108 protein-coding genes, 2 pseudogenes and 2 riboswitches (2 of these 112 running past the window's edge) are annotated in these 113618 nt (G+C 69.2%); of the genes and pseudogenes, 59 read left to right on the top strand and 51 right to left on the bottom strand.

What is annotated here, in order from left to right; genetic code table 11:
- The 4 genes from AC069I_RS34020 to AC069I_RS34005 all read left to right on the top strand — a co-directional run.
- A protein-coding gene (locus AC069I_RS34020; protein WP_478267233.1) for an RNA polymerase sigma factor crosses the window boundary here: on the top strand, window positions 1-169 show its 3' end. The gene continues 1013 nt to the left of window position 1, outside the view; 169 of the gene's 1182 nt are visible here — the last part of the coding sequence; the start codon falls outside the window, past its left edge; the stop codon is at window positions 167-169.
- Window positions 170-317: 148 nt separating this feature from the next.
- A complete protein-coding gene (locus tag AC069I_RS34015; RefSeq protein ID WP_478230135.1) occupies window positions 318-1079 on the top strand; it encodes a DeoR/GlpR family DNA-binding transcription regulator in 762 nt (253 codons plus the stop codon).
- Window positions 1076-1969: a carbohydrate ABC transporter permease gene (locus AC069I_RS34010; protein ID WP_478267232.1), complete on the top strand. Its 894-nt coding sequence runs from the start codon at window positions 1076-1078 to the stop codon at window positions 1967-1969. The genes AC069I_RS34015 and AC069I_RS34010 overlap by 4 nt, the downstream gene beginning before the upstream one ends.
- Window positions 1970-1971: 2 nt before the next feature.
- Window positions 1972-2799, top strand: a complete 828-nt coding sequence (locus AC069I_RS34005; RefSeq protein ID WP_478267231.1) for a carbohydrate ABC transporter permease — start codon at window positions 1972-1974, stop codon at window positions 2797-2799.
- Window positions 2800-3049: 250 nt separating this feature from the next.
- On the opposite strand, the gene AC069I_RS34000 is transcribed toward AC069I_RS34005, so the two are convergent.
- The 5 genes from AC069I_RS34000 to AC069I_RS33980 form a co-directional block, all read right to left on the bottom strand.
- A complete protein-coding gene (locus tag AC069I_RS34000; RefSeq protein WP_478230132.1) occupies window positions 3050-4285 on the bottom strand; it encodes an HNH endonuclease signature motif containing protein in 1236 nt (411 codons plus the stop codon).
- Between the two features lie 211 nt (window positions 4286-4496).
- Window positions 4497-5858 carry a GH1 family beta-glucosidase gene (locus AC069I_RS33995; RefSeq protein WP_478267230.1) on the bottom strand — a complete coding sequence of 454 codons (1362 nt, stop codon included), beginning with the start codon at window positions 5856-5858 and terminating at the stop codon, window positions 4497-4499.
- An 11-nt stretch (window positions 5859-5869) separates the two neighbouring features.
- The gene (locus AC069I_RS33990; RefSeq protein ID WP_478267229.1) at window positions 5870-7129 is read right to left on the bottom strand and encodes an ABC transporter substrate-binding protein; all 1260 of its coding nucleotides are present in this window, start codon (window positions 7127-7129) and stop codon (window positions 5870-5872) included.
- Window positions 7130-7149: 20 nt separating this feature from the next.
- On the bottom strand, window positions 7150-10803 hold the full coding sequence (locus AC069I_RS33985; RefSeq protein ID WP_478267253.1) for a BTAD domain-containing putative transcriptional regulator: 3654 nt from the start codon (window positions 10801-10803) through the stop codon (window positions 7150-7152).
- 60 nt (window positions 10804-10863) lie between these two features.
- Window positions 10864-12927: a BTAD domain-containing putative transcriptional regulator gene (locus AC069I_RS33980; RefSeq protein ID WP_478267228.1), complete on the bottom strand. Its 2064-nt coding sequence runs from the start codon at window positions 12925-12927 to the stop codon at window positions 10864-10866.
- A gap of 277 nt (window positions 12928-13204) precedes the next feature.
- Between AC069I_RS33980 and AC069I_RS33975 the strand changes: the two genes are divergently transcribed.
- Window positions 13205-13456, top strand: coding sequence for a hypothetical protein (locus AC069I_RS33975; RefSeq protein ID WP_478230128.1), 252 nt, complete (start codon window positions 13205-13207; stop codon window positions 13454-13456).
- An 82-nt stretch (window positions 13457-13538) separates the two neighbouring features.
- Window positions 13539-14174, top strand: a complete 636-nt coding sequence (locus AC069I_RS33970; RefSeq protein ID WP_340688194.1) for a helix-turn-helix transcriptional regulator — start codon at window positions 13539-13541, stop codon at window positions 14172-14174.
- Window positions 14175-14277: 103 nt separating this feature from the next.
- On the opposite strand, the gene AC069I_RS33965 is transcribed toward AC069I_RS33970, so the two are convergent.
- The 3 genes and pseudogenes from AC069I_RS33965 to AC069I_RS33955 form a co-directional block, all read right to left on the bottom strand.
- Complete coding sequence (locus AC069I_RS33965) at window positions 14278-15204, bottom strand: hypothetical protein (RefSeq protein WP_478267227.1); 927 nt, start codon at window positions 15202-15204, stop codon at window positions 14278-14280.
- Between the two features lie 94 nt (window positions 15205-15298).
- Window positions 15299-15825, bottom strand: a pseudogene (locus AC069I_RS33960) (EF-hand domain-containing protein).
- 88 nt (window positions 15826-15913) lie between these two features.
- Window positions 15914-16321, bottom strand: a complete 408-nt coding sequence (locus tag AC069I_RS33955; protein WP_478230125.1) for a helix-turn-helix transcriptional regulator — start codon at window positions 16319-16321, stop codon at window positions 15914-15916.
- Between the two features lie 89 nt (window positions 16322-16410).
- On the opposite strand from AC069I_RS33955, the gene AC069I_RS33950 reads away from it, so the two are divergent.
- The 4 genes from AC069I_RS33950 (at window position 16411) to AC069I_RS33935 (ending at window position 19135) form a co-directional block, all read left to right on the top strand.
- Entirely contained in the window at window positions 16411-17682 is a 1272-nt protein-coding gene (locus AC069I_RS33950) for an MFS transporter (RefSeq protein WP_478267226.1), read from the top strand.
- Window positions 17683-17941: 259 nt separating this feature from the next.
- Entirely contained in the window at window positions 17942-18118 is a 177-nt protein-coding gene (locus AC069I_RS33945; RefSeq protein WP_340688199.1) for a CsbD family protein, read from the top strand.
- 91 nt (window positions 18119-18209) lie between these two features.
- Complete coding sequence (locus AC069I_RS33940) at window positions 18210-18869, top strand: pentapeptide repeat-containing protein (protein WP_478267225.1); 660 nt, start codon at window positions 18210-18212, stop codon at window positions 18867-18869.
- Window positions 18866-19135 carry a dienelactone hydrolase family protein gene (locus tag AC069I_RS33935; RefSeq protein WP_478233006.1) on the top strand — a complete coding sequence of 90 codons (270 nt, stop codon included), beginning with the start codon at window positions 18866-18868 and terminating at the stop codon, window positions 19133-19135. Before AC069I_RS33940 ends, AC069I_RS33935 begins: the two co-directional genes overlap by 4 nt.
- Here AC069I_RS33935 and AC069I_RS33930 read toward each other — a convergent pair.
- Entirely contained in the window at window positions 19120-19455 is a 336-nt protein-coding gene (locus AC069I_RS33930) for a cupin domain-containing protein (RefSeq protein WP_478230121.1), read from the bottom strand. The genes AC069I_RS33935 and AC069I_RS33930 overlap by 16 nt on opposite strands.
- Before the next feature lie 71 nt (window positions 19456-19526).
- On the opposite strand from AC069I_RS33930, the gene AC069I_RS33925 reads away from it, so the two are divergent.
- Window positions 19527-20471 (top strand): GlxA family transcriptional regulator, encoded by a 945-nt coding sequence (locus tag AC069I_RS33925; protein WP_478230120.1) that lies wholly within the window; start codon window positions 19527-19529, stop codon window positions 20469-20471.
- A gap of 45 nt (window positions 20472-20516) precedes the next feature.
- Complete coding sequence (locus AC069I_RS33920; RefSeq protein ID WP_478233004.1) at window positions 20517-20849, top strand: helix-turn-helix domain-containing protein; 333 nt, start codon at window positions 20517-20519, stop codon at window positions 20847-20849.
- 51 nt (window positions 20850-20900) lie between these two features.
- Here the strand turns inward: AC069I_RS33920 and AC069I_RS33915 are convergent, their stop codons facing one another.
- The 3 genes from AC069I_RS33915 to AC069I_RS33905 are packed head-to-tail and all read right to left on the bottom strand — an operon-like array spanning window position 20901 to window position 23379.
- Entirely contained in the window at window positions 20901-21491 is a 591-nt protein-coding gene (locus AC069I_RS33915) for a ClpP family protease (protein WP_016335566.1), read from the bottom strand.
- Entirely contained in the window at window positions 21488-22114 is a 627-nt protein-coding gene (locus AC069I_RS33910; RefSeq protein ID WP_340688205.1) for a ClpP family protease, read from the bottom strand. Before AC069I_RS33910 ends, AC069I_RS33915 begins: the two co-directional genes overlap by 4 nt.
- Before the next feature lie 56 nt (window positions 22115-22170).
- Window positions 22171-23379 (bottom strand): serine/threonine-protein kinase, encoded by a 1209-nt coding sequence (locus tag AC069I_RS33905; RefSeq protein WP_478267224.1) that lies wholly within the window; start codon window positions 23377-23379, stop codon window positions 22171-22173.
- Window positions 23380-23496: 117 nt separating this feature from the next.
- Here AC069I_RS33905 and AC069I_RS33900 point away from each other — a divergent pair, with 117 nt between their 5' ends.
- Complete coding sequence (locus AC069I_RS33900; RefSeq protein ID WP_478267223.1) at window positions 23497-25056, top strand: helix-turn-helix domain-containing protein; 1560 nt, start codon at window positions 23497-23499, stop codon at window positions 25054-25056.
- Here AC069I_RS33900 and AC069I_RS33895 read toward each other — a convergent pair.
- From AC069I_RS33895 to AC069I_RS33885, 3 genes are read right to left on the bottom strand one after another with little or no spacing between them, the layout of a single operon-like run.
- On the bottom strand, window positions 25044-25913 hold the full coding sequence (locus tag AC069I_RS33895; RefSeq protein ID WP_478233001.1) for a polysaccharide deacetylase family protein: 870 nt from the start codon (window positions 25911-25913) through the stop codon (window positions 25044-25046). The two genes, AC069I_RS33900 and AC069I_RS33895, sit on opposite strands and share 13 nt — an antisense overlap.
- Entirely contained in the window at window positions 25910-27031 is a 1122-nt protein-coding gene (locus AC069I_RS33890) for an oxidoreductase (RefSeq protein WP_478267222.1), read from the bottom strand. Before AC069I_RS33890 ends, AC069I_RS33895 begins: the two co-directional genes overlap by 4 nt.
- Complete coding sequence (locus tag AC069I_RS33885; protein ID WP_478267221.1) at window positions 27028-27642, bottom strand: DUF1989 domain-containing protein; 615 nt, start codon at window positions 27640-27642, stop codon at window positions 27028-27030. The genes AC069I_RS33890 and AC069I_RS33885 overlap by 4 nt, the downstream gene beginning before the upstream one ends.
- A 520-nt stretch (window positions 27643-28162) precedes the next feature.
- On the opposite strand from AC069I_RS33885, the gene AC069I_RS33880 reads away from it, so the two are divergent.
- The 3 genes from AC069I_RS33880 (at window position 28163) to fahA (ending at window position 30791) form a co-directional block, all read left to right on the top strand.
- Window positions 28163-28696, top strand: coding sequence for a MarR family winged helix-turn-helix transcriptional regulator (locus AC069I_RS33880; RefSeq protein WP_340688211.1), 534 nt, complete (start codon window positions 28163-28165; stop codon window positions 28694-28696).
- An 80-nt stretch (window positions 28697-28776) separates the two neighbouring features.
- Complete coding sequence (locus AC069I_RS33875; protein WP_478267220.1) at window positions 28777-29619, top strand: hypothetical protein; 843 nt, start codon at window positions 28777-28779, stop codon at window positions 29617-29619.
- A complete protein-coding gene (fahA, locus tag AC069I_RS33870; RefSeq protein WP_478229622.1) occupies window positions 29616-30791 on the top strand; it encodes a fumarylacetoacetase in 1176 nt (391 codons plus the stop codon). Before AC069I_RS33875 ends, fahA begins: the two co-directional genes overlap by 4 nt.
- A 1-nt stretch (window position 30792) precedes the next feature.
- Here fahA and AC069I_RS33865 read toward each other — a convergent pair whose 3' ends face one another.
- The 6 genes from AC069I_RS33865 to bdeA are packed head-to-tail and all read right to left on the bottom strand — an operon-like array spanning window position 30793 to window position 36368.
- Entirely contained in the window at window positions 30793-32100 is a 1308-nt protein-coding gene (locus AC069I_RS33865) for an ABC transporter substrate-binding protein (protein WP_478267219.1), read from the bottom strand.
- Entirely contained in the window at window positions 32097-33098 is a 1002-nt protein-coding gene (locus AC069I_RS33860; protein ID WP_478267218.1) for a branched-chain amino acid ABC transporter permease, read from the bottom strand. Before AC069I_RS33860 ends, AC069I_RS33865 begins: the two co-directional genes overlap by 4 nt.
- 1 nt (window position 33099) lies before the next feature.
- Window positions 33100-33978: a branched-chain amino acid ABC transporter permease gene (locus AC069I_RS33855; RefSeq protein ID WP_478267217.1), complete on the bottom strand. Its 879-nt coding sequence runs from the start codon at window positions 33976-33978 to the stop codon at window positions 33100-33102.
- An 11-nt stretch (window positions 33979-33989) separates the two neighbouring features.
- A complete protein-coding gene (locus tag AC069I_RS33850) occupies window positions 33990-34694 on the bottom strand; it encodes an ABC transporter ATP-binding protein (protein WP_478267216.1) in 705 nt (234 codons plus the stop codon).
- Window positions 34681-35451: an ABC transporter ATP-binding protein gene (locus AC069I_RS33845; protein WP_478229618.1), complete on the bottom strand. Its 771-nt coding sequence runs from the start codon at window positions 35449-35451 to the stop codon at window positions 34681-34683. Before AC069I_RS33845 ends, AC069I_RS33850 begins: the two co-directional genes overlap by 14 nt.
- Before the next feature lie 59 nt (window positions 35452-35510).
- The gene (gene bdeA / locus AC069I_RS33840; RefSeq protein WP_478229617.1) at window positions 35511-36368 is read right to left on the bottom strand and encodes a bis(hydroxyethyl) terephthalate hydrolase; all 858 of its coding nucleotides are present in this window, start codon (window positions 36366-36368) and stop codon (window positions 35511-35513) included.
- Between the two features lie 141 nt (window positions 36369-36509).
- Between bdeA and AC069I_RS33835 the strand changes: the two genes are divergently transcribed.
- The gene (locus AC069I_RS33835) at window positions 36510-37106 is read left to right on the top strand and encodes a QsdR family transcriptional regulator (RefSeq protein WP_125682130.1); all 597 of its coding nucleotides are present in this window, start codon (window positions 36510-36512) and stop codon (window positions 37104-37106) included.
- A 48-nt stretch (window positions 37107-37154) separates the two neighbouring features.
- On the top strand, window positions 37155-39521 hold the full coding sequence (locus tag AC069I_RS33830) for a helix-turn-helix transcriptional regulator (RefSeq protein WP_478267215.1): 2367 nt from the start codon (window positions 37155-37157) through the stop codon (window positions 39519-39521).
- Window positions 39522-39705: 184 nt separating this feature from the next.
- Here the strand turns inward: AC069I_RS33830 and AC069I_RS33825 are convergent, their stop codons facing one another.
- Window positions 39706-40710 (bottom strand): peptidase, encoded by a 1005-nt coding sequence (locus AC069I_RS33825; RefSeq protein ID WP_478229615.1) that lies wholly within the window; start codon window positions 40708-40710, stop codon window positions 39706-39708.
- Between the two features lie 30 nt (window positions 40711-40740).
- Window positions 40741-40854, bottom strand: a riboswitch (cobalamin riboswitch).
- A 127-nt stretch (window positions 40855-40981) separates the two neighbouring features.
- Window positions 40982-41049, top strand: a riboswitch (cobalamin riboswitch).
- Window positions 41050-41138: 89 nt separating this feature from the next.
- On the opposite strand from AC069I_RS33825, the gene AC069I_RS33820 reads away from it, so the two are divergent.
- From AC069I_RS33820 to AC069I_RS33795, 6 genes are read left to right on the top strand one after another with little or no spacing between them, the layout of a single operon-like run.
- Window positions 41139-43583 (top strand): hypothetical protein, encoded by a 2445-nt coding sequence (locus AC069I_RS33820; protein WP_478267214.1) that lies wholly within the window; start codon window positions 41139-41141, stop codon window positions 43581-43583.
- Window positions 43580-44158 carry a flagellar hook-length control protein FliK gene (locus AC069I_RS33815; RefSeq protein ID WP_478229613.1) on the top strand — a complete coding sequence of 193 codons (579 nt, stop codon included), beginning with the start codon at window positions 43580-43582 and terminating at the stop codon, window positions 44156-44158. The genes AC069I_RS33820 and AC069I_RS33815 overlap by 4 nt, the downstream gene beginning before the upstream one ends.
- Window positions 44155-45087 carry an ABC transporter substrate-binding protein gene (locus tag AC069I_RS33810; RefSeq protein WP_478267213.1) on the top strand — a complete coding sequence of 311 codons (933 nt, stop codon included), beginning with the start codon at window positions 44155-44157 and terminating at the stop codon, window positions 45085-45087. Before AC069I_RS33815 ends, AC069I_RS33810 begins: the two co-directional genes overlap by 4 nt.
- Window positions 45084-46196, top strand: coding sequence for an energy-coupling factor transporter transmembrane component T (locus AC069I_RS33805; RefSeq protein WP_478229611.1), 1113 nt, complete (start codon window positions 45084-45086; stop codon window positions 46194-46196). The genes AC069I_RS33810 and AC069I_RS33805 overlap by 4 nt, the downstream gene beginning before the upstream one ends.
- Window positions 46193-47788 (top strand): ABC transporter ATP-binding protein, encoded by a 1596-nt coding sequence (locus AC069I_RS33800; protein ID WP_478267212.1) that lies wholly within the window; start codon window positions 46193-46195, stop codon window positions 47786-47788. Before AC069I_RS33805 ends, AC069I_RS33800 begins: the two co-directional genes overlap by 4 nt.
- A gap of 5 nt (window positions 47789-47793) precedes the next feature.
- Complete coding sequence (locus AC069I_RS33795; protein WP_478267252.1) at window positions 47794-48663, top strand: ECF transporter S component; 870 nt, start codon at window positions 47794-47796, stop codon at window positions 48661-48663.
- Here the strand turns inward: AC069I_RS33795 and AC069I_RS33790 are convergent.
- Together AC069I_RS33790 and AC069I_RS33785 are read right to left on the bottom strand one after the other, a co-directional pair.
- Complete coding sequence (locus AC069I_RS33790; protein ID WP_478229608.1) at window positions 48596-48952, bottom strand: hypothetical protein; 357 nt, start codon at window positions 48950-48952, stop codon at window positions 48596-48598. The two genes, AC069I_RS33795 and AC069I_RS33790, sit on opposite strands and share 68 nt — an antisense overlap.
- A 26-nt stretch (window positions 48953-48978) precedes the next feature.
- Window positions 48979-49587 (bottom strand): SRPBCC family protein, encoded by a 609-nt coding sequence (locus AC069I_RS33785; protein ID WP_478267211.1) that lies wholly within the window; start codon window positions 49585-49587, stop codon window positions 48979-48981.
- A 111-nt stretch (window positions 49588-49698) separates the two neighbouring features.
- Between AC069I_RS33785 and AC069I_RS33780 the strand changes: the two genes are divergently transcribed.
- From AC069I_RS33780 to AC069I_RS33755, 6 genes are all read left to right on the top strand, one after another.
- Complete coding sequence (locus AC069I_RS33780) at window positions 49699-50340, top strand: TetR/AcrR family transcriptional regulator (protein ID WP_478267210.1); 642 nt, start codon at window positions 49699-49701, stop codon at window positions 50338-50340.
- A gap of 78 nt (window positions 50341-50418) precedes the next feature.
- On the top strand, window positions 50419-50997 hold the full coding sequence (locus tag AC069I_RS33775) for a hypothetical protein (protein WP_478267251.1): 579 nt from the start codon (window positions 50419-50421) through the stop codon (window positions 50995-50997).
- A gap of 114 nt (window positions 50998-51111) precedes the next feature.
- Window positions 51112-51408, top strand: a complete 297-nt coding sequence (locus tag AC069I_RS33770) for a hypothetical protein (protein WP_257485745.1) — start codon at window positions 51112-51114, stop codon at window positions 51406-51408.
- Between the two features lie 156 nt (window positions 51409-51564).
- On the top strand, window positions 51565-51798 hold the full coding sequence (locus tag AC069I_RS33765; protein ID WP_478267209.1) for a hypothetical protein: 234 nt from the start codon (window positions 51565-51567) through the stop codon (window positions 51796-51798).
- 192 nt (window positions 51799-51990) lie between these two features.
- Complete coding sequence (locus tag AC069I_RS33760) at window positions 51991-52812, top strand: hypothetical protein (protein WP_478267208.1); 822 nt, start codon at window positions 51991-51993, stop codon at window positions 52810-52812.
- Between the two features lie 15 nt (window positions 52813-52827).
- Window positions 52828-53541 (top strand): hypothetical protein, encoded by a 714-nt coding sequence (locus tag AC069I_RS33755; protein WP_478267207.1) that lies wholly within the window; start codon window positions 52828-52830, stop codon window positions 53539-53541.
- A 211-nt stretch (window positions 53542-53752) separates the two neighbouring features.
- On the opposite strand, the gene AC069I_RS33750 is transcribed toward AC069I_RS33755, so the two are convergent.
- Window positions 53753-55408 carry a glutamate--tRNA ligase gene (locus AC069I_RS33750; RefSeq protein WP_478267206.1) on the bottom strand — a complete coding sequence of 552 codons (1656 nt, stop codon included), beginning with the start codon at window positions 55406-55408 and terminating at the stop codon, window positions 53753-53755.
- Window positions 55409-55579: 171 nt separating this feature from the next.
- On the opposite strand from AC069I_RS33750, the gene AC069I_RS33745 reads away from it, so the two are divergent.
- Genes AC069I_RS33745 through AC069I_RS33735 form a run of 3 tightly spaced genes read left to right on the top strand, consistent with a single transcriptional unit; the run spans window position 55580 to window position 59092 of the window.
- Window positions 55580-56800 (top strand): hypothetical protein, encoded by a 1221-nt coding sequence (locus AC069I_RS33745; protein ID WP_478267205.1) that lies wholly within the window; start codon window positions 55580-55582, stop codon window positions 56798-56800.
- A complete protein-coding gene (locus tag AC069I_RS33740; protein ID WP_478229600.1) occupies window positions 56797-58332 on the top strand; it encodes a vWA domain-containing protein in 1536 nt (511 codons plus the stop codon). The genes AC069I_RS33745 and AC069I_RS33740 overlap by 4 nt, the downstream gene beginning before the upstream one ends.
- Complete coding sequence (locus tag AC069I_RS33735; RefSeq protein ID WP_478267204.1) at window positions 58319-59092, top strand: hypothetical protein; 774 nt, start codon at window positions 58319-58321, stop codon at window positions 59090-59092. Before AC069I_RS33740 ends, AC069I_RS33735 begins: the two co-directional genes overlap by 14 nt.
- On the opposite strand, the pseudogene AC069I_RS33730 reads toward AC069I_RS33735, so the two are convergent.
- Window positions 59068-59622 (bottom strand): annotated as a pseudogene (locus AC069I_RS33730) (MBL fold metallo-hydrolase); the annotation flags it as partial. The gene AC069I_RS33735 and the pseudogene AC069I_RS33730 sit on opposite strands and share 25 nt — an antisense overlap.
- A gap of 241 nt (window positions 59623-59863) precedes the next feature.
- On the opposite strand from AC069I_RS33730, the gene AC069I_RS33725 reads away from it, so the two are divergent.
- The 3 genes from AC069I_RS33725 to AC069I_RS33715 are packed head-to-tail and all read left to right on the top strand — an operon-like array spanning window position 59864 to window position 61641.
- Window positions 59864-60757 (top strand): MBL fold metallo-hydrolase, encoded by an 894-nt coding sequence (locus AC069I_RS33725; RefSeq protein WP_478267203.1) that lies wholly within the window; start codon window positions 59864-59866, stop codon window positions 60755-60757.
- Window positions 60758-60766: 9 nt separating this feature from the next.
- A complete protein-coding gene (locus AC069I_RS33720; RefSeq protein ID WP_478232973.1) occupies window positions 60767-61195 on the top strand; it encodes a winged helix-turn-helix transcriptional regulator in 429 nt (142 codons plus the stop codon).
- A gap of 29 nt (window positions 61196-61224) precedes the next feature.
- Window positions 61225-61641, top strand: a complete 417-nt coding sequence (locus tag AC069I_RS33715; RefSeq protein ID WP_478229596.1) for a hypothetical protein — start codon at window positions 61225-61227, stop codon at window positions 61639-61641.
- 1 nt (window position 61642) lies between these two features.
- Here the strand turns inward: AC069I_RS33715 and AC069I_RS33710 are convergent, their stop codons facing one another.
- Genes AC069I_RS33710 through AC069I_RS33695 form a run of 4 tightly spaced genes read right to left on the bottom strand, consistent with a single transcriptional unit; the run spans window position 61643 to window position 63597 of the window.
- Window positions 61643-61969 (bottom strand): DUF3140 domain-containing protein, encoded by a 327-nt coding sequence (locus tag AC069I_RS33710; RefSeq protein WP_478229595.1) that lies wholly within the window; start codon window positions 61967-61969, stop codon window positions 61643-61645.
- On the bottom strand, window positions 61966-62175 hold the full coding sequence (locus AC069I_RS33705; protein WP_340688244.1) for a hypervirulence associated TUDOR domain-containing protein: 210 nt from the start codon (window positions 62173-62175) through the stop codon (window positions 61966-61968). The genes AC069I_RS33710 and AC069I_RS33705 overlap by 4 nt, the downstream gene beginning before the upstream one ends.
- Window positions 62172-62654, bottom strand: a complete 483-nt coding sequence (locus tag AC069I_RS33700; RefSeq protein ID WP_478229594.1) for an MSMEG_6728 family protein — start codon at window positions 62652-62654, stop codon at window positions 62172-62174. The genes AC069I_RS33705 and AC069I_RS33700 overlap by 4 nt, the downstream gene beginning before the upstream one ends.
- Before the next feature lie 37 nt (window positions 62655-62691).
- Window positions 62692-63597 (bottom strand): glutaminase, encoded by a 906-nt coding sequence (locus AC069I_RS33695; RefSeq protein WP_478267202.1) that lies wholly within the window; start codon window positions 63595-63597, stop codon window positions 62692-62694.
- Window positions 63598-63767: 170 nt separating this feature from the next.
- On the opposite strand from AC069I_RS33695, the gene AC069I_RS33690 reads away from it, so the two are divergent.
- Entirely contained in the window at window positions 63768-65156 is a 1389-nt protein-coding gene (locus AC069I_RS33690) for an amino acid permease (protein ID WP_478267201.1), read from the top strand.
- 61 nt (window positions 65157-65217) lie between these two features.
- Here the strand turns inward: AC069I_RS33690 and AC069I_RS33685 are convergent, their stop codons facing one another.
- On the bottom strand, window positions 65218-66702 hold the full coding sequence (locus AC069I_RS33685; protein ID WP_478267200.1) for a CoA-acylating methylmalonate-semialdehyde dehydrogenase: 1485 nt from the start codon (window positions 66700-66702) through the stop codon (window positions 65218-65220).
- 20 nt (window positions 66703-66722) lie between these two features.
- Window positions 66723-67592: a Cgl0159 family (beta/alpha)8-fold protein gene (locus tag AC069I_RS33680; RefSeq protein WP_478229590.1), complete on the bottom strand. Its 870-nt coding sequence runs from the start codon at window positions 67590-67592 to the stop codon at window positions 66723-66725.
- A 109-nt stretch (window positions 67593-67701) separates the two neighbouring features.
- Here AC069I_RS33680 and AC069I_RS33675 point away from each other — a divergent pair, with 109 nt between their 5' ends.
- Window positions 67702-68451 (top strand): GntR family transcriptional regulator, encoded by a 750-nt coding sequence (locus AC069I_RS33675; RefSeq protein ID WP_478229589.1) that lies wholly within the window; start codon window positions 67702-67704, stop codon window positions 68449-68451.
- Here the strand turns inward: AC069I_RS33675 and AC069I_RS33670 are convergent.
- The 4 genes from AC069I_RS33670 to AC069I_RS33655 all read right to left on the bottom strand — a co-directional run bounded on the left by AC069I_RS33670 (window position 68431) and on the right by AC069I_RS33655 (window position 72424).
- On the bottom strand, window positions 68431-69876 hold the full coding sequence (locus AC069I_RS33670) for an APC family permease (RefSeq protein ID WP_478229588.1): 1446 nt from the start codon (window positions 69874-69876) through the stop codon (window positions 68431-68433). The two genes, AC069I_RS33675 and AC069I_RS33670, sit on opposite strands and share 21 nt — an antisense overlap.
- Window positions 69877-70265: 389 nt before the next feature.
- Window positions 70266-70715, bottom strand: coding sequence for a MoaF C-terminal domain-containing protein (locus tag AC069I_RS33665; protein WP_478229587.1), 450 nt, complete (start codon window positions 70713-70715; stop codon window positions 70266-70268).
- 100 nt (window positions 70716-70815) lie between these two features.
- Window positions 70816-71289 carry a carboxymuconolactone decarboxylase family protein gene (locus AC069I_RS33660; RefSeq protein WP_340688253.1) on the bottom strand — a complete coding sequence of 158 codons (474 nt, stop codon included), beginning with the start codon at window positions 71287-71289 and terminating at the stop codon, window positions 70816-70818.
- 268 nt (window positions 71290-71557) lie between these two features.
- Window positions 71558-72424: a cobalamin-binding protein gene (locus AC069I_RS33655; RefSeq protein WP_478229586.1), complete on the bottom strand. Its 867-nt coding sequence runs from the start codon at window positions 72422-72424 to the stop codon at window positions 71558-71560.
- Between the two features lie 141 nt (window positions 72425-72565).
- On the opposite strand from AC069I_RS33655, the gene AC069I_RS33650 reads away from it, so the two are divergent.
- The 10 genes from AC069I_RS33650 (at window position 72566) to AC069I_RS33605 (ending at window position 85877) form a co-directional block, all read left to right on the top strand.
- Complete coding sequence (locus AC069I_RS33650) at window positions 72566-73447, top strand: SIS domain-containing protein (RefSeq protein ID WP_478229585.1); 882 nt, start codon at window positions 72566-72568, stop codon at window positions 73445-73447.
- A gap of 115 nt (window positions 73448-73562) precedes the next feature.
- Complete coding sequence (locus tag AC069I_RS33645; protein WP_478267199.1) at window positions 73563-74453, top strand: 1-phosphofructokinase family hexose kinase; 891 nt, start codon at window positions 73563-73565, stop codon at window positions 74451-74453.
- Between the two features lie 10 nt (window positions 74454-74463).
- On the top strand, window positions 74464-75345 hold the full coding sequence (locus tag AC069I_RS33640) for a class II fructose-bisphosphate aldolase (protein ID WP_478232964.1): 882 nt from the start codon (window positions 74464-74466) through the stop codon (window positions 75343-75345).
- A gap of 81 nt (window positions 75346-75426) precedes the next feature.
- Window positions 75427-76818: an ABC transporter substrate-binding protein gene (locus tag AC069I_RS33635; RefSeq protein WP_478229582.1), complete on the top strand. Its 1392-nt coding sequence runs from the start codon at window positions 75427-75429 to the stop codon at window positions 76816-76818.
- Window positions 76818-77768, top strand: a complete 951-nt coding sequence (locus AC069I_RS33630) for a carbohydrate ABC transporter permease (protein WP_478229581.1) — start codon at window positions 76818-76820, stop codon at window positions 77766-77768. The genes AC069I_RS33635 and AC069I_RS33630 overlap by 1 nt, the downstream gene beginning before the upstream one ends.
- Window positions 77769-77778: 10 nt before the next feature.
- Window positions 77779-78708, top strand: a complete 930-nt coding sequence (locus AC069I_RS33625; RefSeq protein ID WP_125682212.1) for a carbohydrate ABC transporter permease — start codon at window positions 77779-77781, stop codon at window positions 78706-78708.
- A 6-nt stretch (window positions 78709-78714) separates the two neighbouring features.
- Complete coding sequence (locus tag AC069I_RS33620) at window positions 78715-79782, top strand: ABC transporter ATP-binding protein (protein ID WP_478229580.1); 1068 nt, start codon at window positions 78715-78717, stop codon at window positions 79780-79782.
- A complete protein-coding gene (locus AC069I_RS33615) occupies window positions 79779-81635 on the top strand; it encodes a DUF5107 domain-containing protein (RefSeq protein ID WP_478267198.1) in 1857 nt (618 codons plus the stop codon). The genes AC069I_RS33620 and AC069I_RS33615 overlap by 4 nt, the downstream gene beginning before the upstream one ends.
- Before the next feature lie 126 nt (window positions 81636-81761).
- Complete coding sequence (locus AC069I_RS33610) at window positions 81762-82547, top strand: DeoR/GlpR family DNA-binding transcription regulator (RefSeq protein WP_034316006.1); 786 nt, start codon at window positions 81762-81764, stop codon at window positions 82545-82547.
- 195 nt (window positions 82548-82742) lie between these two features.
- A complete protein-coding gene (locus AC069I_RS33605; RefSeq protein ID WP_478267197.1) occupies window positions 82743-85877 on the top strand; it encodes a TIM-barrel domain-containing protein in 3135 nt (1044 codons plus the stop codon).
- A 49-nt stretch (window positions 85878-85926) separates the two neighbouring features.
- Here the strand turns inward: AC069I_RS33605 and AC069I_RS33600 are convergent, their stop codons facing one another.
- Complete coding sequence (locus AC069I_RS33600) at window positions 85927-86568, bottom strand: FMN-dependent NADH-azoreductase (RefSeq protein WP_478229577.1); 642 nt, start codon at window positions 86566-86568, stop codon at window positions 85927-85929.
- 84 nt (window positions 86569-86652) lie between these two features.
- On the opposite strand from AC069I_RS33600, the gene AC069I_RS33595 reads away from it, so the two are divergent.
- Window positions 86653-87132 carry a MarR family winged helix-turn-helix transcriptional regulator gene (locus tag AC069I_RS33595; RefSeq protein ID WP_478229576.1) on the top strand — a complete coding sequence of 160 codons (480 nt, stop codon included), beginning with the start codon at window positions 86653-86655 and terminating at the stop codon, window positions 87130-87132.
- Here the strand turns inward: AC069I_RS33595 and AC069I_RS33590 are convergent.
- Together AC069I_RS33590 and AC069I_RS33585 are read right to left on the bottom strand one after the other, a co-directional pair.
- Window positions 87129-87431, bottom strand: coding sequence for a DUF6506 family protein (locus AC069I_RS33590; protein WP_478229575.1), 303 nt, complete (start codon window positions 87429-87431; stop codon window positions 87129-87131). The two genes, AC069I_RS33595 and AC069I_RS33590, sit on opposite strands and share 4 nt — an antisense overlap.
- 140 nt (window positions 87432-87571) lie before the next feature.
- Window positions 87572-88360 (bottom strand): LysR family transcriptional regulator, encoded by a 789-nt coding sequence (locus AC069I_RS33585; protein ID WP_478267196.1) that lies wholly within the window; start codon window positions 88358-88360, stop codon window positions 87572-87574.
- 71 nt (window positions 88361-88431) lie between these two features.
- On the opposite strand from AC069I_RS33585, the gene AC069I_RS33580 reads away from it, so the two are divergent.
- Window positions 88432-89013, top strand: coding sequence for an ATP-binding protein (locus tag AC069I_RS33580; RefSeq protein ID WP_478232958.1), 582 nt, complete (start codon window positions 88432-88434; stop codon window positions 89011-89013).
- Window positions 89010-89543: a hypothetical protein gene (locus tag AC069I_RS33575; RefSeq protein ID WP_478229572.1), complete on the top strand. Its 534-nt coding sequence runs from the start codon at window positions 89010-89012 to the stop codon at window positions 89541-89543. Before AC069I_RS33580 ends, AC069I_RS33575 begins: the two co-directional genes overlap by 4 nt.
- A gap of 44 nt (window positions 89544-89587) precedes the next feature.
- On the opposite strand, the gene AC069I_RS33570 is transcribed toward AC069I_RS33575, so the two are convergent.
- The 5 genes from AC069I_RS33570 to AC069I_RS33550 all read right to left on the bottom strand — a co-directional run bounded on the left by AC069I_RS33570 (window position 89588) and on the right by AC069I_RS33550 (window position 94437).
- Window positions 89588-90301: an ABC transporter ATP-binding protein gene (locus AC069I_RS33570; RefSeq protein WP_016335497.1), complete on the bottom strand. Its 714-nt coding sequence runs from the start codon at window positions 90299-90301 to the stop codon at window positions 89588-89590.
- Entirely contained in the window at window positions 90291-91064 is a 774-nt protein-coding gene (locus AC069I_RS33565; RefSeq protein WP_478229571.1) for an ABC transporter ATP-binding protein, read from the bottom strand. The genes AC069I_RS33570 and AC069I_RS33565 overlap by 11 nt, the downstream gene beginning before the upstream one ends.
- Window positions 91061-92200, bottom strand: a complete 1140-nt coding sequence (locus AC069I_RS33560) for a branched-chain amino acid ABC transporter permease (protein WP_016335495.1) — start codon at window positions 92198-92200, stop codon at window positions 91061-91063. Before AC069I_RS33560 ends, AC069I_RS33565 begins: the two co-directional genes overlap by 4 nt.
- Window positions 92197-93168, bottom strand: coding sequence for a branched-chain amino acid ABC transporter permease (locus tag AC069I_RS33555; protein WP_340688273.1), 972 nt, complete (start codon window positions 93166-93168; stop codon window positions 92197-92199). Before AC069I_RS33555 ends, AC069I_RS33560 begins: the two co-directional genes overlap by 4 nt.
- A gap of 114 nt (window positions 93169-93282) precedes the next feature.
- Window positions 93283-94437, bottom strand: a complete 1155-nt coding sequence (locus AC069I_RS33550; protein ID WP_478229570.1) for a branched-chain amino acid ABC transporter substrate-binding protein — start codon at window positions 94435-94437, stop codon at window positions 93283-93285.
- A 465-nt stretch (window positions 94438-94902) separates the two neighbouring features.
- Here AC069I_RS33550 and AC069I_RS33545 point away from each other — a divergent pair, with 465 nt between their 5' ends.
- Complete coding sequence (locus tag AC069I_RS33545) at window positions 94903-95721, top strand: alpha/beta hydrolase family protein (RefSeq protein WP_478229569.1); 819 nt, start codon at window positions 94903-94905, stop codon at window positions 95719-95721.
- A gap of 131 nt (window positions 95722-95852) precedes the next feature.
- Here AC069I_RS33545 and AC069I_RS33540 read toward each other — a convergent pair whose 3' ends face one another.
- The gene (locus tag AC069I_RS33540; RefSeq protein WP_478232955.1) at window positions 95853-96812 is read right to left on the bottom strand and encodes a LysR family transcriptional regulator; all 960 of its coding nucleotides are present in this window, start codon (window positions 96810-96812) and stop codon (window positions 95853-95855) included.
- 234 nt (window positions 96813-97046) lie between these two features.
- A complete protein-coding gene (locus AC069I_RS33535) occupies window positions 97047-97475 on the bottom strand; it encodes a PaaI family thioesterase (RefSeq protein ID WP_125682237.1) in 429 nt (142 codons plus the stop codon).
- A gap of 222 nt (window positions 97476-97697) precedes the next feature.
- Between AC069I_RS33535 and polA the strand changes: the two genes are divergently transcribed.
- The 7 genes from polA to AC069I_RS33500 all read left to right on the top strand — a co-directional run bounded on the left by polA (window position 97698) and on the right by AC069I_RS33500 (window position 108481).
- Complete coding sequence (gene polA, locus AC069I_RS33530) at window positions 97698-100439, top strand: DNA polymerase I (RefSeq protein WP_478229567.1); 2742 nt, start codon at window positions 97698-97700, stop codon at window positions 100437-100439.
- Between the two features lie 64 nt (window positions 100440-100503).
- Window positions 100504-102108: a S1 family peptidase gene (locus AC069I_RS33525; protein ID WP_478229566.1), complete on the top strand. Its 1605-nt coding sequence runs from the start codon at window positions 100504-100506 to the stop codon at window positions 102106-102108.
- Window positions 102105-104348 (top strand): serine/threonine-protein kinase, encoded by a 2244-nt coding sequence (locus AC069I_RS33520; protein WP_478267195.1) that lies wholly within the window; start codon window positions 102105-102107, stop codon window positions 104346-104348. Before AC069I_RS33525 ends, AC069I_RS33520 begins: the two co-directional genes overlap by 4 nt.
- 10 nt (window positions 104349-104358) lie before the next feature.
- Window positions 104359-105774, top strand: coding sequence for a VWA domain-containing protein (locus tag AC069I_RS33515; RefSeq protein WP_478229564.1), 1416 nt, complete (start codon window positions 104359-104361; stop codon window positions 105772-105774).
- Entirely contained in the window at window positions 105771-106859 is a 1089-nt protein-coding gene (locus AC069I_RS33510) for a hypothetical protein (RefSeq protein WP_478229563.1), read from the top strand. Before AC069I_RS33515 ends, AC069I_RS33510 begins: the two co-directional genes overlap by 4 nt.
- Complete coding sequence (locus AC069I_RS33505; RefSeq protein ID WP_478267194.1) at window positions 106856-108145, top strand: ABC transporter substrate-binding protein; 1290 nt, start codon at window positions 106856-106858, stop codon at window positions 108143-108145. Before AC069I_RS33510 ends, AC069I_RS33505 begins: the two co-directional genes overlap by 4 nt.
- 9 nt (window positions 108146-108154) lie before the next feature.
- Window positions 108155-108481 (top strand): CU044_2847 family protein, encoded by a 327-nt coding sequence (locus AC069I_RS33500; RefSeq protein WP_478229561.1) that lies wholly within the window; start codon window positions 108155-108157, stop codon window positions 108479-108481.
- Between the two features lie 121 nt (window positions 108482-108602).
- On the opposite strand, the gene AC069I_RS33495 is transcribed toward AC069I_RS33500, so the two are convergent.
- The 5 genes from AC069I_RS33495 to AC069I_RS33475 form a co-directional block, all read right to left on the bottom strand.
- A complete protein-coding gene (locus AC069I_RS33495) occupies window positions 108603-109181 on the bottom strand; it encodes a TetR/AcrR family transcriptional regulator (protein ID WP_478229560.1) in 579 nt (192 codons plus the stop codon).
- Complete coding sequence (locus AC069I_RS33490; RefSeq protein ID WP_478229559.1) at window positions 109178-111073, bottom strand: YhgE/Pip family protein; 1896 nt, start codon at window positions 111071-111073, stop codon at window positions 109178-109180. The genes AC069I_RS33495 and AC069I_RS33490 overlap by 4 nt, the downstream gene beginning before the upstream one ends.
- Window positions 111070-111759 (bottom strand): ATP-binding cassette domain-containing protein, encoded by a 690-nt coding sequence (locus AC069I_RS33485; protein WP_478232946.1) that lies wholly within the window; start codon window positions 111757-111759, stop codon window positions 111070-111072. Before AC069I_RS33485 ends, AC069I_RS33490 begins: the two co-directional genes overlap by 4 nt.
- A 137-nt stretch (window positions 111760-111896) precedes the next feature.
- Window positions 111897-112826: a GNAT family N-acetyltransferase gene (locus AC069I_RS33480; RefSeq protein ID WP_478267193.1), complete on the bottom strand. Its 930-nt coding sequence runs from the start codon at window positions 112824-112826 to the stop codon at window positions 111897-111899.
- Window positions 112827-113033: 207 nt separating this feature from the next.
- Window positions 113034-113618: the 3' portion of a GNAT family N-acetyltransferase gene (locus tag AC069I_RS33475; protein WP_478229556.1), read on the bottom strand. 318 nt of this gene lie beyond the right edge of the window; the window shows 585 of its 903 coding nt (coding positions 319-903); its start codon lies off the right edge, out of view; the stop codon is at window positions 113034-113036.

Here is a 113618-nt window from a genome sequence, read left to right as displayed (position 1 = left end):
GGGACTGGACCTGCCCGGGTATCACCATCTGCCCGCCACACGGGCGAACCTGCTGTCCCGTCTCGGCCGGACCTCGGACGCCGTCGCGGCCTACGACGAGGCGATCGCCTTGGTCACCAACGACACGGAACGGGCTTTCCTGCGGGCCAAACGGGCAGTCCTGTCGTAGTTTCGGGCAACTGCCGACGAAAACGCCGCGCCCGCTGTGTCCTCAATGGACAGAGCGTCGTGTTCCGGATGAGGGGTTCCGTTGTCGGACCGGTGAGAAACCAACTATTGTCGCCATGACCGCTCATCCGCCAGGCAGGAGGTGACCGTTGTACGCCGAAGAGCGGCAGCGCGCCATCCTCAAGCAGGCCCGGCAGAAGGGCCGGGTCGACGTGTCGACGCTCGCGGCGGCTTTCGAGATCACCAGCGAGACCGTCCGCCGTGACCTGACGGCGCTGGAACGCAGCGGAGCGGTGCGACGGGTGCACGGCGGCGCGATCCCCGTCGAGCGGCTGGGCATCGAGCCTGGGCTCGACGCCCGCGACGCGGTGATGAGCGCGGAAAAGGACCGCATCGCCGCCGCGGCGCTGGAGCAGATCCCCGACGGGGGCGCGATCCTGCTGGACTCGGGCACCACGGTGGCCCGGCTGGCGAACCTCGTCCCCGCCGACCGTGGGCTGACCGTGGTCACCCCTTCGCTGCCGAACGCGTTCACCCTCGCCAACCGGCCCGGCGTCACGCTGATGCTGGTCGGGGGACGACTGCGCGGCCACACCATGGCGTCTGTCGACGGCTGGGCGCTCGACGCTCTCAAGGACACGTACGTCGACGTCGCTTTCCTGGGTACCAACGGTCTTTCCGTCGAGCGAGGGCTCACAACCCCGGACACCGCCGAGGCGATGGTGAAGCGCGCGGCCATCGCGTCCGCCCGGCGGACGGTGCTGCTGGCCGATCACACGAAGATCGGCGACGACCATTTCGCCCGGTTCGGGGGCCTTTGCGACGTCGACACCCTGATCACCGACAGCGGCGTCGAACCGGAGGAGATCGACGACATCAGCCGGGCAGGCGTCAAGGTGATCATCGTTTGAAGCGTACGGGCGAGCGGCTCGCCGGATACCTGATGACAGCGCCGTTCTACGTCCTCTTCGGCGTGTTCGGTCTTTTCCCGTTGCTCTACACCGCCTGGGTGGCGCTGCACCATTGGCATCTGGTCAACGGTGACACCGGATTCGCAGGGCTCGGCAACTTCGCCGTGCTGCTCCAGGATCAGTACTTCTACAACGCGCTCTTCAACACGGTCAGCATCTTCGTCCTTTCGACGGTCCCGCAACTGCTGGCCGCGCTCGGTCTCGCGGCGCTCCTCGACCGTCCCCTGCGGGCGCGGACCCTGTGGCGGGCGAGTGTGCTGTTGCCCAACGTCGTCTCGGTGGTCGCGGTGGCGCTGGTGTTCAGTCAGCTGTTCGCCGAAGACTACGGCGTCGTCAACTGGGCGCTGGGCCTGGTGGGGCTCGACCCGGTGGACTGGCGTTCGGACCGGTTCGCCTCGCACGTCGCGGTGAGCACGATGGTGATGTGGCGCTGGACCGGCTACAACGCGCTGCTCTACCTGGCGGCCATGCAATCCGTGCCGCAGGAACGCTACGACGCCGCGATGCTCGACGGTGCCTCGCGCTGGCGGACCTTCTGGTCCATCACCGTGCCCGCGATCCGGCCGACCATCGCCTTCACCGTCGTCGTCTCGACGATCGGCGGGTTGCAGCTGTTCGCGGAGCCGCAGCTGTTCGACGACACCGGCGTCAACGGGACGGGCGGCGCCGACCGGCAGTTCCAGACCCTCGCCATGTACCTGTACGAAAAGGGGTTCGGCGAGTTCGACGCCGGATACGCGGCGGCCATCGCGTGGTTGCTGTTCCTGTGCTCGGCCGTGTTCGCGCTGGTCAACTTCTCGCTCGTGCGCCGGATGCGGGGCGGTGAGTGACCGTGGCGGCCAGGGAACGGACCGGTTTCGTCGTCTACGGGCTGCTGCTCGCCGTCGCCGTCGCGTCGATCTTCCCGTTGTACTGGTCGTTCGTGGTGTCCTCGAAGGACAACTCCGCCCTCGGCGAGACCACGCCGCCATTGCTGCCTGGCGGCAACTTGATCGAGAACGTGGGCAGGGTCTTCGGGACCGTCGACTTCTGGCTGGCGATGCAAAACTCGCTGATCGTCGCCGGCACGGTGACCGTGTCGAACGTGCTGCTCTCCAGCATGGCCGGCTTCGCCTTCGCGCGACTGCGCTTCCCGGGCCGCGACTCGCTCTTCCTGGTGGTCATCGGCACCGCCATGGTGCCGGCCCAGCTCGGCGTCATCCCGCTGTACCTCGTGGTCGGGGAACTCGGCTGGTACGGACGGCTGGAGGCGGTGATCGTGCCGGGGCTGGTCGGCGCGTTCAGCGTGTTCTGGATGCGGCAGGCGTGCGAGGAGGCGATCCCCGGCGAACTGCTCGACGCCGGACGCGTCGACGGTTGTTCGACCGCGCGGCTGTTCTGGCACGTCGCCATGCCCGCCATCCGCCCTCAGGCCGCCGTGCTCGCGATGCTGACGTTCATGACCGCGTGGAACGACTTCTTCTGGCCGCTGATCGTGCTCGACCCCAACGCGCATCCGACCGTCCAGGTGGCGTTGTCGCGGCTGGCGAGCGGCTACTTCACCGACTACTCGCTGATGCTCACCGCGGCAACCATCGGTGTGCTCCCCGTGATCGTGTTGTTCATCCTGCTGGCCAGGAAGGTGGTCGACGGCGTGATGCGGGGCGCGCCGCGGGCCTGACGACCGCGGTCGGGTTTGGGCCCTGTTCTCGTGGCCGGGTGGTTGCCGTTTTTCGGCGAGGGCAGGGTGTTGTGTTGTCGCTTGGTGCGGCCGCGGTTGTGTCGAGTGGCTGGGCCATGGCCGTTTTCGGCGTCAGGAAGGCCCACGGCGTGATCACGAGCGGAGTCCAGCCCGATCGGGCCGTAGCCGTATTCCGGCGACCAGGTCGGCGCCGCTGGTTGTGGACACGTTGCCGTTTTTCGGTGACGGTTCAGAACGGTGGCTCTTCGGCGCGGGGTTCGTGCAGTGGTGGTGGTGTGCTGTGGTAGCTGCGTCCGGTGGGTGTGGTGATGGTGAGGGTGCCGTCTTCGGTGAGGTGGTAGATCCAGTCGGGTTCGTCTTTCAGGCGGTGGTCGCGGCGGCAGAGGTCGACGAGTTCGGTGTTGGCGGTGTGGCCGCCGTGCTGCCAGGGCACGGAGTGGTCGAGGTCGCAGGCTTGGGCGACACGGTGGCAGCCGGGTCTTCGGCATTCCCGGTCCCGGACCCGAACGAACTCGCCCAGTCCCGCCGTCGGCCGATACCGATCGCGGCCCAAATCCAGGACCTGCCCCGACAAGGGGTCGGTGATGATCCGCCGCAACACCGTGTCCGGCCCGGACGCGATGTGCCGGGCCAGTGAGGCGGGGATGTGGCCGTGTCCGGCCAACTCGGCGGGATCCTCGTTCAATCCCAGGTAGGTATTCAGGTCCATGTACAGGAACACTTCGGACCGTTCCCCCTTGCCACCCTGGCCGCCCAACATCAGATCGAGGGCGATGTCGGCGCGCAGCTGATCCAGGGTGCGGGTCTCGTCCCCGGTCTTGAGCGCCCGCGCCTCACGATCGATCCGCGTGTAGGCCGCGGCGACCTTCTCCACCGGGCCGTCTTCGACCTCGATCGAGGCGACCCCGGTCTCGCCGTGGCGGATCGACAACCGCCGCCCGCCACGGTGCCGCTCCGCCCGTCGAGCCGCGCCGTCACGGTCGGCCATCACCGCCGCATGATTCGCCGCCTTCCGGATCTGATCCGAATTCCTACCCGGCAGGCGGTCCTCCAACACCTCGTCCACCGCGCGGGCATCCTCGTCCGACAGCCACGCCGTCGCGGTGGCGACCTTCATCGCCCCATAACCACCCACCTCGCCGCGATCCAGCAGCCCGAGTGTCCGGGGCAGGCGGGTGGTCAACGCCGCCGCAGTCGACACCAGACCGGCCGCATGACCGTCCACAACGGACAGAGCGAACGCGACCTCCTGCACCACACTCGACGCCCCGCCACGGTGACGATTCAGCTGAGCCAACGCACGGAACCGGACCGCCTCCAACCGTGCGATCCCCTCCGACGCCGCGACAGCCGCGTCGACAGCATCCTTGTCCTCCAACGAATCCAGCCCGGCATTGACCTCCTTCAACACATCAGAAGCAGTGATTTCCTTGAGTAGCGCCACAGTGGCGTTGCGTGTGTCCACACACAGAAGCTACAACCGACCACCGACAGTTTTCGATTCCAGTGCGTCGCCGTTTTCGGCGACGACGGAAGGTTGTTGCGCGCCACCGCATCCGCATTGAACCGGGTGCTGTCTTTGAGTGGTTGAGGCCGAACCGCAGTGTGTGACCACAGGGCATGCGCCCGGCCACCGGCAGCCACCGGTGCGTCGCCGTTTTCCGGCAACAACGCCGTCACAGCCCGTTGCGCGCCACCACATCCGCGTAGAACCGGGCGCTGTCCTTGAGCACCCGCTCCTGCGTTTCGAAGTCGACGTGCACGAGGCCGAACCGCTGGGTGTAGCCCATCGCCCACTCGAAGTTGTCCAGCAGCGACCAGGCCATGTAGCCGCGGACGTCGGCGCCGCGTTGGATCGCGTCGTGCACGGCGGCGAGGTGTTCGGCGAAGTACCGCACGCGTTTCTCGTCGTGCACCCGCCCGTCGACGACCTCGTCCTCGAACGCGGCACCGTTCTCGGCGATCACGAGCGGCAGGCCGGGGCAGTGTTCGTGCAGCCACAGCAACAGTTCGGTGAAGCACTCCGGCCGCTGTTCCCAGCCGAGCGAGGTCAGGTCGCCGCGGGGCGGCTGGACGTCCATTCCGCGCAGACCGGGCAGCGGGCAGTTGCTGTCGGCCTCGGGGTCTTCGAGCGGGACCGCGCGGGCGGGCGCGTAGTAGTTGACGCCGAGGACGTCCAGCGGCTGCGCGATGATCTCCAGATCGCCGTCGGCGATCGCCGGTTCCAGCGTGCCGAGATGCGCCAGATCCGCCAGTAGCTCGGGCGGATAGCCGCGGCCCAGCAGCGGATCGAGGAAGAACCTGTTGTGCAGGAAGTCGAACTTGCGTGCGGCCTCACGGTGCGCTGCGTCGTCCACATCGGTCAGCACCGGGGCGAAGTTGAGCACGATGGACACTTCCTGCCCACTGCCGTTCGCCCGCAACGCCTGCACGGCCTTGCCGTGCGCGAGCAGGAGGTTGTGCCCGGCGACCAGTGCCGCGCCCTCGTCGCGGATGCCCGGCGCGTGATCGCCGTTGCCATAGCCGATGAAGGCGGCGCAGAACGGCTCGTTGATCGTGGTCCACTGCCGCACCCGGTCACCGAGTACATTGTGGATGGTCAGTGCGTAGTCGGCGAAAAGGCTCGCGAGGTCACGGTGCGGCCAGCCGCCTTCCGCCTGCAGCGCTTCCGGGAGATCCCAGTGGTAGAGCGTCACCATCGGGGTGATCCCGTGTTCCAGAACGGTGTCGACAAGGCGATCGTAGAAGGCGAGGCCGCGTGGTTCGACCGCGCGGCCGTCCGGCATGATCCGCGACCACGCGATTGAGAACCGGTAGTAGGGCACGCCGAGGCCGTTCAGCAGTCCGATGTCCTCACGGTAGCGCCGGTAGTGGTCGCAGGCCGGGTCTCCGGTGGCGCCGTCGAGCACCAGGCCGGGCTGTGCGGTGAAAGTGTCCCAAATGGACGGTCCGCGGCCGTCCGCCGTCGTCGATCCCTCGATCTGGTACGCCGCGGTGGCCGTGCCCCAGCGGAACCCGGCCGGAAACTTGCGTGTCACGCCGTCCCCGCTCAGTTGGCGGCCGCGGCGCGGCCTTCGGTCGCCGCCTGGCTCCACGCCTGGTCGAGCGATTGCTTCCCCTCTTCGACGCGGCCGAGCGCGTGCCCGTACACCGGCCGCACCTCGCCGTCGCGCAGCCCGCGGTAGTTCGGCCGCAGGGCCTCGGCGGAGGCCGCGAAGATCTTGCCGATCGGCGCGCCGCTGAAGTACTGACTGGTGTGGGAAAGCACGGCGGTGTCCTGGTACGCGCCCAGCGCGCTCGGCAGCAGCCCGCTTTCCAGGAAGATCCGCTTCTGCTGTTCGGGCGCGGTGAGCCAGACGGCGAGGTCGTAGGCTTCCTTGCGGTGCGCGCCCTGCTTCGGGACGGTCAGGAACGAGCCGCCCCAGTTGCCGGCCTTGCCCGGAACCGAGGTGACGTCCCATTTGCCCGCGAGCTCCGGTCCGCCCGCCTCTTCGATCTGGGTGAGCATCCACGCGGGACAGGTGATGGCGGCGAACCGGCTCTGCTTGATCGCCACCGTCCACGGCTGGGTGAAGGTGGTGACCGCGGCCGTCTCCTTCTTCAGCGCCATCCCGCCCGCCAGCTCGAAGGCCTTGCGCACGTTCGGGTTCGTGTCGGCGATGAACCGCTCGTCCTTGGAGAAGTAGTTTTCCTGTGCCTGGTTGAGCATCGCCGTGTAGACGGTGCCCGCCGAGTCGGCGAATTTTACGTCGTCCGGTGCCTTCGCGCTGAACCGCTCGCCGGTTTCGGCGAACTTCTCCCAGGTCGGCCACAGCGCGGCCACCTGGTCGCGGTCGGACGGCAGGCCCGCGTTCGCGAACAGGTCGCGCCGGTAGCAGAGCGCGAGGCTGCCCATGTCGGTGCCGAGGCCCATCACGAACTTCCCGTTTTCGGCGGTGCCCTGGTCCCATTTCCAGGCAGGCCACTGCTCGCGGAGGCCCTGCGCGCCGAACTCGGAGAGATCGGTGAACTTGTCCGTCGACTGGCGGAACTTGGGGAGGTACTGCTCCTCGATCGCCACCACGTCCGCGCTGCCGCGCCCAGCGCCGAGCCCGGTGGCGAGCTGGCGGTGATGCGTCTCGAAGTCGGCGACCCGGCCCTCGACGGTGATCCCCGGGTGAGCCTTTTCGTAGTCGTCGAAGAGTTTTTCGTACCCGAACTCGCCGAAGGTGGCGACGGTGAGTTTGATCGGGCCGCCGGACTCCGGCGTGCCCGAACAGCCGGCGAGCAGCAGCACAAGGGCCGTCAAGCCGGCCAGTACGCGGGTCATGGTTCTCCTCGGTCGTGCGGTCACGCGAGTCGTCTCGGCAGCTGGTCGCCGACGGTGAGCCGGGAATCGGCGTGCAGTTTGGTCAGGACCCTGGACACCAGCGACTGCACCGTCCGCCGCGGCAGGCTCAGCTCGGCGGCGATCTCCGGGTTCGACAGCTTCGCCGCCACCAGCCGCGCGACCCGCAGTTCCAGCGGCGAGAGCGCCCCGCTGTGCCGGGGACTCCGCTCGGCGCGGCTCAGCACGCCGTAGCGGCGCAGCCTGCTTTCCGCCCGGCGGATGCTCCAGGTGGCCCCGACCTCCCCGAGCACCTCGCACGCTTCGGTGAGCGAACGGGTCGCCGCTTCGAGGTAACCGGCGCGGCCGAGCAGTTCGGCGGCGTCCTCGAGCGCGGCCGCGAGTTCGATCGGGCGGTGGACCTCGCGGTAGTGATCGGCCGCGGCCAGCATGCCTTCGGGGTCGCCGTCGATCAGCGACCGGCACCGGAGAGCGGCCGCGGTGGCCCTGGCGGGAACGGTCTCCTGGCTCGCCTCCTCGGCGCAGACGGCGAGCGCGTCCTGTGCGACGGCGTCGTTCCCGGCGGCGAGCGCGACGCGGACGACGTCGGGAAGCCATTGGTGGCGCAGCATCATCCGGGCGTAGTCGGGGCGCAGCACCGGCGCGAACAGCCGCAGCGCGTCGTCGAGCTCGCCGCGTTGCTCGGCGGCCATCGCCTGTGCCGCCAGGTAGAAGTCGCAGCTCTCGCGCTCGGACGAGTTCGACGGAGAGTGCGCCTCGGCCGCTTCCAGATGGGCGCGGACGGCGACGCGTTCGTCGCGATGGCCCGCGATGAGGGCGGCGACCCCGTGCAACAGCAGGGCGGCGGCGCCCGGCTCGCGGACACCGTAGAAGGTGATCGCCGGGCCGTCCTCGGTGACCGAGTCCAATTCGGCCAGCGCCTCGTCCCAGCGGCCGGTCCAGTAGTAGTGCACGGCCGCCGAGACCTGCGGACCGGTCGGCAGGCCGTGCCGCGCGGCCGTCTCGTACCCGGCGTGCAGCGTGGCGTCGGCCTCGGCGAGCCGGTCGAGGTTCTGCAGGGTGAACAGGCGGTTGTCGAGGAGGTCGAACCGCAGGGTCGCCAGGTCGGACTCGTCGCCGGTGGTCTCGAGCGCCGCGTCGATCGCGGTCAGCGCCCGGTCGTGCTCGCGGCGGATCGAGTGCACGAGCCACAACGTCTGCTGCGCGTGCGCGGCGGGATAGCGTTCGCCCGCCTCCGCCGCCTCGGCGTGCAGCCCCCGCGCGATCCGCTCGGTCTCGTCGAGATCGGCGAGCGTGCCGCGCCGGAAGTTGGCGAGCAGTGTCCGGGTGCTGGTGCGCCACAGCTCCGGCATCGACGGGTCGTCCGCGGTGTCGGCGAGTGCCTCGATCGCGCCAGGCGTGTCGCCCCGCCGGTACCGCAGCGCGGCGAGGAAATGCCGCATCTGCGCCAGATCCGCCTTGTCGGTGACGGTCTTCACCGCTTGCTCGGCTTCCGCCTCGGGCGCCAGTTCGAGCCGGAACAGCACGCGCACCAGCGCCGCGATCAGCGTCTCCCGCTGCTCGCGGGTGGGCACCGTGCTGTCGAGCGCGCCGCGGAGCAGGTCGGCCGCGATATGCGGCGCGCGGTTGGACACCGCGACGTGGTTGGCGGTGAGCCAGCCCGCCAGCCACGGATCGAACGGCACCGGCCCGGCCGCCAGCTGCTCGGCGACCCGTTTGATCGGCGCGCCCGCGCGCGCGAGCGACTCGGCGGCGCGCCGGTGCAACGCGGCACGGATCGGTTCCGCGATGGCGCCGTAGAGCGCCTGACGCTGGAACGGATGGTGGAAGGCGAGTTTGTCGCCGGCGTACTCGATGACGCCCGCGGTGGTGGCGGGCTCCAGCTCCCGCAGGACCTCCAGCGGGCCCTTGTCCGCCAGCGCGGCGAGGTCCTCGACGGCGAACTCCGCGCCGAGCAGTGAGGCCGTCCGCAGGATCTCGGTTGTGCCGGGGTCGAGGCATTCCAGCGTCCTGGCCACCGCCGCCAGCAGCGACCGCGGCGCGTTCTCGGTGCCGTCCAGCGTCACCTCGGCCACGCCGTCCTTGATCCGCAGAGAGCCGGTGCGGACCAGGTCGTGCGCGATCTCCCTGGCGTAAAGCGGGTTCCCTGCCGCGCGCCGGACCAGCGGGCGCAGGCTCGGCCCGAGCTTGGCTTCGAGGACCACCTCGAACACGGCGGCGATGTCGTCGTCGGTCAGCACTTCGACCGGCATGATCTCGCCGTCCCTCGCCTCGACCCCGCGACGGAGCTGGGCGAGGTCGCGGCGGCCGTGCCCGGTGCGCGTGGCGGCGACCAGCAGAAGCGGCAGCTGACGGGTGGCGGCGGCCAGCCGCTGCCACAGCAGCACACTCGCCTCGTCCGCCCAGTGGAGGTCGTCGATCACCAGCACCAGCGGGCCCGCCGCGCAGGTCTCGTCGACCAGCGCCAGCAATTTGTCCACAGTGGACAAGATCGGGTCGGCGGGACCCCAGTTCCCGTGCGCGGGTTCGGCGTGCAGCTCGCCTGCCAGCTTGGCCTTGGCCGGATCGGCCGCGCCGTGGTGCACCCCGAGGCATTCCATGATCACCTGCAGCGGGAACCGTTGCCGCAGCTCGTCGGCCGCGGTCCAGGCGAGCTGGCAGCCACGCGCCGCGGCGCCCGCCAGCCCGGCGATCAGCAGTTCCGATTTGCCGATGCCCGGTTCGCCTTCGAGCCAGACCGGGCGGCCGCGGCCGGCGAGCACGTCGGTGACGAAGCCGTCCAGCCGCTCGACCTGCCGGGCGCGGCCGGGCAGGCGGCCCTGGCCGCCACGTTCGATCGCCTTGGCGACCGGCGGCGGCACGACGCGGACCGGAACCGGTTTCGGTCGGGTGACAGGTTTTTCGCTGCCGTCCAGGATGCGCTGGTGCAGCTCACGCAGCGGGGCACCGGGTTCGACGCCGAGTTCGTCCCGCAGTATTCGCCTGGCCTCGCGATACGCGCTGAGCGCTTCGATCTGCCGCCCGCTGGCGTGCAGGGCGCGCATGAGCGTTTCGTGCAACGACTCGCGTAACGGGTGCCGCTGCACCAGCGCGGTCAGTTCGGCCACCACTTCGCGGTGGTCACCGATGCCGAGCAGGGCCGTGGCGCGCAGTTCGGTGGCGGTGAGCTGGAGTTCGGTGAGCCGGACGCGTTCCGCTTCGGCGAACGGGCCCGGCACGCCGGAGTAGGCCTCGCCGCGCCAGAGATCGAGCGCGGTGGTGAGCCGGGCGGCCGCGCCCTGCTGATCGGTGTGGGCGAGCAGCCGCCGGGCGGCCGCCGCGTCCTGTTCGAACCGGCTGACGTCGAGCGCTTCCCTGTCCAGCCGCAGTACGTAACTCGACCCGGACGAACTCAGGACCTCGTGCGCGTCACCGCCCGCCTTGCGGATCGCGCCGCGCAGGCCGGAGACGTAGGTGTGGACGCTGCCGGTGGCGCTGGCGGGAGCCGACTCGCCCCAGACGTCCGAGATCAGTTCGCCGAGGGAGATCGCCTGGCCGCGGCGCGCCGCCAGGGTGGCGAAGACCGCGCGCTGCCGGGCGGGCCCGAGCTTCAGCTCGACGTCGTCGAGCCAGGCACGAGGCGGCCCGAGCAGCTCGACGCGCAGCCCGTTCGTCACGCCGGCTCCATTTCTCGTCATGCACCGAAAGTGGCCGGATCACTACTGTGTCCCCGCAGTTTAGGACGTCCTCGGTGCGGTTCGGTCGCGCACCCGGGCGAGTGTGTGCAGCGGCGCGCACCAGGGCCGCGCGGACCAGGAGGGCGTGGCCCCCGTTTCGGGCAAAAGGAGCGCGGCGAGCTCGCCCGCCAGGCTCCGGTGCTGATCCTCGGTCAGATTTCTTTGGTGGGAAAGCAAATGGAGCAGTTCGGCCGCCGGTCCGGTTGGCAGCGCGCGGACGTTGTCGAGCAGCCACTGCGGGATCCAACGGGCCGTCAGCTCGTCGCCGACCTGGAGCAGCTGCTCGGCGACGCGGTCCGCGGGCGCGCCGGAGCCCGCCATGGTCGCGGCGATCTCCTGGTGCAGCACGGCGCGGATGGCGGGCGGGGTGTTCGCGGCGAACACCTCCCGCACCAGCGGGACACGGAACCGCAGCCGTTCTCCCTCGGTTTCCAGCACGCGCGCGGCGAGCGCCTCTTCGACCGCTCCGATGAGCGCCCGCAGCTCGCGGCCGGTGACACCCGTCAGGTCGGCGACCGTGAACGACGAGCCGAGCAGTGCCGCCGAGTTCAGCGTTCGCTTGCACGGCACGGAAAGCGCGGCGAGATGATCTTCGACCACGGCGGCGAGCCTGCTGTGCGGCGTGACGTCGGGCTCGCGCCCGTCGGCGAATCCGGCGAACAGCTCGCACAGGTAGCCGACGTTCCCGGCGCTGTAGCCGGCGGCGAACCCGAGGAAGTCTTCGCCCGGGTCCCTGGCCAAGGTTTCCTCGGCGAGCGCGGCGACGGCCGGGCCGTCGAACGGCGGCAGCGAGATGACGTCCCCGTCGAGCCGCGAGCGGAGGACTTCGAGGGTGCGGCGCCGGGGGAGGGGCCGCGCCGAGCCGATCAGCAGCAGTGGCAGGTGCGCGGTGAACCGGTGCAGCCGCTGCCAGGCGAGCAGGCTTTCCTCGTCGGCCCAGTGCAGGTCTTCGAAGACGAGCACCCGCGGCCCTTCTTCGCACAGTTCGGTGACCGTTTTGCCGAGATCTTCGAGTGCTTCGCCGCCGAGGCTGTCGGCGATGAGGCTCAGCGGGACCGCGCCGGTCAGCTCGTCGGCTTCGACCCAGCGCGTGCGGCTCCTCGCGTCGGCGAGGGCCTCCGCCAGGAACGCGCTCTTGCCGCCGCCCGCCTCGCCGTCCAGCCAGATCGTCCCGCCGCGGCCTTCGTCCAGCAGTGCGGCCAGGTGACGGCGCACCCGGCGGAGTTCGAACTCCCGGCCGACGAGGGTGGACGGTCGTTCGGGCACGGCATGGGCCTGCCGATGCCGTGCCGGCCGGTCCTGCTGGTGCAGTGCCGGATCGTCGTCCAGGACCCGCTGCCGCAGGATGAGCAGTTCCGGCCCGGGTTCGAGACCGGACTGCTCGATGATCGTCTCGCGGGCGCGGTCGAACGCGGCCAGCGCCTCGGCCTGCCTGCCTGACCGGAACAACGCGGTGATCAGCATCCGGTGCAGGCCTTCGCGCAACGGATGGCGCTCGACCAGCACGGCGAGCTCGCCCACGAGCTCGCGGTAGCCGCCAAGGCGCAGCGCGACCTCGGCCTGGCGTTCGAGCGCGCTCATCCGCAGCTCGTTCAGCCGGGTGCGCTGGGTCTCGGCGAACGGCCCGGGGATCCCGTCGAGCGCGGAACCCCGCCATTCCCCGAGCGCGGAGCGAAGCGATTCCAGCTCCCGTTCGTGCGAGCCGGCGAGCCGGTGCGCGCGGGCCCGCTCCAGCTCCGCTTCGAAGACATGGACGTCGACCTGCTGCTTCGGCAGGTCGAGGCTGTAGCCGGCACGGCTGGCGACGAGCGGTTCGCCCGCCGGCTCCAGCGCGCGGCGCAGCGCGGAGACGTAGGTGTACACGATGCCGGTGGCGCTGTCCGGGGGCCGCTCGCCCCAGACGGCGTCGATGATCTCCTTGCGGGAGACGAACTGGCCGGCACGCAGGGCGAGCGTGGCGAACACCGCCTGACGCTGGGCGGGACCCAGCGCGATCTCGCCTCCGCCGTGGCGGGCGGGGGAACCGCCCAGCAGCCGCACCGTCAGCGAGGAAACCTCGTCCATGACCTGCCGCCTGTGCGTCCGACTGCCGAAAAAGAGTGTCCTGCTCAGCGGAAAGCCTAGTGGCGGCGATGTGGGTTTCGCAATCAATCGGGCACTCACCGTGTGGGTTTCGGCCCTTGAGCCCGGATCATGCCGGTTCGTGGACAGTCGGATGTCCGTTCATGTGGGTTTCAGGCCCCGTTCAGGCGAGGGGCGACCGGGCAAAGCCGGGCGTTCCCAGGGGCAGAATGTCCTCCGGCGCTGTTCGAAGGCATGCGCGGCTGTGCATGCTGTGACAGTGAGCCAGGATCAGGAACACTTCGCCGGCGATGTCCTGCTCAGCCTCGCCCGGAACGGCAGGCTGGTCCTCGACGCAGATGAGGCCGAAGCCCGCATCACCGAGCTTCGGCGGACGCTGGCCTTCGGCTACGCCCTTCTCGCCGACCCGGACTACACCGGACCCGAGGGCAGGCTCCGCGAGATCCTGGACGAGCTTCCCAAGTACGTCGACGCGTTTCAGCAGGCCACGAAGTCCTTCACGCCTCGTTGAGAACTCGTGGAGACTTCGTGAAGAGCTCCTTCGCAGACTGTGTCCCATCCGACTGGGGCCGCGGACAAGCGGAGGGGACGAAGTGGACACGGAAACCCGACAGATCACCGTGGCGGTGCACGCGCCCGACCCGATCACCACTGCCGGCCTGGCCAGCCAGCTGGGCACGCAGCAGGGGATCGACATCAGGGACTGGGAGCGGCGCGCCGAGACCGACGTACTGGTGTTCGCCGCCGAATGCCTGACGCCGGAGATCGTGCTCTGGCTGCGGCGGCTCGCCGCCGAGGACGGCAAGCCGGTGGTACTCGTGGTGAGCCAGATCAGCGAGGCGGAACTCGTGCCCGCCATCGAATGCCGGGTGGTGGCGGTCCTGCCGCGGTCGGCCACGACCGGCGAACGGCTGGCGCACGCCGTCCGCGCGGCGGCCACGGGCGGCGGAGTGCTCCCGCCGAGCCTGCTCGGCGAACTGCTCAAGCACGTCGAGCGGCTGCAACGCGAGGTGCTCGACCCGATGGGCGTCAACACCGCCGGGCTCACCACCCGGGAGATCGACGTCCTGCGGCTGATGGCCGAGGGCAAGGACACCGTCGAGATCGCCGGCGAGCTCAGCTACTCGGAACGCAGCGTGAAGCACATCATCCAGGGCATCACCGGACGGCTGAAGCTGCGCAACCGGCCGCACGCCGTCGCGTACGCGGTGCGGGCCGGGGTGATCTGACCGGAACCCGAACTCGCGTGTCTGGAGACGGAACTCGCGTGATCGGAGGCCGCACCGCGTCTTCCGGCTGGAAACACGCGAGATCCGGCTTCACGCACGTGTCTTACGCGCGGTGCCGGGCCAGGCGTTCGGTGACGACGGCCAGTTCGAGCGGCTGGTCGCGTTCGCGGGCCAGCCAGAGGCATTCATCGGCGGGCTCCTCACCGAGGCAGGCCCGGACCAGATGGCGATGCAGCAACACCCGGCCCGTCGGCATCGCGGTGGCGAGGTCCTCCAGCGCGTCGAGTGCCTGCTTCGCCGATGCGCGGTCGTTCCTTCGCAACGCGAGCTCGGCGAGTTCGGCCCAGGCGATGTCCGTGCCGACGGCGAGTCCGCGGGTGGCCGCGTGCAGGCGCCGGACGGCGCGGTCGGTTTCGCCCGACGCGACGTCGACGCGGGCTTCCGCGATGTCGAGCAGATGCGCCAGCGTCGGCGCCGTGGCGCGGGCGGCGGCCAGCAATCCCCGTGCCTCGGTGGACCGTCCCTGTGACAGCAGGACCGACACGGTCGACAGGTGCGCCGCGGCCGAGCCGATGTCGTAGCCGCGCCGCGAACGGTCGGCGACGGAGCGGCGGGCGAAGTCGATCGCGCGGGCGGGCCGGCCGCGCATGGCCGCGAGTATCGAACGATCGCTGTCACGCAGACCGGTTTCGGGAAAGGCCTCGTCGGCGAGCAGTTTTTCCGCGCGGGCTCGTTCGCCCAGCACCAGCAACGCGGTGACGTACGAGGTGACTTGGTCGTTCCGGTGCCGCGGCACCGTCCTCAACGGCCACCGCTCGCGCTCGGTCAGATTCGCGCCGAACCGCGCGCAACGGCCGTCCCAGAGCTCGGCCAGGCCGCCGAAGAGTTCACCCAACATGGCGGAAACCGCCGATTCCGTGCGCCAGGAATCGTTTTCCGCCAACAGTTCGGCCGCTTCCGTCCACCGGTCCCGCAGACACAGCGCGATGGCGCTCGAGACCATCGAGCCGGTTTCCCGTACGGCGTCCACGTCCGCCATCGTGAGCCGGCAGGGCGTTCATGACGTGGTACCCGGCGGGGTCTGGCCCGTATGGACGCCGGGTCGGCCCGAAAGCCGCGACGGGTCAGGCCGCGAGTGGTCCGAAGACCAGGGTGCCCGGCGCCTCAGCGTCGTCACCCGCCCAGAAATCCAGCCACAGCGCGGCGAACTCGTCCCGGGACAGCATTCCGTCGCCATCGGAATCCAGCAGCGGGAAGGTGGCGTCGGTGTCGGCGGGGCGGCCGTTCCAGACCTCGATCAACTGGCGGTACTCCGCCGCGGAGATCAGGCCGTCTCCGTTCTCGTCGATCGCTTCGAACATCGCGTCGGCGGTCGCGGTCACGGCCTCGGGCATTTCCGGGAGCTTGTCCACCACCAGCAGGACCTCGTCCAGGGTCACCTTGTCGTCGCGGTTCAGATCCGAGGCCGCCAGCAACGTCGCCCACCAGCTCAGCATGATGCCGGTCAGGCGCCGCTCGTCACCCGGGCCGCACAGCCGCGCCCAGCGCTCGGCCAACGCCTGGAAGTCCTGCTCCTGAAGGAAACGTCGCCGTCGGCATCCATCGCGGCGAAGACGCCCGAGATCTTGCGCCGTTGCAAGTCGCTAGCCATGCGTCGGAACGATGGAACCGGACACCGTAGAGGCACATCGGCCATTCAGGGCCCGGTGAGCCACGATCGGGGGATGGCCGTTCACTCGTTACCGGAGGTCATTTCCGGTGAGCGCTTCGAGGATCTTGCCCAGCGCGGACTGTGCCACCGCCGAGGTGTACGGACCGACGGCGACCAAGGAGGCTATGAGCGCCGAGGCTTCGCCCGGCGTCAGAGAGATCGGCGGCAGCACGGGTCGTGCGTCGATGCCGTAGCCGCCGCGCGGCCCGCGGTGAATGGTGATGGGAACGCCCGCTTCGCGCAGACGGGCGATGTCGCGTTCCACGGTCCGCAGGCTCACCCCGGTGCCTTCCGCGAGCCTCGCGCCCGTCACCCGGCGCGGCGCCCGAACCCGCAGGAGCTCGATGATCGCGTGCTGTCGCTCGATCAGGGGCGCCGCCTGGTGCAGCTGGATCATTCCCGCGATTCCCCCGGAACCGACCGGCCGCTGGGGCATTTCCCGCTCTCCTCGACTTCGAATAACCGACCCGGCTTTGACGTCTATTGGATCTTAGGCTCGATTTTCCTTCCAGTGATCGGATTTCGATGCCTTCATCTTTCGCGTTCCCCGGCGACTTCCGGCGCCTGTGGATCGGCCAGACGATCAGCGCGTTCGGCGACAAGGTTTCGCGGATAGCGTTGCCGACCGCCGCCTTGCTCGGGCTCGGCGGGACCGCATGGGACGTCGGACTGCTGGCCGCCCTGAGATTTCTGCCGTTCGTGCTGATCGGCACCTTGGCGGGTGTGTGGGTCGACCGGCTGCCGCTTCGCGAGACCATGATCGGGGCCGACGCCGGCAGGTTGGTGGCGATGGGGTCGATCCCGGTCGCCTACCTGTTCGACGTTCTCACCCTCACCCAATTGTTCGTGGTCGCCGGCGTGGTCGGCGTCCTGACGGTCTTCTTCGAAATCGCCGTCCAGTCCTATCTGCCGGTACTCGCCGGACCTGAGGGCATCGTGGCGGGGAACGAACGGCTGCAAACCTCTCGCGCGGTCGCCGAGGTCGGCGGTGCGGGCGCCGCGGGCGGGCTGATGCAGATCCTCGGCACCGCGTTGGCGATCCTGGCCGACGCCCTGTCCTTTCTCGCTTCGTTGCTGACACTGACGCTGATGCGCCACCGCGAGCCGCCCCCGGCGAGGGCCGGGGAGCCGCGATCGGCGTTGAGAGAGGCCGGGGAGGGCCTGGCGATGCTGTTGTCGGACGCCCGGCTGCGCAATCTGATGTTCGCGAGCACGACGGTGAATCTCGGCGTGGCGACGGGGAACACCCTGGTACTGGTCTTCGCCTACGGGGACGGAAAGCTGAGCCCGGGGGCCGTCGGTCTCGCGTTCGCGATCGGTACGGTCGGCCTGATCTTCGGCGCGGTGTCGTCCGGTGCGATCGCCCGCAGGATCACCCTCGGCCGGACGCTGGCCACCTCGATCCTGCTGACCGGATCGGGCTTCCTGCTGTTGCCGATCGGTGGAAACGAAGCCGCGTTGACCACGCTGATCGTGAGCCAGTTCCTCATCGGTTTCGCCGACTCGGTCTTCAACATCCACGTGCTCAGCCTGGTTCAGCGCATCACTCCACCGGAACTGATGGGCAGGGTCAACGGGACCGCGCTCTCCGTGGTCTTCGGCACCGGAACCCTGGGTGGCCTTGCCGCCGGCTTCGTCGGCACGGTCTTCGGCACGCTGACCGGACTTGTGCTGTCGGCCGGGATCATCTGCTGTGGCGCGGTATTCGTCCTCGTCAACCCTTTGCGGAGGATTCGGGACGGCGGACGCGTCGCACTCGGATCCGATGCCGTACCGCCCTGCGGCGAAAAGGGCTGAAAGTATGTATAACGACCTACAGGGCCGGACACCAAGCCGAACCTGGAGGTGGCGGATGACGGCCGAAATCGAACGGGCGGCCCACGCCTGCTGTCCTGTCTGCAATCCGGACCCCGGCCTCGGTGAGCGGGTCATCGCCCTCTGCGGAGCGGTTCGCCCCTACTGGGGCCGTCGCGAACGGCCGGTGAACAGCGGATCCGCCGTTTCCGGAGGCGGAAGCGGGGTATCCGGAGACGGCGGACAACGAAGGGAGGCCCTGATGAACGACAAGGCCGAGAACAAGGTCGAAGAGCTCAAAGGCAAGGCCAAGGAAGCCGCCGGGGACGCCACGGACAACGAGCAGTGGCAGGCGGAAGGCAAGACCGAGCAGGGCAAGGCCAACGTCAAGCAGGCCGGCGAGAAGATCAAGGACGCCGTAAAGGGTGTCCGGGACTGACCTACGGCCTGCCCAGCACGTGAAGGCCCCTTCCCTCGGCTCAGCGAAGGGAAGGGGCCTTCACGCGCTGGGCTGCGGTACGGTCCGGATCATGGACTTCCGGGATTTCGACGGCATCAAGGTGCGGCGCCCTTCCGTCGAAGGCGACGGCCTCGACAGCGAACCCGCCGTGTTCCGGGGCGAGTTCGACTTCGACTCGGTCCGTCTCGACGGCGGCGACCAGGACGGGGTCCGTGGCGGCGGCGAGATCGCGCATTCCCTCGTCTCCGACGTGAGCCTGGCGAACGCGCGCCTCGACAGGTTGGCGCTCTCCGACGTGATCCTCGAAGGGGTCGACCTGTCGAACGCGGCGATCCGCGAACTGACCGCGCGCCGGGTCGAAATCCTTCGTTGCCGGGCGATCGGGCTGGGGGTGGCGATCACGTCGGCCGTCGATCTCTACGTCGAAAACGCGCGGTTCGACTACGCGTCGGTGACGGTCGAGCGGGTGAAGGGTTCGGTCGTGTTCTCCGGCTGTTCGTTCCGGGAGACGGTGTTCTCCGGCGACCTGTCCCGGCTGACCTTTGTGGACTGTGAGTTCACGGACACGGAATTCGCCGCGACCGGCGCGCTGGACTGCGATCTCCGCGGCTCGCGATTGTCCGGTGTCCGTGGGTTGGTGACCCTGCGCGGCGCGAAGATCACCGGCGAACAAGCCGTCTCGGTCGCGGGGATCCTGGCGACCGAGAGTGGATTGTCGGTCGTCGGATGACCCACGTCGTGCTGTTCCACTCGGTACTGGGGTTACGGCAGGCGGAGCTGGACGCGGCGGAGCGGCTGCGCGCCGCCGGTCACGAGGTCACCACCCCGGACCTCTACCGCGGCGAGACCGCGTCCACGCTCGAAGACGGTTTCACGCTGAAGGACCGGATCGGGTGGTCCACCGTCGCCACCCGCGCGCTCCCCGGCTGGCTCGACGCGGCGACCCTGACCTGGCAACGGGTTCTGGAGTTCCTGGAGATTCAGCCCTCCGGGTAGAAGAGGAAGAGCGTGCACCCGGTCGCCGACGCGGGCACGTGCCACGAACCGGCCGGAGCGTGCAGGAAGGTCCCTGCCGGATAGTCGCGAGCACCGTCGTTGAAGGTGCCGGAGACGACGAACACCTCTTCGGGGCCCGGTTCGTGGACGTCGCGGTGCGGCCACGAGGTGCCGGGATCCATTTCCAGTACGTTGGCGTGCGCGCCGTCGGCTCCTGTCCACAGTGGACGAAGACGGATCCCGGGGAACAGCTCGCGAACCGGGGATTCCTTGACGGGGAAGGAAGTGTAGCCCTCTTGGGCGAGGATCTCGGGGTGCATGACTTCATCGTGCCGCGACCGCCCTGCCGCCGGACAGTGTCAGGGAAGACACCATGGGGTACTTTCCTGCCATGCATCGCGTGATGGCACTGGTGCGGCCCGTGCAGTCGACCTTCGAACTCGGGATCGCCGCCGAGGTCTTCGGCACGGAGCGCCCGGGGGTGCCGCGGTACTACGAATTCGACGTCTGCACGGAGAAACCCGGCCCGGTGCCCACCACGGCCGGGTACGCGATGTCCGTGACCCGGGGCCTGTCCGCGCTCGCCGGCGCCGACACGGTGCTCATCCCCGGCTGGTCGCCGGTGGAGGCACCCTTGACGGCCCCCGTGCGCAGGGCGCTCCTGCGCGCGCACGCCAGGGGAGCGCGGCTCGTCACGATCTGCTCCGGCGTTTTCGCGCTGGCCCGCACCGGACTGCTGGACGGCAGGGCGGCGACCACGCACTGGGCGCGTGCTTCCCGGCTGCGGGAAGAGTTCCCGCGGGTACGCGTGGAACCGGATGTGCTCTACGTGGACCACGGCGACGTCGCCACGAGTGCCGGGGCGGGCGCGGGGATCGATCTCTGCCTGCACCTCGTCCGGCGTGACCACGGGGCCGCGCACGCCGCCCTCGTCGCCCGGCACATGGTGATGCCGCCGCACCGCGACGGTGGTCAGGCGCAGTTCGTCCCGGCGCCGCCGCCCGGCGACGAACTGGACGGCCTCCTCGAGTGGGCGGGCGAACGCCTCGGGACACCGTTGTCGGTGGGCGATCTGGCCGCGCACCTGAATGTCTCGCCCCGCACGCTCGCCCGGCGTTTCGCCGACCAGTTGGGGACCACACCGGGGGCATGGCTGCTGACGCGGCGCGTGACCGAGGCGCGCACCCTGCTGGAGGAGACCGGCTTGCCGGTGGAGGTGATCGCGACCCGAGTCGGGTTGACGTCGGCCGTGAACCTCCGGCGGCGTTTCCGCGATCAGGTGGGCACGACGCCGGGCGCGTACCGGCGCGCCTTCCGGGGCTCGGTTTCGCCTTGAGCGGAACGGCGCACGCGCGCCCTGGCGGAATGTCACGATGATCGTATGGCGGACATCCTCCCTTTCCACCAGAAGCGTCCCGAACCGGAGCCGCTGTGGCGTGACGTGCTGGGGAAGAGCCTGCGCGCCGCGAGGGAGGACCAGGGCGGCCGCCTCGTCGACGTCGCGGAACGCGCCGGGATCTCGCCGCAGTACCTGTCCGAGATCGAACGCGGCCGCAAGGAACCGTCCAGCGAGATGATCGCCGCGGTCACCGGCGCGCTCGGGATCGACCTGGCGGATCTGCTCTTCGGTATCGCGGGCACGATCAGCCATGGCGGCAGCACGGGTCTCGCGGTCGGCCGCCGTCCGCGAGGGCCCGTGCTCATGGCCGCCTAGGTGCTGTCCGGCAAGTCACGAAGCCCATCGGACAGACTTACCGGACAGCGCCTAAGCTCGCTCGTCGAGAACGCGGTCCGCGAGCCCGTACGCGACCGCGCCCGCAGCGTCGAACACGCGGTCCCGGTCGGTGTCGTGCCGGAGATCGGAGACGGCGCGGCCGGTGTGCGCGGAAAGGATTTCCTCAAGCTGCGTCCGCACCCGCACGACCTCGTCGGCCTGGAGGATGAGGTCCGGGATGGTGCCGCGGCCCTGCGCGGCGGGCTGGTGCAGCACCACCCGGGTGTGGGGCAGCACGAACCGGTGCCCCGCCTCGCCCGCGGCCAGCAGGATCGCGCCCGCCGCGACGGCCTGGCCGACACAGGTCGTGGCCACCGGCGCCTTGATGAAGCGCATGGTGTCGTACAACGCGAGCATCGCCGACGGGTCGCCGCCCTCGGTGTTGATGTAGAGGTTGATCTCCTGCTCGGGGTTGTCCGCCTCCAGGTACAGCAGCTGGGTGATCAGCGCGTTGGCGACCCCGGAGTCGATCGCGGTGCCGAGGTAGATGATCCGCTCCGACAGCAGATGCGAGTAGACGTCCATGATCCGCTCGCCGGCGGGACTGCGGGAGATGACGTTGGGGATGGTGTAGGTGCTCATGCGCCCGCACCCCTTTCCGTGCCGAGGCCGAGTTTGTGCGTGCGGACGGGGACGACCTGGTCGAGACTCTCGACGATGTGGTCGATGAAGCCGTATTCGCGCGCCTGCTCGGTGGTGAACCAGCGATCGTGGAGCGAGTCGGCGAAGATCCGGTCGATGGGCTGCCCGGTGTCGTCGGCGATGAGGCCGAGCACCGTGTCCCGCGTGTAGCGCAGGTCGTCCGCCTGCACCTCCACCTCGACGGCCGAACCGCCGATGCCCGCCGAACCCTGGTGCATCAGGATCCGCGCGTGCGGCAAGGCGAACCGTTTGCCCGGGGTGCCCGCGGAAAGCAGGAACTGCCCGGCACTGCACGCGAGTCCCAGCGCGAGGGTGGCGACGTCGCACGGTACGAGCCGCATCACGTCGCGGATGGCCAGCATCGAGGGGACCGAACCGCCCGGCGAATGGATCCACAACGCGATGTCCTTGCGCGGGTCCTCGCTCGCCAGTGACAGGAGCTGGGTGGTGAGGACCGTGCCGTTGTCGTCGTCGAGCGCGCCGTCGAGGACCAGCACACGCTGGCTGAAGAACCGTTCCCGGAGCCGTTGGTCGAAGAGTGGCTGTTTCTCGTAGTCGGTCATGCCCCGACCATGCCGCCGGGGCCCGGCCGTCCGCCGGTTTCTCTGCTGTGAGCGGATCAGCCCACAGCAGGGCGCTTGGCCGGGACGAACCATACGGCGATGGTCAAGAGCACGGCGAAGACGAGGGCGACGATGTCGAGGGTGAGACCCGGTTGCAGGGCGAGGCCGAAGTACTCCCGTTCGTCGTCGACCGCGTTGAGCATCAGCACGGTGATCAGCGTCAGCCCGCCGGCGGCGCTGAGCATGACTTGCCCATGACGGACCCTGGCGAACAGGAGACCGCCACCTGCCACCCACAGCGCGCCCGCGAGCACGATGCCGCCGCGGGCGAGCAGCAGCGGCGGCCAGAGCAGGTCGAACAGGTAGTACGCACGGTGGATCATCATCGCGACGACGAGGACGTAGAAACCGAAGAGCATGCTCGCCACGCCGGCCAGGATCGCGGGCACCGAAGGCATGCTGAGCCCGGCGGAAGGCGGCCTCGGCACAGGGGTTTCGACCCCGCTCGCGGCCTGGGTCAGCAGCGGGAGCGCGTGATCCGGCAGCATGCGCGCCTGCGGGGCTTTCGCCAGCAGCCCGCGGAGGACGTCCGCGAGCGGCCCGGTCGTCCGGGTGAAGGGCGGCTGCTCGTTGACGACGGCGTACAGCGTGGCCGCGACGTTCGCCCGCTGGAAGTAGTTCCCGCCTTCGCTCGCGCTGAGCAGCGTCACGCCGAGCGACCAGAGATCGGAGTGGGGAGTGCCTTCGTGCCCGGCGATCGTTTCGGGGGCGAGGAACGCGGGGGTACCGACCGGGGCGAGGGCCTTGGCGATCCCGAAGCCGGTCAGTTTCACCGCGCCGTCGGGAGCCACCAGGATGTTCGCGGGCCGCACGTCCCCGTGCACGACGCCCGCCGTATGCGCGGCGGCGAGCGCGCCGAGCGCCTTCCCGCCGATTTCGGCCACGAACCGCGGCTGTATCGGACCCGATGAGGCCAGCTCCTCCAACGTCCGGGCCTCCACCAGGTCCATCACGAGGAACGCCGTCCCGTCCGCCACCACGACATCGTGGACGGGCACCACCGACGGGTGATCCACCTCGACACGGGCTTCGCGCTGGAGCCGCTCCACCAGGGCGGGATCGTGGGCGGGAAGCGGCAGTTCCTTGATCGCGACCTGGCGGCCGTCCGGCCCGTCCTCGGCACGCCACAGCACGGCCGTCCCGTCGCGACCCAGCTCCTCGAGCAGGGTGTAGCGCTCGGCGATCGTGCGGAAAACAGCCGTCACAGTGGTTCTCCTCGAATCCTGAAGGGTCTTCGAGGGACGCTAACCAGCGCTCATGACAAAACGATGAAATGGCCGTTCATCCATAAAGGACGTACCCGGCTGGATATATTCACAGTCATGCTGACCTTGGCGGCCCTGGCCGACGACCCGGCGCTCGAACTGCGGGTGGTCGTCCCAGGCCGCGACGGGGCACTGGCCGAACAGGTGCTGTGGGTGCACAACACCGAGCTTCCCGACCCCGGGCCGTACGTGCGCGAACACGAGGTCGTGCTGACCAACGGCCTGTGGCTGGACCGCGTCGAGCCGGCGGAGTTCGTCGCGCGAGTGGCCGGCGCCGGAGCGGCGGGGATCATCTTCGGCCTGCGGGTGGAGCAACGCGACACTCCTCCGAAGCTCGCCGACGCCTGCCGGAAAGCCGGGTTGCCCCTGCTGGAGATCTCGGTGGCGGTGCCGTTCACGGCGGTCACCCGTGCCGCGGCGGCGATCCAGGCCACTGACCGGCAGAACGCTTTGCTGTCTCTGGTACGCAGAGGGGACGAGCTGACCTCGGCGCTGTCGCGAGGCGCGGGCGCGTCCGGGGTGCTCGCGGTCCTCCGTCGTGAGCACGAGCTTCCGCTGGCCGTCGTGGACCGGATGGGCCGGGAACTCGCGTCGGCCGGTGCCGGGCTGGACGCCGGGCAGTCGCGCGCCGCGGCGGAGGCGCTGGCCGGGCATCCACCGCCATTGGAGGCGGATCTCGGCGCGGGGACGCGGGTGGCGTTGTTCCCCGTGGGCGCGATCGGCGACGCGGACGCCGCGCTGCTGTGCCTGCGGCCCGTGGCCGACCTGACGCGCGAGGAGCGGGACGCGCTGGAGCAGACCGCCCGCTACCTCAGCCTGGAGGTGGCCCGGCATCAGGCGGTGCAGGCGATCGAGATGCGGTTCGCCGTCGAACTGCTGGACATGGTGCTGTCCGGCGCGCAGCGCGCCGCGGAGGTACCCGGCAGGCTGCGTGCCTTCGGCGTCGACCCTGACGGGCCGCTGGCGGTGATCGCGCTGGCGTTCGCCGGTGACGACGCCGCGACCCCGCCGGGGATGGCGGAGGCCGTGACGGACTTCCTGCTCGCGGACGGGCTGCCCGCGGTCGTGGCGGCGGGCAGCCAGGACGTCGTCGCGGTGCTGCCGTTCCGTTCGGGACGGCAGTCGCCCGCCGCCTTCGCGACCCGGCTGGCGGCGGCGGTGTCGCACCGCCTCGCCGGAGGGCGCGTGGTCGTCGGGCTCGCCGATCCCGTGCCCGGCGCGGCCGAACTGCGGGTGCCGCTGTCACGCAGCCGCGAAGCCTGCCGCGCGCTCAGGGGCAGGCGTAGCGGCCCGGTCGCGGCGAGTTTCGCGGAGCTGGGCAGCTATCGCCTGCTGCTGGAGTCGCACGACGAGCAGTGGCGGCAGACCTTCGCCGACGCCCTGCTCGGCCCGCTGCGCGAGCACGACCGCGTCCGCGACGGCGACCTGGAGACGACCCTGCGGGCGTTCCTCGACCACGACGGCCAGTGGGCGGCCACCGCCGCGGCGCTGTACGTGCACGTCAACACGTTGCGCAACCGGCTGGCCAAGGTCACCGAGCTGACCGGCCGCGACGTCGGCCGGACCGCGGACCGGGTCGACCTGTTCCTGGCACTGGAGGCGGCTCAGTCCGGGTAGACCGCCGGGTCGATTTCGAGGCGCCGCAAGGGTTCCGCGGGCAAGGCGGGGTCGGCCAGCGCCGCGGCGGCCACGTCTCGGCACCGGGCGAACCGGACGTCGCCGAGGCCGAGCCCGAACTCGATGAGCGAGCGCACCGCCGCGAGCCGTCCCGGCCTGCCCGAAAGGAACGGGTGCAGGCACAGGTTGAACAGGCATCGGTAGCGGCGCATCGCGTCCAGCTCCGCGCGCCACATCTCCAGCACCCGCACCGGGGACGTGATCACCGAGCCCACTTGCGGCGCGGGAAGGAACGCGTACTGCTCCCAGTCGTCGAGCGACCAGTGCACCGGCAGCTCCGCGATCCGGCCGGCCCCGGTGTCGATCAGGTACGGCCGGTCGTCGGCCATCAGCGACGAGTCGTAGCTCAGCCCGTGCTCGGCCACCAGCGCCGGAGTGTCCCAAGTGGACTCCCAGCCCGCCGCACGATGTCCGCTGATCTCGATGCCTTGTGCCGCGAAGACCGCCATGCCCCGCTCGAAATCGGCACGGTGCTCGGCAGCGGTCATCGTGGTCGGCGGACGGTGGCTGTAGGAGTGGTGGGCCACCTCGTGCCCGCGTTCCACGATCGTGGCGGCGAGGCCGGGCCGCTGTTCGGCGACCCAGCCCGGCACGAAGAACGTCGCGGGTACGGCGAGTTCGTCGAGCAGGTCGAGGATGCGCGGCACCCCGACCCGGGGTCCGTACGCCTGATGGGACATGGTCGAGAGGTGGCCGGCGTAGCCCCGTCCTCGCGCGAGGATCGGGGACTCCGCGTCCACGTCGAAGGTCAGGGTCGCCACCGCGGCCGCGCCGCCGTGCCAGCTGGGTTCAGTCACGCTTGCCGACTCTCCCGCCAGCGGCGCGCGTTCGCCACCGTGACCGTCGGGGAGACCATCGCCCGGTCGAACTCGGCCAGGGGTTCCGCCGCGGCGACGCGGGCGGGCAGATCGGGGTTGGCCAGCGCGCCGTGCCCGAGTGAGAGCAGGTCCGCGTGCCCGCCGGTGAGCACCTCCCGCGCCTGCGTGAGGTCGTGCATCCCGCCGTTGGCGATCACCGGCAGCCCGGTGATCTGCCGGGCGAGGGCGGTGATGGTGCCGCCGTCGGCCAGCTTCGCCGTCTCGAGCCAGTTCCGGCCCTCGCTGGCGATGTGGAGGTACTGCGCGCCCGCCTCGGCGACCGCGGCGAAGATCACCTCGGCGTCGTCGCGGCCCCCGGGCCAGCGGTAGGTGAAGTCGTTGACCTTCGTCTGCGACAGTCGCACCCCGGTCACCAGTTCCGGCACCGACTCCGCGACGGCGGTCACGACGCGGGCGGTCAGCCGGATCCGGTTCGCGACCGGTCCGCCGTAGGAGTCGGTGCGCCGATTGGTGTAATCGGTGAGGAACTGGTCGAGGAGGTACCCGTTCGCCGCGTGCACCTCGACGCCGTCGAACCCGGCCTGACGGGCCCGCACGGCCGCGGCCGCGAAACCGTCGACGACGTCGTCGATCTCGGCGGTGGTGAGTTCGCGAGGGACCGGCCACGGCCCGGAGCCGCCGTACGCGCGCATCATCTCCCCTCGCGGCTGGACGGCCGAAGGAGCGACGGTGTGGTCCTGGTGCGGATTGCCCTGGGAGATCGCCCCGGCATGCATGAGCTGGGCGATCATCCGGCCACCCGCCGCGCGGACTCCGGCGGTGACGACTCGCCAGCCCGCGACGTGCTCGTCCCGCGCGAGGCCCGGCTGGTTGAGGTAGCCCTGGCTGGCCGCGGTGTCGGGGTAGGTGCCCTCGCTGAACACGAGCCCGAAGCCGCCGCGGGCGAATTCGGCGTAGTAGTCGGCCATCTCGCCGGTCGGGGTGCCGCCGGGGCCGGCCGAGACGCGGGACATCGGGGCGACGGCGTAGCGGTTGCGCAGGGCGAGGCCGCCGAGCGCGATCGGGGCCAGTGCGGGGTGTTCGACGGTGGTCGTCATGACCGAGTTCCTCCATTGTGGACGGTTTCGATGGCGAGCGGGGAGAGTCCGGCGTCGCTGATGCGCACCAGATCCTGCGGGCAGGCGGAGACCACGACGACGCAGTCCATCTCGGCGCGCAGGGTCACCGCGTCGCCGGGCCGCGAGTTCGCGGTCAGCCACGTCAGCCGCCCGCTCTCGCCGACCGGGACGCGCATGAAGACGTTGATCGGCTGCGGCGTCGGGCCCGTGAAGCCGAGGCCTTCGTCCGCCAGCGCCTCACGCAGGTTCGCGGCGCAGGACCGGTGGCCCGGAGCGCCCAGCGCCCCGTATCGGGCTGGGTCGCACGCCGGGATGAGCATGTCGTGCTCGCCGGGTGAGGTGTCGTCGACCAGCGTCAGGATCGGGCGGCGCAGGTCGGTCACGAAGGACTCGCCGACGGCGGGGAACAGCCTGTCGATCCCGGCGCGGGTGTGCGCCGCGCTGTGGTGCTCGGACAGTTCGGTCCCGTTGCCCGCGAACGCGAACACGTCGCCGACCTGACCGCCGTCGACGTCGATCACCCGCACCAGATCCCCCGCGGCCACCCGGACGGCCTTGGCGGTCCCCGGTGGCACTTCCGTTCTGCTCATGCCTTCAGCAAACAGGGGCGGGCCGATGGCTCGCTATGGAGGAGTCTCCATGATCAAGCAGCATGGTTGGAGAAGTCTCTAGGAGTGCGTCGGTACAGGTGGTCGTGAGTGGCGATTCGGGTTAGAACCCGAATCGCCACTCACGACCCCGGTGACCCACTCGGTACCGGTGCCCGTGCCCGCCTGAAGTACATGAAGGCCCCCTTCCCTCGGCTGAGTCGAGGGAAAGGGGGCCTTCACACGCGGGCCGCTGTGCCTGCTGTGGTCGCTGGTGTACCTGGGACGAGAGCAGCGACCCTGAAGGTCCGTGAAGGCCTCCTTCACTACCTTCAGGGTAGGCAAGGAGGCCTTCACGGACACATGATCAGCCCCAGCCAAATCCAGTAGGCACCCAAGACGCTCTCGGCCCTGACCCGAATCGCCATTCACGACCAGCTGTACCGATGCTGAGTCACTGGTCGACTACGCTTTGATACTTTCGACTTTGACCATTTTCGCGGTGCGGGGTTAGTGTTCGGCGATGGAAGACGTGGACGCGGCCGGTCTGGACTTCTGGTCGTTCGTGGCGCTGGCGAACCGGCGGCTCGCGCACGAGTACGGCTTCCGGCACCAGCTGGCGACCGAGGTCCTGCTGACCCTCAATCGTGCCTCCGACCTGGTGACTTACGATCTCGAAGCCGCGGTGCACCGGCCGCGCGGCCGGTCGTGGTCGGCGTTCCGGCTGCTGTTCGTGGTCTGGCTCGCCGGTCCGCTCGAACCGACCAGTGCCGCCCGGCTGACCGGGATGAGCCGGGCGGCGGTGTCGAATCTGGTCAAGACGCTGGTCGCGGAGGGGATGCTCCACCGCGTCCCGGACGAACGGGACGGCCGTTCGGTGCAGTTGTCGCTGACCGAGGCGGGGCACGAGGAGATGGTCTCGGTGTTCCGCGAGCACAACGAGCGCGAATTCGGCTGGACGAACGCGCTGACCGAGACCGAACAGCGCATCCTCGTCATGCTGCTGGGCAAGCTGATCACGAGCCGCGCCGAGTTCGGCACCCGGAGCCGCAAGTAGGCCTTCCCGTCGCGAGGAAGACCGGACTACGCTGCTCGATGGATAGTAAAAGCGTGAACTAAATCGGCGAGGAGGAGACCATGGTGGACGGCGGACGGATTCCCGCGCTCTTCGCCGGGCTGTGCGACGACGCCGCGGTGTTCCCGCCGGGGCTGGCCCCGTTGCCGGACGCCGTCGCGGCGCACGACGAACACGTCTCCGCCTGGTACGCCGACCTCGTCGGGCCGCTGGTGGTCGCCGCCACCGCGCTCGGCGACCTCGCCGAAGTGCTGGGCGACCGGGCGACTCCGCTGCCGGTCTCGGTGACCCTGCCCGGCGGGCCCGCGCAGCTCGACGGCGTGCTCGAAGCCGTCGCGTCACTGCCGGTGAAACTCGACGCGCTGGAGATCGCCGTCCCGGAAGGGATGGGCCCGGACGAGGTGCTCGCCGCGATTTCCCGTGCCACCGCACCGGTTTTCGTCGAAATCCCGCGCGACGACCGACGTGTCCCGCTGCTGACCGCTCTTTCCGGGACCGGTCGCCACGCGAAGTTCCGCACCGGTGGCGTCCGTGCCGACTTGTACCCCGGCGAAGCGGAACTCGCCGCCGCGGTGCGGGCGGCCGTCGGGGCGGGCGTTCCGTTCAAGGCCACCGCCGGGCTGCACCATGCCCTCCGCAACACCGATCCGGAAACCGGCTTCGAACAGCACGGCTTCCTCAACCTGATGCTCGCCACCGACGCCGTCCACACCGATGGCGACCCAGAAGCCGTTCTCGCCGAACGGGACGGCGCCGTCATCGCCGAGCGGCTCCGGGAACTGGACGCGGATCGCGTCGCCGCCCTCCGCGCGGCTTTCACGTCGTTCGGCACCTGCAGCATCACCGACCCCCTGACCGAACTGGCCGGACTCGGCCTGCTCGAGGCGCCCCGAGGAGAGGCATGACCACGATCGACATCCCCGCAGGCTCGCTGTTCGGGATCGACAACCTGCCGTACGGCGTCTTCTCCGTCGACGGCGATTCCCCGCGCGTCGGCGTGCGCGTCGGCGACTCCGTTCTCGACCTGGCCGCGGCGCTCGGCGACGACGTCTTCGCCGCGCCGACGCTGAACCCGTTCATGGCGCAGGGATACGACCGCTGGGTGGCGGTCCGCGAACGGATCCGCGACCTGGTCGCCGGCGAGGTCCCCGATGGCGCGGTCCACGCGATCGAACGGGTGACCCTGCACCTGCCGATCGAGGTCGCGGACTACGTCGACTTCTACGCCTCCGAGCACCACGCCTCGAACGTCGGCAGGCTGTTCCGCCCCGACGCGGAACCGTTGCTGCCCAACTGGAAGCACCTCCCGGTCGGCTACCACGGGCGGTCCGGCACGGTCCTGGTCTCCGGTACGGACATCGTGCGCCCGAGCGGTCAGCGCAAGGCCCCGGCCGAAGCGGCGCCGGTGTTCGGGCCGAGCACGCGGCTGGACATCGAGGCCGAGATGGGCTTCATCGTCGGCACCGGAACCCCGCTGAACAACCCGATCAACCCGGATTCCTTCCCCCGCCACGTTTTCGGCGCGGTCCTGCTCAACGACTGGTCGGCCCGCGACATCCAGGCGTGGGAATACGTCCCGCTGGGCCCGCACCTCGGCAAGAGCTTCGCGACGTCGATCTCTCCTTGGGTCGTGCCGATCCTGGCGCTGGAGACCGCGCGGATCCCCCTGCCCGGCCAGACGGACCCGGAGCCGCTGCCGTACCTGCGGGAAAGCGACCCGTGGGGGCTCGACATCGACCTCGTCATCGCATGGAACGGCGAGGAGGTCAGCCGCCCGCCGTTCCGCGAGATGTACTGGTCGCCCGCCCAGATGCTCGCGCACCTGACGGTCAACGGCGCTTCCTCGCGCACGGGCGACCTGTACGGTTCCGGCACGATCTCCGGGCCGGAGAAGCACCAGCGCGGCGCGTTCCTCGAATTGTCCTGGGGCGGTAAGGAACCGCTCACGGTCAAGGGGGAGGAGCGCACCTTCCTGCTGGACGGCGACGAGGTCGTGATCACCGGGACCGCGCCCGGGGCGAACGGCTCGCGGATCGGGTTCGGCGAGGTGCGGGGACGCGTGCTGCCCGCAGGGTGACTCAGCTACCGGGGATCCCGTTGGGCGGCGGCCCGTCGTTAGCGGCGGAGTCGTCCGCCTTGATGGGGGCCTCGCCGAGGTCGGTCACCAGTACCGGCGTCAGTTCCTTGCCGACGCCTCCCCTGAGCTCGACCACCGACATTCCGGAGATGCCGAGGTGGCTGTCGCCGGAGTAGCGGAACGGCGCCAGACCCGGTCCCTCGAACGTCTTCCCGGACTGCTGGATCACCTCGACGAGGCGCTCGCGCGTCAGGTCCTTTCCAGCCGCCTGCAACGCCTGGACGAACGTGTACGCCTGCGCCATCCCGTAGATGCGGTAGTTCGTCAGGTCGCCGCCCTTGCCGTGCGCCTCCCAGACGTTCTGCCACAGCTTTGTCCACGCGTTGTCCGGCGCGTCGACGCCCGGCAGGTACTCGGTCGTGACCACGCCGTCGATGAGCGACGCGCCGTTGGTGACCTTGCCTTCGGAGAACCGCGCGAGCAGTGAACCGACGAGCGCTGGATCGGAGCCGACGTTGCTGTAGACCCACTTCGGCTTGAAACCGATCTTCAGCGACGCCAGCTGGGAGAGCGCGGTGTACGACGGAACGGTGAAGCCCAGCACCAGATCCACGCCCGCGGCCTTGAGTTTGGCGATCTGCGGCGCGATGTCGGTGTTGCCGGGTGAGTACTTCGCGACCTCCACGATCTGCTGGCCGAGGTACCGCCGGGCGCCCTTCTCGCCGTCGCGGCCGAAGTCGTCGTCCTGGAGGAACAGGCCGACCTTGGCGTCCGGCAGGTTCTTCCGCACCCAGTCGCCGATGATCTTGCCTTCGATCTCGTAGTCAGGCTGCCAGCCGAAGGTGAACGGCGCCTTCTTCGGATCGTCGCCCCAGCGCAGCGAACCCGACGACACGAACAGGTCCGGCACCTTGGAGTTGTTCAGGAAATCGACGACGGCGCTGTGCGTCGGCGTGCCGAGGCCGCCGACCATCGCGAAGATCTCCTCCTTGAGCACCAGTTCGTCGGTGACCGCGCTCGTGGTGGTCGGGTTGTAGCCGTCGTCCTTCACCACGAACTCGATCTTGCGGCCGTTGACGCCGCCGTTCGCGTTCACGTAGTCGTAGTAGGCCTGATGACCGCTCGGGATCTCGCTGTAGCCCGGCGCGGCGACGCCGGTCAGCGGGAAATGCGCGCCGATCTTGATGGTCGTGTCGGTGACGCCGACCGTCGAGCCCTTCTGCTCGCCCTCGGGTCTGCCGCCCGCGCCGCAGGCGGAGGTGACCGTGACGGCCAGGAAGACGGCCACGGCCTTGGTCCAGCGTTTCATGAAGTTCTCCTCCGATGGATGAGTTTCCGCAGCCCGCCGGCGAGACCGGCGGGTGCGAGCAGCACGATCAGGACGGTGACCAGGCCGTAGATCAACGGCGCCAGATGCGCGGCCTGCACGTCGGAGAGGCCAAGATCCGTTCCCGCGCCGGTCACCAGAGGCGGCAGGAAGGTCAGTAGCGCGGCGCCGGCGAGCGCTCCGGTCAGGCTCCCGAGACCGCCGAGCACCACCGCGGACACCAGTAGCAGCGACAACGTCAGCGCGAACCCGCTCGGAGCCGCCAGCCGCGCCGACAACGCCATCAGCGCTCCGGCGAGCCCCGCACATCCCGAGCTGACGACGAACGCCCGCACCCGCGTGCGGCCGAGGTCGATCCCGGCCAGTTCGGCGGCCACGTCTTCGTCGCGTACCGCTCGCCAGTCGCGTCCGACCCGGCCGCGGGACAGGTTCGCCAGCAGCACGAACACGATGATCACCGCGAGCCACGAAAGGTAGGCGAGATAACGGATCGACGTGAGTTCCTTGCCGGTGACGAAGTACGCGGCGTCCGCCAGCCGGCCGGGGATTTCCGGCATGCGCACGGGCAAGCCCTGCTCACCGCCGAGCACTTCACCGAAGAACAACGGGATCCCGGGAACGGCGACGGCGAGCGCGAGTGTCGCGCCGGCGAGATACGGCCCGTGCAGCCTGGCCGCGGCGACGCCGACGAGGGCTCCGACGGCCAGCGTGATCACCATCGCCAGCACCAGGATCACCGGCAGCGGAAGGAATTCCGACTTCAACAGGAGCGCTGTCGAGTAGGCGCCGACGGCCATCAAGGCGCCGTGCCCGAGCGACAGCTGCCCGTTGAGTCCGGTCAGGACGGTCAGGCCGCCCGCCGCGATCGCGAAGTACGCCATCGTGGTGAGCTGCGAGGTGAAGAACGGCCCGGAGTTCTCCAGTACCAGTACGACGACGAGCAGCGCGGCGAGCGCGCCCAGCAGAGAGCGGCGTGGCACGTCAGACCCTCCGTTCACGGATGCTCGCGAACAGGCCACCGGGCTTCAGGAGCAGCACCACCATGAGTAGCGCCAGCGCGGCGAGCGGGACGAGTTCCGAGCCGACGTAGCCGCTCACCAAACTCAACGACAGGCCGAGGACGACGCCGCCGACGACCGCGCCGACCGGGCTGTCCAGCCCGCCGAGGACCGCGGCGACGAAACCGTACACCACCACACCGTCCATATAGGACGGATGGACGAGACCGCCGCCGGCGATCAGCAGACCGGACAGCGAACCGGCGAGCGCGGCCAGCGCCCAGCCCAAGGTGAGCATCCGCCCGACCCGCACGCCGAGCAGGCGGGCCACCTCCCGGTCGAAGGCCGCGGCCCGCATCCGCAGGCCCAGATCGGTACCGCGGAACAGCAGCACGAGCCCGATCAGCACCACGCCGACGGCGGCGATGGTGAACACGCCGAATCCGGTCAGCGCGATCGTCGTGTCGCCGACCTGGAACCCGGTGAGCCCGAACGGCGCCGGGAACGACCGGTACCGCGAGCCGAACACCAGCGCCGCCAGCGCGTGCAACACGATGAACAGCCCGAGGGTGAGGATGACGGCGTTGATCTCGGCCTTGCCGTCGACGAACCGGACGACGAACCGTTCCACCAGCGCGCCGAGCACGAGTCCCGAGGCGAGGGCCACGGCGAAACCGGCCCAGTACGACCAGCCCGCGTCGATCAGGACCAGTGCCAGGTAGGTGGTGATCATCGCCATCGGCGCCTGCGCGAAGTTCACGATCCGCGTCGCCCGCCAGATGAGCACGAGCGCCAGCGCGAACGCGGCGTAGACCACGCCCAGCGTCAGGCCGGTGAGCGCGGTGGTCAGCAGTTGCTGCACAGGGCTCCCTTTCAGAATCCGAGGTAGGAGTGCCGGAGGTCGTCGTCCGCGACGAGCGCGGCCGCGTCCCGCCGGACGACCACCTGCCCGAGGTTGAGCACGACGCCGTGGTCGGCGATGGACAGCGCGCTGCGCGCGTTCTGCTCGACCAGCACGACGGCCAGTCCTTCGTCGTGCACGAGACCGCGCAGCAGGCCGAAGATCCGCGCCACGATCCGGGGCGCGAGCCCCAAGGACGGTTCGTCCAGCAGCAGCACCTTCGGCCGGGAGAGCAGCGCGCGGCCGATGACCAGCATCTGCCGTTCCCCGCCGGAAAGGACGTGCGCGAGACCGTTCTTGCGGTCGGCCAGCGCCGGGAAGAGGTCGTAGATCCGGCGCAGATCATCCGCCGTGGCGCGGCCGCGTGCCCCCAGCGCGCCGAGCCGCAGGTTCTCCTCGACGGTCAGTTCGGCCAGCACGCCGCGGCCTTCGGGGACGTGTGCGAGCCCGAGCGCCGGAAGGTCCTCTGTGGACACTCGGCTCAGATCCCGGCCCGCGAGCGAGATACCGCCGCCCGACGGCGGCACGAGTCCGGAAATGGTGCGCAGCAAGGTGGTCTTGCCCGCGCCGTTCGCGCCGAGCACCGCGGTGATCTCGCCTTCCGCGGCCGAAAGGCTCACGGAATCGAGCGCGCGCACCGGACCGTAGTTCGCCGAAAGGTTCTCAACGGTCAGCACCGGCCACCTCCTCGCCGAGGTAGGCCGCCTGGACCGCCGGATCCGCGCGGATCTCGTCCGGGGTGCCGCGGGCGATGACCCTGCCGAAGTCCAGCACCACGATCTCGTCGCAGACGCCCATCACCAGATCCATATGGTGCTCGACGAGCATCACCGACATGCGTTCGGTCAGCCCGCGGACCAATTCGCCGACCTCGGCGATCTCCGCCGACGACAGGCCGCCCGCCGGTTCGTCGAGCAGCAGGAGGTCGGGTTCGCTCACCAGCGCTCGCGCCAGCGCGACGCGCTTCCGTACCGGGTAAGGAAGGCTCGCGGGATAGCGATGGGCGACGTCGGCGATGTCGAAGGCATCCAGTTGAATCATTGCGCGCTCGGCCAGCGCCTTCTCGTCCTTCGCCCACCCCAGCAACGAGGACAAGAAGCCGGATTTCGCGTGCCTGCCCGCCCCCGCGAGGACGTTCTCCAGCACGGTCATCCGGTCGAACAGGCCGAGTTCCTGCAGGCTGCGGGCGATGCCGAGGCCGGCGAGATGATGCGGGCGCAGCCGCCGTAGTTCCGTGCCGCGCCAGGTCAGCGTGCCGGTATCCGGGCGGACGAAACCGCACGCGACGTTGAAGAGGGTGGTCTTGCCCGCCCCGTTCGGGCCGATCACCCCGAGCACCCGGCCCGGCGCGACGGTCAGGGAGACGTCCGACAGGGCGACGAGACCACCGAAGGTCACCGACACGCCGGACATCTCGAAGGTCGACAGGGTCACGCAAGAACTCCCAACGGAGAGAGGAGGTCCCGGCGCGGGCGCGCCGGGACCGATGACACTCAGGCGTGCGGACACGTGTCCCGGTAGTCGCTGATCGTGCGGTCGTCCGGGGCGGGGCAGAGGAACTGCTCGTAGCGGGTGTCGTTGTCCACGAACCGCTTCAGCCACGAGAGCGTGTACTTGGCCATGGTCGTGTTCGCCGTGTTCGGGAAGAAGTGGCTCGCGTTGTCCAGCTCCATGTACGCCTTCTCCGCCGAAGCGGGAATGCTGGTGTAGAACGGGATCGAGTGCGACGCCACCGGCGCGACGGAGTCGGACTCGCCGCCGATGATGAACGTCGGCACCCTCAGCGAGGACCAGGATTTCTGCGTGTTCCACGGCGCGAGCGGCACCGCGGCCTGCAGCGACGGCCGGTCCTGCGCGGCTTCGAGCGAACCGCCGCCGCCCATCGAGTGGCCCGCCACCGCGAGCCGCGTGGTGTCGATGCGGGACCGGACCGTGCTGCGCTGGGTCAGGTAGTCGAGCGCGGCCAGCAGCTGGTCACCGCGGCTGTCGGGCTGGTCGTAGATCGTATTGGTGTCGATCGTGAACACCACGAAGCCCTGCGACGCCAGCCGCGGGCCCATCCACGCGATACTCGACTGGGTCGCGGTGAACCCCGGCGAGATGGCGACCGCGCCGAACGTGCCCTGCGCGGTGCTGGTGGGGTAGTAGATGGTTCCGCCGCCGAAGCCGGTGACGGCCAGTCTCGACACGGAAGTCTGGGATACCGCGAACGAGCCGCGGGAGGCTTCGATGCTGCTTTCCGTCGGGTCGGGTCCTCGTTCGTAGGGGTTCTCGGCGGCGTAGGCCGCGGGGGCGACAGTGAGTGCCGCGACAGTGGCCAGTCCACAAAGGATCCGGGTCGTACTACGCATGGTGCCGTCTCCGTTCGCCGTTGAACACGGTCCGTGGTGATGGACTGTGGCAAACGGCCGGAGTGGGCTGCATCGGTGAAATCGCCAGTCTTGATCCGCGAGGAGTTCCCGCCGGGCCGGTCGCCCGTACGATCGGCGATCGTGAACCCCTCAGCCGAGGACATAGTCCGCACCGCGGCGCGGTGGATCGATCGCGGCGTCCGCGTCGACACCTCCGCCTTCGCCCAGGATCTGGGCATCTCGCGCAGCACCCTGTTCCGCCGCGTCGGAAACCGGGAAGACCTGCTCGGTGATGCCCTCTACTACCTGTCCGAGCGCACCCTGACGGCCGCCGCGCGCACCTGGGAGCGCGAAGAGGGCGACGTGGTGCGCAACGCGGCCGGTGAACTGCGCTGTCTTTCGATCATGCGCGAGTACCGGTCCGTGCTGGCGGCGAGTGCCGGGTTCCGGCGCTTCCTCGACGACGAGCCGGTGCTGGCGATCCGGCTGCTGACCGACCCGGACGGCCGCGTCCAGCCGCGAGTGATCGCGGCACACGTCGAGCTCCTTCGCCGCGACGTCGAGGACGGCGGCTTCGTGCCCGCGGTCAGCCTGGACAGCCTGTGTTACGCGATCGTGCGGCTGGGGGAGGCGTTCCTGTACTCGGACGTCCTCGCCTCCCGGACCCCCGATCTCGAAGCGGCGTCGACGCTGCTCGGAGCGCTCGTGGAAGGACGGGTGCCGAGCAGGACCTTGTGAAACACTTGCGCCTGGTGTTTCATCGAGAGGGATCTCGAGGAGGCGCCGATGCCTGTGTACCCGCTGCGGGGGAGGGACGACCTCTTCGGCGGGCTGAGGTCGGTCGCCGGGCGTGCCGTGCTGGTCCGCGGTGCGGAAGGCCTGGGCAAATCGGCCCTGCTCACCGAGCTGCGCGCCACCCTCGGCGTTCGCCTCGTCGGTGTGCGGGGCCTGCGAGCGGAAAGCGAGCTGCCCTACGGCGCCCTGCAGCGGATGTTCGGTGCGCCGGTCTCCAGCGGCGCGGAGACACGAGACCGGCTCGGCGCTGTTTCGGCGCCGACGATCTGCTGGGTCGACGACGCGCACTGGGTCGATCCGGAGTCCTTGGCGGCGCTGGGGTTCGCCGCCAGGCGACTGGCGGGAGCGCCGGTCGGGATGGTGCTCGCCTCGCGATCCGGATCCGACGAATTCGACTCCGTCGAGCTGCCGCCGTTGCCCGTTTCCGCCGCCGATCAGGTGCTGCGTGACCGCGGCGTGCCCGCCGGGGTGCGCCCGCAGCTGGTCGAACTGGGTGACGGGAACCCGGCCGATCTCGTAGCGCTGGCGGCTTCGCTGACACCCGCTCAGGCGGCCGGGCGGGAACCGGTTTCGCCGATCCTGCCGGAGCGCCTGCCTCGTTACGCGGCCGAGCTCGACGCGATGCGGCTCGACGAACGGCTCCGTTTTCTCGCCACCTGTATGGACTTCTCCGCGAGGAAGGCGACCTGGTACGCGGCGGCGTCCCCGGCCGACCGCAGGGCGGCGCACGCGCGGCTGGCCTCCGCCGAGGAGGGGCCCGACGCGCTCTGGCATCGCGCGATGGCGACGGCCACGCCGTCCGAGCCACTCGCGGACGCGCTCGCCGCGGCACCGGCGGTGGATCACGCGGCCGCGGCCCGGCAGCTCGAACGCGCCGCCGCCCTGACCGCCGATCCGGCCACACGGGCGACCCGGCTGCTGGCCGCGGCGGACGCGGCCTGGCAGGCGGGCAGACCTGGGTGGGCACGGCTGCTGCTGTCCAGAGTGGACGCTGAACCGGGCGCGGTGGCGTTGCTGCACGGGGAGATCGAGCTGCGTGACGGCGATCCCGCCGTCGCCACCCACGAACTGGGCGCGGCGGCGGAACTGCTGCCCGATCCGGCGGGCGCGCTCCTGCTGGCGGGTGAGGCGCGCAGGCTCGGTGGTGACCTGAGCGGCTACCGGGCCCTCGCCAGGACGGTCCCGGCGGGCGACGGGCTGGTCTCCGCGCATTTCCACGGTCTGACCTCGGTTTACGCCGGACGTCACGAGGACGCCGTCACTCCGCTGAAGGACGCTGTCGCCAAGGGGATGGCCGGCTCGGACGTCGCCGGGGCCGTCTGGGCCGCCGAAGCGGCCTTCGCCCGTGGGCATGCCGAACAGGCGCACGAATACGCGGCCGCGGCCGTGAGCCGCGCGCGGCTCGGCAAACGCCACGCGGAACTGCCGTGGGCGCTGATCTACCTGTCGCTTTCGGCCATCGCGCTCGACCGCATCCCCTGTGCGCGGGCGGCGTCCCGCGACGGCCTGCGGGCACCGCACAACCTGCGGATGGAGCATCTGACGCTGCTGGGGCTGGCCGCCGCACTGCTCGGCGACCGCGTACCGGAGCTGGACGAAGCGGCCGAAGGCATCGCCGAACGCGGTCTCGGCAGGCCCGCCGCGGTCGCCGCGTGGGCGAACGCCTGTCTGGACCTGGCCGAAGACCGGCCCGACGACGCGTTGAGCAGGCTCGAAGACCTCGCTTCCGGTGTCTCCGGCGACCAGCCGGTGATCCGGGTGCTGGCCACCCCGCAACTCGTCGAGGCGGCCGTCTGTGCCGGGCGACCCGAACGCGCACTGGCCGCGCTGGAGGTGTTCGACCGCTGGACCCTCGCGGGCGCGGAACCCTGCTGGCTCGCGCTGAGCCACCGCTGTCACGCGCTGACCGCGTCGGATCCCGGTGTGGCGGAACAGCGTTTCGTCCTGGCCATCGAGGCGCACCGGCGGGCGGGCGGCGCGATGGAACTCGCCAGGACCCGGCTCGCCTACGCCACCCTATTGCGACGGCATCGACGGACCCGGGACGCCCGCGACCAGTTCCGCGATGCCTTGCGGGGCTTCGAAAACGTCGGCGCGACCCGGTTCGCCGAACGGGCAAGGGCCGGGCTGCGAGCGACCGGCGAGACCGTCGACTCGCCGCACCGATCGCTCGCCGGCCTCACACCGCAGCAGGACGCCATCACCCGCCTGGTGGCGGCGGGGGAGACGAACAAGGAGATCGCGCGGCGGCTGGTGATCAGCCATCGCACGGTGGATCACCACTTGCGGAACATCTTCACGGCATTGGGTGTGCGGTCCCGGGTGGAACTCGCGCGCCGCGTCGCCGCCGGCGAGTGACGCTGCTCGTGACTCGCGTGCCTGGAGGCGGAACTCGCGTGCTCAGAGGCGGAACTCGCGTGCCTGGAGGCGTAATATGCCGCGTGGAGGTCCGCGCGGCGAGTTCCGTCTCTGAGCACGCGAGTTCGGCGTTCAAGCACGCGTGTTCCGTCTCTGAGCACGCGAGTTACGGGCCAGTCTCACGTCACGGGCAGGCGAGGACCGGGGCCTGCGGACGCCCGCCGCCGTGCAGGTCGCTCAGCGGAACCCTGGCCAGGCCGAGGATCGCCTGCGCGGTCGCGCGCGGGGCGGTCGACGGGTTCAGGCCCGTGGCGTCGTAGGCGATCGCGCCGCGGTCCGCCTCGGCGCCGGCGCAGCCGGTCTGCAGTGACCGCAGGAATTCCCGCGCCTTGACGGCGGCGGCGGGGCGGTGCCCGGCCAGCGCCTGCGCGGCGAGACCGGTGCTGTTCGCGTTCGGCGCGTTGGTGGAGAAACCGAAGCCGCCGTTCGGGTGCTGCTTGGTGACCAGCCAGGAGGTGCCCTCCCCGGCGTTCACCGGGTCACCGGTGGCGCGCAAGGCCTGCACGACCGTCGCGGTCGCGTCGACGTCGCTCGTGCACGTCGCTTCGCCGAAGTTCAGCGGGAAACCGCCGTCGGGGCACTGGGTGCCCGCGAGGAACGTCACGGCCTGCGCCGGGACGTCGCCGGTGCGGTCCAGCGCCAGCAAGGCGAGTGACTGCGAGAGGGCGTTGGAGTAGTCGCCGTATTCGGAGCGGTCGGAGAACCGGCCGGACGGCGTGAGCAGCGAGAGCAGGCCCGCCTTCAGGTCGACGCCGCCGAACGACGCCGGGTTCTTGCCGCGAACCTGCGCGGCGAGCAGCAGTTTGGCGTGCGCGCCCGCGTACGCCTCGGTGCCGCCGCCGACGTAGCCCGTGGTGATCTCCGGTTTCGCCAGCCAGGTGATCGCCTTGCCCGCGTTCGTGTCCGACACCCCGGCCGCGGCGAACGCGAAGATCGCGTCGATCGTCAAACCCTGGTCGGGGAACTTCTGGCCGCCGAAGTCGGCCTCGAACCTTTCCCCGTCGGCCATCTGCCTCGCGAGCCAGCCCGCGGCGGCGTCCGCCTTGTTGTGGGTGGCCGCGGCCGCCGCCGGAGCGGCGGCCAGCCCGAGGCCGCACAGCAGGGCGACAGCGAAAACCAAACGTCTCATGAGAACCCTTTCCCGCATTTCCACGACAGGAGTCGGTGACACCGCGCGACGTGGGTGACCGGGCTCGCCTGGAGGGCACACCGTTGCGGGACAGCGCCGGACTCTCACCGGACTTCCCCCACGACCGCGCTGAATCGGATGAACCGAAGAGTACCGCCAGAGCGCGAGTTTCGATGTGATCCTGGCAACCGACCTGGTCAGCGGTGCCTGCCGGAGGTGATCGAGTGTTAACCTCGATCGGCTCGACAACTGCACACCGCCGCCCGTGACGGGGAAGCCGGTCGAAATCCGGCGCTGTCGCGCAACCGTGGGCCCTTCACCAGGGCGAGCCGGGATACCGAACGGGCGGATGAACGAACCACTGTCGCGATAAACAGGGGTGACCGCGGCGTCCGCGCCTGTCCTCCGTCATGCCGCTAGGAGGAGTCATGCGCCGCCGGTCCCTCGCCGCAGTGGCGTTCGCCGTCAGTGTCGGCGTGGTCGCCGCGCTGCTCACCGGGACGGCCACCGCCGCGAACGATCCTGGCGCTGCGAAGGCGAATTCCCGCTGGCTCGCGACGAAGCTGAAGCCGGACGGCACGCTCGAGAACCCCAACGGGGCCGCATTGCCAGACCACGGCCTGATGCTCGACGTGCTTTTCGCGTTGTACGCGTCGGGCGATGGCGCCAAGGCCGAGCCGATCATGAGGTTCCTCGACGACGAAGGCCACGCCACCGACTACTTCACCTGGGACGGACTGGTCCCCGGTGCCGGATACGACAAGGTCATCGTCGGGGGCTCGCTCGCCAAGACGCTGGTCGCCGCCCAGGTTTCCGGCAGGGACCCGCGACACGTCGACGGGTACGACCTGGTCGCCGAGACCCATGCCGCGATCATGCGCAAGGGCCCCGACAAGGGCCGGATCAGCGACTACTCCAAAGATCCGGACCTCGCCGGCGCGGTGAACAACGACGCGAACACGTTCGGACAGGCGCTCGGCGTCATCGGGCTCGCCGCGGCGGGCGAGAACGACCGGATCGCCATCGACAGGTTGCTGGCCCAGCAGTGTTCCGAGGGCTACTTCCGCCTTGAGTTCAAATACATCCCCACGAACGAGACCGGCGACCATGTCACCCCGAGCGGCGACAAGGTTTCGACCTGCGACGAAGGCAAGCCGCTCGACCTTTCCCCGACCGACGGTGACGCCACCGGTCTCGCGCTCTCGGCGCTGCTGGCCGCACGGAAGGCGGGCGCGACCGGACTCGACGCCCCGATCGCCAAAGCCGTCTCCTGGCTCAAGGCGGACCAGGATCCCGGCGGCGGCTGGGGCGGCGGCGTCAGCACCGAGGCACCGAACACCAACAGCACCGGCATGATCGTCCAAGCGCTCGCCGACGCGGGCGGCGCGGACGCGGCGGTGGACAAGGGTGTGCGGTACCTCAAATCCGCGCAGGCGAACGCCGCCGACTCCGGCACCAGGCTCGCGGGCGAAATCGGCGCGATCGCCTACAACCCCGCCGCCTACGAGGACGCGCGCACCTCGGGTATCAGCGGGGTCGACACCTGGATCCGCGCGGGTGCCCAGGCTTCGCTCGGCTTGTCCCAGATCGGCTTCTACGCGCTCGCGAAGGGCAAAACTCAGCCGCCTACCAGCAGCATCCCGGCTCCCACGACGACCACCATCACGAAGTCGGTGACGCCGCCGCCCAGACCCAGGAAGGCAGGCACGACCAGGGCGTCCACGGTCGTCCAGCCACCGGCCACGATCGCCACCCCGGATACGGCGACACCGGCCGCCCGCCTCGGCGCCTACCTGGCGAACCGGCTCGTCGGCGGTGACCACGTCGAGGTGACCGAGGACGGCAAGACCTACGTCGACTACGACGCCACCGCCGACGTGGTGCTGGCCCTGCGAGCGCTGGACCAGCAGCCGGACTCCGTCGCCCGCGCGTCGCAGTTCCTGGTGAAGCCGGAAGCCGTACGGGCCTATGCCCACGGCGCGCCCTACGAGCAAGGTGAGGCGTCGTATGCCGAACCGCTCGCGAAACTCGTGCTCGTCGCCGAGTTCGCGAAGGGCGACGTCGCCGGGCAACTGCGCTCCGATCTGGTGAAGCTGCGCGGCACCGACGGCAAGTTCACCGACACCGGATCGTTCGCCGACGCCGACGAGACGGTGGAGCGGCACGCTTGGGCGGTGCTCGCCACCGTGGCCGATCCCGGTCCTGCGGTCGAACTGCTCCTTTCGCGCCAGTGCGCCGACGGAACCTTCCCGAAGCATCTCGACACCGTGGAGTGCGGCTCCGGCGACCTCGCCGCGACCGCCGCCGCGGTCACCGCGCTCGCCGCCCGTCCGCACACCGACGCCGCGCCCCCGTCCAGGCGCCCGGACGGCTGGAGCGAGCGGCGCGTGTCGGCGTTCGTCTCCGCGGTGGGCGCGCTCGGCGTCCGGCCGACCGGCGAGGGCATGGTCACTGGAGAGGGCGGAGAGCCGGACGTCGCGCTCAGCGCCGCCGTCGCCGCCGCGCGGCAGACCGCCGGCCTCGACGCGAGCGGAACGGCGCGGTCACTGGGCGAACAGGTCCAAGCCGATGGCGGTCTAGCCAAGGGATCCGCCGGGGCGACCGATTTCCCGACCAGTCTGGCCGCGGCGCAAGGAGTCGCGGGCCGATCGTGGCTGACCGCACCTGATTCGCCGCTCTCGCCCGCGATCCGGCTGCCGCTGACCGAGGCGAATCCGTCCGGCGCACCGGTACTGGCCGCGGAGCAGTCCGGCTCCCCGCCGTCATGGCTGATCTGGGGACTCGCCGGGCTGGCCGTCCTGCTGCTGCTCACCGTGATCGCACTGGTTTTCGTACTTCGCCGTTTCACCAAGAAAAAGGGGGCAACACCATGAAGAGAATGCTGGCCGTGACGTCCGTCCTCATCGGACTGATCGGGCTTTCCGCCGCACCCGCGAACGCGGTCGACACGACCAAGGGCTACGCCGGGATCTGCACCGGCGCCGACGCGCTCACCGGGGTCACCGTCGTGGTCGACTTCCAGGAACTGGACGGCAACGGCGGGACCGCCGCGCCGACGATCACCCGCTGCTCGCCCAACGCCTCGCCGGGTACCGCCCGCACGGGCATCAAGGCCTTGCAGGACGCGGGGATCGCGGTCGCCGGCACCGCACGCTGGGGGCTCGCTTTCGTCTGCCGCGTGGAAGGCCGCCCGTCCGCGACGGAGACCCTCCCGCTGTCGACCAACCCGAACTACAAGGAGGCGTGCGTCACCACTCCGCCCACCGGCGCGTACTGGGGTTACTGGCACGCGGACGGTTCCGGCTCGACCTGGACCTACAGCACCTCCGGCGCCGTCAACCGGAACGTGACCCCCGGCGGCTTCGAGGGCTGGTCGTTCTCGCTGAACAAGTCGGCGTCGACCAACCCGCCGCCCGGTGTCACGCCGAGGAACCCGGCCATCCCGTGAGGAGGGTTCTTCCCGCGGTGGCGGCGGTCTTCCTGATCGCCGCCACGGCACCCTCCGCGCACGCCGTCGACCAGAGCAAGGGGTATCCCGGGTTCTGCAAGGACGCCACCGGGGTCACCGTGGTGGTGGACTTCCAGCAACTCGGCGGCACGGCCATCGTCCGCTGCAATCCCCAGACCACGCGCGGCACCGGACTGGACGCGCTCAAGGGCGCCGGTTTCCAGATCGCCGGGGTGCAGCGCTGGGGCGAGTCGTTCGTCTGCCGGGTCGAGAATCGTCCTTCCGCGGCCGAGGACATCCCGGTCAGCGGCCGCGAGAAGTACCGGGAGCAGTGTGTCGACACGCCTCCCGCACAGGCCTACTGGTCCTACTGGCACGCCTCGAACAACTGCGCGTGGGACTACAGCCAGTGGGGGCTCAAGAACCGCGACTTCATCCCCGGTGGGTTCGAGGGCTGGTCGTTCTCCTTGAACGCCACAGCCCAGAGCAACCCGGTCCCGCGGGTCTCCGCCGTGCGGCCGGGGACCGAGGGGCAGCCGTGCGTGCCGCGCGAGGAGGCCAAGCCGGTCACCGGCGATCCCGGCGAGCAACAGCGGCCGCGGCCGGGGAGCGGTCAGGCCGACGGTCCGGGGCCGACGGCCGGTGCGGAACCGGGCGCGGGGGAAGCCCCCGACGCGGGACCGAGTTCCGGCGCGCTGCCGCCGCCCAAACCGCGTCCGAGTGCTTCGGCACGGCCGAAGGCGCAGGACCCGTCGTCGAACGTCGCGTTCACCGGCGGGGAGAACGCCGAGGACGTCAACGCCGTGATCGAACGCGAGTCCGGAGCCAGCGGCTGGGCGCCGTGGGCGGCGGGCGCCGCGATACTGGCGCTGTGCGTGGCGGGATTCCTGGCGGCACGCAGACGCAAACGCGCACAAGGAGTTCGGTGACGTCCTACTTCCTGCCGCGCGACCTGCATCCGGCCGCGTGGTGGGTGTGGGCGCTGGGACTCGCCGTCGCCGCGACCCGCACGACGAACCCGTGGCTGCTGCTGACCATCGTGGCGGTCGCGGGGTACGTCGTCGTGGCCCGGCGCGGTGAGGCGCCGTGGGCGCTGGCGTTCCGGCTCTACCTGTACCTCGGCGCGTTCATCGTCGCGATCCGTGTGTTCTTCCGCGTCGTGTTCGGCGGCGCCGAGGGATCCACGATCATCCTTCGGCTGCCCGAGATCCCGCTGCCGGAATGGGCGGCGGGTATCCGGCTCTTCGGTGACGTGTCCGCGGAGTCGTTGCTTGGCGGGCTCTACGACGGGATGCGGCTGGCGGCGATGGTGATCTGCCTCGGCGCGGCCAACGCGCTCGCGAACCCGAAACGGCTGCTCAAGGCGATGCCGCCGGCGTTGTACGAGGTGGGCACGGCGGTGATCGTCGCGCTGTCGGTGTTCCCGCAGCTGGCCGAAAGCGTGCTGCGGGTCCGGCGGGCCCGCAAACTGCGCGGTGGTTCGGGCAAGAAGAAGATGAAGGCCCTGCACACCGTCCTCATCCCGGTGCTGGAGGACGCGCTTTCGCGGTCATTGCAGCTGGCCGCGTCGATGGACTCGCGCGGCTACGGCCGGGCGGGACTGGTCGAGGCGCGGACCAGGCTGATCACGGGAACGCTGATGATCGTCGGCCTGCTCGGCGTTTGCGTCGGCGTTTACGCCACTTTGGACGGTTCGACGCCCCGATACCTCGCCGCGCCGGTACTTTCCGCGGGAGTCGTGGTCGGGCTGATCGGCTTCTGGTCGGCGGGAAAGCGGGTCCGGCGCACGCGTTACCGGCCCGATCGCTGGCACCTGCCGGAGATCGTCGTCGCCGTCAGCGGGATCGGGGTCGCGGTGACCCTGTTCGTGACCTCCAGCGTGAACCCGATGAACATGAACCCGTCCCTGATCGACCTGTCCTGGCCGGCGCTGTCCTGGGGGCCGTTGCTCGGTGTGCTGCTCGGTGTGGTGCCCGCGTTCCTGACCCCGGCCCCCGAACCCCCGTACGCCGCACTCGAAGAAGAAGCGCACACATGATCGAACTCGACCACGTTTCCTTCACCTATCACGGCCGCACCGAACCGGTGCTGTCCGACGTGACGCTGTCCATCGGCGAGGGCGAGCTCGTGCTGTTCGCGGGCCAGACGGGGGCGGGCAAGTCGACCCTGCTCGGCACGATCAACGGTCTCGTCCCGCATTTCACCGGCGGCCACCTCGATGGCACGGTGTCCGTCGACGGCGTGACGACGCGGTCCCGGCCGCCGCGCGAGTTCGCGCATCTCGTCGGCGTCGTCGGGCAGGACCCGCTCGCGGGCTTCGTCACCGACACGGTCGAGGACGAACTCGCGTACGGCATGGAGCAGCTCGGCCTGAGCCCGCAGGTGATGCGACGCCGGGTGGAAGAGACGCTCGACCTCCTCGGCATCGCGGAACTGCGCAGGCGCGCGCTGCGGACGCTGTCCGGTGGGCAGCAGCAGCGGGTGGCCATCGGCTCGGTGCTGACGACGCATCCCAAGGTGCTGGTGCTGGACGAGCCGACGTCCGCGCTGGACCCGACCGCGGCCGAGGAAGTGCTCGCGACGCTGGCCAGGCTGGTGGAGGACCTCGGCACGACGGTGCTGATGGCCGAGCACCGGATGGAACGCGTGATCCCGTTCGCGGACCGGATGATCCACGTCCCGGGCAGCGGCGGAGTGGTCGACGGGACACCGCCGGAAGTGTTGAAGGACATGCCGATCGCGCCGCCGATCGTCCACTTGGGACGGTTGGCGGGCTGGGATCCGCTGCCGATGTCGGTGCGTGACGCCCGGCGGCGCGCTTCGTCACTGACACTCGGGGCTCCCACCGCGCGGAGCACCGCCATCGGCGAGGAGCTGCTGACCGCGTCCGGTGTGGTCGTGCGGTACGGGCCGAAGGTCGCGGTGCGGGAGGTCGATCTGACCCTGCGTGCCGGCGAGGTGCTGGCGATGATGGGGCGCAACGGTTCCGGCAAGTCGTCGCTGCTGTGGGCGGTGCAGGGCTCCGGGCCCCGGCAGGGCGGCAAGGTCACCGTCGAGGGCAAGGACCCGAAGACGCTGAGCAGTGCCGAGGCCCGCGCGTTGGTCGGCATGGTGCCGCAGACCGCGAGCGACCTGCTGTACCTGCAGACGGTCGCCGCCGAATGTGAAGCCGCCGACGCGGAATCGGGTGCGGAGCCGGGGCATTGCCGGAACCTGCTCGAAAGGCTCGCTCCGGGCATCGATCCCGCGTCCCATCCGCGTGACCTGTCGGAGGGCCAGCGTCTCGCGCTGGTGCTCGCCGTGCAGCTGTCGGCCGCCCCGCGGATCATGCTGCTGGACGAACCGACCCGCGGCCTCGACTACACCGCGAAGGCGGCGCTGGCGCGGATGATCGCTTCGCTGGCGGCCGAGGGCAAGGCGATCGTGGTGGCCACCCACGACGTCGAGTTCGTCGCGACGATCGCGCACCGGGTGATCGTGATGGCCGAGGGCGAGGTCGTCTCGGACGGCCCGACGCGCGAGGTGCTCGGCGGTTCCCCGGCGTTCGCCACGCAGATCGCGAAGATCCTCGGCGAGCCTTGGCTCACCGTCGAAGAGGTCCGGTCGGCGCTTCCGCAGGAGGTCCCGTGACCACGATGGCACCGGCGGTCCGGCTCGGCCCGCGCTCGGCGACGGTGCTCGGCCTCGCGTCGCTCGCGGGGCTGATGATGTTCGTCTGGCCGCTGCTGGTCCGTGTCGAGCCGCAGTCGATGCAGCACGGCCCGGACGCGCCGTTCGTGTTCATCGGGATCCTGCCGATCCTGATCGTCATCGTGCTGGCCGAGATGTCCGAAGGGGGCATGGATTCCAAGGCCCTCGCGATGCTCGGCGTGCTTTCCGCGGTGAACGCCGCCCTGCGGCCCCTCGGCGCGGGGACCGCGGGCATCGAGACCGTGTTCTTCCTGCTGGTGCTGGCCGGGCGAGTGCTCGGTCCCGGTTTCGGTTTCGTGCTGGGCTGCACGTCGATGTTCGCTTCGGCGTTGCTGACCGCCGGGGTGGGACCGTGGCTGCCGTTCCAGATGATGTGCTCGGCGTGGATCGGGATGGGCGCGGGACTGCTGCCGCGCCGCGTCACCGGCAAAGCCGAGATCGCGATGCTGGTGGGGTACGGGATCCTCGTCGCATACGTCTTCGGACTCCTGATGAACCTGTGGTTCTGGCCGTTCATCACCGACGCCGAAGTGCCGTACCACGACGGGCACATCTCCTACGTGCCCGGCGCCCCGCTGCTGGAGAACCTGCACCGGTTCGCCGTGTTCACCCTGCTGACCTCGACGGCGGGCTGGGACACGGGCCGCGCGATCACCAACGCGGTGGCGATCCTGGTGCTGGGCCCCGCCGTGCTCGCGACGTTGCGCCGGGCTTCGCGGAAGGCTTCCTTCGGGGTGATTCCTTCCTTTACCGAGCCTGCTTCCGGCGCAGGACGTGGCACGCCACGGCGAACGCCACCCCTGCGGCCACGATGATCGCGGCGAAGACGGGATGCATGTCCTTGGACAGGCTCTGCGCGCGTTCGGGGCCGATCGCCCAGAGCGCCAAGGGCGTGGCGTAGGCCGCGGTGAGGGCGATCGCGCCCCAGCGGAGCGCCTTGAGCCGGGTGCCGCGCAGAGTGCCGATCAGGACGAGGGCGACCGGGACGACGGCGAGCATCGCGAACTGGCCGACGATCATGACCGGCACGGCCCAGGCCGAGACGAGGACGGAACGCGGCGCGTGGCGGACGGTGGTTTCGCGGTCGAGCGTGTGGGTGGACATCGGTTCCTCCGGGTCGCGAAATGCGGTCAGCAGTGGGATTCGGCGGTGGCTTTGCGGTCCTTCAGCCAGGCTTCGAGGCCCCAGCCGAGGTATTGGGTCGCGGTGGGTATGTCGGCCTCCACCTGGGCCCCTGCCCAGTTCTCCTCGGTGCGGACCAGCACGCCGCCCTTGACCTCGATGAAGGTCCAGACGTGGACGCCGTTGTCGATGCTGAGGCCCTCGCCGACCGCGGGCCCGCTCCAGCGGAGGCATTTGCCGCGCTGGATCTGGTGGACGGTCGAGGTGATCGACAGCGTGGTGGCGGGGGTCGTGGCCGTCGGCGGCGCCGGCGTGGTCCAGCGGAACCGCGAGTTCTCGCGGAGCGGGCCCAGGTCCAGGCGTTCGTTGCTCAGCACCGGCTCCTGCCAGGACGGCCAGCGTTCGACGTCGGTCTGAAGCCGCCAGATCTTGCTCAGCGGCGCCTTGATCAGGGTCTCGGTCCGGTAGTGGATCGGAGCCTTCGTGTCGATGGTCTTGCCTTGACACGACAGCGGGACGGGAGAGGCGGCGGTGGCGGCCTGCGCGGGCGTCACGGTGCCGCCCAGCAGGCCGAACGCCAAAGGAAGAGCGAGTGCGACGGTGCGGCGGAGAGTCATGTGAACTCCTTGTTATCGGTGATCGCGGTAGTTAGAAGCTATAACCAAAGTCGGTGAGTGTCAATAGGGAAAGTGATAGCCTCTAACTGAACCAGTCTGGAGGGAGTCGCCGTGAAGACCTCGCGTGAGCGGTACCGGGCCCAGGTGCGCGACGAGATCAAGCGGTACGCGTGGGAGCAGCTGGGCACGACCGGCGTCTCCGCGCTGTCCCTCAATGGGATCGCCAAACACGTGGGCATGAGCGGACCCGCGCTGTACCGGTACTTCCCCAATCGCGACGACCTGATCGCGGACCTCGTCCGTGACGCCTATCGAAGCCTCGCCGACGTCGTCCGGGCGGCGGCTGAAGCCGGTGGCGTGGCCGAAGTCGCCTACGCGATCAGGGAATGGGCGCTGGCGGATCCGCAGCGATACCTGTTCGTCTACGGAACGCCGATCCCCGGTTATCGCGCGCCCGGCGACACCACGGAGATCTCGAACGAGATCATGGCCGTGCTGCTCAGGGTGCACGCGACGGCTCCGGATGACGGGCGGCCGGCGGCGTTCGACGGCCATCTCGACGAGCATCGCGAGTGGGCGGGCGGGCTGCCGGTGTCCGCAGCGGTACTTCGTCGTGCCGTGACGTTCTGGACCCGGATCCACGGCGTCCTGTCCCTGGAGCTGGCCGGGCATTTCGCCGGTATGGGGTTCGACCCCGGCAGGCTGTTCGCCGCCGAACTCGAGCAATTGTCCACAAAGGACAATTCCCGCTGAACGGGGCATCGTCGCCCGCTGTGCTAACTTCCGGGGATGCGCAAAGGATCCAGGGTTCCTTTCGGTCGTACGCTCGCCGTGATCGCGTCGGTGCTTCTGTCCTCGCTGATCGGCCCGGGGGCCGTCGCGAACGCCTCCGGCCGGCACGGCTGTGAATGCGCCACTCCGTCGATCGACCGGTTGCAGCACTGGCTCGCCTCCGGTGAGGGCACCACGGTGCCGCCGACCGGCAGCCTGCTCGTCCGCGAACGCGGCGGTTACGCGGCCAAAGTGACTTTCCTCAACGCGGAATGGCATGTGGTCGTCCTCTGGCTGGGGAACCGGTTCGAAGCGCAAGCCGATCTCTCGGAATCCGCCGGTTTCTGGATGACCTACAGCGCGACCGACGACCTCTACGTCCAGTTGCGTCCAGCCTCGCAGTGGAGCGGCGGGAACAAGTGGCTCACGAAGGTGCCGTCGACCGGCGGGAAGAGGGTGAAGAAGTTCTTCAGCTTCAAGCCCGCGGCTTGGACGACGCTGCCCGAGCTGGGGACGCCCGGCCACTCCTTCGCCTCGGCGCTGACCGAGGCGCGAGGCCTGGTCTTCGTCGGCAAAACCCCGAACGAACTCGATTTCCGCGGCCTCTCGATCGATCGCTACCGGCCGCCCTGTCTCTGACCACTCCTCGGTATTCACCTGTCCGGAGCCGGCGATGTCGCGCACCGTGCCCGTTTTGTCCTGTACGGTGAACATTCAGCCGCCTGCGGACGACCGATCCGAGGAGTACCCCTGATGAGCCTGTTCGACTCGCTGAAGGAAAAGGCCGCCGAGCTTCTCGGTGGCGCGGGCGACAAGGTCAGCGAACTGACCGGCGTCGACCTTTCCGGTGCCGCCGACCAGGTCACCCAGTCGGCCGGCGGACTGGCCGAGACCGGCCAGGGGCTCGCCGAGAGCGCCACCACCGCGGGCCAGGACGCCGTCGACTCGGCCACCGCGGCCGGTCAGGGCGTCGTCGACTCCACCGGTGCCCTCGGCGACGCCGCCACCGGGCTGGCAGGCGACGTGATCGACCCGAACGCCCGGGGCTGACCGCCCCCGGTCTCCCCGGTATCCCGTGGATACCGGGGAGATCGTCATGTCGTGGTACCCCGTTCCGGCGTTCGGGTGCCGGGAAAAATGAGGCCCGCCCGACCGTCGTTCGCCGCTAGTCTTGGCGGAACTGACTGATCTGCGGGGGAGCGGACCATGGTCGGAATCTGGATAGCCCTCGGAATGCTCACCTTGGTGATCGGCGTCGCCGTCGTCACCGATCTGCGCGATCGAGGTCGGGGCGGGACGCGCAAGATCATGTTGCCGGGCTGGGCCTCGCGGCGTGCCGACTACACGGAGAACGACCTCGTCCACGGGCGCTGGACGGAAAAGCCGCCGCGTGAGCAGGACGTGAAGTTCCAGCGCAAGTACCGGGCGGGCGACGAATAGGGAGTCATGCCGGCCTTGTGCCGCGCACTCTCCGCGCTGCGGATTCCCGCGCCGGATTCGATTCTTTTCGTGAATTCCGTGGAAGGGGATGGCGTCACACCAAAGGTGGTGACCCCGATCACAGGTGCCTCTCTCATCGTGAGAACATGAGGGTCGAGGTCGCCGGATCCCGGAGGGTGAATGCTCCGCAGAATGCGTCGCTGGCTCGAATTGCTCAGTCTCGGCGGGTTGGCGGTGGTCGGCTTCGCGGTCGGGATCTCCGAACAGCTCGGCCTGCTGGACAAAGTGGCGCCGAAAGGCATCTCCACGCTGACGCTGATCATGGTCAGCGGTGTGGTCGTGGTGCTGCTCGTCGAGCTGACCCCGTTGCGCGCGCTGGAAGACATCCGCGATCGTCTCGCCGGCCTCGACATCGACACCATCGCCGCGAGCCGGCGCCGTTCGCACTACGGCGGCGTGGTCGAAGTGCACAAACGCTTTCCGGACGACGAGTTCGCGGCGCATATCGCGAAGGCCAAGCAGGTGACGATCCTGAACACCTGGATCCCCAACCTGCAACGTCTGGAAAAGGAACTGGAAGCCGCGATCGTCGACCGGCGCGCCCAAGTGCGCATCATGCTGCTGCACCCGAACTCGATGCTGGTGGGGCTAAGGGAAGCGGCGCTGCACCGGAGCGACGGCGCGGGCAAGACCTTCGTGAGCACGGGGATCGTGGAGTGCCTGGATACCCTCGCCCGCCTGCACCGGCGGCTGGCGAAGCGTCAGGCCAACCTGAAGGTGCGAGTGTTCAACTCGCAGGCCTCGGTTTCGGTGTACCGGGCGGACGGGCGCTACCTGGTCAGCATGTTCCTGCACGGCCAGCTGGCGATCGATTCACCGCAGTTCGAGATCGAGGGCACGCACGACACCGTGCTCGGCGAACAGATCCAGCGCGAGCTCGACACGTTGTGGGACATCGGCCGCGACGTGGACCTCGGCGACTGGAACCGAAGCATCGACATGATCCGTTTCTGAGCAAGAGGTGTAGTGATGCGCGACCTTGACGAGTTCGAAGACGGTTTGATCGAGCGGTTCCGGAATCACCCGGCGCTGCGTGGCGTCACCGAGCTCTCACCGGAGGACCTGCAGACCGTCCTGCTGCAGCGGCGTTTCCTGTCGCTGGCCTTCACCATGGCCTACGACCTGGCGATCGACCTGCTCACCGACGAGCAGTCCAAGCGGATCGCCCGCGTCATCATCCGTGAGGAGTACCCGGACAACGTGTCGCCCGGCAGCACTCCTTCACACCGCGAGGACATGATGGCGGACATCCTCGCGCTGGGCGTCCCGCGGGAAGCGCTGGTGCGGTCGCGGAGGACCTTGGCCACGACGGCCTGCGTCGACACCACGATGGAGCTGATCGCCTCGGCGGGTGACTCGGAGCACTCCGACGTCGAACTGCTGACCATCCTGCGCTTCTGGGGCGAGGTGCTGGTCTCCGTCGAATACGGCGAACTGTGGCGCCGCATCGGTCCGGTGCTCGGCGACAAGTCCGTCTTCTATTACCCGCACCATGTGCACGACGCGAAGTCCCGCCCACTCGCCGCCGCGTCGCCGCTTTCGCTCACCCATTCCGATCAGCTCGGGCTGCGGCTCGTGCAGCTGATCGATTCGAGCGAGGCACGGGAGCGGTTCCGGGAGACGGAGCAGGCGGTCGTCGCGGTCAAGACGGCGTTCTACGATCAGTTCCTGCCCGCCTCGTGAGTGGTAAGGACGGTTAGAACCGTCCTTACCACTCACGAGGGACCTAGGCCAGCCTTAACGTGCCGTTGCCGGCGTTCTGGTGTCCGTGAAGGCCTCCTTCCCTACCTCGAGTGTAGGGAAGGAGGCCTTCACGGACCCGCGATCGACCGGTAGTCACCTCCGGTAGGTACGCAAGACACCGTTGGCTCTAACCGTCCTTACCACTCACGAGTCACTCGCCAACGAGACCGGAGAACCGGCCCAGCGTCTCCTCGCGCCCCAGCGCCTGGGTGATCGCGTGCAGGTCCGGGCTCCGGGTCGAGCCCGTGATCGCGATCCGGATGATCTGCGAGGCCTCGCGAATGGAGCCCGGGAAGCCTTCGGGGTTCTTCTTGAACTCCTTGGCGTTCTTCGCGAAACCGTGCTTCGCCGCGACCTCGCGGATCTGCTGGAACCATTCCTGACCATCGTCGAGCTGCTGGTAGTTCTCGACGAAGTCCCGTGCCACGGCCCGGACGACCTCGGAGTCGACGCCGAGGGCGGCGATCCGCTCGTCGTCAGCGCTCGCGACGGCGGCGTGCAGCTGCGGGAAGAAGAAGCCGTAGACGGCGTGGAACTCGCTCCACTTCTTCAGGTCCTTGCGCGGGTTCTCGGCGCCGTCACGCTCGACGGCGAGCGCGCGGAGCGCGAGGTCCGGCTCGGCGTCGAGGACGGCCCGTAGCTCGGGGTCGAACCGCTCCGCCCAGCCGCGGACCTCTTCGAGGATCTCGGCGCCGGTCAGCGTGGCGATGTGGTCGGCCGAGATGTCGTCGAGTTTGACCAGGTCGACGAGCGGGCCGGCGACACCGCATTCGTCGAGGTTGATCGGCTCGGCCAGTGCCTGGTCGAGCGGCATCTCGGCGAGACGGCCGTTGGCGAGGCCACGCAGGTAGTAGAGGACGGCCTTGGTGGGGTAGCCGGACTCGATGTAGAAGTCGACGCTCGCTTCCGGGTCCTTGCGCTTCGACAGCTTGCGCTTGCTGCCGCCCTCCTGCTTCATCAGCGGCGCGATGTGCGCGTACGTGATCGGCTCGAAGCCGAGCGCGTCGAACAACTGCTGGTGCACCGGCACCGACGAGATCCACTCGTCGCCGCGGATGACCAGGTTGACGCGCATGAGGTGGTCGTCGACGGCGTGCGCGAAGTGGTAGGTCGGCAGCCGGGGGCTCTGGTCGGAGCTCTTGAGGATGACGACGTCGTTGCGGTTGGCCTCGGCCTCCAGCGGGCCGCGGATGGCGTCGGTGAAGCGGGCGCGGGCGCCGGTGTCGTCGGGCGCGCGGAAGCGCACGACGTACGGGTCTCCGGCGTCGAGCTTGGCCTGGACGTCGGCGGGGTCGGCGTCGCGCCAGATGGCCCACGAGCCGTAGTAGCCGGTCGGCAGCTTCGTCGCCTGCTGCCGGGCGGTGATCGCCGCCAGTTCGTCCTTGGTGGCGAAGTCGAGGTACGCGCGGCCGGCGCGGAGCAGGTGTCGGACGTAGGTCAGGTAGATCTGCTCGCGCTCGGACTGCTGGTACGGACCGTAGTCGCCGCCGCGGTGGATGTCCTCGTCGGCGACGAGGTCGAAGTAGGCGAACCCGCGCTCGAACTGGTCGATGGCGCCTTCGACCTCGCGGGACCGGTCGGTGTCCTCGACCCGGACGAGGTAGCGGCCGCCGCTGCGGCGGGCGACGTCCTGGTCGATGGTGGCGACGTAGACGCCGCCGATGTGGACGAAGCCGGTCGGCGAGGGGCCGAAACGGGTGACCAGGGCACCCTCGGGGAGCGCGCGGGCGGGATAACGCTGTTCCCAGTGCTCGGGCTCGGGCAGGTCGGCGGGGAAGAGGGCGTCGATGACTGCTCGGTCCAGCATGGCGGTTCAGATCTCCCGGCGTCGTGGTGCATGGCGGTTTTCGCCACCGAAGAGCCTAACCGCCCGGCCTTCCGGCCTGGTGAGGGTGGTCCCGAAGCCGGATCGAGACGTGCTTTTTCGTCGGTGCACCCCGGTAAAATAGGCCTTGCCGGACATTCGGGGAGGAAATCGGTGACCACCGATAGCTCGCTTCGTGAAGAACCCCAGCTCACCATCCGACCAAAGCCCTCGGCGTTCTTTCTGCGCCGTCGTTTTCTCCGCACTTTCGGGCCCGCGCTGGTACTGGCCGTCAGCGGCCTGATCGTCCTGCTCGTGAGCGGCACCGTCGTGGTGCCGTTCCAGCAGACGCTGGTCCTGCGCGGCAAGATGGGCTCCAAATCGGATCTCTTCGAGGACGCGAACGTCCAGGAAATCCTGATGCGTCACCACATCCGGGTCCACGTGACCAGGACGGGATCGCGGGACATCGCCACGCACGACCTCAGCCAGTACGACTTCGTGTTCCTGTCGGGCGAGCCCGCCGCGAGCCTCGTCCGGCGGTCCAGGGCCAACGAGTGGACGGGCAGCGCACGGCAGCCGTTCACCAGCCCGATCGTCCTCGCAACGTACCGTCGTTACGCGGAAACGCTGCTGGGCAAAGGGATCGCGGCGAAGCCGCCAGGTCAGGACCTCTATTACACGCTGGACACCGACAAGTTCATCCAGGTGATGAAGCGGGGTGAGACCTGGGATTCGCTGGGCGTCCGGGACCACGGCGCCGCGAACGGCAACCGGGTGCTGGCGCAGACCTCGAACATCTGTGACTCGAATTCGGGCGCGACGTACCTGATCTTGCTGGCGTTCCTGGAGAACGGCCGTCAGGTCCCGGTCGTCGACCCGCGGCCGGCCGGGCCGCCGAACCTTTCGAACGCGAAGGAGCTGGCCGCCCGGGTCAAACCCCTCGTGGCGGCGCAAGGCTTCCCGTCGGCGGATCTGTCGGAGTCCTACGCGAACCTGGCCGAGGGCGACAAGCCGATCGTCGTCATCTACGAGCACCAGTACCTCGCCATGCAGCTGCGGGCCAAGGCGCAGAGCGGGCAGCCGGACCACGACCGGGTGCAGCTGTACCCGAAGGACAACATCCTGACGAAACCGCAGTTCCTCGCCCTGAAGCCGGAAGCGGAGCGGCTGGGCGAACTGATCACCTTCGATCCCGATCTGCAGCGCCGCGCGATGGAGCTCGGCTTCGGCGTCGCGACCCCCGCGGGCAGCACGAAGAGCGCGCGGCTGTACGACTTCCTGCGCGGACAGGGGCTGCCGACCCCGGAGATCGCGGACAACGACAGCACCACGCCGCTGCCGGACAATCTGGTGCTGGAAGAGATGATCAAGACGGTCGGGGACTGCCCGTGAAGCGGCTGCTCGCGGTCCTGTGCTGCCTGCTCCTGGTGGTCGCCGCCTGTACGAGCGGCGGCCAGAAGGTGAAACTGCGCGTGCTGGCCAGTTCCGAACTGGCCGACCTCGGCCCGATTCTCGACGACCTTCGCGGGGAAACGGGAATCGAACTGGAAATGGATTTCCGGGGAACCGTCGACGCGAGCACTTCCCTCACACCGGGGAAGGCGACGCACGATCTCGCCTGGCTTTCCACCGACCGGTATTTCCAGCTCAAGTACCGGCAATCGGGCGACAAGGGGGAACGGCCGCTCGCGACCAAGACCATGGTGTCGCCGGTCATCGTCGGGATCACCCCGGCGAAGGCGGCGGAACTGCGCCGCGGCAAACCGGACGGCAAGCTCTCGTGGGCGGATCTGGCGGACGCGGCCGCGGGCGGCGGCTTCCGGTTCGCGATGGCGGATCCGGCCAAGTCGACCAGCGGGCTCACCTCGCTCGTCGGGGTGGCGACGGCCGCCGCGGGCACCGGTGCCGCGCTGCGCCTCCAGGACGTCGAATGCGACAAGCTCCAGGGCTTCCGCACCGGGCACACGCTCACGGCGGACACGTCGGCCGCGGTGGCCGAGCGGTTCGCCGAGCGCCAAGACGTGGACGCGATCATCGGGTACGAGTCCACGCTGCTCTCGCTCAACGCGAGCGGCAGGCTCAAGACGCCGCTGGAGCTGGTGTACCCGCGTGACGGCATCGTCCAGTCCGACTACCCGGTCCTGCTGCTCGACCCGGCCAAGCGGGAGGTGTACGACAAGGTCGTCTCCTGGCTCAGGAGCCCGGCGACGCAGAAGAAACTGATGGAAAGGACCCTCCGGCGGCCGATCACCGGCGACGTGGGGCTGGATCCGAGGCTGCCGGCCTCGATCGGGAACTCGCTGTACTTCCCCGACGAACAGGCCGTCGTGGACAAACTCCTCGCCGATTACGTGGCCACCGCCGGCCGCGCTCCCGGGCGGGTGATCTTCGTGCTGGACTTCTCCGGTTCGATGAAGGGACCGAGGATCGCCGCGCTCCGGGCGACCTTCGCCGGGCTGAGCGGCGGACCGGACGGCGGGTTCGACCGCTTCTACCGCGGCGAGCGGCTCACGGTCCTGCGTTTCGGCGGGAAGATACTGGGGGACAGGGAGTTCACCGTCGGCGGACCCCAGGATCTCGACGCGCTGCGGGCCTTCATCGCCGCCGACGAATTCGACGGCAGCACCGCGGTCTGGTCGGCGCTCGGAGAGGCTTACGCGAAGGCTGGCGCCCATCGCCGTGCCGAACCGGACCGGAGCGTCTCGATCGTGCTGATGACCGACGGCGAGAGCAACACCGGGCCGGGCATCGAAGAATTCCTGCGCGCGCCGAGGGATCCGGGCGTGCACACGTACACCATCCGGTACGGCGAGGCCGATCCCGCCGAACTGGAGCGCGCGGCCGTGGCCACCGGTGGCCGGATGGTCGACGCGAACGCGACATCCCTGCTCAAGGCCTTCAAGGAGATCCGTGGCTGCCGATAATCTGTGGTGGGACGTCTGGGGACTGTGGCTCGCGGTCTGGGTGCTGACCGCGGTCGCCTTCCTCGTCGCGGTCGTCGTTTTCGTGCGGCACTGGCGCCGTGCGCGTTCCGACGGCGATCAGGGCATGATCCGGGGCATCGGCTTCTACCTGCACACGAAATCCGTGATGGGCCTGTATCAGTTGCATCGCTACAACGAGGCGCTGGAACAGGAGGTGGAGAAGCGGAAGAGCCGCGGCTGGCGGTTCTGGGGCTCGACCGGATTCGGCCCGCTCAAAGGGGAATCGGAGCGCACCGACACCGACGAGGAGTTCCGGCGGTACATCCGCAAGGCCGAGCCGATCACCGTGATCGGCATCGTGATGAAGGTGCTGGAGAAGCACCACGACATCATCTACGTGGATCTGGCGAAGCAGGAACTGGTCCACAATCGGGCGCTGGTGAAGGAACTCGGCTGGGCCGACGGCCCCGAGAGCACCCGGCAGCTCAAGACCCGGCTGAGGGGTGTCGAGGCGTTCGTCTCCGTGAAGGGCCTGTTCCGTAAACGCTCCCATACCGACACCGAGACGGTTTTCGTCGCGCCGTACGGCAATCCGGACGATCCGGAGCGCAGCAGGCGGATCCGCTTCACCTGCGTCACCAGCGACCTGCGGGACACCGCGCCCGCCGGTGCGTTCCGGGCGCGGTGTCTCGGCAAGGTCGAGGACTGGGACCCCGAAACCGGTGAGCTCGTCGTTCACCCCATCGCGATCTTCAAATGATCTTCCCCGGCGTCGGCGCAGAAGCACCCGACGCCCTTCGCTATCCAGTCCCGGCCTTCCCACTCCGGGTGGCGTTCGATCATCAGCGCTTCGATCTCCGCGGCGATGGTCTCTTCGGGGAGGGACGAGTCGCGCCGCGTCCAGGTCTCGTCGCGCAGGAGTTCGAGGTACTCGCGGACGTCGGTGAGGATCCGGCGTCCGGAGACTTCGCCGTGGCCGGGGACGACGATGTCCGGCCCTGCGGCGGTCAGCCGTCGCAGGACCTCGATCCAGCGCGGTCCCGAGACGTCGGTGTCGTACGGCGGGAACCACGGGAAGATCGAGAACTGGCCCGCCTCGACCAGGTCCCCGGTGAACAGCACGCCCGCGTCGGGCACGGTCACCACCTGGTCGCCCTTGCTGTGGGCGCGTCCGGTGGCCTCCAGTCGCACCACCCGTCCGCCGAGGTCGAGTTCGTACGCGTCGTCGTGGACCACGTCCGGGGTGACCAGGGTGACGCCGTCCAGCGCCCGTGCGACCGGGGCGCCGAGCGCGCCCCTCGGGCACGCACTGCCCGACGGGCTCACCTGGGTGCCGCTGGCCGACATGCCCCCGAGCCTGCTGGTCGTGGCCTGGGTGACCGCGCGGGAGAACCCGCTGATCCGCTCGTTCGCGCGGATCGCCGTGGAAAGCCACCGCTAGCCCGCACTTGCAAGTGCGTACTTCCCTCCGGAGAGCGGCTCCCCGAAAGTGAGTACAGCTTCGCTCACCATCCACAAGGGAGACCACTTCATGTCGAGACCCGCTGCCAGGTCCCGGATCCAGGTCGGCCGGACCACGGTCACCTACCTGCCTGACGGTCACGCCTGGCTCAACCCCGCCGTTTTCCTGCCGTCGAGTGTCCCGTCCGGCTGGGCGGCCCACGACGCGTTCCTCGACGAACGCGGCTGGTTCCCGGTCAGCATCGGCTCCTTCCTGATCAGCGTCGGAGACCGGGCCATCCTGGTGGACCTGGGGCTCGGCGCGGCCGAGTTCACCCTGCCCGGTGCCGCCGAGTTCCACGGCGGCGGCCTGCTCGACGCCCTGGCCGCGGAGGGCCTGACACCCGAAGACGTCGACACCGTGATCTACACGCATCTGCACCACGACCACGTCGGCTGGACGACGAACGTTCCGCCCACACCGGACGGCGCGGGCGGGCCGGTGACCGGGCTGACCTTTCCGGCGGCGCGGCATCTCGTCAGCGAGCGCGAATGGGCGCACTGGTCCGGCACGAACGACCCGGTCGGTCCGGATCCGCTCGCGGTGCAGCGGCCGCTGGCCGAGGTGATCGGTTTCTTCGGCGACGGCGACATCATCGCGCCAGGGGTGCGGATACTCGCCACGCCGGGGCACACGCCCGGCCACAGCAGCCTCGTGATCACCGATCCGGCCGAGGAGGATCCCCGCCGCGTCGTCGTGCTCGGCGACGTCATGCACTGCCAGGTGCAGATCACCGAAAGCCACTGGACGTTCGCGTTCGACGTCGATCCAGTGGAGGGCGTCGCCACCCGCGAGCACCTGCTGAAGGAGATCGAGGACGACCGGACGATCCTCGCCGGCGGGCATTTCGCCGGACAGGTGTTCGGCCGGGTCCTGCCGCCCGCGATGCGCCGGATCTGGGCCGCCGGCCCGGCCACCGGATAACGTCGCGGCATGCCGGAACCACCACGCCGCCGTCCCCGTCCAGGCACCCCAGGCCAGGTTCTGGCCTGGTTGCCGGACGGGCGGCCCGCCGACGTGTACAGCGCGCCGTGCCCCTCCCGACAGGTGCTGGACCGCATCGCGGACAAATGGACCGCGCTCATCGTCGGCTGCCTCTCCATGGGGACCAAGCGCTACAGCGAACTGCGCGCCGCGATCGACGGGGTCAGCGAGAAGATGCTCACGCAGACCCTGCGCGGCCTCGAACGCGACGGGTTGGTCACGCGCACCGTGCATCCGACGGTGCCGCCCAAGGTCGAGTACACGTTGACCGAGCTCGGCCGCACTCTCACCGCGCCGTTGGCGGTGATCCGGGACTGGGCCGAATCCCATATCAACGAGATCAACGACGCCAGGACGCGGTACGACGCCGAGGTGTAGAAACACCGGCTCCGGGGCATTCATCGGGCATGCCGGACTCATCCTCGGAACCCGACGACGCGACCGTCGACGCCGTCGGAAAGCTGGTCTTCGCCCTCGAAACGGTCGAGCAGGCGCGAGGTCACCTGTACGCCTTCCATCACCTCACGGGGACAGCCGACTTCGCGCTCGGCGAGGCCGTCGAGGGCCTCCGCAAGGCCGGGCACGCCGAGTGGGCGGAGCGGATCGAGACCGAGTTGATCGGGCTCAACGTCCTGCCGGAGCGGTGGACCTTTCAGCTGATCGAGGAGTACGACGACGGTTACTACGCGGCTTTTCGGGGGATGACGCGCGACGTCGCCGACGACCTGACCGGCGGACGGCGGCACCTGCACGAAGAACGCATCAAGCGGCGACGGCGCACCGAGGGACGGCCGGGCCACGAGATGGGGCGGCCGAGCGGCTGAGCTACTTGCAGGGGTCGTGCCCCCAATTCATCAGCGAATACCGCCAGGTCGTGTTCTCGACGTCGCCGGACGGTCGCTGCGCGAGGTGCCGGTGCACGTAGCCGACCACCTTGCGCATGTGCTGTTCGTCCTTTTCGGAGAGTTCCGCCTTCTTGGTGCGCAGGATCGTGACGATCCGGCGGCCTGACTCGTGGCCGACCGACTCGCCTCCGTCCTTGTGCTGCCCCGCTCGGCGGGACTCGTCGGTCGTCAGCCACTTCTCGAGTTCCGCCGCGGTCATGTTGACCGCTTCGCCGAACTCGGTCCGGATGTCCTTGTCTTCGCTCACAGTTTCTCCAGTGCCTCGGGCTTGTGCACCGCTTCGCCGCCGCTCTTGTCACTGCGCACCAGGTATTGCGGCTCCTCCTTGGACGCGCGCACGGTGCGGCCGCCCGCCTCTGTGTCGGAGGTGATCTCCTTCAGGACTTCACCTTCGGCGTGCCCGCCGTGACTGTTCCAGCGGACCTTGTCGCCTTTGCGGAATCGCTCGGTCATCGCACTCCTTCTCGTCGTGGACGGTCCGACGCGGGCCAGACGTAGGGCAGGTCGTCGGGGACGTCCGGGAAACTCGCGCGGTAGTGCTCGGGTTGTTTGCGGACGAGCGCGGACTGGTGGCTGCGGTGGAAGTCCGTGTCGCCGAGCCAGGGTGGAAGCTCTTTCGCCTCCGCGAGCCGGTCCTGGGCGCGGATCCGGTCCAGTCCGGTGGTGCGGAGCAGATCCAGCCGCAGTGTTTCGCGGCAGGTGTCCTGGTGACCGGTCTCGCACCAGACCTCGCAGATGTCCAAGCCGTACCGGACGAGCGCTTCCTCGTAGCCCGCCCACATCGCCGCGGCCGGATGGTGCCGCCAGCCGTACCCCGGCACCGTCAGCGCGCGCAGCACCTGGATCGTCTCGACCCGCTGCTTTCCGAGCCTCCGCTGGTCGAGGACGGAAGCGGAGGCCCGGAAGTCGGCGAACGGGAGAAAGGTCTGCACACTGGCGGCTTCCCGCGTCGTCGCGGGTTCAAACCGATCAGAAGATCGACCAGCCGGTCAGGGTGGTGAACCGGTCCAGCGCCGCGACACCCGCCACGGAGTTGCCGCGCGGGTCCAGTCCCGGGCTCCACACGCAGATCGCGCACCGGCCGGGGACGATCGCGACGATGCCGCCGCCGACCCCGCTTTTGCCGGGAAGCCCGACACGATAGGCGAATTCGCCCGCGGCGTCGTAGGTGCCGCAAGTCAGCATCACCGCGTTGACCCGCTTGGCCGCGCTCCGCTCGAGCAGCCTGGAACCGTCGTTGCACACGCCGTGTCGGGCGAGGAATACCGCAGCGCGCGCGACGTCGCCGCAGTTCATCGCGATCGAGCACTGGCGCACGTACTGATCGAGGACGGCGGGCACCGGATGACGCATGTTCCGGTACGACGCCATGAAATACGCGAGCGCGCGGTTGCGGTCGGCGTGGGCGGCCTCCGACGCGGCCACCTCGGCGTCGATCCCGATGTCGGCGCGGCCGCTTTCCTCGCGGAGGAACCGAAGCAGTGTCTCCGCCGCGTCGCCGTGGTGCGCCAGTTCGTCGGTCACCACGAGCGCGCCGGCGTTGATGAAGGGATTGCGGGGGATCCCGTCCTCGTTCTCCAGCTGGACCAGCGAGTTGAACGGGTTGCCGGACGGCTCGCGGCCCACCCGTTCCCACACCCCGTCGCCGTGGGAGAGCGCGAGCGCCAGGGTGAAGACCTTCGACATGCTCTGGATGGAGAACGGCGTCTCCCAGTCGCCGACGCCGTGCACCCCACCGTCCACTTCGGCCACCGCCATGCCGAACCGTCCGGGTTCGACCCTGGCCAGGGCGGGGATGTAGTCCGCGACGAAGCCGCGGCCGATCTCCGGCGCGACGTCGTCGGCGATCCGGTCCAGCAGCGCTGCGAGGTCCACGGCTGTAGCGTAGAAGCGCTCCTTCGCGCGCGAAGATCGGGGTTCGCCGGCGAACTTGTCAAATCGAAAAGGGAAATTCCGGTAAAACCACCAGAGTGACGGTCCGCACACCTTAAGTCTTCCTTAGCACCGTTGGTGACCTGCCGCACACGCTCTAGCGTCTGGCAACCATGGATTCCTCGCTGCTCACCGAAAAAGGTGAAAGCTACTCAAAAGCACTGGGCAACCGCCAAGTGCAGATGATCGCCATCGGCGGCGCGATCGGCGTCGGGCTGTTCCTCGGTGCCGGTGGCAAGCTCCACCAGGTCGGGCCGTCTCTGGTCCTGTCGTACGCGCTCTGCGGTATCGCCGCGTACTTCGTGATGCGCGCTCTCGGTGAGCTCGTGCTGCACGAGCCGACTTCCGGCAGTTTCGTCACCTACGCCCGCAAGTTCATCGGGCCGTGGGCGGGTTTCGCCTCCGGCTGGATGTACTGGGTGAACTGGGCGATGACGGGGATCGCGGAGATCACCGCGGTGGCCATCTATGTGCACAAGTGGCTGCCCGAAGTGCCGCAGTGGATCACCGCCCTGGTCGCGCTCGGTGTGCTGATCCTGGTGAACCTGCTTTCGGTGAAACTGTTCGGCGAGCTGGAATTCTGGTTCTCGGTGGTCAAGGTGCTGGCCATCGTGGTCTTCCTGGTCACCGCGGCCGGCCTGGTGCTCACCAGCGCCGACATCGGCGGCACCACGGCGGGCGTGCACAACCTGACCGCCCACAATGGATTCTTCCCGGCCGGCATCGGCATCGCGCTGATGACCCTGCAGGCGGTCATCTTCGCGTACTCGGCGATCGAGGTCGTCGGTATCGCCGCCGGCGAGACCAAGGATGCCCGCAAGGTGCTGCCGAAGGCCATCAACGGGGTCGTCTGGCGGATCGGCGTGTTCTACGTGGGATCCGTGCTGCTGCTGGCGATGCTCCTGCCGTGGCCCTTCTACAACGGCGGCGAGAGCCCGTTCGTCACCGTGTTCAGCAGGCTCGGGATCCCGGGCATCGGCGACGTGATGAACGCGGTCGTGCTCACCGCCGCGCTGTCCAGCTGCAACTCCGGGCTCTACTCGACCGGCCGCATCCTGCGCGCACTCGCGGACAAGGGTGAGGCGCCGAAGTTCGTCGGCCGGATGAGTGGCCGCCACGTGCCGTACGGCGGCATCCTGTTCACCTCGGGCGCGTACGTGCTGGGCGTGGTGCTCAACTACCTGGTGCCGAAGGACGCCTTCGACATCGCCATCGCGATCGCCTCGCTCGGCGTGATCACCACCTGGGCGACCCTGATCTTCTGCCAGATGCGGCTGCGTCAGGCGGCGCTGCGCGGCGAGCTGGAAAGGTCGTCCTACCGGATGCCTTGGGCGCCCTACAGCGGCTGGGCGACGCTGGGCTTCCTCGCGCTGGTGGTCGTCCTGATGGGCTTCTCCGACGGTGCCGAGAAGATCGCCTTCTACTCGATCCCGGTCCTGGTCGTGGTACTGGCGGTCGGCTGGCGGATCGTCGGGAAACGACAGCGGCAAGAGGTGCGCTGACTGATGACCCGCATTTCGTCCTCTGAATGCGTTGCCGCATTCAGAGGACGAAATGCGGTGATCAGCTGGAGGTCGGGAAGTGGAAACCGGCGGCGGAGTGCGGCCACCGCGTCGTGACGACCTTCGCCCGCGTGTAGAACCGGACGCCCGCCGGGCCGTGGATCGGGCTGTCCCCGATGAGGGAGTCCTTCCAGCCGCCGAAGGAGTAGTACGACATCGGCACCGGGATGGGCACGTTCACCCCGATCATCCCGACCTTCACCTCCCGCTGGAACCGCCGCGCCGCCTCGCCACTGCCGGTGAACACCGCGGTCCCGTTGCCGTACGGGTTCGCGTTGATCAGCGCGATCGCTTCGTCCAGCGTGGACACCCGCACGATCCCGAGCACCGGGCCGAAGATCTCGTCGCGGTAGGCGGCCATCTCGGTGGTCACATGGTCCAAAAGGGACGGTCCGACGAAGAACCCGTCCTCGTGCCCGGCGACCCGCAGCTCCCGCCCGTCGACGACCACGGTCGCGCCCTGTTCCGCGCCGAGGGTGACGGAGTCGATCACCCGTCGTCGCGCGGCCTCCGTGACCACCGGACCCATGTCGTTTCCCGCCTCGTGGCCGGGGCCGACCTTGATCTCGGCGGCCTTGCGCTCGAGGATCTCGATCAGCCCGTCACCGGCCGACCCCACGGCGACACCGATGGAGATCGCCATGCAGCGCTGCCCGGCCGAACCGAACGCGGCCGCCGTGAGATGGTTCGCGGCGTATTCCAGGTCGGCGTCGGGCAGGACGACGGCGTGGTTCTTGGCCCCGCCCAGCGCCTGCACGCGTTTGCCGGACGCCGTCGCGCGTTCGTGGACGTACTTGGCGATCGGGGTGGACCCGACGAACGACACGGCGGCGATATCGGGATACTCCAGGATCGCGTCGACCGCGACCTTGTCCCCGTTGACCACGTTGAACACGCCGTTCGGAAGCCCCGCCTCGGCGTACAGCTCGGCGACCAGCCGGGACGCGGACGGGACCCGCTCGCTGGGCTTGAGGACGAACGTGTTGCCCGCCGCGATGGCGATCGGGTGCATCCACAGCGGCACCATGATCGGGAAGTTGAACGGCGTGATCCCGGCGACCACCCCGAGCGGCTGCCGGAAGTCGTGCACGTCCACGTCCCGCGAGACCTGGTCGGAGAATCCGCCCTTCAGCGCGTCGGCGATCCCGCAGGCGTACTCGACGATCTCGCGCCCGCGGACGATCTCGCCGCGCGCGTCGTCGATCACCTTGCCGTGCTCGGCGGAGATGATCCGGGCGAGTTCGTCCTCGTGCTTCACCAGCAGCTCGCGGAAGGCGAACATCACTTTCGTCCGCTGTGACAACGACGAATCACCCCACGACTCGAACGCCTTCCCCGCGGCGGCCACCGCGGTGTCCACATCGGACGGTTCCGCGAGAAGCACCTCCGCCCGTGCGCGTCCCGCTGCCGGGTCGTACACCGGGGAGGTCCGGGTGGAGCCCGCCGTGGTCGCGGCGCCGTTGATCCAGTGGTCGATGGTCTTCACGCGTTGTCCTCCACAGGTGTTCACAGCAGTCCGACGGCCGTGTCGACGGCCTTGGCGACGTCGCCGTCGTGCGGGTAGAGCAGGGACCGGCCGACCACGAGGCCTTGCACGGTCGGCAGCGCGAGCGCGCGTTGCCAGGCGGCGAACGCGGCGTCGGGATCCTTGACCTCGCCGCCCAGCAGGACGGCGGGCAACGTCGAGGCGGCCAGCACGCGCTCCATGTCCTTCACCACCGGGAGTTTCAGCCACGTATAGGCCGACGAGCGGCCGAGTGCGGAGGCGATCGTGATCGAGCGGATCACGGAGTCGGGGGAGAGGTCGGTGCGGAGCCGTCCGTCGACCCAGTCCGCGAGGAACGGCTCGACCATCGCGATCAGTTTCCGGTCGGCCAGGTCGTTGACCGCCTTCGCGGTGTTCTCGAGGACGCTCGGCGTCGCCGGGTCGGTCAGGCAGATCCTGGTGAGCGTCTTGCCGCCGTCGAACCGCATCCGCTCGATCGTTTCGGCGTCGTAGCAGGCGAACCGGTCGTCGATCTCGAAACTCGATCCCGCGAGTCCGGTGCGGTTCATCGAGCCGATGACGGTCTTGCCGTCGAGGGCGCCGAGGAGCAGCAGGTCGTCGAGGATGTCCGGCGTCGCCAGCACGCCGGTGACCCCGGGACGTTCCAGCGCCAGGCCGAGGCGGTCGAGCAGTTCGCCGCGGTCGGCCATCGCGAGCGGGTCGGAGCCGACTCCGTTCGCGCCGCGAGCCGGATGGTCCGCGGCGATGATCATCGTGCGGCCCTTGTCGTTGAAGGGCGACTTCGCCCGGACGCGGGTCGCGGCGGCCACCGCGACGGCCCCCGGATCGCGCACCCGCGCGGTGACGATCCGGCGCACTGTGTCCGACAACTTCGTACCTCCCGGCTCGCGTGGTCCTGCGACCATCGCAAGCGGCGTGAGACTTTGTCAAGACATATGGACATAAGGTCATAGTGGCCGGTCGCGGTAGGCTCCGCGCATGAAACCCTGGGCGCCCGGCGAGATCGTGGTGGATCCGAACGGTCCGGAGCCGCTGTATTCGCAGGTCGCCCGGCAGATCGGCGCCGCCATCGAAGACGGCAGGCTGCCGAACGGCGCCAGGCTCGACAACGAGCTCGATCTGGCCGCGCGTCTGCACCTGTCGCGGCCGACCATCCGCCAGGCGATCCAGTCACTGGTCAACCAGGGGTTGCTCGTCCGCAAACGCGGTGTCGGCACGCAGGTCGTGCGCACCAAGGTCGCGCGGCCGCTCCGGCTGAGCAGCCTCTTCGACGACCTCAGCGAACTCGGCGACAAGCCGGAGTCCGTCGTCCTCGTCAACCGGATCGAACCCGCGGGCGACGACGCGATCGAGCATCTCGAGACACCGGGCCTGACCCACGTCCGGCGGCTGAAGCGGGTGCGTTCGACGGGCGGCGAGCCGCTGGCGATCATGAACAACTACCTGCCCGACGGCCTGATCGCCCCGGCCGACGACGAACTGCGGGACAAGGGCCTTTACCAGCTACTGCGCTCGGCCGGTGTCCGTCTGCACGCCGCCCAGCAGAACGTGGGGGCCCGGCAGGCGACCGAGGAGGACGCCGAACTGCTGGACGAGGAGCCGGGCGCGGCCCTGCTCACCATGCGCCGCACCACTTACGACGACTCGGGCAAGGTCGTGGAGTACGGATGGCACGTCTACCGCGCGTCGCGCTACTCGTTCAACCTCTCACTGACCAACAACGTCTGACGGTTCGCGTTCCAGGTCGGTCTCCAAGGCCGCGTACACCGAAGGACGGAACCGCCGCAGCCAGCCGGCGAGCGCGAGCCCGGCCAGCGCGACCACCAGGAGCAGCCACGGCAGGTGCGGGACGACGCCGTTGCTCGAGCCGACGAGTGTCGGGAAGTTGAGGATCGCCAGCGTCACGATCAGCCCGAGCCCCACCGCGCCCAGCCCGGGGGCGATCAGCGTCTTCGCGACCCGGTGATCCCGCGTCCGGCGGAAGTAGACCAGAATCGCCACCGCCGCGAACAACTGCAGAGTGAGGATCCCGAGCGTGCCGAAGCCGGTCATGCTCGCGGTGAGATCGGCGACCGGGTCGAGCCCGGCGAGCCGGAACGCCAGCGCCACCAACGAACCGAAGACCAACTGGGCGATCGAGGCGTAGCGCGGCGCGCCGTTGCGCGGGCTGGTCTTGCCCAGCAGCCGTGGCAGCACGCCGACCCGGCCCAGCGCGTACAGATAGCGGGTGGCCGAATTGTGCAGCGCCAGCAGCGCCGCGAACAGGCTGACCACCAGAAGCAGCAACATCACCTTCGTCAACGGGCCGCCGAGATACTCCTGCGCGACCGACAGCACGAGGTCCCCGCTCGACAGGTGTGCGGCGGCCACGTCCTGCGCCTGCTCGGCGCCGATCGCGCTGACCACGGCCCAGGTCGTGAACGCGGCGAACACCCCGATGAACCCGATCGCGATGTAGGTCGCCCGGGGGATCGTCCGCTGGGGATCCTTGGCCTCCTCGCCGAACAGCGCCGTCGCCTCGAACCCGATGAAAGCGTTGGCGGCGAACAACAACGCCAGACCGCCCGCCCCCTGGAACACCACGGACGGGCTGAACGCGGCGAACGAGAAGCCGTGCCGGAACAGCACGCTGAAGTCCATGATCAGCAGGATCGACACTTCGAGGATCAGCGAGACACCCAGCACTTTCGCACTGACCGCGATTCCCCGGCGGCTGAGCAAGAGGACCAGCACGACCGAAAGCGCGCTCCAGAACAGCCAATCGAGTTTCAGGCCGAAGACGTCGTCGATCGCCGTGGAGGTGAAGAACCCGCTCGTGCCGATCGCGCCCGCGACGAAACAGTTGTAGCCGAGCATCGCGACGAACCCGGCGACGAGACCCGGCGTCCTGCCCAGCCCCTTGACCACGAAGGCGTAGAAGCCGCCCGCGCTGGTGAGCACCCGCGACATCTGCGCGTAACCGACGGCGAACAGCAGCAGAACGACTGTCGCCAGCAGGAACGCCGCGACCATGCCGCCGCCGTTCCCGACCGCGATGCCGATGGCCGCGATCACGATCATCCCGGTCAAGGGCGCGACCGCGGCGAGCACGAGGAAGACGATGCCCGGCACGCCCAGTACGTTCTTGGCGAGCGACGTGTCGTCTCGGCTCATGCGGTGCTCCTCGTCTCGGCTGGACGGCCAGTATGGGAGCGGTGGGGGCGCCGGGCTTTGCCTTTGCGTGCGCGGCGCTTGTTCGTCAGCGCCTGGCCTGCCGGCTGTCGGTGGCGGGGCGTCGTGTCTCTAGAACCCCTTCGGCCCTGGTGGTGGGTCGGGTTGGTCGTGAGTGGCGTTTCGGGTTCTAACCCGAAACGCCACTCACGACCCCCTCGTGAAATCGCCCATCCAGGCATCAATCAGACATTGGGTCAGCGAAAGTGTCGGCTCCTGTCGGCCAGGGCAGCCGAGCGCGTAACCTGCGGCAATCCTCCCGCTTACGATCAAGACCCCCATCCAAGATCAACTTGAGCTACGTGGCATTGGGTTGGAACCGTCCCTATCACTCACGACCGCGGTTCGGGAAAGGAAGGCCATCCGTGCGGCTTGTCCAGGATTTCGATGGTCGCCTGATCGACCAGGAAATACTGGCCGCCGTCCTCGCGCGGATTCGTGTAGGCGGCGGTCGCGACCAGACGGCCGAAGTCGGCCATCACCGCGATGGGATAGCCACCGTCGAAGACTTCGCCGTGCGCGGCCGTCGCGACGGTCCCGGTCTCGTACCAGGTGACGAAATACTGCGCCGGGCCGGTTTCGAAGACGCGCAGTGTCGCCTCCTTCTGCCGGACACCGGCGAAATCACCGGAAACGCCGGTCCAGATCATCGTCGTCCGGTCCGCGTAGTGCTGCTCCAGCACGTTCCCGGAGCCGTAGTGGAAGTTCGCGCGGAGCCCGACGAGGTCGGTGGTGAGCGGATGGGTCCCGGTCACGGGGAAGAAGCGGACGTCGAGTTGCACGGGCTGAAACCTCCGGATCGCTGGTATCCGCAGGTTTAGCAGCCCGAAGCAGCTCGATCGTTGTCCGGCGAAGCGATCCTGTTGTCGGTGAACGCGAGGATCAGTCGAACATGCCGGGCTGGTAGTCGCCCGCAGGCGTCCGGGCGATGACGTTGAGCCGGTTGTACGCGTTGATCGTGGCGACCAGCGCGATCAGGGCACCGATCTGCTCGTCGTCGTAGTGCTTGCGCACCTGCGCCCAGGTCTCGTCGCTGACACCGTGGTGCGCGTCGGCGATGCGGGTGCCCTCCTCGGTGAGCGCCAAGGCCGCCCGCTCCGCCTCGGTGAAGACATTCGCTTCCCGCCAGGCTGCGACCAGGTTGAGCCGCACCGAGGTCTCGCCGGCGTGCGCGGCGTCCTTGCTGTGCATGTCGGTGCAGAAGCCGCAGCCGTTGATCTGGCTGGCGCGCAGCTTCACCAGTTCCTGGGTCGCGTGCGGCAGCGAGGATTCCTCGATCGGACGGTTCGCGGCGCCGAGACGCTTGACGTACTTGAGGATGACTTCGTTCTCGAACAGGTTGACGCGCGGTTCCATGATCTTTCCTCTCCGTCGGTTCCTGCACACATGACGAGCGGGCTGGAGAGGTTGTGACAGCCTTCGGCGTGACGCCGGTCACGCGGGATTCGCCGCCCGGCGATGGGGTACCCGCCGGGCATGGGCAACCGTCTGGCCAGCGCCGTCTCGCTGTTCACCGCGGTCGGGACCGGGCTCTGCTTGATCGTGGGGCTGATCGCCCTGATCCGGCATTGGTCGCCGGGATATCCGGCGATCTGGTGCGCCGCGCTGGCCGTGGCCGTCGGCTTCAATCTGTGGGCGGCGAAGGGGAGTGAAGGAGATCGGCGAGGATCTCGGCGCCGTCGACGACGCGCGGGCCTGGCCGGTTGAAGTAGGCCGGTCCGTCCAAGATGTGCACGGCCGGGATGTCGTCCCAGCCCGGCAAACCGGTCAGCAGCGGTAATTCCGCCTCGGTCCGCTCCGGCGGGAAGCCGCAGGGCATGAGCAGCAGCACGTCGGGTCGCGCCTCGGCGACAGCGTCCCAGGTGATGGGGCGAGTGTGTTCGCCCGCGGCGGCGAGCAGAGGGACGCCACCGGCGGCCTCGATCTGCTCCGGGACCCAGTGCCCGGCCGGCCAGAGCGGGTCGAGCCATTCGATGGCCGCCACCTTCGGCCGCGGTCGTCCCGCGACGCGGCCCCGGACGGCCTCCCAGCGTTCCCGGAGAAGACGAGCCTCGGAAGCCGCACGTTCGGGAACACCCAGTACCTCACCGAGCGTGGCCAAACAGCTGAAGACGCCGTCGAGCGTTCGCGGTTCGAGGCTGACCACCCGCGTGTCGCCGTCCAGCGTGCGCACGGTCTCCGAGACCTGCCGGTAGGAGACCGCGCAGACGTCGCAGAGGTCCTGTGTGAGCACGACGTCGGGTTCGGCCTCCGCGAGCAGCGCGGCGTCGAGGGAGTACAGGGCCGAACCGCGATGCTCGCCGCCGACGGCCGCCGAAATCTCCCGGCTCGACAGCACGTCGTGGTCGATCGTGCTGCTCGTGACCACCGGGACGTCGTCCAGCGCGCCGGGTGGCCAGTCGCATTCGTGGGTCCGGCCGGCCAGAGACGGCAGGAGCCCGAGGGTCGCGATGAAGTCGGTCGCGGCGGGGAGCAGCGAGACGATCCGCATCCGCCCACGGTAGGCGACCCGTCCATCCTGCACATCCGCGCGGGGCAAATGCGTGAAAGTGCGCTAACAGAGCATTGACGTTGCACAAAACTGCACCTAACGTGACAGGTATTGCGCACAACTGGCACGGATGGGGAGTTCATGAGCGGGACCTTCATGGCGGCGGAGATCGCGAGCCAGCCTGGCTGCTGGCGGGAAGCGGCGGCGCTGGCCTCGGCGAACAGTGACCTGCTGCCGCCGCCGGGCGCGCGGGTCGCGATCGTCGGCTGCGGCACGTCGTGGTTCATCGGCCAGGCGTACGCCGTCCTCCGGGAGTCCGCCGGGCACGGCGAGACCGACGCCTTCGCCGCGTCCGAGTTCCCGTCCGTCCGGACTTACGACCACGTCGTGGCGCTGACCAGGTCGGGTACGACGACCGAGGTCCACGCCTTGCTGGCGAAGCTCCGGGGCAAGACGCCGACCATCGCGATCACCGGCGTGCCGCGCGAGATCGAGACCGCCGCGGACACGATCGTCGACCTCTCCGTGGTGGACGAGCGCTCGGTCGTGCAGACCCGGTTCGCCACGACGGCGCTGGCGATGCTGCGCGCCCATCTCGGCGAAGACCTGACCGTGGTCGCCGACCAGGCCGAACGCGTACTCGCCGAACCGCTGCCCGACGAACTCGTCGCCGCGGAGCAGTTCAGCTTCCTCGGCACCGGCTGGTCCGTGGGCATCGCGAACGAGGCCGCGCTCAAGTTCCGCGAGGCCTGCCTGCTGTGGACCGAGTCGTACCCGGCCTGGGACTACCGGCACGGGCCGATCAGCATCAGCGAACCCGGCCGGGTGACCTGGATGTTCGGGCAGGCGCCGGAAGGGCTGGCCGACGACGTCGCCCGCGCGGGCGGCCTGTTCGTCGAGAGCGGCCTGGACCCGCTGGCGGATCTGGTCCGCGCGCAGCGTGTCGCCGGGGCCATCGCCGCCCGCAAGGGACTCGACCCGGACAACCCCCGCAGCCTCACCCGTTCCGTCGTCCTGACCTGAAAGCCCGTTGGCGGAGCTGTGAGGTATTCGGAAAAGTGACCGGACGCGTGAACTCGCCCCGGCCGAAGGCCCCGCTATCGCGGTCGCGGGTTCACCGACAGACAATGAGGTCGCCGTGATCGTCACCGTCACGCCGAACACCGCGCTGGACGTCACGTACACAGTGGACGGTCTGCGGCCCGGTGACGTGCACCGGGTGCGGGACGTGCGGTATCGGGCGGGCGGCAAGGGCGTCAACGTCGCCCGCGTGCTGCACACGCTCGGTGCCGACGTCCGCGCGATCTTCACGGCCGGTGGCTCGACGGGAGCCGCCGTCGTGGGTGATCTCGCGGCGGCGGGCATCGCGGCGGGCGTCGTTCCGATCGGCGGCGAAACCCGGCGCACCACCACGGTTCTCGCGGGCGACGGATCGGTCACGCTGCTCAACGAGCCAGGGCCACGGCTCACCGGGGACGAATGGCAAGCGCTTGCGGCGGCCGTCCGGGCTCGGAAGCCGGACGTGCTCGTCTGCTCGGGCAGCCTGCCGCCGGGAGCCGGGGGATACGCCGGGCTCTTCAGTGACGCACCGTCCATTTTGGACACTTCCGGCGATGCGCTGCTCGCCGGACTGGCCGGGAAGCCGACCGTGGTCAAACCGAACACGGACGAGCTGCGCGAGGTCACCGGCCTGCGTGACCCGGTGGCCGCCGCGGCCGAACTCCGCAAGGCAGGGGCGGGCGCCGTCGTCGTCTCGCTGGGGCCCGAGGGACTGCTGGCGGTGACCGGATCCGGCACCTGGCACGCGGCGCCGTCCACTGTGCTCCGCGGCAACACCACTGGCGCGGGTGACGCCGTCGTCGCGGCACTGGCGCTGGGGCTCAGCCGCGTCGAACCGTGGCCGGACATCCTGCGCCGTGCCGTCGCGTTGTCCGGGGCGGCCGTGCTCGGCCCGCTCGCCGGCGACGTCGACCTGGCGCACTACCAAGCCGAACAGGGGCTGGTCGCCGTGCGCGCCCGCCCGGACTAGGAGAACTGCCATGCCTCTGGTGGGAACCGGGGAAATCGTCGGAGCCGCCGCGGTGGCCAGGCGCGGCTGCGGCGCGTTCAACGCGATCCAGCTCGAACACCTCACCGCCATCGTCGACGGCGCGGCCGCGGCGGAAGCGCCGGTGATCGTGCAGCTGAGCCAGAACGCCGTGAAGTACCACGGCTCGCTGGCGCCGGTCGGCGCGGCGGCGCTGGCCATGGCCAGGAGTGCGGACACGCCGGTCGCGGTGCATCTCGACCACGCCGAATCGGCCGACCTCGTCCGCGAGGCGGTCGCGCTCGGCTTCGGCTCCGTCATGTTCGACGCGTCCAAACTGGACTACGCCGACAATGTGCGTGCGACCCGCGAAGTCGCCGCGTACTGCCACGACCACGGCGTGTGGGTGGAGGCCGAACTCGGGGAGGTCGGGGGCAAGGACGGCGTCCACGCACCCGGCGCGCGCACGGATCCGGACGAGGCGGCGGAGTTCGTCGCGTCCACCGGGGTCGACGCGCTCGCGGTGGCGGTGGGCAGTTCGCACGCCATGCTCACCCGTGACGCCGCATTGGACTTCGAGCTGATCGCAAGGCTGCGGGAGCGGGTGCCGGTACCGCTGGTACTGCATGGTTCGTCCGGCGTGCCCGACGACGGGCTGGCCGAAGCCGTGCGAGCGGGGATGACGAAAATCAATATCGCCACCCAGCTCAACAAGGTGTTCACCGCGGCCGCGGCGGAGGATTGGCGTGCGCATCCGGAGCGCGTCGACCCCCGGAAATACCTCGGTGCCGGGCGCGCCGCGGTCGCCGTCGAGGTGCGGCGACTGCTGGGAGTGCTCAAGCTTGATCAGGTTGAACCGGTCAAGGTGACGATTGAGCAGACTTTGCGCGATTGACTGTTGACATGTGCGCGAAACCTCACAAAACTGCGCAACAACAAGCAGAACTTGTGTGATCTTCGATCCAGGTGGTGGCGGATGCGGGTAGGCAGGCTCACGGCATTGACGGCAGGGGCGGCGCTCCTGCTCGCGGGATGCGGCGGCGGGGACGTGGCCGGTGGCACCGGCGAGAACGCGCTCCCGGGCGTCGACCAGTTCCTCAACGCGCCCTGTCCGGAGGCGGGGGTGAAACCCGTGACGGACAAGGAGTTCACGTACTGGTCGATGTGGACGGCCGACGAGCCGCAGGGCAAGGTCCTCCAGAAGGCCTTCAAATGCTTCCAGGAGAAGACCGGCGTCAAGGTCGACGTGCAGTGGCTGGGCCGCAAGGCCTACACCCAGAACCTGGTGCCCGCGCTGAACACCGACGCGGTACCGGACCTGTTCGACCAGGACGTCAGCAAGGTCGGCGCGGCGGTGATGACGCCGGGCGGCACGCAGAGCGTCGACGACGTGTTCGCGATGAAGGTCGGCGAGGGCGACAAGACCGTCAAGGACGTACTTTCGCCAAGCTCGTACGACTTCCCGCAGAACAAGGACCGCGAGGGCCACAACTTCATGGTCCCGTACACGATCCAGTCGAGCGCGTGGTGGTTCAACAAGGACACCGCCGGCGACATCCAGCAGCCGAAGACGATGGACGAGCTGATCGGCCTGTTCGACAAGGCCAAGGCCGACGGCAAGGCCGCCATCAGCCTCGACGGCGACATCCCGTTCTACAACATGTACTTCTACACCCAGCTCGCCGAGCGGTACGTCGGCGCGGGCGGGCTCTACAAGGCCGCCACCGACAAGACCGGCCAGGCGTGGAAGACCGAGCCCGGTTTCCTCAAGGCGGCCACCGAAACCGCGAAGCTGCCCAAGTACTTCATCGACGGCTGGGACGCGGCGAAGTTCCCGCAGGTGCAGCAGCGCTGGGCCGACGGCGATTCCCGGTTCCTCTACGTCGGCAGCTGGGCGCCGAGCGAGACCCGTGAATACCTGGACAAGCAGGGAGCCGGGACGAAGATCAACTACGGCTCCTTCCAGTTCCCGATGCCCGAAGGCGCCACGCACGACACCGTCGAGCAGATGTCGATCGGCTTCTCGGTGACCAAGAAGGCCAAGCACGCCGAGGCGGCCAAGGCGTTCATCGCCTACTTCCTCAACAAGGACCTGCTCGCCGGCATCCCGATCGTGGCCGACAACCTCGTGCCGCGCGCCGACCTCGCCGTGCCGGACGACCTCAAGCAGGTCAAGGCCGCGCTGGACGACCCGAAGAAGGAGCACGTCCTGCAGTACGACGGGATCGACGGCATCGCCGGCGGCAAATGGCAGACCGACGTCTTCGACCCCGCCGACATCGCGCTGCTGAAGGGCCAGATCACCCCGCAGCAGTTCGTGGACCAGCTCGCCACCAAGGGCGCCGAATTCTGGAAGAACCAGGGCTGATGGCGACAGTCACGACTCCGGCGACACCGCCGGCGCGGGCCGTGAAGGCCGGGGCGCACCTGAGTCGCAAGAAACGGCTGTTCTGGCCGTTCGCCGCGCCGGCGCTGGTGTTGTACCTGGCCTTCCTGGTCCTGCCGACGATCGCGACCGTCGTGCTGAGCTTCACCAGCTGGGCCGGCGCGGGGGACACGCCGGAACCCAACGGCGTCACCAACTACACGCAGATGTGGGCGAGCGACTCGTTCCAGTACGCCTTCCGCAACACGCTGATCTACGTGTTCCTCGGCGGGATCGGCACGTTCGCGCTGGCGTTCCTGTTCACCATGGTGTTGCGGGACATGAAGGGCGGCAAGATCGTCCGCGCGATCCTGTTCTTCCCGAACATCGTGGCGCCGGTCGCGCTCGGCATGTTCCTCGGCTTCGTCTTCAAGTACCAGCCGGGGAAGCAGGGCCTGGCGAACTACGTGCTGGAAAGCCTCGGCGCGGACGCGGCGAAGTTCCTCGCACCGTCCAATGTGACCGGTGTGGTGACGGCTTCGCTGATCTGGGCCAGCTCGGGTTTCTACATCACCATCCTGATGGCCGCGGTCGACCGCATCCCGCCGTATCTCTACGAGGACGCAGAGCTGGGCGGCGCTTCGCCGTGGCAGAAGTTCAAGAACATCACGCTGCCGATGACCTGGGACGTCGTCGGTGTCGCCGGGGTGCTGTGGACGATCAACGCGCTCAAGATCTTCGAGCTGGTGTTCGTACTCGCCGGTCCGGGCACCTACGCCCCGCCCAACGAGGCGTGGACGCTGGGGATCTACGTGTTCGACCGGACCTTCGGCTCGAACGGCACACCGGACTTCGGTGCCGCGTGTGCCTGCGCGGTGGCGATGATCGCACTGGTGTCCGTGCTCGTCGTCCTGCTCCGCCGGTTGATGCGCCGTGACGCGATCCAGTTCTGAGGGAGATCACATGTCCGTCACCGACGTCGAGGCGCCTGCGCGCCCGTCGCCGAAACCGGTGCGCAAGCCGCCACGCAAACCGCGTCCGGCGCCCGGCTCCAAGCGGTTCAGCCCGTTGCGGGTACTGGGTTCCACGATCGTGTGGCTGTTCACCGCGGGCAACATCCTGGTGCTGTACTGGCTGCTCACGGCGTCGTTCAAGACACCGGTGGAGATCTTCACCAAGCCGTTCGCCCTGCCGTACCAGTGGTTCCATGTCGGCAAGCCGTTCCGGAACTTCATCTACGCCTGGAACAACGCCGGCTTCGGGCAAGCCGTGCTGACCACCGTGCTCCTGGTCGGGCTGGCGACGGTCGTGACCGTCGCCGTCTCGGCGCCCTGCGCGTACGCCCTGACCAGGCTCGGTGTCCGCGGTGCCGGCCCGATGACGAATGTCGTCGCGATCGGGATGGGCGTGCCGTTCCAGACGGTCATCATCCCGCTGTTCGTGGTGCTCAGCAAAGTGCACCTGGACAACGAGTACGGCCTGTTCGTGCTGTACGTGGCGCTGTCGATCCCGTTCACGGTGTTCCTCATGACGGGGTTCTTCCGGTCGCTGCCGGACGAGCTGGAGGAGGCGGCCGCGCTCGACGGTGCGTCGCCGACGCGCACGTTCTTCTCGGTCATGCTGCCGCTGACCCGCGGCGGCATGATCACCGCGCTGACGCTGAACGCCATCGGCCTGTGGAACGAGACGCTGCTGGCGATCGTGTTCCTCAAGGACCAGGCGCACTTCACGCTCTCCCGCGCGCTCTTCACCTTCTACGGGGCCGCGAGCTACCAGTCGGAGTACGGCGGCCTGATCGCCGGGGTGGCGATCGTCGTGCTCCCGATGCTCGTGCTCTACCTCGTGCTCGCCCGCCGGATCATCACCGGCCTGACCCTCGGCGCCGGAAAGTAGGACCTGATGGCCACCGTGACCTTCTCCGACACCACCCGGTTCTACGCCGGAGTCGAACGCCCCGCGGTCGACGGACTCGACCTCGAGGTCGCCGACGGCGAGTTCCTGGTGCTGGTCGGCCCGTCCGGCTGCGGGAAGTCGACCACCTTGCGGATGCTCGCCGGGCTGGAGGGCGTCGACGACGGCTCCATTCACATCGGCGACCGCGACGTCACCGAACTGCCGCCGAAGGACCGGGACATCGCGATGGTGTTCCAGAACTACGCGCTCTACCCGCATATGACGGTGGGGGAGAACATCGGCTTCCATTTGAAGCTGGCGAAGATGGCCAAGGCCGAACGCGAACGCAAGGTACGCGAGGCCGCGGCCGTGCTCGACCTGACCGATTACCTGGACCGCAAACCCGCGAAGCTGTCCGGCGGGCAGCGGCAGCGCGTCGCGATGGGCCGGGCGATCGTGCGCGAGCCCAGTGTGTTCTTGATGGACGAGCCACTGTCCAATCTGGACGCCAAGCTCCGGGTGCAGACCCGGACCCAGATCGCCTCCCTGCAGCGGCGGCTGGGCATCACGACGCTGTACGTCACGCACGACCAGGTCGAGGCGATGACCATGGGGGATCGGGTCGCCGTGCTGAAGGACGGGATCCTGCAGCAGTGCGACACCCCCGTCGGGCTGTTCGCCAAGCCGGTCAACGTGTTCGTCGCCGGGTTCATCGGCTCGCCCGCGATGAACCTGCTGGAGACCACTGTGGACAGCGACGGCGCCGTCGCCGGGGGTACGCGGCTGCCGCTGACCCCGGCCCAGCGTTCGGCGCTGACCGGCCCCGGCATCGTCGCCGGTGTCCGGCCCGAGGGCTGGACGATCGGGGACGGCGGTTTCGAGGCCGTCGTCGAGGTCGTCGAGGAACTGGGCAGCGACCAGTACCTGTACTGCCGGGACGGCGACCGCGTGCTGACAGTCCGCACGCCGGGCATGGCCCCTTGGCAGCGCGGCGAACCGATCTTCCTGACGCCGCAACCGGGCGCGGTGCACCTGTTCGACGCCGCCACCGGCGATCGGCTCCCGGACGCATGACCCGCCTGTACCGCACCGGGCTGGTGCTCCCGGCCGCCGAGCTGGGGCCGGAGAACCCGTTGCCGCCGCTCCGGAAGCCCGAAGCGGTGGCGAAGGTGTCCAATGTGGATGAGCTGCCGCCGGATCTGGCGGAGAACATCGGCTACGGCCGCCTGGACACGCCGTTGCCGTGCCTGCTGCAGGACGCCTACACCCGCGAGCGCACGGAACGCGAGCTCCCGGCGTTGGTGCTGGAGAACGACAAGCTGCGCGCCACGGTGCTGCCTTCGTTGGGCGGGCGGCTGTACTCGCTGGTCCACAAGCCGTCCGGCCGCGAACTGCTCTACCGCAATCCGGTGTTCCAGCCCGCGAACCTCGCTTTACGGGACGCGTGGTTCGCGGGTGGTGTCGAGTGGAACCTCGGGAGCACCGGGCATACGACGCTGACCTGCGAACCGATGTTCGCCGCGGAGATCGAGGGCCCGGACGGCACGCCGGTGCTGCGGCTGTGGGAGTGGGAACGCACCCGCGACCTGCCGTACCAGATCGACTTCTGGCTGCCCGACGGCTCGGATCACCTGCTCGTGGCCGTGCGGGTGCGGAACCCGCATCCCTACGACGTCCCGGTGTACTGGTGGTCGAACATCGCGGTGCCACAGAACGAAGGCACCCGAGTGCTGGCGCCCGCGACCCAGGCTTGGCACTACGGCTATTCGGGGCGGCTCGACCTGGTCGACGTGCCCGGCGAGCTCACGTATCCGGCTCGTGCCGAGGCCGCGGCGGACTACTTCTTCGAGGTGGCCGGAAGGCCGTGGGTCGCTGCTGTCGAGGCTGACGGTACGGGGCTGGCGCAGTCGTCCACTGGTCGGTTGCGCGGTCGAAAGCTGTTCCTGTGGGGCGAGTCCACCGGTGGACGCCGCTGGCAGGAGTGGCTGGCTCCCGGCGCCGGCGGCTACCTGGAGATCCAGGCCGGGCTGGCTCGCACCCAGTTGGAGCACTTGCGCTTGCCGCCGGGGGAGAGCTGGGACTGGCTGGAGGCTTACGGTCCGGTCGCCGCGGATCCGGCCGCGGTGCAAGGGGAAGACTGGGCGACGGCGCGCGAGGCTGTGGCCGCCGGTCTGCCGTCGGCGGAAGCCCTGGACGAGTACCACGGCGACTGGCGGAAGATCGCCGACGTCACCCCGGAATCCTTCCTGGCCACCGGTTCCGGCTGGGGCGCGCTGGAGAACCGGCGCGCGCCGATGTGCCTGCCCGGCACGCCGTTCCCGGACGAGTCGCTCGGGCCGGAGCAGGAGCCGTGGCTCGCGTTGCTCGACGGGACGCCGCCGGACGGTGATCCGCTCGCGGTGCCGCCGCCGACGCTGGTGAACCGGTACTGGGCGGATCTCATGGAGTACGCGCCGAAGAACTGGCTGACCTGGTACCACCGCGGTGTCGCGCACTGGGCGGCCGGACGGCATTCGGACGCGGTCGGCGCCTGGCGCGAGTCCGTCTCGGCGGCCGAGAACCCTTGGGCGCTGCGGAATCTCGCGGTCGTCACGGCCGGGCACGAAGCCGCCTGGCTGTACCGGCGCGCGGTCGCCCTCGCGCCGTCACTGCGTCCTCTGGTCGTCGAGGCCATCGCGGCGCAACTCGCCGCGGGGCTCCCGGACGAAGCGAGCGAGCTGCTGGACGGGCTGCCCGTGGAGGGGCGGATCGCCCTGCTGACCGCCCGCACCCGGCTCGCCCTCGGCGACGTCGCCGGCGCCAAGGCCGTGTACGACACCGGTTTCGAGGTCGTGAACATCAGGGAAGGGGAAACGTCCTTGTCCGACACCTGGGCAGCGGTTTCCGAGGAACCGCTGCCGGAAGAGCACGACTTCCGGATGAAGTGACCGGCCGGGCCGCTCGACCGGTATGCCGCTCGCGGCGGACAACCGCGATGCAGCATACTGCTCGAAACAGTGGCCAACAGCGCAACGTCATGCGCGATAGGCCGCAGCGAGCTAGGAGTGGCGCCGATGGCCCGGCACGAACGGCTGAGCACCCTGCTGGACCTGCTGGGGCAGCGGGAAAAGATCGACGTCGAGGACGTGGCCGAGGAGCTGAACGTCTCCGCGGCCACGATCCGGCGCGACCTCGATCACCTGGCGGAGCAGCAGTTGCTCACCCGCACCCGAGGTGGTGCGGTGGCCAACGATCTCGCCTACGACCTGCCGCTGCGGTACAAGACCGCGCGGCACGTGCCCGAGAAGCAGCGGATCAGCGTCGCCGCGGCGGCGCTCGTCGCGCAGGGCATGGTGGTCGGCCTCAACGGCGGGACGACCACGGCCGGCGTCGCGCGGTCGCTGGCCACGCGGTCCGATCTGGCCGGTCTCCGTGATTCGCCCGGGCTGACGGTGGTCACCAACGCACTGAACATCGCGCACGAACTCGCGGTCCGGCCGCATGTGAAGATCGTGGTCACCGGCGGGGTCGCGCGTCCGCAATCGTTCGAGCTCAGTGGTCCGCTGGCGACTCGCGTGCTCAGCGAACTCACGATCGACCTGCTGTTCCTCGGCGTCGACGCGTTCGATGCCGACGCCGGCGCCTTCGCGCATCACGAGGGCGAGGCGAGTATCAACCGGCTGATGGTCGAGCGGGCGGAACGCGTCGTCGCGGTCGCCGACGGATCGAAGCTGGGCCGCCGCGCGTTCGCGCGGATCTGCGCGACTCCCCAGGTGCACGCGCTGGTGACCGACTCCAACGCCGATCCGAAGGTGCTGCGGGCGTTCGAGGCCGCCGGCGTCGAGGTCCAGGCGGTCTGACCAAGTCCGTGAAGGCCCCCTTCCCTACCTTGAGGGTAGGGAAGGGGGCCTTCACGTCTTTTGCGCACTCCTTGTGAAATAAGGATCTTCGGCGACCCGACGAAAGTCGGCAGCACCGCTTCGGCGGATGACTTTGCGCGAACCGTGCGCTATACAGAGACCATCTTGCGTATTCATGCGCGAAAGGTGTCTCGAATGAGCAGAGTTGCGCAATCCCTGAGTTGTTTGGCCGCAGTGGCCTTACTCGGGCTTTCCCCGGTCGCCGCGCACGCCGATCCGGCCGCGGCGGCATCCGGCAAGCTGGGCGATCTGACCGGGATCTCCGGCGACGGCGCCATGGTCACCCTGAATTCGGGAAGCGCCGCGGTGCGCGTCAGCTTCCCGGCCGAAGGCGCCGTCCGGGTCTGGCTGGCGCCGGACGGCACGTTCACCGATCCGGCCGGGAGCAAGATCGTGCTGCCGCGCACGGGTGACCCGGTCACGCCGAAGAGGACCGACAAGGGGGACTACTGGGCGGTCTCCACGGCCAAGGCCACGCTGCGGGCGTACAAGAACCCGTTGCGGCTCGCGTTGTACGACGGCGCGGACCGCAAGCGGCTTTGGGAGGAGTCGGCACCGCTGTCCTGGACCGGCAAACAGACCACGCAGACCCTGGCGCGAACCGCGACCGAGCAGTTCGTCGGCGGCGGCGAGCAGAACGGCCGCTTCAGCCACCGCGACCAGACGATCCGGATCTTCGCCGACTACAACTGGAACGACGGCGGGGCCCCGAATTCGCAGCCGTTCTACGCCTCCACGGCGGGATACGGTGTGCTGCGCAACACCTTCGCGCAAGGCACCTACGCCTTCACCGAGCCGGTGCGCACCACGCACGACGAGCGCCGCTTCGACGCGACGTACGTCGTCGGCGACGGGCTCAAGGACGTCATCTCCGGCTACACCGATCTGGTCGGGAAGCCTTTCCTGCCACCGCTCTACGGTCTCGAACACGGTGACGCCGACTGCTACCTGCACAACGCCAACCGCGGTGAGCGGCACACCCTGGACGCGGTGAAGGTCGCGGAGGGGTACACCGAGCACGGGATGCCGAACGGCTGGATGCTGGTCAACGACGGCTACGGCTGCGGATACGAAAACCTCCAGCAGACCGGCGAAGGCCTCCGCAAGAACAACATGCAACTCGGGCTGTGGACCGAGGACGGCGTGCCGAACCAGGTCGAGGAGGTCAAGGCCGGGGTCCGGGTCCGCAAACTGGACGTCGCGTGGGTCGGCCCGGGATACCAGTTCGCGCTGGACGCGTGCGACACCGCGCACAAGGGCATCGAGGACAACAGCGACGCGCGCGGTTTCGTCTGGACACCGGTCAGCTGGGCGGGCGCCCAGCGCTGCGGCGTGCTGTGGAGCGGCGACCAGGCCGGTTCCTACGACTACATCAAGTGGCAGATCCCGACTTACGCCGGCGCCACGACGTCGGGGATCGCGTACAACACCGGCGACATCGACGGCATCTTCGGCGGCAGCCCGCAGACCTACGTCCGCGACCTGCAGTGGAAGGCGTTCCTGCCGGTCTCGATGACGATGGACGGCTGGGCCGCGTCGGACAAGCAGCCGTGGCGCTACGGCGAGCCGTACACCTCGATCAACCGCAAGTACCTGCTGCTCAAGGAGCGGCTGCTGCCCTACACCTACAGCCATTCGGTGGAGGCGCACAAGACCGGCGTCGGCCAGGTCCGCCCGCTGGCGCTCGAGTACCCGGACGACCCGAACGTCTGGGGCGACAAGGCGAAGTACGAGTTCCTGTCCGGCAAGGATTTCCTGGTCGCGCCGGTGTACGAGAACTCGACCGTGCGCAACGGCATCTACCTGCCGAAGGGCACCTGGGTCGACTACTGGAGCGGCAAGACCTACACCGGTCCGACCACTGTGGACGGTTACGACGCGCCGCTCGACACGCTGCCGCTGTTCGTCCGCGCCGGGGCCGTGGTGCCGATGTGGGCCGAGGGCACGAAGTCGTGGCAGACCAGGGACAAGGGCGTGCTCGACCTCGACGTCTACCCGCAGGGCAAGGGTTCGTTCACGCTCACCGAGGACGACGGCGTGACCAGGGCGTACAAGAACGGCGACCAGGCGAAGCAGACGTTCACCGTCGACGCGCCGACGTCCGGCCTGGGCACGGTCACGGTCGGGATCGGCGCCAGTTCCGGTTCCTACGCCGGGAAGCCCGCGTCGCGGAACTACCAGCTGACAGTCCACACGGGAAGCAGGCCCGCGACGGTTCTGGCCGGGACCTCGATCCTGCGGCAGTACGGCAGCAGGGCCGAACTGGACGCGGCGGCGTCGGGCTGGTGGTTCGACCCGGCCGCCGGCGGGGTCGTGCGGGTCAAGACCGGCAAGATCGGCGCCGGTGACCGCCAGGACGTCCGCCTGTTCGGCACGAGCGCGGTCGGTGGGATCTTCCCGGAGGATCGCAATGGCTCGGTCACCCTGTCCGTCCCGGCGGTCGCCGGTCCTGGGCAGACCGCGAACGGCACGTTGAGCTTCACCAACGGCACTCCTCTACCGGTCCGGAACGTCAAGTTCTCCCTGCCGGCCAACGGATTCCGCGCCGAGGTGCCTGCCGGGCCGCGACTGGTGATGCCCGGCGAGACCGTACGGGTGCCGGTGAAGGTGACGCCGGACGCGGGGATCAAACCGGACGACTACCAGCTCACCGCGTCGGCGTCGTACCAGGCGCGGCTCGGGGAGAACCGGGTCACCGACTCGGTGACGGTCACCGTCCCGCACGCTTCGCTGGCCGCGGCCTACGGCAACGTCGGCGTTACCGACGCGGCCCACGTCGCGGTGGGGGACATCGACGGCGGCGGCAGCAGTTTCCGGGCGGAAGGCCTCGCCGAAGCCGGTCTCAAGTCCGGCGCGGGCTTCTCCGCGCTCGGTGCTCAGCTGACCTGGCCGCAAACCGGTACCGGGCAGAAGGACAACGTCCTCGCGTCCGGACAGACCATCGCGGTGCGCGGTACCGGGGCGAAGCTCGTGCTGGCCGGAACCGGTACTGGCACGGCGAAGGGCACCGTTGTCGTCCGCTACGCCGATGGCAGCACGAGCCAGGCCGAACTCGGCTTCCCCAACTGGTGTTGCGCGGATCCCGCCCAGTACGGCGCGACCACGGTGGCGTCCGTGATGGGCAAGAACACCCGTACGGGGGCGGCGTATCCGACCACGCCGTACCGGGTGTTCGCGAACTCGATCCCGTTGACCGCGGGGAAGGAGGTCGTCGCGGTGACGCTTCCGTCGAACAGCGCGATGCACGTCTTCGCCGCGGGCATCGGCTGAGTTCTCGTGAGTGGTAAGGACGGTTAGAACCGTCCTTACCACTCACGAGTCAGGCCGCGACGGGTGTCCACAGCGCGTCGATGGCGCGCTCGGCCTCGGCCTGGCTGGCTTCGGCCAGCGGGATGAGGTCCGCCATCGCCGGGTTGGTCTTCGCCAGGGTCAGCTCGGCGGTGACGAACCGCGGTTCGAGGCCGGTCAGCGAGACGCCGTGCGGGATCCACGACTGGGCGTGGTCCCAGCCTTCGCGCGGGGTGCCTTCGCCGTAACCGCCACCGCGTGAGACCACGACGATGAAGTCGCGGTCGCCGAGCAGGCCTTCCCTGGTCTCGGCGTCGAGCGTCAGCCCGGGCACGATCAGGTGGTCGACCCAGGCCTTGACCGTGCTCGGCGGGCCGAAGTTGTACAGCGGCAGGCCCAGCAGGATCGTGTCGGCCGCCTTGACCTCGTCGACCAGTTCCGTGATGAGCCGCCAGGCCGCGGCCTGTTCCGGGGTGTGCTGCTCCGGCGGAGTCGTCCTGGCCACATTGCTCACCGCGTCGAAATGCGGCAGCGGGTCGGCACCCAGGTCGCGGTAGGTGACGGTGCCCTCCGGATGCGCGGCGCGCCAGGCGGCGGACGCCCGCGCGGTGAGGCGGCGGCTGGTCGAGTGCTCGCCCGTGATGCTCGAGTCGATGTGCAGCAGGTTCGTCATGCCTACTATCTTGCATAGATAGTTTGTGTAACGCAAACCATCGATGCCATGTCGTTCATCATGGAGGGAACGTACACTTGACGAGTGCCCGAACTCCCGGTCGTGAACCAGCCCCCGCACCGCTGCGGCGCGCTGCTCGACCACGTCACCCGCCGGATCCGGCTGCGCAGCGAGTCCGTCCTGGCCCCGCTCGGCCTGCGGCCCCGGCATCTCGTCGCGCTGACCGTGCTGCGTGACCTCGGCGGCTGTTCGCAACAGGACCTCGCGAAGACGCTGGAGATGGACGGTACGAACGTCGTCGGGCTGTTGAACGACCTCGAGTCCGCGAACCTGATCGAACGCAGGCGGTCACCTGAGGACCGGCGCCGTCACATCGTCGAACTCACCGACGTCGGCGTGAAGCAACTCGTCAAAGCCGAGTTCGCCCTCGCCGCGGTCGAGGACGAGGTGCTCGGCGCGCTCGACAAGGATCAGCGCGAGACGCTGTACACCCTGCTGTACCAGGCTGCGGGGCACGCCGAGCCCGCAGCCTGTGTCGAGGCCGCGCACAGCGAAACCTGCTAGGCCCCGAGACCGAACAGGTCGTGAAGCTGTTTGGTGGCTTCGGCGCCATACATGACGCTTCCGACCGGGACCTCGCTCCCCACTGCGTCGATCACCCGTGCCGTCCACACGGGACCGAACGCGCCGCACAGTTCGATCAGCTGCGCCCCTTCGCCGACCAGCCGCCGGGCCGCGGCGACGACCTGGTCCACGCGGCCGACGCCGATCAGCACCGTCAGGCATTCCCCACTGTCTACACGGGACACATCCCTTGTCGGGTCGCAGCCATCGGCCAAGTACACGAAACCCCACTGTCGCATGACGATTCTCCTTCGTTCTCGAATACCGTGAGGTAATCGCGAAACGCGGGGGCCGTCCACGAGGCGAATCCGTACGGCCGTTCGGGATCACCGAAGAGGGGAGGCCGGGCGGGTGGCGCGGAGATCCGATGTGGTCGCCGTCATACCAGCGCCGCGATCCGCTCCGAAGACTCGTGCGCCGCATCCCACACGAGCGCGTGCCGAACGACCGGCGGTTCCCGCAGCGGCAACCAACGCAGACCTTCGGCCTGCTCGTCCCTGGGACGCAACGCGACGACGTCGCCGCCGTGCCGCAACTCGGCGACGAACAGCGACCGCCGAGGCGGCCCGGGGCGGACGTGAGCCGGCCGCCAGCCCGCCGCCGCGCAGTCCGCGAGCAGCGCGTCGTGATACCCAGGGGCCAGCTTCCGTTCGTACAGAAGGAGGTCCAGCCCGGCGAGGTCCTCCCAGTCCACGGTGTCCAGCCGAGCCAACGGGTGGGTGTCCACGACGAGCACGCCCAGCGGCCGCTCGCTCACGACGACCACCCGCAGGCCGTCCACGTCCTCCGGAAGGGCGAGCAGGCCGGCGTCGAGCGCGCCGCGGCGGAGGAGTTCGAGCTGCCGTGCCGCGGAGAGGTCGTCGATCTCCACCGCTTCCGCGTACAGGGTCGCTAGGACGGTCGGCGGCGCGCCCGGCGTCACGCCGACGCGGAGCGGCCGGCCCACGGTGTCGCGGACGGCCCGTGCGCCGAGGTCGGCCTCCTCCAGCATCCGGCGGGCGTGGGGGAGCAGCGCCAGCGCGGCGGCGGTCGGCGTCATCCCCGCCTGGGTGCGGACGAACAACGTCGCGTCCAGTTCCCGTTCCAGCGCGATGATCTGCTGGCTGAGCGACGACGATCGGATGCCGAGGCGCTCCGCGGCGCGAGTGAGATGCCCTTCCTCCGCCACGGCACACAGATATCGAAGACGACGTAATTCCACAGCCGCACAGTAGCCCCGGACCAGGCAGAATCGACGGGGTGAGTGAATGGCGCAACACCACGCACGACTGGGCCGGTTCGGTGGACCTCGACCATCTGGCGCGCATCCGCCGGAACCCTGGGGAGTTCGCCCCCGGCGGGGTCGCGCACCTCGTCCTCGAAGTGCTCGCCTACGCGGCGGAGGAGGCCGAAAGCACCGGCGGCGGGCATGCCGTCGTCACGGCCCACCCCGACGGCTCGATCTCCGTGGCGGACGACGGCCGGGGCACCGACACCCGCGCCGACGGGCACGGCGGCTTCGTGAAGAAGCCGGTCATGTCGACCAAGGATCTGCGTTTCTTCGATTCCCCTGAGGCGCAACGGCTCCCGGACGGTCATCCGCGCCGCGGTGTGTCGGTCGTGGCCGCGCTGAGCGACTGGCTCGTGCACACCAACCGGCGTCGCAACGGTTCCTGGACCCAGCGTTACGAACGCGGTGTCCCGGCCACCGACCTGTCGCCGATCGACGACGACGGCACGACCGGCACGACGGTGCGTTTCCTGCCAGGGGAGGAGATCGGCGCGATACGGCTGCCGGAGATCGACGGGTGGCCGCACCTGAGCGTGGAGGTCGTCCGATGAGAAAGCGCCTGACGGCGGCGGCCTCGGTCCTGTTCCTGCTCGCCGGATGTTCCGCCGAGCAAGAACAGCCGCCCGCCAGACCCGTCTACGACCTCCCCGCACGGGAGGTCCGCCCGGACGAGACCGCGCTGCACCTGCCGCCCGCGCTCAACGGGGAGACCGAGTTCTCCCTCATCGGGCTGGCCGCGGGGCTCCCCAGCCTCACCGGCAGCCACGCCGAGTTCGAGGCCAAGGGACAGTTCGTGCGGCTCCGGCTGGTGGTCACGGGCAAGGGTCTGTCCGGAATCCTCTTCGACACAAGGCGCCAGCAGCTGGTCACCGATGCCGGCGAGGTGATCGCGGTCGACAATCAGGCGATGACGATCAAGCGGCAACCGGACAAGTTCGAACTGGGGCGCGGTGTGCGGGTCGAGTTCGATCTCTACTTCGACCTGCCCAAGGAGACGAAACCCTTGGTGTTGCGGGCTTTCGGCGGTCCGACGCTGACCGACATGAAGAACCTTACCGGCACCGACATCAAGCTGACATGAGAAGGGCCCCGCCGCGAAACGCGACGGGGCCCTTCTCGAAGGCGTCAGACGCCCAGGTCACCACCGAGGTAGGCGGCCCGCACCTGCGGGTCGTCCAGCAGCTCGGCACCGCGGGCGCTCTTGACCACTTCACCGGTCTCCAGCACGTACGCGCGGTCGGAGAGCTTCAGCGCCTGCTGCGCGTTCTGCTCCACCAGCAGGACCGTGGTCCCGCGCTTGTTGATCTCGCGGATGATGTCGAAGATCTGCGCGATCAGCATCGGCGCCAGGCCCATGGACGGCTCGTCGAGCAGCAGCACCTTGGGCTTGGTCATCAGCGCGCGGCCGATGGCGATCATCTGCTGCTCGCCACCGGACATCGTGCCGCCGAACTGGGTCTTGCGTTCGTTCAGCCGCGGGAACAGCTCGTAGACCTCGTCGAGGTCGGCCTTCAGGTCGTCCTTGCGGGTGTAGGCACCCATCAGGAGGTTCTCCTGCACCGTCATCCCGGGGAACACGCCCCGGCCTTCCGGTGACTGGCCGATCCCGAGCTCGACCCGCTTGTGGCCGGGCGTCTTCGAGATGTCCTTGCCGTCGAAGAGGATCCGGCCGCTGGTCAGCGGACGCAGGCCCGAGATCGTCTTCAGTGTCGTGGTCTTGCCGGCGCCGTTGGCCCCGATGAGCGAAACGATCTCGCCCTCGCCGACCTCGATGCTCATTCCCTTGAGCGCGGCGATCTTCCCGTAGTGGACGTTGATGTCCTGAACCTCAAGAAGCATCTTCCGCCACCCCCAGGTAAGCCTCGATCACCTTCTGGTTGTTCTGCACCTCGTGGGGGAGCCCTTCTGCGATCTTCTGGCCGAAGTCGAGCACGGCCAGCCGGTCGGCGATCTGCATGACCAAGCCCATGTCGTGCTCGATGAGCAGCACGGTCCGGCCGTCGTCACGGATCTTGCGGATCAGTTGCTGCAGCGAGTTCTTCTCCGCCGGGTTCATCCCGGCGGCGGGCTCGTCGAGCAGCAGCAGCTTCGGGTCGGTCGCGAGCGCACGCGCGATCTCCAGACGGCGCTGGTCGCCGTAGGAGAGGTTCTTCGCGGTGTTGTGCTCGACCCGGCCGATGCCGACGAAGTCCAGCAGGTCCCTCGCCAGCTCGCGGCCCCGCTTCTCTTCCTTGCGGTGCACGGGCAGGCCCAGCGTCGCCGAAATCGCGCCGGTCTTGTGGTGCGAGTCCGCACCGACCATCACGTTCTCCAACGCCGACATGTTGTGGAACAGCCGGATGTTCTGGAACGTGCGGGCGATCCCGGCCTGGTTGATCTTGAACCGCTTCATCCCGTCGACCCGGGTGTCGCCGAAGCGCACCTGGCCCTCGGTCGGCCGGTAGACGCCGGTGATCACGTTGAAGACCGTGGTCTTCCCCGCGCCGTTCGGGCCGATCAGGGCGAAGATCTCACCCTGGTTGATGGTGAGGTTGACTTCCTTCAAGGCCGTGACACCGCCGAAGCGCATCGTCACGTTGTCGAATTCGAGCAGCGCGCTCATTTCGTCACCTCCGCCGAAGCCTCGGAATCCGGACCCGCGACTTCGGCGCCCATGGCACCCATCCCGCCCGTTCCTTCGTGTAGTTCCGCCTTGCGCTGCCGCGACGGCAGCAGACCCTCCGGCCGCAGCGCCATCATCAGCACCAGCACACCACCGAAGATCAGGATGCGGTACTCGGACAGGAACCGGAACCGCTCCGGAAGCCAGGCGACCAGGAAGGCACCGAGCATGACACCGGGCAGATTGCCCGCACCACCGAGCACCACGGCCGCGAGGATGGTCGCGGACAGGATGAACGGGAAGTTGTTCGGCTCGATGAAGACGGCCTTGCTGGCGTAGACCACACCGGCCATACCGCCGAGCATGGCGCCGATGGCGAACGCCAGCAGCTTGAACTTGAACGTCGGGACACCCATCAGCTCGGCGGCGTCCTCGTCCTCACGGATGGCCGCCCACGCCCGCCCGACACGGCTCTTGTGCAGCCGCACCGAGAAGATGATCGCGATCACGATCGCCGCGAGGATCAGGTAGTAGTACGGCGCCGGGTCGAGCAGGAACTCGGTCCCGAACATGGGCTCCGGGTGCGGGATGTTGGTGATACCGCGGGCGCCGCCGATGGCGTCGGTGTTCGTCGCGGTGATCCGGACGATCTCACCGAAGCCGAGGGTCACGATGGCCAGATAGTCACCGCGCAACCGGAGCGTCGGAGCACCGAGGATCACCCCTGACATCGCCGCCAGGAAGATACCGAGCACGAGCGTGCCCCAGAATCCCCAGCCGTGCAGGGTGCCCATCACGGCGAGCGTGTACGCGCCGATCGCGAAGAACGCGACGAACCCGAGGTCCAGCATGCCCGCGTGGCCGACCACGATGTTCAGGCCGATCGCCAGCAGGATGTACACCCCGACCGGGAAGATCAGGACCGTGGTCCAGTCCGATTCCGGGGACATGAACGAACCGATCGCGGGCGCGGGCAGGATCAGCGCGCCGATGATCAGGGCGATGTACACGCCATAACGTTGCCAATGCGGAGCGCGTGCCCACCAATCCCGCATACCGTCCACGGGGTGAAAGCCGGCGCGCGTCGGCTTTCCGTTCTCTGGGGACTTTTCAGCCACTTCTTCGTTGCCCTTCATGCGCGTGCCCGCTGCAGCGATTCACCGAGGATGCCGGTGGGACGGAACATCAGGACGAGCACCAGTACCACGAAGGCGGTGACGTCCTTCCAAGCCGAACCGAAGAAGATGGAACTCCAGTTCTCCACCAAGCCGAGCACGATGCCGCCCAGCAGGGCGCCGCGCAGGTTGCCGATACCTCCCAGCACGGCCGCGGTGAACGCCTTGATGCCGAGGAGGAACCCGATGCGGTAGTCGGTGTTCTCGTACTCCATCACGTACAGCGCGGCGGCGACACCGGCCATCGCGCCGCCGAGCAGGAAGGTGAGGCGCACGATCTTGTCGATGCTGACGCCCATCAGCACGGCGGCTTCGGGATCCTGCGCCGTGGCGCGGATACCTCGGCCGATGCGGGTGCGGCTGACCAGCTGGTCGAGCCCGATCATCATGATCACGGCACCGACGACGACGAACACGTGGTCCGTGCGGACCACACCGTTGCCGATGTGGAACAGCTCCTCGTGCGGGATGAAGCGCGGCGCGTTCTGTTGCACGCGGCCGGATTTGTCGGTGATCCATTCGATGATCTCGAGGCCGAACAGTTCCTGGAGGAACAGCGAGGCGCCGATGGCGGAGATCAGGGCGGCGAGCCGGGTCGCGCCCTTCTTGCGGAGCGGCCGGTAGGCCACTTGCTCCAGCAGGACCGCCGCACCGCCGGACACGGCGGCCGAAGCGATGATGATCAGCAGCAGTACGGCGATCATCCCGAACACGCCGAGCGTGATCGGGGCGGTGCCGCCCGCGATGGTGATCAGGACGAACAGGGACGTGACCGTCCCGATCATGAAGATCTCGGAATGCGCGAAGTTGATGAGCCGGAGCACGCCGTAGACCATTGTGTAGCCGAGGGCGATGAGGGCGTAGATGCTTCCGGCGACCAGTCCGCCGATGGTGCTACCGAGGAACTGGGCTTGCAGATCTTGAAGCATGACGTGGATGCCTTACGGGACGGGGCGAGGATTTCTTTCGCCACATTTGCGGGAAGCGGGGGTGCTGTGCCCGCACAGCGCCCCCGCTTCCGTTAGGTGTTCCTATCTGCTCCGTCAGCCGTTGAGCTTGGCTTCGGTCGAGACGCCGAGGTTCTTCAGGACACCACCGGTGACCTGGTAGATGTTGATCGCGTCCGTCGACGGTTCGCCGTTCTCCTTGAACTTGATCTGCTTCGAGGCACCCTTGAAGTCGATCGTCTTGAGGGCCTCGTTGATCTTCTCCGGGGTGTTGGCGCCGGTCTTGACCGCGTTGATGATGGCGGTCGCGGCGTCGTAACCCTCGCTCGAGTAGATCGCCGGGTCGACGTTGAACGCGGCCTTGTACTTGGTGCTGAACTCGTCGGTGGAGCCGGCGTCCGGGATGTTGCACGGGCAGCCGACGACGGCCTTCTCGGCGGCCGCGGCACCGGCACCGCTGACCAGCTGGGCGTCGAGCGAACCGTCACCGGTCGCGAAGGTGGCGGTCACGCCGCCGTCACGCAGCTGCTTGAGCAGACGGCCACCCTGGGCGTAGTAGCCACCGAAGAGGATGATGTCCGGGTTCGCGGCCTTGACCTTCTGCACGGTCGAGGAGTAGTCCGACGCGTCCTTGGCGAACTTGTCGCGATCGGACGGGACGTTCTTCTCCTTCAAGGTCTTCTCGAAGTTGTCGGCCAGGCCGACGCTGTATTCCTGGTCGTCCGAGATGATGTAGGCCTTCTTGGGCGACTTCGCCGTGATGAGGAAGTTGGCGATCGCCGGTCCCTGGCTGGCGTCGCTCGCGACGACGCGGTGCCAGTACTTCCATCCGTTCGAGGAGAGGCCCGCGTTGGTGGCCGAGGGCGAGACACTCGGGATCTTGTTCTGTTCCAGCTGACCGCCGATGGCCTTCGACTCACCGGAGAAGGCCGGGCCGATCAGCGCGGTGATCTTGTCCTGGCCGACGGCGGTCGCGATCAGCGACGTCGCCTGCTCGGGCTTGCCCTGGCTGTCGTATTCCTTGAGCTCCAGCTTGATCGCCGGGTTCGTCTTGTTGTACTCGTCGATAGCGAGCTTGGCGCCGTTGCGGGGCGGGATCACGATCCCGGAGTTCTCACCGGTGAGGTCACCCATGAACCCGATCTTCAGCGTGCTGCTGTCACCGCTGCCGGACGAGCTGCTGCCGCCGGCACAGCCCGCCAGCGCCAGCGACGCAGCCGCCGCGACGGCGAAAACCCGTCCAAAACGCACTCCTGACACCGACTACCTCCCATGACCAACCAGCCGCCGGTAGGCGTTGCCCCCGACACAGGGGCTAGGTTAGGGCAGGAAGATATCCCCCTACGCCATGATCTGCCCAGACGCCCATCACTCTGTGTCCACATCGTGACGGTCGAAACCAGAACGAATTGCACGAAAAGGCGAATGTTGCCGGTTGACGGGTCTTCGCTGGTCACGCTGGGGATTCACCGCTACCACGTCGATCATGCTCGTGGGTAATGATCATGTTTCGGCCGCGTATCTTGCGCTTTTTCGGCTCCTTCGTGGGCGGCCGTTCGTCGTAGCAATGCTGCCCCAAAGGGCGTCAACGGTGCCCGCTCTTCCCTTGTGCCGTGACAACCGATGGTTGTCGTCGCGGTCCGAACGGCTGTTGGATCTCGGCCCTGACCTCGCGATTAGCTGTCTCCAGAGCCGGAAACGAGGACCTGGGAGAACATGACGATGAGTGTCGAAACGATCGAAGGCGTTGCCGCGGGAGTCCCGTTCGTGGCGGTGCCGCCGTCGGACGGGAAACGTCCGGCGCCGCTGGTGCTGACGTGGCATCTGCTGGGCGCGCCGTTCAGCGAGGCGGCCATGGCGGCGGCGCTGCCGATGCGGGACCTGCACGCGTGGCGGGTGCACCTCGGGTTGCCGCTGACCGGTAAACGGTTCCCCGATGGCGGTTTCGAGGGCTTCTTCCGGCTCGCGAGCGAGGACAACGTGCTCAACGTCGTCGAACCGCTCACCAGGCAGGTCGAGGCGGAGTTCCCGGCCGCGGTGGCGGAACTGCGCTCCCGCCTGTCCATTGAGGACGGACCGGTCGGGCTGGTCGGCGGTTCGCAGGGCGGCGCGGTCGCGTTGCAGATGCTGACCCACCCGGAGATCCCGGTGGCGGCTGCCGCGCTGGTGAACCCGGTGACTCAGCTGGCGCCGGTGATCGCGGCGAACGAACGGGTCTACGACGTCACCTATCACTGGTCGGACCGGTCCCGCGCGGTCGCGAACGAGTACGACTACGTGCGGCGGGCCGACGAACTGACCGCGCCGGTCCTGCTCGTCATCGGCGAGGAGGACGACGTTTCGATCACCGAACCGGCCGAGGCCCTGCACAAGGCGTTGGGGGAGCGGCGATCCGAGCTCGTCACCATCCCGGGGATGGCGCACGAATTCGCCGAGGCGCCCGGGCTCGAGCCCGCTCCGCAGACGGACCACGCGAAGCTGGTCGACGCCGAGCTCACGCGCTGGTTCGCCCGGCACCTAGGCGTTGTCCGGTGAGTCTGTTCGATGGGCTTCGTGATCCAGGTGGTTCCTGGCGGTGGGGGCGGATCGGCCTCGTACCGGGTTGTACTCGGGCGCATCCGCCCGTGCCGTCAGGGGTCGCCTGGGCGCGAAGCCCGCGACCGGACTCACCGGGCAGCGCCTAACTGTCTGAGATCGTCGTCCGGCAGCCAAGACCGCGCGGGATCGTAGGTGCACCAACCTTCTTCGTGGCTGGTCCGGCCGGCGAGCGCCAGCAGGCGCCGCAGGGCCGGGCCTTCGCCGCGCCGCCACACCACCGACCACGGGAACAGCGGCGAGGGCTCGAACGGCAGAACGCGCAGATTGAGGTCGGAGGCGAGGTCCATGTCGGCGCCGGCGAGCGTGACCCGCTGCTTCCCGTAGCGAGTCTGTTCCAGTGTGTGTCTGAGGTCGTAACTGACGCCGGAGTCGTCGATCGGGACGTCGAATTCTTTGCATAGGCGTTGCAAATAAGAAAGCCATTCGACCGGGCCGCCCAATTGCGGAATCCAGATGCCTTCACTCCGGAGATCGGACAGTTTCAGGACATCGTTGCCCGCGAGTGGGTGTTCCGGTGCGAGAAGGGCGACCAACGGCTCCAGCCGGACAAGCCGGTGCTCGAGTTCCGCGGGCACTTCGCGGCCGAGGTCCGCGACGCGGCCGAACGCGAGATCGATCTCGCTGCGGACCAGGGGGTCGAGGGCGTTGGCCAGTCCGCGTCCGGCGACGCGCTCGACCGCCAGTGCCGGGTCTCGCTGAGCGATACGGCGCAGCATGTACATGGGGGAGAGACGTGGATCGATGACGTCGAGGCGGGGCGGGCGGTCCTGCAGGCCCATCGCCGCGACGGCGGCGTCGGCCGCGCGGATCAGCTCGCGCGCGTGCGGGAGGAACCGGTCGCCGTCGGCGGTCAGCTCGACGGATCGGTTGGTGCGCCGGAAGAGCTGGACCGAAAGGGCGTCCTCGAGCTTCCGGACGCGCTTCGACAGCGCCTGCTGGGTGAGGAACAGGGATTCTGCCGCGCGACCGAAATGGCCGTGGTCGGCGGTGGCGACGAACGCGCGCACTTGGGCTGTGTCGAGATCCACGTCCCTGAAGGTACGTGAATGCCCCCTTCGCGTACTTCAGGCGCGTACCCCGAAGTCTCGGGCAGTAGGGGCAGTAGTGAGGGCCTCCTTGCCTACCCTCAAAGTAGTGAAGGAGGCCTTCACGGACTTCCGGAGTGAGCGCATCCGTGGCAGTCGCCTATGTCATGAAAGGGTCGTTCAGGACGAATGACGTCCTGAACGACCCTTTCATGACACTTCGAGAGCCGGACGAGCTCACATGCCCGGCGGCCGCTCCCGCACCACGCACGTCAGCCGCGCCGTGCACGACCGGCGCCCCTGGTCGTCGGTCAGCACGATCTCGGCGGTCACGGTCCCGCGTCCGACGTGCACCGGGGTCGCGACACCGGTCACCCGCCCGGACCGGACCGCCCGGTGGTGCGTGCACGAAAGTTCGAGCCCCATCGTCGCCTTGTCGGTGCCGGCGTTGAGCGCGCAGACCATCGAACCGAGCGCCTCGGCGACGACGGCGTTCGCGCCGCCGTGGAGGAGGCCGTAGGGCTGGAGGTTGCCCTCTACCGGGATGCTGCCCACGACGCGTTCGGGACCGAATTCGCTGATCTCGAGCCCGAGCTTGTCGTTGAGCTGCTGTCCGGCGAAGGCCGGGTCGATCCCGGCGAAGGATTCGAGGGCTTGTTCGGTCACGCAGAGCTCCTTAACATTCGTGAACCCGCGACCACGATCGCGTCGCCAGGGCGCACGTTATCGAATTATTCTCACGTCCTGCCCCACGGACGCCCTGCCGCCCCGATCGCGGGGGCTCCGGCCTGGCGGGTTCCTGTGTCGAGGGGGCCGATCAGCGCCGCCGACAGCCCGCAACAGACACGACAGGTAGGACTGTCGGACCCTCACCCTAGACTCGCTCTCGTGAGCCCGAGTGAGAACACGACCGTTGCCAACGCCACACCCGCCACCGCACAGGCCGAGCGGCCCAAACTGCTGCTGATCGACGGCCATTCGATGGCGTATCGCGCGTTCTTCGCGCTGCCCGCGGAGAACTTCAAGACGAAGACCGGGCAGACGACGAACGCGGTATTCGGGTTCACCTCGATGCTCATCAACCTGCTGCGCGACGAGGCGCCGACCCACCTCGCGGTGGCGTTCGACCTGTCCCGCAAGACGTTCCGGTCGGAGACGTACGCGGAGTACAAGGCCAACCGCAGCACCACCCCGGACGAGTTCAAGGGGCAGGTCGGGCTGGTCGAGGACGTGCTGAAGGTCCTCGGCATCCCGGCGCTGACCAAGGAGAACTACGAAGCCGACGACATCATCGCCACGCTCACGACACAGGCGACCGCCGAAGGTTTCGACGTCCTCATCTGTACGGGCGACCGTGACGCGCTCCAGTTGGTGACCGACCAGGTCACCGTGCTGTACCCGAAGCGCGGCGTGTCGGAGATGACCCGGTTCACCCCGGAGGCGGTCGAGGAGAAGTACGGCCTCACCCCGGCGCAGTACCCGGACTTCGCCGCGCTGCGTGGCGACCCCTCGGACAACCTGCCCAGCATCCCTGGCGTCGGTGAGAAGACGGCCGCGAAGTGGATCAGGCAGTTCGGGTCGTTCAACGAGCTGGTCGACCGGGTCGACGAGGTCAAGGGCAAGGTCGGCGACGCGCTGCGCGAGCACCTCGGCGCGGTCATGCTGAACCGCCAGCTCACCGAGCTGATCCGCGACGTCGAGCTGGAGCTCGGCCCGACCATGCTCGAGCTGCGCCCGTGGGACCGCGAGGCCGTCCACGCGCTGTTCGACGAGCTCGAGTTCCGCGTCCTGCGGGACCGGCTCTTCGCCACCCTGCAGAGTGCCGAGCCCGAGGCCGAAGAGGGTTTCGAGGTCAGCGGTTCGAAGCTCGCGCCGGGCGCGCTCACGGAATGGCTCTCCGCGCACACCGGCCAGGACCAGCCGGTCGGCCTGGCGTTCCGCACCACCGGGGCCTCGGTCCGCTCCGACCTGAAGGCCATCACGTTCGCGGCCGCGGACGGTGAGGGCGCGTATGTCGACGTCACCGCGATGGACGCCGAGGACGACAAGGCGCTCACGGCCTGGCTCGCCGATGAGAAGATCAAGAAGATCGGCCACGAGCTCAAGGTCCCGCTGCACGCCGTCCGCGCGCGCGGCTGGACGTTCGCCGGGCTCGTCATGGACACCGCGCTCGCGGCGTACCTGGTCCGCCCTGGCCAGCGCACCTTCGAGCTCGACGACCTGGCCCTGCGGTACCTGCACCGTGAGCTGCGGTCCGAGGCCGACACCGGGGACGGGCAGCTTTCGCTGCTCGACGGTGGCGCCGAGGACATGGAGCAGAAGGAGATCCAGGCCGAGCTGGTCAAGGCCCGCGCGGTCGCGGAGCTCGCGGGCGCGCTGACCAAGGAGCTCGAAGAACTGGGCGGCGCGCAGCTGCTCGCCGAGCTCGAACTGCCGCTGCTGCAGGTGATCACCGGCCTCGAAGCGGCGGGTATCGCGGTCGACATCGAGCATCTGACCGATCTGGAAGCGCACTACCTCGGCCGGGTGACACAGGCCGCGGAGGAGGCGTACGCGGTAATCGGCAAGCAGGTCAACCTCGGTTCGCCGAAGCAGCTGCAGGTCATCCTGTTCGACGAACTCGGCATGCCGAAGACCAAACGCACGAAGACCGGCTACACCACCGACGCCGAGGCGCTGCAGAGCCTGTTCGAGAAGACCGAGCACCCGTTCCTGCAGCATCTGCTGGAGCACCGGGACGCGACCAGGCTGCGCACCACGGTCGAGGGCCTGATCAAGTCGGTCGCCGACGACGGCCGCATCCACACGACGCTGCTGCAGACGATCGCCGCCACCGGACGGCTCTCGTCGGTCGACCCGAACCTGCAGAACATCCCGATCCGCACCGAGGAAGGCCGCCGCATCCGCGACGCCTTCGTCGTCGGCGACGGGTACGCCGAGCTGATGACGGCGGACTACAGCCAGATCGAAATGCGGATCATGGCGCACCTCTCGCAGGACGAAGGGCTGATCCAGGCCTTCAACAGCGGCGAGGATCTGCACACTTTCGTGGCGTCGCGCGCGTTCTCGCTGCCGCCGGAGGAGATCACGCCGGAACTGCGCTTCCGGGTGAAGGCGATGTCGTACGGCCTGGCGTACGGGCTTTCGGCGTACGGGCTTTCGCAGCAGCTGCGGATCTCGACCGAAGAGGCCAAGGAACAGATGGAGGCGTACTTCTCCCGTTTCGGCGGCGTGCGCGACTACCTCCATTCGGTCGTGGGCGACGCGGCGAAGGTTGGTTACACCGAGACCATCTTCGGCCGCCGCCGTTATCTGCCGGACCTCAACAGCGACAACCGGCAACGCCGCGAAATGGCCGAGCGGATGGCGCTCAACGCCCCCATCCAGGGCAGCGCGGCGGACATCATCAAGGTCGCCATGCTCAACGTGCACAAGGCGCTGACCGAGGCGAAGCTGAAGAGCCGCGTGCTGCTGCAGGTCCACGACGAACTCGTCCTCGAGGTCGCCGGTGGCGAGCGCGAGCAGCTCGAATCGTTGGTGCGCCAGGGAATGGGCTCCGCCTACGAACTGGCGGTCCCGCTGGAGGTCTCGGTCGGATACGGCCGGTCCTGGAACGACGCCGCGCATTAGGCCTCGTGAGTGGTAATGACGGTTAGAACCGTCATTACCACTCACGATCGGTAGGGTCTTTCGCGTGACTTCCGAGCGCAGACGCTGGCGGGTGCGGCTGCGCGATCACCGTGGGCGGATCCTGGGCGCCGGGACCATGCTCGACGGCGAACACCTCCTCACCTGCGCTCATGTGATCGAAGGCCACGACGACGTCGCCGTGGATTTCGTGGCGCTTCCCGGCGTGGAGCCAGGAATCGCCACGATCCTCGCGCAGGCGGCGCCCATCGGTGACGACGGCGGGGACATCGCGTTGCTCCGGTTGCGCGACCCCGAGGAACAGATCTCCGGCGCCCCGCTCCACCGGACGGCTCTCGAAGACGGCCAGCGAGTCCGCGCGTACGGCTTCCCGCGCGGTTCGGACGGCATGTGGTCGTTGGCGACCGTCGTCGGCGACGGCGGTCACGGGCTTGAGCGCGTCCAGTTGCACCGCACTCCGGACGCCGAGCCGATCACCCACGGCTTCAGCGGTTCCGCGGTGATCGCCGAGAAGACCGGCCACGTCGTCGGCATGGTCGCCACCCGATACGCGACCGAGGCCGCCCGGGTCTCGTGGATGATCCCGGTCGAGACCATGCTCGGGTACCTGCCTGCCCTGCGCCGCTGGGCCGAAGGCAGCCCCGCGATCGACCCCAGCTTCGTGCAGAACCCGGAACCGCCCGCGATCGATCCGCTGTTCGCCCGCGAATTCGCCCGGTGGCTCGGCGGGCACGGCCGGGCGGACGTCCGGGTGATCATCATGGGCGAGCACGATTCCGCCGTCGCCGCCTCGCTGCGGCGCGCCGTCGTCCTCGCCGACCGCGAACGCGGCGCGGGCCGGAGCGTGACCGGGCCGACGGTGCCGCCGCTGGGCAGTGTCGTGCTCGCCGTCGACGCCGTCGGCAAAACCGCCGACGAGGTCCGCCGCCGGATCTCCGACCGGCTCGACGTCGCCGCGGATTCGCCCGCCGGCCGTCACGGGTCCGCCCGCACCGTCGTCGTCTCCGGAATCGACGAAGCGGCCGAGCCCGACGCGCTCGTCGGCGAGGTGCTCGTGCCGCTGGCCCAGCGCGCGCACGAACTCGGGCTGCGGCTCGCGCTGGCGTTCCGCGAGGAGACGTCGCCGGGGGTGAACGTGGTCCGGTCGAGCACGGACGTCCTGCCCGCCGGCGAGGACGACACCGAGGGCCGCCTCGCCCTGCTGGAAACCCGGTTGGGTGAACTCGACAGCCTGGAGAAGGAGAATCTGAGCGACGCGCCCCGCTTCTCCGACGCCCCACACGTCCATCCCAAGACGCGACGGCTGAGAGGCGCGTTGACACAACTGCGTTCGGCGGAGAAGGACGGCGAAACCGAGTGGGTGAAACGGCAGCTTCCGGTCTGCGAGCGAGCCGTGGCCAAGACGGTCGAGCGCGCCCGCGACCTTCGTCGTCTCCTCGACGAGAACCTCGCGCGGCGCGCGGAACTGCGCGCCCGGCTCGACGCGTACGGGGAGATGGCTCGTAACAGCGGCCTCGTCGAAGACGTCGAACTGGATGCCGCCTACGCACCCGCCTGGCGGATGCTCTTCGAAGGACCGTGCGACCTCGCGGCCGCGGCGGCGGCCGTCGAGCGGTACGCGGACACCGTACGGAAACGGATCGACGGATGACGGCCTGCGGACACGACGGCTGCCCGGGTGTGCTCGGCAAGACCGGGTTCTGCAAGATCTGCGGATTGCCGCCCGGGACACCGGAAGAGCCCGCGCCGCGGGAGAAACCGACCCTGGTGATCCCCGGCCCCGGCGAGGCGCCGACCAGGATCACCAGCACGGTGGTCACCCGTTCCCAGCAGATCGCGGGCCACGCGAGCGCGGACGACCGGGTCCCCCTGCCGGTCGTCGAACTCCCGGACGTCGCGGGCCGCCTGCTCACCGAACCGCATGTCCCGGAAGAGGAACGGTTCTGCGGCAAGCACGGATGCACGGCCACTCCGGTCGGCCGCTCGGTCGGCGGCGGACCCGCGCCTGCCGAAGGGTTCTGCCCGGTCTGCCGGACGTCGTTCTCCTTCGCGCCCAAGCTCGCGGCCGGCGACGTGGTCGACGGCCGATACCACGTGCTGGGCTGCGTCGCGCGCGGTGGGCTCGGATTCGTCTACCTGGCGACGGATTCCGGTCTCGGCGACCGGTACGTCGCGCTCAAGGGCCTGATCAACACGAACAACACCGCGGCCGTCCGGATCGCGGAGACCGAAAGCCAGGTGCTCACCGCGCTGGACCATCCGAACGTCGTCCGGATCCTCGACGTGGTCGAACACGAGGACCTCCGCTACATCGTCATGGAGTTCGTCGACGGGCTTTCCCTGCGGGAGGTCAAGAACCGCGGCCGGGCCGGGCTGGACTCCAGTGAAGGGCGGCTGCTCGTCGAGCACGTCGTGGCGTACGGGCGCGAGATCCTGACCGCGCTCGACTACCTGCACGGCGAGGGCCTGCTGTACTGCGACATGAAGCCGGACAACGTGATCCACGGCGAGAAGCGGATCAAGCTCATCGATTTCGGCGCCATCCGCAAGATCACCGACGACGAAAGCCCGATCGTCGGCACCGAGCACTATCAGGTCTCGCCGCGGGAACGGGCGGAACACGGGCTCACCGTCCGGTCCGACATCCACACCGTCGGCGTGACGCTGCGGGAGCTCTTCCAGGCCAGCGACGGCTGGTCGGTCACCACCGACGCGCGCGGTGTCCGGTTCGGCATCGAATCGTTCCTCCGAGTCCTCGACCGGGCGACCGCCCCGTTCGAACAACGGTTCGCGACCGCGCGCGAGATGCTGGTCCAGCTCGACGGTGTGCTCGGTGAGATCCTTTCCTTGCGGGACAAGCAATCCAGGCCCGCCGCCTCGACGTTGTTCACCGAAGGGGCGATCCTGCTCGACGCGGGACTCGGCCAGGCGCCGCCGCTGGAGCACTGGACGCGGGGGACACCCGTCTCGCTCGGCGCACGCCCGTCCGCCGCGGAGATCGCCGTCGGTCTCCCGGTGCCGCGCGAGGATCCGGACGACCCACAGGCGAACTTCCTCCGCGCCGTCCGCGCGCCCGACGCCGCGCGGCTGCTGAAGAAGCTCGACAAGGTGCCGGGTTCGGTCGAGGTCGAGTTCCGCCGGTGCCGGGCACGGCTGGAACTCGGGGCGACCGTCGAAGCCGTGCTGGCGGTGGCGGAGGCCGAACGGCTGCTCGGCGAACGCGCCGCCCATGACTGGCGTGTGGCGTGGCATCGGGGCCTGCTCGCGCTCGGCGCGGGCGACTTCGCCGCGGCGAAGGAGAAGTTCACCGCCGTGTACCGCGACATCCCCGGCGAGGAGCCGCCGAAACTCGCGCTGGGGCTCTGCGAGGAGCATCTCAACGGCGCGGTCGCCGCCGAGCGGTACTACGACGCGCTGTGGGTGCGGGACCGGTCGCAGGTCAGCGCGGCGTTCGGGCTCGCGCGGGTCCGGCTGCTGCGCGGCAACCGCGCCGCCGCCGTCGAGATCCTCGACCAGGTCCCGGAATTCTCGCGTTACGACGAGGCGGCGCGGATCGCCGGGGTGCGGGTGCTGTCCGTGCCGATGCCGGGCACGGGTGACCTTCCGGCGTCGGCCGAACTCGACGACGCCGTGGTCCGCCTGACCGCTCTGGATCTCGACGGCGACTCCCTCGACAGGCTGGTGACGGCCGTGCGTGAGACGGGACTGGCCGCCGTGCTCCTCGGGCAGGACGGGATCACCGACGGCGAGATCCTGCGCGCAGGCGAAATGGGCGCTCGCACGGTGCTGGACAAGGCGTACCGGCGGCTCGCCCACCACGCGCCGACGCCGGAAGCGCACGACGTGCTGATCGATCTCGCCAATTCCGTGAGACCGGTGACGCTGGTGTGAAAGGGGACTGATGAGCGGGGAACCGAGTCTGGGCCTCGAGGTGCACCAGAACAAGTTCCTGGCCGAGGGGGACCGGGCGATGACCGCGATCGTCCGGGTCGTCTCCCGCGGCGGTGGGGCGGCCGTGACCACGACGGCCGCCGAAGTCCTGATGATCGACTGCTCCAGTTCGATGCGCTTCCCCAGCACCAAGATCGGCGAAGCCCGGCGGGCGGCAGCGGCGGCCATCGACGTCCTGCCCGACGGCGTGCGGTTCGCCGTCATCCAGGGCACCGATCGCGCGAAGATGATCTACCCGGCCGAGGACGGCCTGGTGACCGCGTCCGCGGCGACCCGCGCGGAGGCACGCGCCGCCGTCGAGCACCTCGCGGCCGTCGGCGGCACCGCGATGGGCGCCTGGCTCGCCAAGGCACGCGACCTCTTCGACCTCGTGCCCGGCGCCGTCCGCCACGCGATCCTGCTCACCGACGGCCGCAACGATTCGCAGACCAGGGCCGACCTGATGAGCGTGCTGAACAGCTGCGAGGGCCGGTTCGTCTGCGACGCCAGGGGGATCGGCGACGGCTGGGAGCCCGCCGAACTCACCCAGATCGGCCGGGTGTTGCGCGGGAACGTCGACTCGGTCGTCGAGGACGACAAGCTCGCCGAAGATTTCCGGCAGCTGGTCGAGAGCGCGATGACGAAGGTGTTGCCCGAGGTCCGGCTGCGCATCGGCACCATGCCGTTCAGCAGGCTGCGGTCGGTCAAGCAGGTGTTCCCCGACGAATACGACCTCACCGACCGGTGCCAGGAGGCCGCCGTCCGCGAGCAGGAGCTGTCGCTCGGTTCGTTCGCGAGCGACGAGACGCGGGACTACCAGCTGATCCTGGATCTCGATCCGGACCTCGAACCCAGCCATGGGCAGGATCGTCAGCTGGCGTGGACGGAACTCGTCCCCGTGCCGGGAGCCACGGTCGAGGAGGACGCGCTGGCCATCGCGGGGAGGTGGACCCACGATCCGATCCCGCCGACGCTGATTCACCCGATGGTTTCGAAATACGCCGCGCAGGCCGATCTCGGTGAGGCGCTGATCTCCGGCGGCGACGCCTACGCGGCAGGAGACCGCGCCGGGGCCGAGCAGGCTTGGGGCCGGGCGGTCGCCTTGGCCACCGCCGCGGGCGACGAAGAGACGCTGAGCCGTCTCTCGGGAGTTGTGGAGATCGTCGACGCCGAGAAAGGGCTCGTGCGCCTGCGGCCGGACGCGACACGCAGTCACGCGTTGCACGTCGTCATCCCGTCGAGGGTTTCGGAAATCGCACTTCCACAGGAAGATCGGCCGATGCCCGAAGGAGCACCGCTCACCTGTGCCGCCTGCCCCGCGCTTTCGCCCGCCGGGGCGAACTTCTGCGTCGGCTGCGGAAGACCGTTCGGCGAGGCGGTTTCGTGACGGCCACCCGGGTGCGGCTGGTCCGGCTCCGGACCGCCCTGCTGGCGCTCACCCTCGCGGTACTGGTGGTGTCGCTGTGGGCGTTCCAGAACGTCCAGAACACGGCGGAGACCGTCCGCGACCGCACCGCGCACGCGGTACTCGAAGTGACCGCCGCCCGGGCCGCGCTGGTGGCCGCCGACGCCGCGGCGATCGCGAGTTTCGCCTCCGGCGAGGCGAGACTCGCCGGACCGGGGCAGGAGTACTCGAATCAGCTGGCGCTGGCGAGCCAAAGTCTCGCTAGGGTCGCGGAGTTCAACCAGGCGGGTGAGGAAGGCGGTAACGCGCTTCAGGTGATCGAAAGCCAGGTCGCGGCCTACTCGGGCTCCATCGGACAAGCCGACGTGCACTTCCGCCAGCCGGACGCCGCCGTACTGGGCGCGGTCGACCTCTGGCACGCCTCACGGCTGCTGCACGCTCCTGGCGGTGTCCTGGAGGAGCTGGAAGCGTTGCAGGGCAGGCAACGCGAGGCGCTGAACCGGCAACTGGCGTCCACCGGGATGAGTCTCGCGATGCTCCCGCTGTGGCTTCTGCCAGTGCTCGCCCTCCTGGTGCTGCTGGTCTTCACCCAGCTGTACCTGAGGAAACGGTTTCGCCGCGTGGCGAACGTCCCGCTGCTCGCGGCGACCGTGCTGATCGCCGCCATCGGGGTGGCCCTGGTGTTCACCTTGATCAGCCGGGGCAGGCTGGACTCGGTCGGAGAGCGGCTCGACGGCGTCGCCGCCGCGCGGGCCGCGCAGCTCCAGGCGGCCGACGACGACGGCCAGCGACGGCTCGCCGAGCTGCTGGCCGGGTACTGCGACGAGGAGCAGGGATGCGGTGTGACCGTCGACGGGTTCCGGGAGCGGGTACGGCAGGCCACCGCACCGGCGACCGACAACACGCGGGTGGCCACGGCGGGCGCGAGGGCGGTGGCGGCCGACGCCTCCGCCGCGGCCGAATCCGGCGGGCGGGAATTCCTGATCCCGGCCGGCACCCTGCTCGCGGGCGGGCTCGTCCTGCTCGGCCTGCACGCCAGGATCGACGAATACCGGTACCGCCCGTGAAACGCCTGCTGGCCGTGGTGATGGCGCTGACGCTCGTCGCGGGCGGCTGTACGGCGTCGGCGGAGGACGGGCCGGTCGTCGTCCTCGCGTCCTGGACCGGGGAGGAGGAGAAGGCGTTCCGTCAGGTGCTGGACGCTTTCAAGGCCGACATCGGGATCGACTACCTCTACGAGGGCACGCGGGCCGTCGACCAGGTGCTCGCTTCGGACGTCCAGCGTGGCACGCCGCCGGACGTGGCCGTCCTGCCCAACGCCGGGGTGCTCGCGAAGTACCAGAAGTCGGGTGACCTGCTGCCGCTCGACGAAGACCTCTCCGCCGCCGTGACACGATCCTTCAGCCCGCAATGGGTCACGCTGCAGCAGATCGGCACCGAGAAGTTGTACGCGGTCGCCGTGAAGGCCGACCTCAAGAGCCTGATCTGGTACAACCCCGCGCGGATGACCGGGATCCGTCCCACGACGTTCGCCGGGCTCCGCGAGTACTCCGCCGGGCTGGCGGCCGCCGGCGGTACGCCCTGGTGCGTCGGGATGGGCGCCCCGCCCGCCTCGGGCTGGCCGGGAACCGACTGGATCGAGGACATCCTGCTGCACTCGGCGGGCCCCGGCAAGTATCGGCAGTGGGCGTCCGGCGGCCTCGAATGGAGGTCGCCGGAGGTCAAACAGGCCTGGCTGGACTGGGGTTCCCTGATCGAGCCCAGCGCGATCCGCGGCGGTACCGCGGCAGCGCTGCTGACCGATTTCGGCGACGCGGGCAAGCCGATGTTCACCGACCCGCCGGGCTGCGCGCTCGAACACCAGGCGTCGTTCATCATGAGCCGGTACCAGAACTTCCCGCGGCCCGGCGGGACGTTTCCCAAGCCGGGTACCGATTTCGACTTCCTCACCTTTCCGGGGCGGGACGTCTCCGAGGTCGCCGCCGACCTCGCCGGGATGTTCCAGGACACGCCCCAGGCGCGGAAGCTGATGGAATTCCTCGCTTCGGAGAAGGCGCAGCGGATCTGGCCTTCGATTCCCCGCGCGAACGCCTTCTCCGCCAACCGGAAGCTCGGCCTCGACGTCTATCCGGACCAGGTGAGCCGGAAGGTCGCGGACACGATCACCACGGCGTCCGCGCTGTGCTTCGACGCGTCGGACCTGATGCCCGCGACGATGACCGGCGCGTTCCACCGTGCCGTCCTGGAGTACCTGAGCAACCGGGACCGCCTGGACATCCTGCTGAGGCAACTCGACGACGTCCGGGAGAGCATCCAGCCCGGCGAATGGTTGAAAATCCATTGTGGACAGTGAGGAGCATCGGTGAACGACCTGGCGCGGTTCCCCCTCGAAGGCGGCGGTTCGGTGGTCGTCGAGATCGACCCGGTCCCCGGCACCTCCCGGGTCTCCCGGCGTGACGACCTGGTCGAGGACGCCAAGGGGTCCTTCGAAGCGGCGCTCGCGAACGTCAAGGACGCGGCCGTGGCGGCACTGGACACCTTCCGGTCGATGACCAGGGGGCCGGACGAGGTCGAGCTCAAGTTCGGCGTCAAGCTGACCGCGCAGGCGGGCGCGGTCATCGCGAAAACGGGACTGGAGGGAAACTTCGAGGTCAAGCTGAAGTGGGCCCGGGAGACCGAAGACGCGTGATCGGAGCCCGCACTCGCGTGCTTGAAGCCGGAACACACGTGCTTGAAGCCGGAACACGCTCCGCACCGCGAGATCCGGCTTCAAGCACGCGAGATCCGGGTTAACGCACGCGAGATCCGGTCTAGCGGCCGAGGCCCCGGATCAGCACCATCACCGATTCCCGCACGTCGTCCCGCGTCCGCTTCGGCTGGAACACCTGCCAGTCGAGGGCGACCACCAGCATCGTGCCGAACAACCCGGCCGCGGCCGTCTGGATCTGGACGCCGTCGGGCAGCCGCCCGGCGGCGTCCAGCCGGTGGAGCTGTTCGCGCACGATCGAGATGATCTCCTCGCGCAGCAACGTCAGCGTCTCGTGCCAGGTGCCGGGCGTACGCCACATCTCGCTCACCAGGATCTGCGAGAAACCGGGGTATTCGGCGATGAACTCCAGCGCACCGTCCACTTGCGACTCGATCACGTCCATCGGGTCGCCGTCGCCGGTCGCCGCGCGCAGCCGGTCCGCGAGCACGCCGACGCCGTAGCGCAGCAGTGCGTCGACAAGGCCGTCCTTGCTGCCGAAGTTGTAGTAGACGGTGCCCTTCGCGACCTTCGCCTCGGCCGCGATGTCGTCCACTGTCAGCCCGACGAGGCCGCGGCTGGCCGACAGCCGCAGCGTCGCCTCGAACAGCTTCTGCTTCGTCGCCTCACCCCGGGGACTCACAACGCCAGCTCGGGTTTCAGCGCCGAAACCGTCCAGGTGCGCCGTTTCCGCGCAGCCAGCGTCGAGACCAGGATCCCGCCGACGAGATAGGCGAGAAGGACACCGATGTCACCGAGGATCTCCATCGAGGCGCCACTGTAGAGCAGGTGCCGGAACCCGTCGATCGCGTAACCCATCGGCAGCACGATGTGCAACGGGTACAACGCGTCCGGGATGGTCTGCCACGGGAACGTGCCACCGGCGCTCACCAGCTGGAGCACCAGCAGGACCAGGCCGAGGAACTTCCCGACGGCGCCGAAGAACGCGTTGAGCGCGTGCACCACCGACGTGAAGGTCAGCGACACCAGCACCGCGAACCCGACCGCGCCGAGCGGATGTGCGACGTCGATGCCGACCAGCCAGGTCACCGCGCCGAACAGCACGATCACCTGCGCGATCCCGAGCAGCGCGGAGGACAGCCAGCCGCCGAGCGCGACCTTGAACGGCGACGCGCCGGCGGTCAGCGCGCGGGTCGAGAGCGGGCGCAGCAACAGGAACAGCACGAACGCGCCGATCCAGGTCGCGAGCGAGATGAAGAACGGGGCGAGACCCGCGCCGTAGGTCCCGGCCGAGGCGACACCGGAGGAGTTGACCGCCACCGGGTCCGCGATGGTGTTGGCGGTCGCCGCGCGGGTGGGGTCGTCCGGGTTCGGGATCTCCTTGAGCCCGGCGGCGAGCCCGTCGCGCAGCTGCACCGCGCCGTCGGCGAGCTGGTTCGTGCCGGTGACCGCGGACTTCTCGCCGTCGTTCAGTTTCGCGGCGCCGTCACGGATCTGCGCGGAGGCGTCGGCCGCCTGCGCGATGCCGCTGGTGAGCTGCGGTGTGGCGGACGCCAGCTGGTGCGCGCCGTCGGACACCTGCCGGGCGCCGGACGCGAGCTGGATCAGCTGGCTGTTCGCGCCCTGGATCTTCGTGTTCGCCTGGTCGACCGGCGAACGGAGGGTGTCGAGGCGGCTCAGGATCTCCTGGACCTTCGTCTCGGGGACGCCGGCGTCGCGCAGGTCCTGCGCGAGCTGAGTGCGGTAACCGTCGAGTTTGGCCTGGATGTCGCCGGACGCCGTCGCCGCGAGCGAGGCGGCGTCGGCGACCTTCTGGTTCCCGTCGGCGACCTGACCGGCGCCGTCGGCGAGTTTCTGCGTCTGCGCGGGGAGCTGGGCGGTACTGGATTTCAGGGTGCCGAGCCCGGTCGCCAGCTGGGAGCTGCCGGAGGCGAGCTGGGAGGCGCCGTCCGCCAGTTGCTGCTGTCCCGTCTTGAGTTTGCCCGCACCGTCGGCGAGCTGGGAAGCGCCCGTCGAGGCTTCCTGGATCTTGCCGTAGATCGTGGAGAACCCGACCAGGAACTTGTCCGCGGCCTCGCTGCCGACCTTCTCCGCGATCGTCTTGCGGACCTGTTCGGCCACCTGTTTCGCGATGGTCCCGGACAGATAGTTGTTCGCGTCGTTGGTGGTCAGCGTGATCGTCGCCTGCTGGGGCTGGAAGTTGCCGGAGGACAGCAGCGCGGCGGAGAAGTCGCGCGGAATGCCGATGGCGAACGAGTACTTGTCGTCGCGGACGCCCTTCGCCGCCTCCTCCGGGGACACCTCGTGCCACTGGAACGTGCCGGACTTGACCAGTTCGTCGGTGACCTCGCGGCCGACGTTGCGTTCCGCGCCGGCCGAGTCCTTCGCGCCGGTGTCGGCGGTGAAGACGGCGGCGGGCAGCTTGTCCAGACGCGAGTACGGGTCGTAGTTCGCGTAGAGGTAGAAGGACGCGTAGAGCAGCGGCACCAGGACGAGCGCGGCCATGGCGAGCTTCGGCAGGGTGCCGCTGCTCAGCCGGCGCAGCTCGTTGGCGGCGATCCGGACGGGATTCATTCCTGGTCTCCTGAAGTCTTTTCGATCTCCGCGGTTTCGGCGGGCTCGGGCTCGACGGGCGCGCAGCGCACGGGGTCGGGCTGGTCGAGGGCGCCGCAGAGGGCGGGTTTCTCCGGCAGGGCCGAAACCGGGGTGGTGGCGGTCAGCACGATGACGGCGAGGCCGCGCTCGGCGTGCTCGCGGGCGAGCTTCGCCCAGCTGCCGACGTCGCTGGTGTGCCGGTCCGGGGTGTCGAGCACGAGGACGCCGACCCCCTTGCGGTCCGCGGCGAGCGCGGTGAGCAGCCGAGTGCGCATCACCGGTTCGAGATTCTCGAAGCGTGTGGTGGCGAAGGCGGCGGCGTCGTGCTCGGCCAGCCAGCTCGCGACGGCGGCCTTGTTCGCCGGTCGCTTCGCCAGTTCGAGTTCCTCCCCGACGACGACCTGCAGCGACAACGCGCCGTCCGGCTCGCTCACGCCGGGGGAGTCGACGATCGCCACGACCTGGTGCGGGTCGCCGCCCTCGACGGTCACCGTCCCGGTGGCGGGCTTCAGCCTGCCTGCCAGCGCCAGCCCGAAGGCGGTGACACCGACCCCCGGCTCGCCGTGCACGATCGCCAGCTCACCGCCCGAAACGGTGAGCGAAGTAGGCGACAGCAACGTGCCGTGGGGTCCGGTCACGGACACCCTGTCGGCTTGAACCCGCACGAAGAACTCCCAGGTCGGTGACTCGCGGAACTTGAACTGACTGGTCAGTTCAAAAGTTAGCCCTGACCTGGGAGGTATACAACCGTGGGGGGCTTACGTCACACGCAAGAGTGACGAAACCCCCGCAAACCGGACGGTTAGCGCAGGGCCGAAGCCGGATGGATCTCCCAGGAGGTCCACAGTGGACGATAACCCTGGCGGTGCCAGAACACCGAGGAAAGCGGGTTGGTCGGGTTGTAGTAGAGGTACGTGCCGTCCGCATCGCCCGCGGCGAACTCCTCGTGCACCGCCGCCATCAGTGTGCGGCCGAGGCCGCTCCCGCGCAGGGCGGGCACGGTGACGACGTTGTTGACGTATCCCCAGTGGCCATGGGGGAGCAGCTCGGCCTCGGCCGACCCCGGCGACGACGTGATCCAGGCGCCGTGCGCGAACGCGGCGATGCGGGCGTCCCGTTCGGCCAGCCACAGCAGCGGGCGATCCTTTTCGAGGGCGAGTTCCAGCGCCGGGGCGAGCAGTTCGGCCGCGTTCGGGCGGTACCGGGTGGCGACCTGGCCGATGTAGTCGTGCGTCGACACGGCCAGCTCGAGCAGGGTGTCGAAGTCTTCGTGCCGGGCCCGGCGGACGGTCACGCCGTCGGCACCCGGATCGTCGTGACGGCTCCCGGTGCGCACGGCGAGCGCGGACATCGGCACCAGCCCGTGGTCGAGGAAGGCACGGATCGCCTCGGCGTCCCGGCTCGGCCAGTTGATCATGCAGGACGAATCCTCGCCGGGTGCTTCGGCGTCCATCCGCGTCCGCCACGCGCGCAGCAGGACGTCCATGCCTTCGGTGCCGGTGGTCCCGATGAACGGGAACAGCTGCCGCGCGTCGGCGGCCGACCAGAGCAGGGTGACGTCGTCCGGACCGTGCAGCTGACGTTGCACCACGCCGGTGACCTGGACACCCGCCGCCGTGGCGGCGTCCACGCGCTCGCCGCGGGCCGGGGGCCGCGCGGCTTCGGGCAGGAGCCGGTCGATCGCCGCGAACCGGGCGCGGTGCGCGTCGAACAACGTCTTCTCGATTTCCATCCCATCCCCAGTGTCTGTAGGTGAACCCGCGTCCGCGATCGACGTCGACAGGGCGCGCGTTGGTCTTTCGGGTCGCGACGGTGGTGAAGGCGCCCTGCCACCGCGATAGCGGGGCCTTCGGCCGGGCGGGTTCACGCGTATAGTCACTTTCCGGACAAATCCTCAGCTCCGCCACCAGGCTCTCAGGGGCGGCCGCGCCGGGCTCCGCTACCGCAGGGCCGCGGCGGGGCAGACGGCCCACGTCGTCCACAGTGGACGATAACCCTGCCGGTGCCAGAACACCGGGGAAAGCGGATTGGCCGGATTGTACGAGACGAAGGTACCGCGCAGCGACGGCGAGAACAGTTCGTCGTGCGCGACGGCGGTCAGCGCGCGCCCGATCCCTCGCCCCCGCGCGGCCGCGGTCACCGCGAGCGTTCCTACATAGCCCCACTCGCCCGGCGGCAGCCGCCCGGCGAGCGCGTCACCGGGGATCGGGGAGCGCTTTCCGGAGGTCACCATCCCCACCGTGACGCCTTCCTCTTCGGCGATCCAGACGCGGCCCCCGAACTGCAGGCCACGCCGGACCTCTTCGGCGAGCAGGGCCTTGGCTCCCGGCCGGACGACACCGTGGCCGACCAGTGAGGTGTAGTGAAGTTCTTCGAAGCGCAGGCCGACGATCTCTTCCAAGTCGCCGTGGGTCGACGCGCGGATGGTCACGCCGGGTACGGAATACGCCTCGCCCGCCACGGGCGCGCGGACGGCCAGCGCCAGTTGCGGCGCGAGCCCGTGGTCGAGCAGGGCCCGCGACAC

The organism is Amycolatopsis sp. NPDC043885, from assembly GCF_056435685.1.
This window is presented reverse-complemented; position numbering and strand designations above follow the sequence as displayed.

Bases quoted from the DNA above. Each gene is read 5' to 3' on its own strand.
- AC069I_RS33990 (WP_478267229.1), bottom strand. From the start codon at position 7,129: ATGACCCGCGTACTGGCCGGCTTGACGGCCCTTGTGCTGCTGCTCGCC.
- AC069I_RS33980 (WP_478267228.1), bottom strand. From the start codon at position 12,927: ATGGACGAGGTTTCCTCGCTGACGGTGCGGCTGCTGGGCGGTTCCCCC.
- AC069I_RS33955 (WP_478230125.1), bottom strand. From the start codon at position 16,321: ATGCCCCAGCGGCCGGTCGGTTCCGGGGGAATCGCGGGAATGATCCAG.
- AC069I_RS33950 (WP_478267226.1), top strand. From the start codon at position 16,411: ATGCCTTCATCTTTCGCGTTCCCCGGCGACTTCCGGCGCCTGTGGATC.
- AC069I_RS33945 (WP_340688199.1), top strand. From the start codon at position 17,942: ATGAACGACAAGGCCGAGAACAAGGTCGAAGAGCTCAAAGGCAAGGCC.
- AC069I_RS33940 (WP_478267225.1), top strand. From the start codon at position 18,210: ATGGACTTCCGGGATTTCGACGGCATCAAGGTGCGGCGCCCTTCCGTC.
- AC069I_RS33935 (WP_478233006.1), top strand. From the start codon at position 18,866: ATGACCCACGTCGTGCTGTTCCACTCGGTACTGGGGTTACGGCAGGCG.
- AC069I_RS33930 (WP_478230121.1), bottom strand. From the start codon at position 19,455: ATGCACCCCGAGATCCTCGCCCAAGAGGGCTACACTTCCTTCCCCGTC.
- AC069I_RS33925 (WP_478230120.1), top strand. From the start codon at position 19,527: ATGCATCGCGTGATGGCACTGGTGCGGCCCGTGCAGTCGACCTTCGAA.
- AC069I_RS33920 (WP_478233004.1), top strand. From the start codon at position 20,517: ATGGCGGACATCCTCCCTTTCCACCAGAAGCGTCCCGAACCGGAGCCG.
- AC069I_RS33915 (WP_016335566.1), bottom strand. From the start codon at position 21,491: ATGAGCACCTACACCATCCCCAACGTCATCTCCCGCAGTCCCGCCGGC.
- AC069I_RS33910 (WP_340688205.1), bottom strand. From the start codon at position 22,114: ATGACCGACTACGAGAAACAGCCACTCTTCGACCAACGGCTCCGGGAA.
- AC069I_RS33900 (WP_478267223.1), top strand. From the start codon at position 23,497: ATGCTGACCTTGGCGGCCCTGGCCGACGACCCGGCGCTCGAACTGCGG.
- AC069I_RS33890 (WP_478267222.1), bottom strand. From the start codon at position 27,031: ATGACGACCACCGTCGAACACCCCGCACTGGCCCCGATCGCGCTCGGC.
- AC069I_RS33885 (WP_478267221.1), bottom strand. From the start codon at position 27,642: ATGAGCAGAACGGAAGTGCCACCGGGGACCGCCAAGGCCGTCCGGGTG.
- AC069I_RS33880 (WP_340688211.1), top strand. From the start codon at position 28,163: ATGGAAGACGTGGACGCGGCCGGTCTGGACTTCTGGTCGTTCGTGGCG.
- AC069I_RS33875 (WP_478267220.1), top strand. From the start codon at position 28,777: ATGGTGGACGGCGGACGGATTCCCGCGCTCTTCGCCGGGCTGTGCGAC.
- fahA (WP_478229622.1), top strand. From the start codon at position 29,616: ATGACCACGATCGACATCCCCGCAGGCTCGCTGTTCGGGATCGACAAC.
- AC069I_RS33865 (WP_478267219.1), bottom strand. From the start codon at position 32,100: ATGAAACGCTGGACCAAGGCCGTGGCCGTCTTCCTGGCCGTCACGGTC.
- bdeA (WP_478229617.1), bottom strand. From the start codon at position 36,368: ATGCGTAGTACGACCCGGATCCTTTGTGGACTGGCCACTGTCGCGGCA.
- AC069I_RS33830 (WP_478267215.1), top strand. From the start codon at position 37,155: ATGCCTGTGTACCCGCTGCGGGGGAGGGACGACCTCTTCGGCGGGCTG.
- AC069I_RS33825 (WP_478229615.1), bottom strand. From the start codon at position 40,710: ATGAGACGTTTGGTTTTCGCTGTCGCCCTGCTGTGCGGCCTCGGGCTG.
- AC069I_RS33820 (WP_478267214.1), top strand. From the start codon at position 41,139: ATGCGCCGCCGGTCCCTCGCCGCAGTGGCGTTCGCCGTCAGTGTCGGC.
- AC069I_RS33815 (WP_478229613.1), top strand. From the start codon at position 43,580: ATGAAGAGAATGCTGGCCGTGACGTCCGTCCTCATCGGACTGATCGGG.
- AC069I_RS33800 (WP_478267212.1), top strand. From the start codon at position 46,193: ATGATCGAACTCGACCACGTTTCCTTCACCTATCACGGCCGCACCGAA.
- AC069I_RS33795 (WP_478267252.1), top strand. From the start codon at position 47,794: ATGGCACCGGCGGTCCGGCTCGGCCCGCGCTCGGCGACGGTGCTCGGC.
- AC069I_RS33790 (WP_478229608.1), bottom strand. From the start codon at position 48,952: ATGTCCACCCACACGCTCGACCGCGAAACCACCGTCCGCCACGCGCCG.
- AC069I_RS33785 (WP_478267211.1), bottom strand. From the start codon at position 49,587: ATGACTCTCCGCCGCACCGTCGCACTCGCTCTTCCTTTGGCGTTCGGC.
- AC069I_RS33770 (WP_257485745.1), top strand. From the start codon at position 51,112: ATGAGCCTGTTCGACTCGCTGAAGGAAAAGGCCGCCGAGCTTCTCGGT.
- AC069I_RS33765 (WP_478267209.1), top strand. From the start codon at position 51,565: ATGGTCGGAATCTGGATAGCCCTCGGAATGCTCACCTTGGTGATCGGC.
- AC069I_RS33760 (WP_478267208.1), top strand. From the start codon at position 51,991: ATGCGTCGCTGGCTCGAATTGCTCAGTCTCGGCGGGTTGGCGGTGGTC.
- AC069I_RS33755 (WP_478267207.1), top strand. From the start codon at position 52,828: ATGCGCGACCTTGACGAGTTCGAAGACGGTTTGATCGAGCGGTTCCGG.
- AC069I_RS33750 (WP_478267206.1), bottom strand. From the start codon at position 55,408: ATGCTGGACCGAGCAGTCATCGACGCCCTCTTCCCCGCCGACCTGCCC.
- AC069I_RS33725 (WP_478267203.1), top strand. From the start codon at position 59,864: ATGTCGAGACCCGCTGCCAGGTCCCGGATCCAGGTCGGCCGGACCACG.
- AC069I_RS33720 (WP_478232973.1), top strand. From the start codon at position 60,767: ATGCCGGAACCACCACGCCGCCGTCCCCGTCCAGGCACCCCAGGCCAG.
- AC069I_RS33715 (WP_478229596.1), top strand. From the start codon at position 61,225: ATGCCGGACTCATCCTCGGAACCCGACGACGCGACCGTCGACGCCGTC.
- AC069I_RS33705 (WP_340688244.1), bottom strand. From the start codon at position 62,175: ATGACCGAGCGATTCCGCAAAGGCGACAAGGTCCGCTGGAACAGTCAC.
- AC069I_RS33690 (WP_478267201.1), top strand. From the start codon at position 63,768: ATGGATTCCTCGCTGCTCACCGAAAAAGGTGAAAGCTACTCAAAAGCA.
- AC069I_RS33675 (WP_478229589.1), top strand. From the start codon at position 67,702: ATGAAACCCTGGGCGCCCGGCGAGATCGTGGTGGATCCGAACGGTCCG.
- AC069I_RS33670 (WP_478229588.1), bottom strand. From the start codon at position 69,876: ATGAGCCGAGACGACACGTCGCTCGCCAAGAACGTACTGGGCGTGCCG.
- AC069I_RS33660 (WP_340688253.1), bottom strand. From the start codon at position 71,289: ATGGAACCGCGCGTCAACCTGTTCGAGAACGAAGTCATCCTCAAGTAC.
- AC069I_RS33655 (WP_478229586.1), bottom strand. From the start codon at position 72,424: ATGCGGATCGTCTCGCTGCTCCCCGCCGCGACCGACTTCATCGCGACC.
- AC069I_RS33650 (WP_478229585.1), top strand. From the start codon at position 72,566: ATGAGCGGGACCTTCATGGCGGCGGAGATCGCGAGCCAGCCTGGCTGC.
- AC069I_RS33640 (WP_478232964.1), top strand. From the start codon at position 74,464: ATGCCTCTGGTGGGAACCGGGGAAATCGTCGGAGCCGCCGCGGTGGCC.
- AC069I_RS33635 (WP_478229582.1), top strand. From the start codon at position 75,427: ATGCGGGTAGGCAGGCTCACGGCATTGACGGCAGGGGCGGCGCTCCTG.
- AC069I_RS33630 (WP_478229581.1), top strand. From the start codon at position 76,818: ATGGCGACAGTCACGACTCCGGCGACACCGCCGGCGCGGGCCGTGAAG.
- AC069I_RS33625 (WP_125682212.1), top strand. From the start codon at position 77,779: ATGTCCGTCACCGACGTCGAGGCGCCTGCGCGCCCGTCGCCGAAACCG.
- AC069I_RS33620 (WP_478229580.1), top strand. From the start codon at position 78,715: ATGGCCACCGTGACCTTCTCCGACACCACCCGGTTCTACGCCGGAGTC.
- AC069I_RS33615 (WP_478267198.1), top strand. From the start codon at position 79,779: ATGACCCGCCTGTACCGCACCGGGCTGGTGCTCCCGGCCGCCGAGCTG.
- AC069I_RS33610 (WP_034316006.1), top strand. From the start codon at position 81,762: ATGGCCCGGCACGAACGGCTGAGCACCCTGCTGGACCTGCTGGGGCAG.
- AC069I_RS33605 (WP_478267197.1), top strand. From the start codon at position 82,743: ATGAGCAGAGTTGCGCAATCCCTGAGTTGTTTGGCCGCAGTGGCCTTA.
- AC069I_RS33600 (WP_478229577.1), bottom strand. From the start codon at position 86,568: ATGACGAACCTGCTGCACATCGACTCGAGCATCACGGGCGAGCACTCG.
- AC069I_RS33590 (WP_478229575.1), bottom strand. From the start codon at position 87,431: ATGCGACAGTGGGGTTTCGTGTACTTGGCCGATGGCTGCGACCCGACA.
- AC069I_RS33575 (WP_478229572.1), top strand. From the start codon at position 89,010: ATGAGAAAGCGCCTGACGGCGGCGGCCTCGGTCCTGTTCCTGCTCGCC.
- AC069I_RS33570 (WP_016335497.1), bottom strand. From the start codon at position 90,301: ATGCTTCTTGAGGTTCAGGACATCAACGTCCACTACGGGAAGATCGCC.
- AC069I_RS33565 (WP_478229571.1), bottom strand. From the start codon at position 91,064: ATGAGCGCGCTGCTCGAATTCGACAACGTGACGATGCGCTTCGGCGGT.
- AC069I_RS33560 (WP_016335495.1), bottom strand. From the start codon at position 92,200: ATGAAGGGCAACGAAGAAGTGGCTGAAAAGTCCCCAGAGAACGGAAAG.
- AC069I_RS33555 (WP_340688273.1), bottom strand. From the start codon at position 93,168: ATGCTTCAAGATCTGCAAGCCCAGTTCCTCGGTAGCACCATCGGCGGA.
- AC069I_RS33545 (WP_478229569.1), top strand. From the start codon at position 94,903: ATGACGATGAGTGTCGAAACGATCGAAGGCGTTGCCGCGGGAGTCCCG.
- AC069I_RS33520 (WP_478267195.1), top strand. From the start codon at position 102,105: ATGACGGCCTGCGGACACGACGGCTGCCCGGGTGTGCTCGGCAAGACC.
- AC069I_RS33515 (WP_478229564.1), top strand. From the start codon at position 104,359: ATGAGCGGGGAACCGAGTCTGGGCCTCGAGGTGCACCAGAACAAGTTC.
- AC069I_RS33490 (WP_478229559.1), bottom strand. From the start codon at position 111,073: ATGAATCCCGTCCGGATCGCCGCCAACGAGCTGCGCCGGCTGAGCAGC.
- AC069I_RS33480 (WP_478267193.1), bottom strand. From the start codon at position 112,826: ATGGAAATCGAGAAGACGTTGTTCGACGCGCACCGCGCCCGGTTCGCG.